Source organism: Phytohabitans sp. LJ34 (assembly GCF_052068095.1).
In the GTDB taxonomy this organism is placed as follows: Bacteria; Actinomycetota; Actinomycetes; order Mycobacteriales; family Micromonosporaceae; genus Phytohabitans.
Genome location: NZ_JBQHDG010000031.1, coordinates 1 through 115303, shown reverse-complemented (window position 1 = coordinate 115303; position 115303 = coordinate 1). Strand labels below are relative to the sequence as shown.

Annotated in this window: 98 protein-coding genes and 1 pseudogene; 60 read left to right on the top strand and 39 right to left on the bottom strand. The window is 72.3% G+C overall.

What is annotated here, in order from left to right:
- Positions 1-112: pseudogene (locus ACTMTJ_RS40370) on the top strand (IS481 family transposase); the annotation flags it as partial.
- A 240-nt stretch (positions 113-352) separates the two neighbouring features.
- Here the strand turns inward: ACTMTJ_RS40370 and dtd are convergent.
- The 5 genes from dtd to ACTMTJ_RS40345 form a co-directional block, all read right to left on the bottom strand.
- Positions 353-775 carry a D-aminoacyl-tRNA deacylase gene (gene dtd / locus ACTMTJ_RS40365; protein ID WP_441224039.1) on the bottom strand — a complete coding sequence of 141 codons (423 nt, stop codon included), beginning with the start codon at positions 773-775 and terminating at the stop codon, positions 353-355.
- Positions 776-779: 4 nt separating this feature from the next.
- Positions 780-2243 carry a DUF7782 domain-containing protein gene (locus tag ACTMTJ_RS40360; RefSeq protein WP_441224038.1) on the bottom strand — a complete coding sequence of 488 codons (1464 nt, stop codon included), beginning with the start codon at positions 2241-2243 and terminating at the stop codon, positions 780-782.
- A complete protein-coding gene (locus tag ACTMTJ_RS40355) occupies positions 2244-2660 on the bottom strand; it encodes a cupin domain-containing protein (RefSeq protein ID WP_441224037.1) in 417 nt (138 codons plus the stop codon).
- Between the two features lie 16 nt (positions 2661-2676).
- The gene (locus tag ACTMTJ_RS40350) at positions 2677-3816 is read right to left on the bottom strand and encodes a PQQ-dependent sugar dehydrogenase (protein WP_441224036.1); all 1140 of its coding nucleotides are present in this window, start codon (positions 3814-3816) and stop codon (positions 2677-2679) included.
- A gap of 88 nt (positions 3817-3904) precedes the next feature.
- The gene (locus ACTMTJ_RS40345) at positions 3905-4441 is read right to left on the bottom strand and encodes a helix-turn-helix domain-containing protein (RefSeq protein WP_441224035.1); all 537 of its coding nucleotides are present in this window, start codon (positions 4439-4441) and stop codon (positions 3905-3907) included.
- A 206-nt stretch (positions 4442-4647) separates the two neighbouring features.
- Between ACTMTJ_RS40345 and ACTMTJ_RS40340 the strand changes: the two genes are divergently transcribed.
- Positions 4648-5214 carry an HhH-GPD-type base excision DNA repair protein gene (locus ACTMTJ_RS40340; protein ID WP_441224034.1) on the top strand — a complete coding sequence of 189 codons (567 nt, stop codon included), beginning with the start codon at positions 4648-4650 and terminating at the stop codon, positions 5212-5214.
- Between the two features lie 6 nt (positions 5215-5220).
- Here ACTMTJ_RS40340 and ACTMTJ_RS40335 read toward each other — a convergent pair whose 3' ends face one another.
- The gene (locus ACTMTJ_RS40335) at positions 5221-5532 is read right to left on the bottom strand and encodes a ribbon-helix-helix protein, CopG family (protein ID WP_441224033.1); all 312 of its coding nucleotides are present in this window, start codon (positions 5530-5532) and stop codon (positions 5221-5223) included.
- Positions 5529-5816, bottom strand: coding sequence for a hypothetical protein (locus ACTMTJ_RS40330; protein WP_441224032.1), 288 nt, complete (start codon positions 5814-5816; stop codon positions 5529-5531). The genes ACTMTJ_RS40335 and ACTMTJ_RS40330 overlap by 4 nt, the downstream gene beginning before the upstream one ends.
- Positions 5817-5893: 77 nt before the next feature.
- Here ACTMTJ_RS40330 and ACTMTJ_RS40325 point away from each other — a divergent pair, with 77 nt between their 5' ends.
- Positions 5894-6238 (top strand): DUF3099 domain-containing protein, encoded by a 345-nt coding sequence (locus tag ACTMTJ_RS40325; protein WP_441224031.1) that lies wholly within the window; start codon positions 5894-5896, stop codon positions 6236-6238.
- Here the strand turns inward: ACTMTJ_RS40325 and ACTMTJ_RS40320 are convergent.
- Together ACTMTJ_RS40320 and ACTMTJ_RS40315 are read right to left on the bottom strand one after the other, a co-directional pair.
- Positions 6235-7107 carry a carbohydrate kinase family protein gene (locus ACTMTJ_RS40320; RefSeq protein WP_441224042.1) on the bottom strand — a complete coding sequence of 291 codons (873 nt, stop codon included), beginning with the start codon at positions 7105-7107 and terminating at the stop codon, positions 6235-6237. The genes ACTMTJ_RS40325 and ACTMTJ_RS40320 overlap by 4 nt on opposite strands.
- On the bottom strand, positions 7107-8012 hold the full coding sequence (locus ACTMTJ_RS40315; RefSeq protein ID WP_441224030.1) for a pseudouridine-5'-phosphate glycosidase: 906 nt from the start codon (positions 8010-8012) through the stop codon (positions 7107-7109). Before ACTMTJ_RS40315 ends, ACTMTJ_RS40320 begins: the two co-directional genes overlap by 1 nt.
- A gap of 76 nt (positions 8013-8088) precedes the next feature.
- Between ACTMTJ_RS40315 and ACTMTJ_RS40310 the strand changes: the two genes are divergently transcribed.
- The 3 genes from ACTMTJ_RS40310 (at position 8089) to ACTMTJ_RS40300 (ending at position 10744) form a co-directional block, all read left to right on the top strand.
- Positions 8089-8307, top strand: coding sequence for a DUF3039 domain-containing protein (locus ACTMTJ_RS40310; protein WP_441224029.1), 219 nt, complete (start codon positions 8089-8091; stop codon positions 8305-8307).
- 33 nt (positions 8308-8340) lie between these two features.
- Complete coding sequence (locus tag ACTMTJ_RS40305; protein ID WP_441224028.1) at positions 8341-8919, top strand: trimeric intracellular cation channel family protein; 579 nt, start codon at positions 8341-8343, stop codon at positions 8917-8919.
- 106 nt (positions 8920-9025) lie between these two features.
- Positions 9026-10744: a DEAD/DEAH box helicase gene (locus tag ACTMTJ_RS40300; RefSeq protein WP_441224027.1), complete on the top strand. Its 1719-nt coding sequence runs from the start codon at positions 9026-9028 to the stop codon at positions 10742-10744.
- Between the two features lie 617 nt (positions 10745-11361).
- On the opposite strand, the gene ACTMTJ_RS40295 is transcribed toward ACTMTJ_RS40300, so the two are convergent.
- Both ACTMTJ_RS40295 and ACTMTJ_RS40290 read right to left on the bottom strand, forming a co-directional pair.
- Positions 11362-11601, bottom strand: coding sequence for a DUF7455 domain-containing protein (locus ACTMTJ_RS40295; protein WP_173041975.1), 240 nt, complete (start codon positions 11599-11601; stop codon positions 11362-11364).
- A 246-nt stretch (positions 11602-11847) separates the two neighbouring features.
- Positions 11848-13473 (bottom strand): RNA polymerase sigma factor, encoded by a 1626-nt coding sequence (locus ACTMTJ_RS40290; RefSeq protein WP_441224026.1) that lies wholly within the window; start codon positions 13471-13473, stop codon positions 11848-11850.
- A gap of 329 nt (positions 13474-13802) precedes the next feature.
- Between ACTMTJ_RS40290 and ACTMTJ_RS40285 the strand changes: the two genes are divergently transcribed.
- Positions 13803-14600, top strand: coding sequence for an inositol monophosphatase family protein (locus ACTMTJ_RS40285; RefSeq protein WP_441224025.1), 798 nt, complete (start codon positions 13803-13805; stop codon positions 14598-14600).
- A 13-nt stretch (positions 14601-14613) separates the two neighbouring features.
- Here ACTMTJ_RS40285 and ACTMTJ_RS40280 read toward each other — a convergent pair whose 3' ends face one another.
- A complete protein-coding gene (locus tag ACTMTJ_RS40280; RefSeq protein ID WP_441224041.1) occupies positions 14614-15141 on the bottom strand; it encodes a LytR C-terminal domain-containing protein in 528 nt (175 codons plus the stop codon).
- A gap of 308 nt (positions 15142-15449) precedes the next feature.
- On the opposite strand from ACTMTJ_RS40280, the gene ACTMTJ_RS40275 reads away from it, so the two are divergent.
- Complete coding sequence (locus tag ACTMTJ_RS40275) at positions 15450-15746, top strand: DUF4193 domain-containing protein (protein ID WP_308713777.1); 297 nt, start codon at positions 15450-15452, stop codon at positions 15744-15746.
- A gap of 13 nt (positions 15747-15759) precedes the next feature.
- Positions 15760-16536, top strand: coding sequence for a hypothetical protein (locus tag ACTMTJ_RS40270; RefSeq protein ID WP_441224024.1), 777 nt, complete (start codon positions 15760-15762; stop codon positions 16534-16536).
- A gap of 118 nt (positions 16537-16654) precedes the next feature.
- On the opposite strand, the gene ACTMTJ_RS40265 is transcribed toward ACTMTJ_RS40270, so the two are convergent.
- Positions 16655-17113: a DUF3093 domain-containing protein gene (locus tag ACTMTJ_RS40265; protein ID WP_441224023.1), complete on the bottom strand. Its 459-nt coding sequence runs from the start codon at positions 17111-17113 to the stop codon at positions 16655-16657.
- A gap of 43 nt (positions 17114-17156) precedes the next feature.
- Here ACTMTJ_RS40265 and dut point away from each other — a divergent pair, with 43 nt between their 5' ends.
- From dut to ACTMTJ_RS40245, 4 genes are all read left to right on the top strand, one after another.
- A complete protein-coding gene (gene dut / locus ACTMTJ_RS40260) occupies positions 17157-17666 on the top strand; it encodes a dUTP diphosphatase (RefSeq protein ID WP_441224022.1) in 510 nt (169 codons plus the stop codon).
- Complete coding sequence (locus ACTMTJ_RS40255; RefSeq protein ID WP_441224040.1) at positions 17663-18424, top strand: DUF3710 domain-containing protein; 762 nt, start codon at positions 17663-17665, stop codon at positions 18422-18424. Before dut ends, ACTMTJ_RS40255 begins: the two co-directional genes overlap by 4 nt.
- A gap of 109 nt (positions 18425-18533) precedes the next feature.
- Positions 18534-18914, top strand: coding sequence for an OB-fold nucleic acid binding domain-containing protein (locus ACTMTJ_RS40250; RefSeq protein ID WP_441224021.1), 381 nt, complete (start codon positions 18534-18536; stop codon positions 18912-18914).
- A 2-nt stretch (positions 18915-18916) separates the two neighbouring features.
- Positions 18917-19576, top strand: coding sequence for a DUF3159 domain-containing protein (locus tag ACTMTJ_RS40245; protein WP_441224020.1), 660 nt, complete (start codon positions 18917-18919; stop codon positions 19574-19576).
- Positions 19577-19856: 280 nt separating this feature from the next.
- On the opposite strand, the gene ACTMTJ_RS40240 is transcribed toward ACTMTJ_RS40245, so the two are convergent.
- On the bottom strand, positions 19857-20546 hold the full coding sequence (locus ACTMTJ_RS40240; RefSeq protein ID WP_441224019.1) for a potassium channel family protein: 690 nt from the start codon (positions 20544-20546) through the stop codon (positions 19857-19859).
- A gap of 2 nt (positions 20547-20548) precedes the next feature.
- On the bottom strand, positions 20549-21214 hold the full coding sequence (locus ACTMTJ_RS40235) for a potassium channel family protein (protein WP_441224018.1): 666 nt from the start codon (positions 21212-21214) through the stop codon (positions 20549-20551).
- A gap of 92 nt (positions 21215-21306) precedes the next feature.
- Here ACTMTJ_RS40235 and ACTMTJ_RS40230 point away from each other — a divergent pair, with 92 nt between their 5' ends.
- Both ACTMTJ_RS40230 and ACTMTJ_RS40225 read left to right on the top strand, forming a co-directional pair.
- Positions 21307-23307: an APC family permease gene (locus ACTMTJ_RS40230; protein ID WP_441224017.1), complete on the top strand. Its 2001-nt coding sequence runs from the start codon at positions 21307-21309 to the stop codon at positions 23305-23307.
- Positions 23304-24482: a class I SAM-dependent RNA methyltransferase gene (locus ACTMTJ_RS40225; protein ID WP_441224016.1), complete on the top strand. Its 1179-nt coding sequence runs from the start codon at positions 23304-23306 to the stop codon at positions 24480-24482. Before ACTMTJ_RS40230 ends, ACTMTJ_RS40225 begins: the two co-directional genes overlap by 4 nt.
- A gap of 18 nt (positions 24483-24500) precedes the next feature.
- On the opposite strand, the gene ACTMTJ_RS40220 is transcribed toward ACTMTJ_RS40225, so the two are convergent.
- Positions 24501-24728 carry a hypothetical protein gene (locus tag ACTMTJ_RS40220; protein ID WP_441224015.1) on the bottom strand — a complete coding sequence of 76 codons (228 nt, stop codon included), beginning with the start codon at positions 24726-24728 and terminating at the stop codon, positions 24501-24503.
- 109 nt (positions 24729-24837) lie between these two features.
- On the opposite strand from ACTMTJ_RS40220, the gene ACTMTJ_RS40215 reads away from it, so the two are divergent.
- Entirely contained in the window at positions 24838-25581 is a 744-nt protein-coding gene (locus ACTMTJ_RS40215; protein ID WP_441224014.1) for a PIG-L deacetylase family protein, read from the top strand.
- On the opposite strand, the gene ACTMTJ_RS40210 is transcribed toward ACTMTJ_RS40215, so the two are convergent.
- A complete protein-coding gene (locus ACTMTJ_RS40210) occupies positions 25576-28401 on the bottom strand; it encodes a BTAD domain-containing putative transcriptional regulator (RefSeq protein ID WP_441224013.1) in 2826 nt (941 codons plus the stop codon). The two genes, ACTMTJ_RS40215 and ACTMTJ_RS40210, sit on opposite strands and share 6 nt — an antisense overlap.
- A gap of 118 nt (positions 28402-28519) precedes the next feature.
- Between ACTMTJ_RS40210 and ACTMTJ_RS40205 the strand changes: the two genes are divergently transcribed.
- Positions 28520-29566 carry a class I SAM-dependent methyltransferase gene (locus ACTMTJ_RS40205; protein ID WP_441224012.1) on the top strand — a complete coding sequence of 349 codons (1047 nt, stop codon included), beginning with the start codon at positions 28520-28522 and terminating at the stop codon, positions 29564-29566.
- Here ACTMTJ_RS40205 and ACTMTJ_RS40200 read toward each other — a convergent pair.
- Positions 29563-30396, bottom strand: coding sequence for an aminoglycoside adenylyltransferase domain-containing protein (locus tag ACTMTJ_RS40200; RefSeq protein WP_441224011.1), 834 nt, complete (start codon positions 30394-30396; stop codon positions 29563-29565). The two genes, ACTMTJ_RS40205 and ACTMTJ_RS40200, sit on opposite strands and share 4 nt — an antisense overlap.
- A 178-nt stretch (positions 30397-30574) precedes the next feature.
- On the opposite strand from ACTMTJ_RS40200, the gene ACTMTJ_RS40195 reads away from it, so the two are divergent.
- From ACTMTJ_RS40195 to ACTMTJ_RS40135, 13 genes are all read left to right on the top strand, one after another.
- Positions 30575-31864, top strand: coding sequence for an ABC transporter substrate-binding protein (locus ACTMTJ_RS40195; RefSeq protein WP_441224010.1), 1290 nt, complete (start codon positions 30575-30577; stop codon positions 31862-31864).
- Positions 31848-32762: a carbohydrate ABC transporter permease gene (locus tag ACTMTJ_RS40190; protein ID WP_441224009.1), complete on the top strand. Its 915-nt coding sequence runs from the start codon at positions 31848-31850 to the stop codon at positions 32760-32762. The genes ACTMTJ_RS40195 and ACTMTJ_RS40190 overlap by 17 nt, the downstream gene beginning before the upstream one ends.
- Complete coding sequence (locus ACTMTJ_RS40185) at positions 32759-33574, top strand: carbohydrate ABC transporter permease (RefSeq protein ID WP_441224008.1); 816 nt, start codon at positions 32759-32761, stop codon at positions 33572-33574. The genes ACTMTJ_RS40190 and ACTMTJ_RS40185 overlap by 4 nt, the downstream gene beginning before the upstream one ends.
- A gap of 3 nt (positions 33575-33577) precedes the next feature.
- A complete protein-coding gene (locus ACTMTJ_RS40180; RefSeq protein ID WP_441224007.1) occupies positions 33578-34714 on the top strand; it encodes an ABC transporter ATP-binding protein in 1137 nt (378 codons plus the stop codon).
- 23 nt (positions 34715-34737) lie between these two features.
- Entirely contained in the window at positions 34738-36675 is a 1938-nt protein-coding gene (dxs, locus tag ACTMTJ_RS40175; protein WP_441224006.1) for a 1-deoxy-D-xylulose-5-phosphate synthase, read from the top strand.
- Between the two features lie 122 nt (positions 36676-36797).
- Positions 36798-38231, top strand: a complete 1434-nt coding sequence (locus ACTMTJ_RS40170; protein ID WP_441224005.1) for a hypothetical protein — start codon at positions 36798-36800, stop codon at positions 38229-38231.
- Between the two features lie 42 nt (positions 38232-38273).
- Complete coding sequence (locus ACTMTJ_RS40165; protein WP_441224004.1) at positions 38274-39578, top strand: outer membrane protein assembly factor BamB family protein; 1305 nt, start codon at positions 38274-38276, stop codon at positions 39576-39578.
- 33 nt (positions 39579-39611) lie between these two features.
- Complete coding sequence (locus ACTMTJ_RS40160) at positions 39612-40871, top strand: outer membrane protein assembly factor BamB family protein (RefSeq protein ID WP_441224003.1); 1260 nt, start codon at positions 39612-39614, stop codon at positions 40869-40871.
- Positions 40872-40873: 2 nt separating this feature from the next.
- The gene (locus ACTMTJ_RS40155; RefSeq protein WP_441224002.1) at positions 40874-42202 is read left to right on the top strand and encodes an outer membrane protein assembly factor BamB family protein; all 1329 of its coding nucleotides are present in this window, start codon (positions 40874-40876) and stop codon (positions 42200-42202) included.
- A 65-nt stretch (positions 42203-42267) separates the two neighbouring features.
- On the top strand, positions 42268-42933 hold the full coding sequence (locus ACTMTJ_RS40150; protein ID WP_441224001.1) for a response regulator transcription factor: 666 nt from the start codon (positions 42268-42270) through the stop codon (positions 42931-42933).
- A gap of 121 nt (positions 42934-43054) precedes the next feature.
- Positions 43055-44260, top strand: a complete 1206-nt coding sequence (locus tag ACTMTJ_RS40145) for a sensor histidine kinase (protein WP_441224000.1) — start codon at positions 43055-43057, stop codon at positions 44258-44260.
- A 483-nt stretch (positions 44261-44743) separates the two neighbouring features.
- Positions 44744-45469: an alpha/beta fold hydrolase gene (locus tag ACTMTJ_RS40140; protein WP_441223999.1), complete on the top strand. Its 726-nt coding sequence runs from the start codon at positions 44744-44746 to the stop codon at positions 45467-45469.
- A gap of 37 nt (positions 45470-45506) precedes the next feature.
- The gene (locus tag ACTMTJ_RS40135; RefSeq protein WP_441223998.1) at positions 45507-45893 is read left to right on the top strand and encodes a VOC family protein; all 387 of its coding nucleotides are present in this window, start codon (positions 45507-45509) and stop codon (positions 45891-45893) included.
- On the opposite strand, the gene ACTMTJ_RS40130 is transcribed toward ACTMTJ_RS40135, so the two are convergent.
- The 5 genes from ACTMTJ_RS40130 to ACTMTJ_RS40110 all read right to left on the bottom strand — a co-directional run bounded on the left by ACTMTJ_RS40130 (position 45890) and on the right by ACTMTJ_RS40110 (position 53046).
- On the bottom strand, positions 45890-47503 hold the full coding sequence (locus ACTMTJ_RS40130) for a cation:proton antiporter (protein WP_441223997.1): 1614 nt from the start codon (positions 47501-47503) through the stop codon (positions 45890-45892). The genes ACTMTJ_RS40135 and ACTMTJ_RS40130 overlap by 4 nt on opposite strands.
- A complete protein-coding gene (locus tag ACTMTJ_RS40125) occupies positions 47500-48270 on the bottom strand; it encodes a transporter substrate-binding domain-containing protein (protein ID WP_441223996.1) in 771 nt (256 codons plus the stop codon). Before ACTMTJ_RS40125 ends, ACTMTJ_RS40130 begins: the two co-directional genes overlap by 4 nt.
- 48 nt (positions 48271-48318) lie before the next feature.
- Positions 48319-50373 (bottom strand): 3-hydroxyacyl-CoA dehydrogenase NAD-binding domain-containing protein, encoded by a 2055-nt coding sequence (locus ACTMTJ_RS40120; RefSeq protein WP_441223995.1) that lies wholly within the window; start codon positions 50371-50373, stop codon positions 48319-48321.
- On the bottom strand, positions 50370-51626 hold the full coding sequence (locus ACTMTJ_RS40115; RefSeq protein WP_441223994.1) for a thiolase family protein: 1257 nt from the start codon (positions 51624-51626) through the stop codon (positions 50370-50372). Before ACTMTJ_RS40115 ends, ACTMTJ_RS40120 begins: the two co-directional genes overlap by 4 nt.
- A gap of 79 nt (positions 51627-51705) precedes the next feature.
- Positions 51706-53046 carry a ribonuclease D gene (locus ACTMTJ_RS40110; protein ID WP_441223993.1) on the bottom strand — a complete coding sequence of 447 codons (1341 nt, stop codon included), beginning with the start codon at positions 53044-53046 and terminating at the stop codon, positions 51706-51708.
- Between the two features lie 190 nt (positions 53047-53236).
- On the opposite strand from ACTMTJ_RS40110, the gene ACTMTJ_RS40105 reads away from it, so the two are divergent.
- Both ACTMTJ_RS40105 and ACTMTJ_RS40100 read left to right on the top strand, forming a co-directional pair.
- Positions 53237-54373 (top strand): S1C family serine protease, encoded by a 1137-nt coding sequence (locus tag ACTMTJ_RS40105; RefSeq protein WP_441223992.1) that lies wholly within the window; start codon positions 53237-53239, stop codon positions 54371-54373.
- 86 nt (positions 54374-54459) lie between these two features.
- Positions 54460-55341: a hypothetical protein gene (locus ACTMTJ_RS40100; protein WP_441223991.1), complete on the top strand. Its 882-nt coding sequence runs from the start codon at positions 54460-54462 to the stop codon at positions 55339-55341.
- Positions 55342-55405: 64 nt separating this feature from the next.
- Here ACTMTJ_RS40100 and ACTMTJ_RS40095 read toward each other — a convergent pair whose 3' ends face one another.
- Positions 55406-55972, bottom strand: a complete 567-nt coding sequence (locus tag ACTMTJ_RS40095; protein WP_441223990.1) for a DUF3000 domain-containing protein — start codon at positions 55970-55972, stop codon at positions 55406-55408.
- 281 nt (positions 55973-56253) lie between these two features.
- Between ACTMTJ_RS40095 and hemE the strand changes: the two genes are divergently transcribed.
- Positions 56254-57324: a uroporphyrinogen decarboxylase gene (hemE, locus tag ACTMTJ_RS40090; protein WP_441223989.1), complete on the top strand. Its 1071-nt coding sequence runs from the start codon at positions 56254-56256 to the stop codon at positions 57322-57324.
- Here hemE and ACTMTJ_RS40085 read toward each other — a convergent pair.
- Positions 57298-58059 carry an SDR family NAD(P)-dependent oxidoreductase gene (locus ACTMTJ_RS40085; protein WP_441223988.1) on the bottom strand — a complete coding sequence of 254 codons (762 nt, stop codon included), beginning with the start codon at positions 58057-58059 and terminating at the stop codon, positions 57298-57300. The two genes, hemE and ACTMTJ_RS40085, sit on opposite strands and share 27 nt — an antisense overlap.
- A 28-nt stretch (positions 58060-58087) precedes the next feature.
- On the opposite strand from ACTMTJ_RS40085, the gene ACTMTJ_RS40080 reads away from it, so the two are divergent.
- Positions 58088-59428: an FAD-dependent oxidoreductase gene (locus tag ACTMTJ_RS40080; RefSeq protein WP_441223987.1), complete on the top strand. Its 1341-nt coding sequence runs from the start codon at positions 58088-58090 to the stop codon at positions 59426-59428.
- Complete coding sequence (gene hemQ, locus ACTMTJ_RS40075; protein ID WP_441223986.1) at positions 59425-60126, top strand: hydrogen peroxide-dependent heme synthase; 702 nt, start codon at positions 59425-59427, stop codon at positions 60124-60126. Before ACTMTJ_RS40080 ends, hemQ begins: the two co-directional genes overlap by 4 nt.
- A gap of 1 nt (position 60127) precedes the next feature.
- On the opposite strand, the gene ACTMTJ_RS40070 is transcribed toward hemQ, so the two are convergent.
- Positions 60128-60556 (bottom strand): GNAT family N-acetyltransferase, encoded by a 429-nt coding sequence (locus tag ACTMTJ_RS40070; protein ID WP_441223985.1) that lies wholly within the window; start codon positions 60554-60556, stop codon positions 60128-60130.
- A gap of 114 nt (positions 60557-60670) precedes the next feature.
- Here ACTMTJ_RS40070 and ACTMTJ_RS40065 point away from each other — a divergent pair, with 114 nt between their 5' ends.
- The 16 genes from ACTMTJ_RS40065 to ACTMTJ_RS39990 all read left to right on the top strand — a co-directional run bounded on the left by ACTMTJ_RS40065 (position 60671) and on the right by ACTMTJ_RS39990 (position 90869).
- Positions 60671-60946, top strand: coding sequence for an isoamylase early set domain-containing protein (locus tag ACTMTJ_RS40065; RefSeq protein WP_441223984.1), 276 nt, complete (start codon positions 60671-60673; stop codon positions 60944-60946).
- 304 nt (positions 60947-61250) lie between these two features.
- Positions 61251-61592, top strand: coding sequence for a WXG100 family type VII secretion target (locus tag ACTMTJ_RS40060; RefSeq protein WP_441223983.1), 342 nt, complete (start codon positions 61251-61253; stop codon positions 61590-61592).
- Positions 61593-61623: 31 nt separating this feature from the next.
- Positions 61624-61917, top strand: coding sequence for a WXG100 family type VII secretion target (locus ACTMTJ_RS40055; RefSeq protein WP_441223982.1), 294 nt, complete (start codon positions 61624-61626; stop codon positions 61915-61917).
- Positions 61918-62009: 92 nt separating this feature from the next.
- The gene (locus tag ACTMTJ_RS40050; RefSeq protein WP_441223981.1) at positions 62010-62996 is read left to right on the top strand and encodes a hypothetical protein; all 987 of its coding nucleotides are present in this window, start codon (positions 62010-62012) and stop codon (positions 62994-62996) included.
- 9 nt (positions 62997-63005) lie between these two features.
- Positions 63006-65036, top strand: a complete 2031-nt coding sequence (locus ACTMTJ_RS40045) for a hypothetical protein (RefSeq protein ID WP_441223980.1) — start codon at positions 63006-63008, stop codon at positions 65034-65036.
- Complete coding sequence (locus ACTMTJ_RS40040) at positions 65033-65590, top strand: hypothetical protein (RefSeq protein WP_441223979.1); 558 nt, start codon at positions 65033-65035, stop codon at positions 65588-65590. The genes ACTMTJ_RS40045 and ACTMTJ_RS40040 overlap by 4 nt, the downstream gene beginning before the upstream one ends.
- Complete coding sequence (locus ACTMTJ_RS40035) at positions 65587-66684, top strand: SMI1/KNR4 family protein (protein WP_441223978.1); 1098 nt, start codon at positions 65587-65589, stop codon at positions 66682-66684. Before ACTMTJ_RS40040 ends, ACTMTJ_RS40035 begins: the two co-directional genes overlap by 4 nt.
- A 7-nt stretch (positions 66685-66691) precedes the next feature.
- On the top strand, positions 66692-67648 hold the full coding sequence (locus ACTMTJ_RS40030) for an SseB family protein (RefSeq protein ID WP_441223977.1): 957 nt from the start codon (positions 66692-66694) through the stop codon (positions 67646-67648).
- A gap of 67 nt (positions 67649-67715) precedes the next feature.
- Positions 67716-68138, top strand: a complete 423-nt coding sequence (locus tag ACTMTJ_RS40025; RefSeq protein WP_441223976.1) for a YbaB/EbfC family nucleoid-associated protein — start codon at positions 67716-67718, stop codon at positions 68136-68138.
- On the top strand, positions 68122-68475 hold the full coding sequence (locus tag ACTMTJ_RS40020) for a hypothetical protein (RefSeq protein ID WP_441223975.1): 354 nt from the start codon (positions 68122-68124) through the stop codon (positions 68473-68475). Before ACTMTJ_RS40025 ends, ACTMTJ_RS40020 begins: the two co-directional genes overlap by 17 nt.
- Before the next feature lie 3 nt (positions 68476-68478).
- Complete coding sequence (locus ACTMTJ_RS40015; protein ID WP_441223974.1) at positions 68479-69393, top strand: hypothetical protein; 915 nt, start codon at positions 68479-68481, stop codon at positions 69391-69393.
- Complete coding sequence (locus ACTMTJ_RS40010; RefSeq protein WP_441223973.1) at positions 69390-70082, top strand: hypothetical protein; 693 nt, start codon at positions 69390-69392, stop codon at positions 70080-70082. Before ACTMTJ_RS40015 ends, ACTMTJ_RS40010 begins: the two co-directional genes overlap by 4 nt.
- A gap of 21 nt (positions 70083-70103) precedes the next feature.
- On the top strand, positions 70104-87866 hold the full coding sequence (locus ACTMTJ_RS40005) for a toxin glutamine deamidase domain-containing protein (protein ID WP_441223972.1): 17763 nt from the start codon (positions 70104-70106) through the stop codon (positions 87864-87866).
- Complete coding sequence (locus ACTMTJ_RS40000) at positions 87863-89050, top strand: outer membrane protein assembly factor BamB family protein (RefSeq protein ID WP_441223971.1); 1188 nt, start codon at positions 87863-87865, stop codon at positions 89048-89050. Before ACTMTJ_RS40005 ends, ACTMTJ_RS40000 begins: the two co-directional genes overlap by 4 nt.
- Positions 89047-89916, top strand: coding sequence for a hypothetical protein (locus tag ACTMTJ_RS39995; RefSeq protein WP_441223970.1), 870 nt, complete (start codon positions 89047-89049; stop codon positions 89914-89916). Before ACTMTJ_RS40000 ends, ACTMTJ_RS39995 begins: the two co-directional genes overlap by 4 nt.
- Positions 89913-90869 (top strand): ADP-ribosyltransferase, encoded by a 957-nt coding sequence (locus ACTMTJ_RS39990; protein WP_441223969.1) that lies wholly within the window; start codon positions 89913-89915, stop codon positions 90867-90869. The genes ACTMTJ_RS39995 and ACTMTJ_RS39990 overlap by 4 nt, the downstream gene beginning before the upstream one ends.
- A gap of 22 nt (positions 90870-90891) precedes the next feature.
- Here ACTMTJ_RS39990 and ACTMTJ_RS39985 read toward each other — a convergent pair whose 3' ends face one another.
- Complete coding sequence (locus ACTMTJ_RS39985; protein ID WP_441223968.1) at positions 90892-91398, bottom strand: hypothetical protein; 507 nt, start codon at positions 91396-91398, stop codon at positions 90892-90894.
- Positions 91399-91458: 60 nt separating this feature from the next.
- Between ACTMTJ_RS39985 and ACTMTJ_RS39980 the strand changes: the two genes are divergently transcribed.
- Both ACTMTJ_RS39980 and ACTMTJ_RS39975 read left to right on the top strand, forming a co-directional pair.
- Positions 91459-92019 carry a hypothetical protein gene (locus tag ACTMTJ_RS39980; RefSeq protein WP_441223967.1) on the top strand — a complete coding sequence of 187 codons (561 nt, stop codon included), beginning with the start codon at positions 91459-91461 and terminating at the stop codon, positions 92017-92019.
- Positions 92020-92036: 17 nt separating this feature from the next.
- Positions 92037-93272: a S8 family serine peptidase gene (locus tag ACTMTJ_RS39975; protein ID WP_441223966.1), complete on the top strand. Its 1236-nt coding sequence runs from the start codon at positions 92037-92039 to the stop codon at positions 93270-93272.
- 446 nt (positions 93273-93718) lie between these two features.
- Here ACTMTJ_RS39975 and eccB read toward each other — a convergent pair whose 3' ends face one another.
- Both eccB and eccD read right to left on the bottom strand, forming a co-directional pair.
- The gene (gene eccB, locus ACTMTJ_RS39970; protein ID WP_441223965.1) at positions 93719-95110 is read right to left on the bottom strand and encodes a type VII secretion protein EccB; all 1392 of its coding nucleotides are present in this window, start codon (positions 95108-95110) and stop codon (positions 93719-93721) included.
- Between the two features lie 6 nt (positions 95111-95116).
- Positions 95117-96523, bottom strand: coding sequence for a type VII secretion integral membrane protein EccD (eccD, locus tag ACTMTJ_RS39965; protein WP_441223964.1), 1407 nt, complete (start codon positions 96521-96523; stop codon positions 95117-95119).
- Positions 96524-96631: 108 nt separating this feature from the next.
- Here eccD and eccCa point away from each other — a divergent pair, with 108 nt between their 5' ends.
- From eccCa to ACTMTJ_RS39950, 3 genes are read left to right on the top strand one after another with little or no spacing between them, the layout of a single operon-like run.
- Positions 96632-100597: a type VII secretion protein EccCa gene (gene eccCa / locus ACTMTJ_RS39960; RefSeq protein WP_441223963.1), complete on the top strand. Its 3966-nt coding sequence runs from the start codon at positions 96632-96634 to the stop codon at positions 100595-100597.
- A gap of 57 nt (positions 100598-100654) precedes the next feature.
- Positions 100655-100903: a hypothetical protein gene (locus tag ACTMTJ_RS39955; protein WP_441223962.1), complete on the top strand. Its 249-nt coding sequence runs from the start codon at positions 100655-100657 to the stop codon at positions 100901-100903.
- Positions 100897-101214, top strand: a complete 318-nt coding sequence (locus ACTMTJ_RS39950; protein ID WP_441223961.1) for a type II toxin-antitoxin system PemK/MazF family toxin — start codon at positions 100897-100899, stop codon at positions 101212-101214. The genes ACTMTJ_RS39955 and ACTMTJ_RS39950 overlap by 7 nt, the downstream gene beginning before the upstream one ends.
- Before the next feature lie 5 nt (positions 101215-101219).
- On the opposite strand, the gene ACTMTJ_RS39945 is transcribed toward ACTMTJ_RS39950, so the two are convergent.
- The 4 genes from ACTMTJ_RS39945 to msrB form a co-directional block, all read right to left on the bottom strand.
- On the bottom strand, positions 101220-102389 hold the full coding sequence (locus ACTMTJ_RS39945) for a hypothetical protein (RefSeq protein ID WP_441223960.1): 1170 nt from the start codon (positions 102387-102389) through the stop codon (positions 101220-101222).
- Positions 102386-103660 carry a type VII secretion protein EccE gene (locus ACTMTJ_RS39940; RefSeq protein WP_441223959.1) on the bottom strand — a complete coding sequence of 425 codons (1275 nt, stop codon included), beginning with the start codon at positions 103658-103660 and terminating at the stop codon, positions 102386-102388. Before ACTMTJ_RS39940 ends, ACTMTJ_RS39945 begins: the two co-directional genes overlap by 4 nt.
- Before the next feature lie 55 nt (positions 103661-103715).
- Positions 103716-105395 (bottom strand): right-handed parallel beta-helix repeat-containing protein, encoded by a 1680-nt coding sequence (locus ACTMTJ_RS39935; protein WP_441223958.1) that lies wholly within the window; start codon positions 105393-105395, stop codon positions 103716-103718.
- A 94-nt stretch (positions 105396-105489) separates the two neighbouring features.
- Entirely contained in the window at positions 105490-105906 is a 417-nt protein-coding gene (gene msrB, locus ACTMTJ_RS39930; protein WP_441223957.1) for a peptide-methionine (R)-S-oxide reductase MsrB, read from the bottom strand.
- A gap of 78 nt (positions 105907-105984) precedes the next feature.
- Between msrB and ACTMTJ_RS39925 the strand changes: the two genes are divergently transcribed.
- Complete coding sequence (locus tag ACTMTJ_RS39925; RefSeq protein ID WP_441223956.1) at positions 105985-106446, top strand: hypothetical protein; 462 nt, start codon at positions 105985-105987, stop codon at positions 106444-106446.
- 27 nt (positions 106447-106473) lie between these two features.
- Complete coding sequence (gene ligD, locus ACTMTJ_RS39920; RefSeq protein ID WP_441223955.1) at positions 106474-107502, top strand: non-homologous end-joining DNA ligase; 1029 nt, start codon at positions 106474-106476, stop codon at positions 107500-107502.
- A 66-nt stretch (positions 107503-107568) separates the two neighbouring features.
- On the opposite strand, the gene ACTMTJ_RS39915 is transcribed toward ligD, so the two are convergent.
- The gene (locus ACTMTJ_RS39915) at positions 107569-107757 is read right to left on the bottom strand and encodes a hypothetical protein (RefSeq protein ID WP_441223954.1); all 189 of its coding nucleotides are present in this window, start codon (positions 107755-107757) and stop codon (positions 107569-107571) included.
- A gap of 93 nt (positions 107758-107850) precedes the next feature.
- On the opposite strand from ACTMTJ_RS39915, the gene ACTMTJ_RS39910 reads away from it, so the two are divergent.
- On the top strand, positions 107851-108420 hold the full coding sequence (locus tag ACTMTJ_RS39910) for a CGNR zinc finger domain-containing protein (RefSeq protein ID WP_441223953.1): 570 nt from the start codon (positions 107851-107853) through the stop codon (positions 108418-108420).
- 947 nt (positions 108421-109367) lie between these two features.
- On the opposite strand, the gene ACTMTJ_RS39905 is transcribed toward ACTMTJ_RS39910, so the two are convergent.
- Positions 109368-109817, bottom strand: a complete 450-nt coding sequence (locus tag ACTMTJ_RS39905) for an N-acetyltransferase family protein (protein ID WP_441223952.1) — start codon at positions 109815-109817, stop codon at positions 109368-109370.
- A gap of 49 nt (positions 109818-109866) precedes the next feature.
- Between ACTMTJ_RS39905 and ACTMTJ_RS39900 the strand changes: the two genes are divergently transcribed.
- Entirely contained in the window at positions 109867-110301 is a 435-nt protein-coding gene (locus ACTMTJ_RS39900; protein ID WP_441223951.1) for a potassium channel family protein, read from the top strand.
- Here ACTMTJ_RS39900 and ACTMTJ_RS39895 read toward each other — a convergent pair.
- The 4 genes from ACTMTJ_RS39895 to ACTMTJ_RS39880 all read right to left on the bottom strand — a co-directional run bounded on the left by ACTMTJ_RS39895 (position 110255) and on the right by ACTMTJ_RS39880 (position 115101).
- Positions 110255-111814, bottom strand: a complete 1560-nt coding sequence (locus ACTMTJ_RS39895; protein WP_441223950.1) for an alpha/beta hydrolase — start codon at positions 111812-111814, stop codon at positions 110255-110257. The genes ACTMTJ_RS39900 and ACTMTJ_RS39895 overlap by 47 nt on opposite strands.
- Positions 111815-111818: 4 nt before the next feature.
- A complete protein-coding gene (locus ACTMTJ_RS39890) occupies positions 111819-112886 on the bottom strand; it encodes an ATP-dependent DNA ligase (RefSeq protein WP_441223949.1) in 1068 nt (355 codons plus the stop codon).
- A gap of 4 nt (positions 112887-112890) precedes the next feature.
- Positions 112891-114075, bottom strand: coding sequence for an acyltransferase family protein (locus tag ACTMTJ_RS39885; protein ID WP_441223948.1), 1185 nt, complete (start codon positions 114073-114075; stop codon positions 112891-112893).
- Between the two features lie 255 nt (positions 114076-114330).
- On the bottom strand, positions 114331-115101 hold the full coding sequence (locus ACTMTJ_RS39880; RefSeq protein ID WP_441223947.1) for a DUF1775 domain-containing protein: 771 nt from the start codon (positions 115099-115101) through the stop codon (positions 114331-114333).
- Positions 115102-115303 lie beyond the last annotated feature (202 nt).

The following is a 115303-nucleotide window of genomic DNA, read 5'->3' as shown; positions in this document are numbered from 1 at the left end:
CCGCGCCGCCTTGCCCCACTGGCTCCACATGTACAACCATCACCGACACCACACCGCCATCGGCGGCCCACCCGCCAGCCGCGTACCCAACCTCTCCGGACACAACATCTAGGAGAGTTGGGGTTGGTATGGCGCCCTAACTCTCCAAGATCTGGAAATCTTGGGCCGCGTGCACGGCGCGGTGGTTACTCAGGGCGATGAAGCCCCGTTTTGATCTCCTGCCGCGTGCTCGGCAACACTTACGGTGAGTGGCAGTGGGCCGGACCACGACGGGTGGTGCAGGCGCCCTGCGCTACCTGACTGCGCTCGCCATCCTCGACGACGGCGACGCGCGCGCTGGCGTCGCGGTAGCTCACATCTCCAAGATGACCGTGCGCGGGCCGACGTTGACGCTTTCGACGAGCATGTGGGCGCGGAATCGGCCGGTCGCCACCGTCGCGCCGCGGGATTCCAGTGCTTTCACGAAGTCGGTCACCAGCGGCTCGGCCACCTCGGCCGGCGCCGCGGCGATCCACGTCGGTCGGCGGCCCTTGCGGGCGTCCCCGTAAAGGGTGAACTGGCTTACCACCAATATCGGCGCACCGGCGTCGGACGCGGACCGTTCGTCGTCGAGGATGCGCATCTCCCACACCTTGCGGGCCATCGTGTCGGCGATCGCGGGCGTGTCGGAGTGGGTGACCCCGAGGAGCACCAGCAGGCCGTCCATGATCTCGCCGACGACCTCGCCGTCGACCGTGACGCTGGCCCGGCCGACCGTCTGCACCACGGCGCGCACCGGGTCAGCTCCCCACCGGCGTGATGACGCCGCGCTCGACAAGGTGGGCGACGATCGGCACCGCCGCGTCGGCGAGGTCGTCTTCCGCGACCTCGTGTGCCACGGCGAGCACGGCGATCTGGTCGCGCAGCGGCACGCGGCCGTCGCAGCCGCGTACCAGGGCCAGCACCAGCGGGTCGACCTCCTCGCTCCAGCGCAGCCCCTGCGGCATGGCGAGCACCTGCCGGTCGACGGCCCAGCCCTCGGGGCCCATCGTGGCCTCCTGCCGTAGCTGGAGACCGTCGGCGGCCTTGTACCGTTCGGCGAGCAGGCCGGCCGCGTCGCGTACCCGGAGGAAGTCCTGGCGGTCGAACCAGGCGGCCACCTGCGCGCCGAGCGGGCCGGCGACTTGCTGGCGCAGGTCTTCGACCCGGACCACCGGGTCGTCGGCGCCCGAGCGGCGGAGGGTGACCAGGCCGAAGCCCACGGCTTCGATCTTGTGGGCGTCGAACCATTCGAGCCAGGCGGCCTTGCGGACCGGGTCGTGCGGCTCGCCCGCGTCGGCCAGCCAGAGGTCCACATAGGACACCGGATCGGCCACCTCGCGCTGGATCACCCACGCGTCGAGGCTCGTGCCGGCGACCCAGCCGGCCACCCGGTCGGCCCATTCCTCGCCGGCGACGTGCGCCCAGTTGGCCAGGTACTGCATCGTGCCGCCTTCGGCCAGCAGACCGGCCGCGGCGGCGGCCAGCTCGGCGCTCAGGCCGTCCCCGGGGCGGCCGGAGTCGCGGTAGGCGTGTGTGGCGGTGCCCGGACCCACCACGAACGGCGGGTTGCTCACCACCAGGTCGAAACGGCGCCCCGCGACCGGTGCGACCATGTCGCCGCGGAGCAGCTCCCACGAAAGGCCGTTGAGCGCGGCGGTGGTGGCGGCGAAGCTGAGTGCCCGCTCACTCACATCCGTGGCGGTGACCGTGGTGGCGTGCTGGGAGAGGTGAAGGGCCTGCACCCCGCACCCGGTGCCCAGGTCGAGCGCCGACCCGACCGGGCGGCGGATCGTGGCGCCGGCCAGCGTGGTGGAGGCGCCGCCGACACCGAGCACGTGGTCGGGTGCGAGCGGCACGCCCGGGTGCGCGGCGGCGGGCAGGTCGGCGACGACCCACCACGAGTCGCCGTACGCCTCGAGGTCGAGCCCCTGCCGCAGCCCGTCGCCGTCCGGCACCACCAGTCCCGCGGCGAGCGCGTCGGCGAGGGGGAGTGGCGCGAACGCCGCCTCCACCGCGGCGGCCGGCTCGGTCTGCCCGCACACGAAGAGCCGGATGAGCGTGGCGAGCGGGTCGCGGTCGGCGGTGGCGCGCATCGCGGCCCGGAAGTCGTTGCGCGACACGGCCGCGGTGGCCGCCGGGCCGAGGCGGTCGGCGATGCCGCTGGCTGTGTAGTCAGTCAGAGCGGTGCGCAGCTGCTCGACGCCCTTGTCGGTGAAAAGCATTCAGTCCATCCGGAAGTCGGCGAAGTCGAAGCCGGGCGCCACCACGCAGCTGACCAGCACCGGCTGGTCACCGGCCGGCGCGGCCGCCTGCCACACGCCGCCCGGCACCAGCACCTGCGGCCGCTGGCCGGCGGCGATGTCGTTGCCCAGGACGGCATTCTCCCTGCCGCGCATGCGCAGCTCCAGCGGGCCACCGGAGTGCCACAGCCACAGCTCGTCCGAACGCACCACATGCCACCGCGACTGCTCGCCGGGGTGGAGCAGGAAGTAGATGGCGGTGGCGGCCCGCCGCGGCCCGCCGTAGCCGTCCGGCTCGAACGTGTGGTCGCTGCGCCAGGTCTCGCGAAACCACCCGCCTTCCGGATGGGGCGCCAGGTCGAGTTGCTCGGCGAGCGGTGGTCGTGGTGGTGAGGTCACTGGCCCATTCTGGCGGTTACGGCCGCGCGGGGTGGCGGAGGACGCGGTCGTCACCGTCACGGACGTCACCACGCCCGTCGCGGTTGGAGGTGGCCAGCCACAGGGCGCCGTCGGGAGCGACCTCGACGGTACGCAGCCGGCCATACCGGTCGCGCAGCTCCGCGCGGGGTTCGCCGGGGCGGCCGTCGTTCAGCGGCACCGTCCAGAGCCGCTCGCCCCGCAGCGCCGCCACGTAGAGCGTGTCGCCGGCGATCGTCGCTCCGGACGGGGAGGCGTCGTCGGTCGACCAGGTGACGATCGGGTTGGTGTACCGGCCGTCTCGCGTGTCGCCCTCGCCCTCCACGTCGGGCCAGCCGTAGTTCTTGCCCGGCTCGATGCGGTTGACCTCGTCGAGGCGGTTCTGGCCGAACTCGGTCGCGTACATGCGTCCCGCGCTGTCCCACGCCAGGCCCTGCACATTGCGGTGGCCCATCGTGTACACCGGCGAGCCGGCGCGCGGGTTGCCCGGCGCGGGATCGCCCTCCGGCGTCAGGCGCAGGATCTTGCCGTTGGGGCTGTCGGGATCCTGCGACGAGGCGGTGTTGGCCGCGTCGCCCGTGCCGGCGTAGAGCATGCCGTCCGGCCCGAACTTGATGCGCCCGCCATTGTGGTTGCCCGCCTTGCGGATGCCGTCGAACACGACTTCGGGCCGGGCGTTGCCGTCGAGCCGGAAGCGCACGATGCGGTTGTCGGAGTTGGACGTGTGGTATGCGTACACCCACCGGTCCTGGGCATAGTCGGGCGAGACCGCGAGGCCCAGCAGCCCGCCCTCGCCGCCCACGTCGACGCCCGGCACCTCGTAAACCCGCCGCGCCTGGCCGCCGCCCGGCGACACCTGGAGGATGCGGCCGGTGTCCCGCTCGGCGACGAGCGCGTCGCCGTCCGGCAGAAACGCCATCCCCCACGGCACGTCGAGCCCGCTCGCCACCTGCTGCGGCGCGCCGAGGTCGGGCGGGCCGCCGGGCGTGCTGCTGGCCCCGCCGGACGCGGTCGGCGTCGGCACGGTGGGCGCCGGCTGGGTCGGGAGGGTGTCCTCGCCGCCGTCGCCGTCACCGTCGTCGCCCGAGCACGCGGTCAGGGTCGCCAGCAGGGCCAGCGCCACCACGGTCTTCCGCACGGTCGTGCCCCTCTCGTCGGCTTTTCCGATCGCACCGGAACGGGCGCTTTCAATCGCACCAGAACCGGGCGAAAGGCCGAGGAAAAGATTACTGCCGACCGATGGCGTGTCCCTGCGCGCGTAGCCGCCGGGCCCAACCGGCGACGGTGTGCCGGGGCACGCCGAAGTGCTCGGCGACCGCGGTGATCGAGCCGGTCTCCCGGTAGACGTCCATGACCTGGTCGGGCTCGGGCATCCGCCGGTACGCGCGGGTGCCGCCGTCATCCGCGGCCCGCTTCGTCGCCTTCTTGGCCGCCGACTTGGTGGCCTTCGCCGCGGTCTTCTTCGCCGCGGTCTTGCGCGCCCGGCGGCGCGGCGCGGGCGCGACGTCCTCGACCGCCTCGGCCACCCGCGGCAGCGCCGGCGGCGGCGTGGGCGTGGGCGCGGCGAGCGCGCGGACGAGCAGGTCAAGGTCGACGGGGGGAAGGTCCGCCGGGGCGAGCCCGCCACCGCTTGCCGCCCGCACGGTCAGCTCGGTGATGCGGGTCTGTCCGGTGGAAATGTCCACCCGCACGGTGGTGTGTGCTGTCGCGGCGCCGGCCGCGCCGTCGTTGTCGGGCGTGATGGTTATGACGTATCTACTCACGGGAGCCTCCTGTCCAGTGGTGTCCGCCATCCCCGCCCGCGCCCCCGGTACGCATGCGGCCCCCGCATAGGGGACGACCTGCCACATTGTCGACTGCGTGAGATTACCTCCCCGAGATCGGCGAGCGTGCTCACACAGCGCTTTCCATAGTGGAGCCGCGGGCACCAGCCCCCGGCGGGCGTGCGTTTTGGGGCAGGATGGGGTGCATGACGCTCAACCTGCCCATCGACGCCGAAGCCAACAAGCTGCTCCAGCGAAGCCCGTTGGCCCTGTTGGTCGGCATGATTCTCGACCAGCAGTTTCCGCTGGAGCGCGCCTTCTCCGCGCCGTACGAGCTGAGCCGCCGCCTCGGGCACGAGCCGACCGCGGAGGAGCTTGCCGACTTCGACCCGGAGGCGCTGACCGCCATTTTCGCCACCCCGCCGGCGCTACACCGCTTTCCGAAGGCGATGGCCGCGCGGGTGCAGGAGGCGTGCCGCATCGTCGTCGACACGTATGGCGGTGAGGCGGAAAACATCTGGACCGGAGCCGCCGACGGCAAGGATCTGTACAAGCGGGTGAGCGCGCTGCCCGGATTCGGCAAGCAGAAGGCGCAGATCTTCGTGGCGCTGCTGGGCAAGCGGTTCGGCGTGCGGCCCGAGGGTTGGCGCGAGGCGGCCGGCGGCTACGGCCCGGAGGGCACGTACAAGTCGGTGGCGGACATCGTCGACGCCGCGGCTCTGGTGAAGGTGCGCGAGTACAAGCAGGAGATGAAGGCGGCCGCCAAGAAGTAGCCGGTTTCAGGCGGCGTGCGGGTGGGCCAGCGCGGCGATCGCGCGGCGCACGTCGGCGAGTGACACGGTGGCCGACTCGTCGAGGTCGGCTAACCCGGCCTCTATCCACTGCCGCATCAGGGTGGTGACGCCGATGCCCCGCGCCTCGGCGGCCTCGCGCACCCGTTCGTAGGTGTCGACGGGTAGGCGCACCGATCGGCTCACCATGGGCACGTCACTGTCGGGGGCTGGCAGCTCGGCCGGCTGCCCCTCGTCGATCAGCTCGGCGAGCCGGTCGCCGCCCTCGTGGAACTGCTTGATCGCGTCGTTTCTATTCATCGTCGCCACCCCTGCTGTGCCTCGTCGTACCGCTTGGACTCGACGTCGGTCAGGTCGCGAGCGGAAAGCACATCCCAGTCGTTGTCGCCGCGATCGGCCTCGATGAGCAGGATCGCGAGCCGCCGCGCGCGCCCGGTCGCCGCGTACACCACCATGACGTCGTCGCCCAGGTGCCGGATGATCCGGCGCGTGCTGTGGAGTGCTTCCCAAACCTCGCCCGGAGTCACCTCGTAGAGCCGCAGGTTGGCCAGGCCCTCCTCGGTGAAGCTGAACCTGCTGCCCACGCGGCCGAGCGTACCACGCACGTAACACGCGGGCCGGGCGAAAATCGCGCCGGTGAAGCGAGTGGAAGGATGGACGGGTGAAGCGAAAGGCCGCGCGGCCGATCCTGATCACCGACGCCGACCGCAGCCAGGCGGAGCAGTTGCGCAGCCGCCAGGTGCGGTACGTCCTGATGATGTCCATCCGGGGTGTCTGCCTGCTGGTCGCCGCCATCCTGGTGGGTGTCAAGGCGCCGCTGCTCTGGCTCTGGCTGCCACTCTGTCTGCTCGGCATGGTGCTGATCCCGTGGGTGGCCGTCATCCTGGCCAACGACCGCCCGCCGAAGGAGCAGCACCGTTTCCGGCACCGGGAGCCGGAGGCGGACGAGACCCCCCGGCAGGCGCTTACGGACGCACCCCCACCGAAGACGATCGACGCCGATTAGGGGCGGGCGCCGAGCAGGGTGACCGCCTCCGCGCCGAGCGCCACCGCCCGCTCCAGCGCGTCCGGCGGTGCGGCGCCGGCCACCCAGGCGGCCAGCAGCCCCGCGGCGAAGGCGTCGCCCGCGCCGGTCGGGTCCACCACCGGCGTCACGCGGCGGCCGGGCGCCTCGAAGATCCCGTCCGGGCCGGCCCACACCGCGCCCTCCGGGCCCCTCTTGACCACGGCGTGCGTGGCCACGGCCGCCAGCGCGCGGGCCTGTGCGACCGGGTCGGTGTCGCCGGCCAGCACGGCGGCTTCGTCGACGTTCGCGAGGACGAGGTCGGCGTTTCGTACCCAGTCGAGGAAGGCGGCCCCGGCGTGCCGCAACGGGCCCGCGGACGCCGCGTCGACGCTGGTGGTCAGCCCTTGGTCACGGGCCGCGGCCAGCGCGCGGAGGCCGGCCCCGCGGGAGGCCGGGTCCAGCAGGGGGTACCCGGACACGTGCACGTGCCGGGTCTCGGGCGCGGCCGCCAGCGCGGCGTCGACGTCGGCGGGGGAGAGGAGCAGGTTGGCGCCGCGGTCGGTGAGCATCGTGCGTTCGCCGTCGTGGACGAGGACGATCACGGTGCCGGTGGGGGTGCCGGGGTGGGCGCGCACGGCGCAGCGGACGCCCGCGGCGGCCAGCTCGGCCACGCGGGCGCGGCCCGGCTCGTCGTCGCCCACCGCGGCGACGAGCGTGACCGGCGTGCCCCGCGCGGCGAGCCACGCGGCGGTGTTGGCGCCCTGGCCGCCGCCGGCGAAGCGGATCCGCGCGCCCGTGTCGGTGCCCGTCGCGGGTGCGCCGTCGAGGGCCGCCACGACGTCCGTGACAAGGTCGCCCACGACGAGGATCAAGCGGCGGCCGCCACCGCGACGCGGCCCGCGAGCTCGGCGTTGCGCAGGATGATGCGCACGTTGACGGTGAGGCTCCTGCCCCCGGTCGCCTCGTGGAAGTACGCGAGCAGGAACGGCGTCACCGCCTTCCCGGTGATCCCCTCGCTGTGCAGCTTGTCGAGGCCCTCGGCGAGCGTGCGGTCGTGCAGGTCGGGGTCGAGCTGCTCGTCGAGCGGGAGCGGGTTGGCGACGACCAGGCCGCCGCCGTGTACCCCCTGCTCGCGCCGGGCGGCCATCACGGCAGCCACCTGCTCGGGCGTGTCCACGGACCAGTCGAGGTCGAAGCCGGCGTCGGTGATGTAGAAGCCGGGGAAGCGGCGGGTGCCGTACCCGAGCACGGTGATCCCGAGCGTCTCCAGCCGCTCCAGCGTGGCGCCCACGTCGAGGATCGACTTGACGCCCGCGCAGACGACGGTGATCGGGGTACGGGCGAGCGTGACGAGGTCGTTCGACTCGTCGAAGGCCTCGCGGTGCACCCCGCCCAGCCCGCCGGTCGCGAAGACCGGGATGCCGGCGGCGACGGCGACCGCGCTCGTGGCGGCGACCGTGGTGGCGCCGTCCGCACCCGCCGCGGCGGCGACGGCGAGATCGCGTACTGAGAGCTTGGCCACCTCGTCGGCCGTGGCGAGGCGGGTCAGCTGCGCGTCGTCGAGCCCGACGGTCAGCACGCCGCCGATCATGCCGATCGTGGCCGGTACGGCGCCGGTCGCGCGTACCGCCTGCTCGATCTCTCGGGCCACCCGAAGGTTGTCCGGGCGGGGCAGGCCGTGTGCGACGATGGTGCTCTCCAGAGCCACGACGGGCTGGCCGGCGCGGAGGGCCTCGGCGACCTCGGGGCCTACCCGGATGTGAAGGTCCGTCACGATCACTACCGTATGTGGCGCGTTGGACCGCTCGCCGCTGAGGTGGGAAACTAGACGGCTGGAGGTGTCATAAGCCGTGAGCACTGAGGTTCTCGAGCGTCCGGATCTCAAGGATGCCGATACTGGTCCTGAGATGTTCCACTATGTCCGTAAAGAGAAGATCGCCGAGAGCGCGGTCATGGGCACCTTCGTGATCGCACTATGTGGTGAGAAGTTCCCCGTCACCAAGGCGCCCAAGCCGGGCTCACCGGTCTGCCCGGCGTGCAAGGAGATCTACGAGTCGATGCGGGCGTGACCGGCCACCTTGCTCATCGCTGACCTCGTGGGGGTGGCTGTCTTCGCCGCCTCCGGGGCGTCGGCCGGTGTCGTCAAGCGCCTCGACCTGTTCGGCGTGATCTTCGTGGGCTTCGTCGCCGCGCTCGGTGGCGGCATCCTCCGTGACCTGGTGATCGACGTCGTGCCGCCGCTCGCCTTCGCCGACTGGCGCTACCCCGCCGTCGCCGCCGTCGTGGCCACCGCCACCTTCTGGCTCCACCCGCAGCTCGCCCGGCTGCGCCGCACCGTGCTGGTGCTCGACGCGGCCGGGCTCGGCCTCTTCACCGTCACGGGCACGCTCAAGGCGCTCGACGCCGGCGTGCCCGCCGCCGGCGCGTGCCTGATCGGCATGCTCGTGGGCATCGGCGGCGGCCTCGGCCGCGACCTGCTCACCGGCGAGATCCCGGTCGTCCTGCGGCGCGAGATCTACGCGGTGGCCGCGCTCGCCGGCGCGGTCGCGGTCGTCGCGCTCGAGCGCGTCGAGACGCACCACAACGTGGTATTGCTCGCACCCGCGACGCTCGTCTTCGGACTGCGCCTGATCTCGCTCCTGCGCAAGTGGAGTGCCCCTCTCCCGCCGCAAGGGGTGTGACGCGTGTGGCGGCTGGCAGCCACCGGGGCCCCCGCGAGGTTATGCTGAAGACCGCCTTCGCGCCGACGCGCGGGGGCGATTTCTTGTGTGCCGAGGGGGGTGTCGGGTGCGGCTGGCGTTGGACGACTTTCCACCGCTTCGGGCCTGGCAGCGCAAGGCGATGGTGGAGTATCTGCGCCGTCGCACAGAAGACTTCATGGCGGTGGCCACGCCCGGCGCCGGCAAGACCACCTTCGCGCTGCGCATCGCGGCTGAGCTCCTCCTAGACGGCACGGTCGAGGCGGTCACCGTGGTGGCACCGACCGAGCACCTCAAGGCGCAGTGGGCGGCCGCGGCGGGGCGGGTGGGCATCCAGCTCGACCCCACGTTCCGCAACGCCGACATCCACTCGTCGGCCGACTTCCACGGCGCCGTCGTCACGTACGCGCAGGTGGGCGTCGCGCCCCAGGTGCACCGCCGCCGCACGATGACCCGCCGCACGCTGGTCATCCTCGACGAGATCCACCACGCCGGCGACTCCCGCTCGTGGGGCGACGGCGTGCGGGCCGCCTTCGAGCCGGCCGTGCGGCGCCTGATGCTCACCGGCACGCCGTTCCGGTCCGACGACAACCCGATCCCCTTCGTGACGTACGAGCGGGGCTCTGACGGCCTCCAGCGCTCCCGCTCCGACTCGGTGTACGGCTACTCCGACGCCCTCCGCGACGGCGTCGTCCGGCCGGTGATCTTCCTGGCGTACTCCGGCGAGACCCGGTGGCGCACCAGCGCGGGCGACGAGCTGGCCGCGCGGCTGGGCGAGCCGATGACCCAGGATCTCGTGGCACAGGCGTGGCGCACCGCCCTCGACCCGGCCGGCGAGTGGATGCCCCAGGTGCTGCGCGCGGCCGACGCGCGCCTCCAGGTGCTCCGGGCCGGCGGCATGTCCGACGCGGGCGGGCTGGTCATCGCGACCGACCAGCAGAACGCTCGGGCGTACGCGCGGCTGATCGAGCGCGTGACCGGCGAAAAGGCGGTCGTGGTGCTCTCCGACGACCAGGGCGCCTCGGCGCGCATCGCCGCGTTCTCCGCGTCGGAGCAGCGGTGGCTGGTGGCCGTGCGGATGGTCTCCGAGGGCGTCGACATCCCGCGCCTGGCCGTCGGCGTCTACGCGACCAGCGCCTCCACCCCCCTCTACTTCGCCCAGGCGATCGGCCGCTTCGTGCGCGCGCGCCGCCCCGGCGAGACCGCCAGCGTCTTTCTGCCGAGCGTGCCCCACCTGCTCGGCCTGGCGAGCGAGATGGAGGCCGAGCGCGACCACGTGCTCGGCGAGCCGAAGCACCCCGACGGCCTCGACGACGACCTGCTGGAGCGCGCCCAGCGCAACGAGCAGGCGAGCGGCGAGCTGGAAAAGCGCTTCGAGGCGCTCTCCGCCACCGCCGAGCTCGACCAGGTCATCTTCGACGGCGCCTCGTTCGGCACCGGCGCACAGGCCGGCACGCCCGAGGAAGAGGAGTACCTGGGCCTGCCCGGCCTGCTCACCGCCGACCAGGTGTCGATGCTGCTCAGCAAGCGCCAGGCCGACCAGCTGGCCGCCCAACGCCGCACGAGGTCCGCGGCTCCCGCGGCGGCGACGGTGCCCGCCCAGCCGGCCGGCCCACGCACGGCGGGCGAGCGCCGGATCGCCCTACGCCGCCAGCTCAACTCCCTGGTCAACGCCCACCACCACCGCACCGGCCTCCCACACGGCAAGATCCACGCCGAGCTCCGCCGCCTCTGCGGCGGCCCACCGAGCGCGCAAGCCACGATCGAGCAGCTCGAGGAGCGCATCGCCACGGTCCAGACGCTCTAGGTGTGCCTGAAGCTCGAGTTGCCCGGGTCCGTGTCAGCCGCTGACCGCTGCTCCCGCCGGAGTACGCGCGGGTCGGCGGCGAGCTGGCGCTCGCCGAGATCCCCGACCCGCGCTGCCAGGTCCGCGCCGCAAGCCCGCCGCGACGCCCGTCGTGGTCCGGACCGTAAGTTGGCCATGCTCTGGTCCGCTGCTCCCGCGGCTCACCCTCGCGTTCGGCCGCGGTCACCGCTTTGCCCCGGCGGATGCGCGGCGCAGTGCAGGGGTGTTCGTCCACAATGCCTGTTGCCGGGCAGCCGGCCGGAGATCGCCAACAGAGCTTCGTTGCCCTGGGTCCCGCGCTGCCTCACCCGTCCGCTGGTGGCGGGCCCCGGTTTCGGAGTAGGCCGAGCTCGTCGGCCTCCGCGGCAAGGCGCCCCGTCTGTGCGGGCAGCTCGACAGCCAGGAGTGCCCGTAACCATGGAGCTCACGGCGCGCGAAGGCCGAGCCACACCGGCGCGGGCGAAGAAGGCAGTGAGTTTCGCTCTGAGCGAAATCCCACCAAGAGACACAGAACCGGCCGGAGGCACACCTCCTCCGGCCGGTCTACGTCTGTGTTTGTGCTGTTGCTCGAACTCGCGTCAGTTCGGGTTGGCCATCAGCTCGGCGCCTCGCCAGGTGAACTCCGGGTCGGACACGAACTGAACCGTGATCTTCACGAGATCCTCGGCGTACTTGTTCGCGTGGTGCCCACAGAACACCAGCTCGCTCCCACCCGCGAGGGTGATGCGCAGCTTGCCAGCCGCGTTGCAGCGGTCGCACCGTTCATCGGCGGCTGGCGGGGCCGCCGTTTCGGGCGGCGGCGTGAGGGTCGGGGTCATCGCCTTCCTCCTCTGGTCGTCACCGATGAACACGTTCTTCGGTCGTTGCTCACCTATCGTCCAACACCCACCGGGGGTGCTGCCTTCCCGGAGTGCCCTCTGGGGACCGAGGTCACACCCGGGTACCGACAGTGTGCCGTGCGACAAGGGTGCCACGTCAACGATCACATCTGGGCAACGGCGAGATGACCACGTCGTGATGTACGCGTGGTGTTCAAAGCGACACGCTCTGTTGACTATCGTCCCTCAATCGAGGTAATCGCGGAGCACTTGGGACCGCGACGGGTGTCGCAACTTTGACATCGTCTTCGACTCGATCTGGCGAATGCGCTCGCGTGTCACGCCGTAAACCTGGCCGATCTCGTCGAGCGTGCGCGGCTGGCCGTCGGTGAGGCCGAAGCGCAGCCGGACCACGCCGGCCTCCCGCTCGGAGAGCGTCTGGAGCACCTGCTGGAGCTGGTCCTGGAGCAGCGAGAAGCTGACCGCGTCGACCGCCACCACGGCCTCGGAGTCTTCGATGAAGTCGCCGAGCTGGCTGTCGCCCTCGTCGCCGATGGTCTGGTCGAGCGAGATGGGCTCCCGGGCGTACTGCTGGATCTCCAGCACCTTCTCCGGTGTGATGTCCATCTCCTTGGCCAGCTCTTCCGGGGTGGGCTCGCGGCCCAGATCCTGGAGCAGCTCACGCTGTATGCGGCCGAGCTTGTTGATCACTTCGACCATGTGCACCGGGATGCGGATGGTGCGGGCCTGGTCGGCCATGGCGCGGGTGATGGCTTGGCGGATCCACCAGGTGGCGTAGGTGGAGAACTTGTAGCCCTTGGTGTAGTCGAACTTTTCGACGGCGCGGATGAGGCCGAGGTTGCCTTCCTGGATGAGGTCGAGGAAGGCCATGCCGCGGCCGGTGTACCGCTTGGCCAGCGAGACCACGAGCCGCAGGTTGGCCTCGAGGAGGTGGTTTTTCGCCCGCTCGCCGTCGCGCCCGATCCAGCTCAGGTCGCGGTGCATCTGGGTGGGGAGCTTTTCCTCGCCCTCCTCGGCGGCGCGCAGGCGCTCCGCCGCGTACAGCCCGGCCTCGATGCGCTTGGCGAGCTCGACCTCCTGCTCCGCGTTGAGCAGGGGGACCTTGCCGATCTGCTTGAGGTAGGCGCGGACCGAGTCGGCGGAGGCGGTGAGCTCGGCGTCGCGGCGAGCCTGCTTGAGCGCCTCGGACTCCTCGTCGTCCCACTCGAAGTCGTTGCTGTCGGCGGTGGCGTCGGCCTGCGCTGCCTGGGCGAGCTCGGCCGGCTCCTCGACCACGACGTCTTCGATCTCGGCGGCCAGCGTCTCGGGATCGATGTCTTCGACCTCGCCCTCGGGCGCCGTGCCGTCGGCCGGCTGCTCGCCACCCTCCGCGGCCTTGGCGCCCTTGACCGCCTTGGCCGGCCCCGTGGTGGGCGCGCCGTCGGCGGCGGGCTTGGCGGCCGCCTTCGCGGCCTTGGCGGCCTTCGCCGGGCGGGCGGGTGCGTCGGCCGCGGGCGCGGCCTTCTTCAGCGGAGTCACGGTGGCCTCCTCGGCGGGTGCCGGCTTGGGCACCGGCGCCTTCTTGGCCGCCGTCTTCGTCGCCTTGGCGGTGGTCGCCTTCGACGCCGGGGTCGCGGACCGCGCGGCGGAGACGCGGCGGCGGGTGCTGACGGAGCCGTCCCACACCACGGTTACGCCTCGCTCGGCGAGGGCGCGCAGGATCTTCTTCGCCTCTGCCGGGGTCACCGCGGCGGCCTCCACGGTCTGCGTGACCTCCGCGGAGGTCAGCTGGCCGCCGGCACTCTCGGCGTGGGCGATCAGAGAGTCGGTGATCGAGCGAACGTCGGCGCCGGTGTGGCGAGGCTCTGTCACGAATGACCTTCCGGAGGCGATGAACGACGCGGCCAACCGGTCAGCACAGCACAAGGTGAAGAGCTGGCCGGTTTGTTGTGGGAGCCCCCGTCTCGTGGGCCGTCCGGGCGGTGACGGTCCGCGTCGCGGTGGGCAGCGTGAATTGTAACGCTGTCTGCGGCGATCATCCCGCGGCGCACGCCGGGGGAGCGGCTCCGGGGGCCGCCGCAAAGGGTCTTTTCGAGGCTCTGACAGGATGATACGGGCCGAGCGCCGTTTTCGAGGGCCGGTCTCTTCGGATCTTCGAGGGGCCGAGGGTCCAAACGAAAGACCCACGTTGGGGGGACCGGATGCCGGACGCGGCCGAGTTGCTCGCGATCGCCGTGGAGATCGTCAGGGAGGCGGGCGAGACCGCTCGCCGGATGCGCGTGGAGGGGGTCTCCGGCGTCACCACCAAGAGCACCGACACCGACGTCGTGACCGCCGCGGACCGCGCCGTCGAACGCCAGGTGGTCGACGCGCTCCGCGCGCGCCGGCCGCACGACGTGGTCCTGGGCGAGGAGTACGGCGCGAGCGGAGCCCGTGGCGACGTGCGGTGGATCCTCGATCCGATCGACGGCACGGTCAACTACCTCTACGACCTCCCGCAGTACGCCGTCTCGCTCGCCGCCGAGGTAGACGGCCAGGTGGTCGCCGGCGTGGTGCGCAACCCGGCGACCGGCGCGGAGTGGACCGCGACGCTGGGCGGCGGCGCCTACCGGGCGGGCGAGCGGCTGCACGGCTCGCCGCAGACCGAGCTCGGGCAGGCCCTGGTCGGCACCGGCTTCGGGTACGACCCGGCCAGGCGGGTGCACCAGGCGGGTGTGCTGCACGGGCTGCTCGGCCACGTGCGCGACATCCGGCGCTTCGGCTCGGCGGCACTCGACCTCTGTGCGGCCGCGGGCGGCCAGCTCGACGCGTTCTACGAGAAGGGCCTCAACCCCTGGGACCACGCCGCCGGCGGACTTGTCGCGACCGAGGCCGGCCTGGTGGTCGCCGGGCTCGGCGGCGCGCCGCCCGGGCTGGACATGGTGGTGGCCGCGCCGCCGGCTCTCTTCAAGCCGCTGCACGACCGCCTGGCCGAGATGGACGCCGCCGGCGGCCCCTAGGGCTCGCCGGCGCTCAGGCCTCCGTCTTCGCGGCGCAGGTGCCGGGCGGGAGCTGGGGGCTGCCCAGGTCGACCAGCGACTGGTTGACCTCGGTGGGCGTGGCCAGCTGCTGGAACTGGTCGCCGAGCACCACGTCGACCACGTCGTCTTCGCGCTTCGGGTCGTAACCGCCCTCGGTCTCGGCCTTGCCCAGGAAGAACGCCTGGAGCACCTGGGCCGAGCCCACGGCCTTCGGCCCGTAGCGGAGGAGGGCGACACCTTCGACGGCCTTCTTCTTCGGGTCGTTTCCCTTCTTCTTCACCTGGAACTCGCGGCCGGCGAAGTCTTCCGCCACCGAATCGGCCAGGCCAACATTGTCGGTCGCGTTGTAGACGTTGATCTTGATGTCCTTGGCTTCGCGAAGCTTGAGGTCGGCCTGCGGCCAACCCTCGGGGCAGCTGGCCGCCGGGGCCTCGCCGCCCTGCGAGTCGCGCACCAGCGCGACCGCGACAAAGACCAGCGCGAACACGACCAGTACGCCGACAACGACGAGTGCTCGCACTCGGGCAAAGGTCATGCCGGTGAGGTTAGCGCCTGGTCGCTCATCTCGCGGACGGAGGCGCGCAAAGCCGCGAATCGGGTCGAGTCGCCGGTGTGTTGACGGTGTGCCGGACGCGGGTACCCCTATCTTCGTGTCGCCTGAGTCACATTGGGAACAACTTCGCGCGCGGGGGCGTACATGCATCCCACAGGGGCGGTATACATGCCTCGCCCGCGGGGCGGTAAGGTACGCCGCCCGCAGTTGGGCACAGAAACATCGTCGTCCGGGTTACATCCGGAAGCGACACACGAACGGGAGAGTGACAACCGATGGCCACCGACTACGACGCCCCGCGTCGCGACGAGGTCGACCTCGGCGAGGACAGCCTGGAGGAGCTCAAGGCACGGCGCACCGACTCACAGTCGGGTGCCGTGGACGTGGACGAAGCCGAGGTTGCCGAGAGCTTCGAACTGCCGGGAGCCGACCTCGCCGACGAGGAGCTGACCGTCAAGGTGCTGCCGATGCAGCAGGACGAGTTCCGCTGCGCCCGCTGCTTCCTGGTGCATCACCGGAGCCAGCTGGCGTACGAGCGGAACGGCGAGCTGATCTGCACCGAGTGCGCCTGACCAGGGCGGCGCTGTGACGGACGGAGAGCCGGAGTCCCGGGTGGACCCTGAGCTGGGCAAGGCGATAGCCGAGCTCAGCGAGGAGAGTGTGCCCAAAGGCGAGCGAAAGCGGCTCCTGCGGCGGATCGCCAGCCAGGTGCCCGTCCGGCGGATTGGCACGATGTTCCGGCCCAAGGTCGCCGTCCGCTGGATGGCCGACACCGTGGCCGATGTGGCGCCACACATCCCGGTCCGCGACCTGGAGACGCTCCGCCGCCACCACGACGGCCTGGACGGCGAGGCACTCGCCGAGCGGCTCGTCCGCAACGCCAGCCGGGTCACGGCCGGCGTAGGCGCCGCCGGAGGCGGGATCGCCGCCGTCGAATGGGCTGCCACGCCCACCCTGCTGACCGCGCCCGTGCTGCTCGCGGCCGAGACGGTCGCCGTGGTGACCGTCGAGATCAAGCTGATCGGCGAGCTCCAAGAGGTGTACGGGCAGCCAGTGCCCGGTGTCGGCGCCCAGCGCGCGATGCACCTGGTGCACGCCTGGTCCCAGCAGCGCGGGTTCAACCCGCTGACGCCCGGCGTCGGCATCGGCGCGGTGCTCGGCACCGCGGCCCGCAAGGAGCTACGCGACCGGCTGCTACGCCGCTTCGGCCGCAACCTGACCACGCTCGGTCCGATGCTGACCGGTGCGGCGGTGGCCGGCTACCTCAACCGGCGGGCGACCCAGGCGCTCGGCGACCGCATCCGCGACGACCTGCGGCGGCGTGGCCGGGGCGCGATCGAGGGCCAGGTCGTCAGCGACTAGCGAGCACGCCGCCGGCCGCAGACGCCACCAAGCGTAGGGAGCGCAGCGACCGGAGCGACTGGCGTTTACAGGCCGGCTTCAAGGCGCGCGAGCCGCCCTCGCGGAGCGAGGGCCAGGATTACCGGCGGGCGGTGTCGCGGGCGGCCAGCAGCGCGGCCGCCAGGCTGGTGGGGTGACGGGAGCTGACCACCCAGTACGGCGTGGGGTCCGCCGGATCGTCGAGCACCACCTGCACGGCGCCGCCGACCCACGGCCGCTGCACGACGAAGGCCAGCGGGTCGGCACCCACGCCGAGCACCTCGCGGCGCCCCGAGACGTCGAGCGGCACCGCGTCGGCGACGAAGCGCACCGGCAGGTGGGCGTCGTCGACATGCAGCTCGCCGCCGGCCACCCGGATCCGGATGCGACCCACCCACCACAGGCCGGCGGCCGCCAGCGGCAGCAGCACGACGAAGGGAAGCCACGCGCGCACCCCGGTGGAGCCCATCCAGATCTCGGCCGCGAGGAGGCCTGCGGCGGCGAGACCCGGCAGCCACAGCCACCATGGAACGGTCAGGCGTTCGGCATACTCCTCCACGAGGGTGAGGGTACGTCCCGGGCGCCGAGCACGACACGGCAGGATGGACCCGGCAACGCCCACGCGAACGAAAGAGACAGACGTGACCGACGCTGTGCCCGTACCGGTGCGCCGGCTCGACCCGGACCTGCCACTGCCCGCGTACGCCCACCCCGGCGACGCGGGTGCCGACCTCGTGGCAGCCGAAGACGTGGAGATCGCGCCGGGTGCGCGGGCGCTGGTCCGCACCGGTGTGGCGATTGCGTTGCCGGAGGGGTTCGTCGGTCTGGTGCACCCGCGTTCCGGCCTCGCCGCGCGGCTGGGCGTGACGGTGCTCAACGCGCCCGGCACGGTCGACGCCGGCTACCGCGGCGAGATCATGGTCAACCTGGTCAACCACGATCGCGCCGCCACCGCGAAGATCTCGCGGGGTGACCGGATCGCACAGCTCGTGGTGCAGCGGGTGGAGCGGGCCGCCTTCCAGGCGGTCGACGAGCTGACCGACTCCAGTCGCGGCGCGGGCGGGCACGGTTCGACGGGTGGGCACTCGGGCCTGGTTGGGGAGGTGCGCTGATGTTCTCGCGACGGCGAGAGGGCGGCGGGCGGCACGCGCGGGACAACAGTCAGCGCCGCGCCCGCGCGGAGCGGTACAACGAGCAGCCGGCCGAGGCGGAGCCGGCGGTGCCGGGCGTCGGCCCGTACGACGTGACCGAGGCCCCGGAGGGTGTGCAGCGGCTCGACCTCGGCAGCCTCAAGATCCCCGCGGTCGACGGCGTCGAGGTGCGGGTGCAGGCCAACCCCGACGGTGTGGTGCAGCAGGTCGTGCTCGTGCACGGGGAAAACGCCCTTCAGCTGGGCGTCTTCGCCGCGCCGCGGACCGAGGGCATCTGGGAGGAGGTGCGCGCCGAGATCCGCAAGTCGCTCTTCGACGACGGCGTGGCCGCCGAGGAGGTCGACGGGGAGTACGGCGTCGAGCTGCGAGCCCGCGTGCGTACCCCGGATGGGCTGACCGACCTGCGCTTCGTCGGCGTCGACGGCCCGCGGTGGATGGTCCGCGGCGTCTTCCAGGGCGGTGTGGCGGTCGACCCGGCCGCCGCGGGCCCGCTGGCCGAATGCATGCACGGGCTGGTGGTCGACCGCGGGCACGAGGCCAAGCCGGTGCGCGAGCCGCTCCCGCTGCGCCTGCCCAAGGAGCTCGCCGACCAGGCCCAGGCCCAGCAGGCCGCCGGGTCGGCTCCCGAGCCGCCCGACGACGCGTCTCCGCCGGTCAACGGATCCGGGCCGAGCCAGCCGCCGCGCCGCAGGCCGTCCCCCCGCCCGCGCCGCACCTAGGACCCCTAGGGTCGACCGACGTCGATCGACGTGTGGTCCGGGGGCGCGTACCCTTGGACGAACCCGGCGGGCGGGCGCCGGGCTTGTCGAGGAGGCTGACCCCAAGGTCATGGCGACCGACCACACCCCATCTTCGGTACGCCGGTTCTTCCAGCGACTCACGGCGAGCGAGGCCGAGCTCGACGCGGAGGAGCTTCAGCGGGAGAGCGCAGAGTCCGGTTCCACGCTGGCCGGCATGTGTCGCCGGGGCCAGCTCGTATCGGTGTCCGGCCGGTTGCGTACCGTGGTCTACACTCCACGCACCAACCTGCCCACGCTGGAGGCGGACCTGTACGACGGCAGTGACGTTGTCACCCTGGTGTGGCTCGGCCGCCGGCACATCGCCGGCATCGAGCCTGGCCGGCAGCTGACGGCGCGCGGTCGCGTCGCGGTGCGCGACGACCGTAAAGTCATCTACAACCCGTACTACGAGCTGGAAGCGCCTCGATAGACATGACGACGCAGCCGGAGCAAGACGAGGAACGCCTGCCCAGCTTCGCCGAGCAGATGGCCGACCAGCTGGGTGGCTGGCGGGGCCTGGTCGAGTCGAGCGTGCCGGTCGTGGTGTTCGTCCTCGTCAACGTCATCGCCGATCTCAACCCGGCACTCATCGCCTCGGTGGGCATCGCCGTCGCCATCGCCGTGCTCCGCCTGATCCAGCGCCGCCCCATCCGCCACGCGGTCAACGGGCTGTTCGGCGTGGGCGTCGGCGCGTTCATCGCGTGGCGCACGGGTGACGAAAAGGACTTCTACCTGCCCGGCATCCTGTACGGGATCGGCTACGGGCTGGCGCTGCTCGCCTCGGTCGCCCTGCGCCAGCCACTGGTGGGCTGGATCTGGTCCGTGATCGTGGCCGGCGGCAAGGCCGAGTGGCGCACCGATCCCAAGCTGATCCGCCTCTTCAGCCGACTCACCGTGCTGTGGGGCGTGGTGTGGCTGGCCAAGGTGGGCGTGCAGGCCGCGCTCTACCTCGCCGACCAGGACACGGCGCTGGGCGTCGCCCGCCTCGTGCTCGGCTACCCGCCGTATCTGCTGCTGCTCGCCTTCACGGTCTGGGCCGTGCGCCGCGAGACCAGAAACAACGCGCCCGAGACCGAGGCCGCCCCCGCCTGACCGCGAGTATGCCCTGGTCGGTGCAAGGGACGAGAGAACCGTAGGCATAGATCTCGAATCTTGAGCCGCGCGCACGGCGGCGGCGGTTACTCAGGGCGACAGCCACTCCGTGGGTGCAGGCAAGGCCTCGGCCGGGCCCGCCGGGCTCGGCGCAGCCGCTGGGGTGAGCGTGACCAGGCGCGGAGGGCGAGGCCGCGGGAGCAGCGGTCCGGACCACGGCGGACATCGCGGTAGCCCAAGTCTTCTGTCCCCTGAAACAGAGCCGGGACAGGGCCTGGGCCTAGCCGCCGCCTCGGGTGCGTTCGACGCTGTCGGCGCCCAGGATGACCGCGCGGACGGTGTCTTCCACCTCGGCGGTGCAGACGAAGACCAGCTCGTCGCCGGCCTCGATGGGGTCGTCGGGGCCCGGCACGAGCACCCGCTTGCCGCGCAGGATGGCCACGAGCGCCGCGTCGCGGGGGAGCGGCACCGCGTGCACGGGGTGGCCGACGTACGGCGCGGTGGGCGGCAGCGTGATCTCGACGAGGTTGGCCTCGCCCTGCCGGAACGTCATCAGCCGCACCAGGTCGCCGACCGTCACCGCCTCCTCGACCAGTGCGGCCATCACGCGCGGCTTGCTGACCGCCACGTCGACGCCCCACTGCTCGGTGAAGAGCCACTCGTTTTCGGCGCGGTTGACCCGGGCGACCACCCTCGGCACCGCGAACTCGGTCTTGGCCAGCAGCGACACCACCAGGTTGACCTTGTCGTCGCCGGTGGCGGCCACGACGACGTCGCAGCTGGAGAGCGCGGCCTCCTCGAGGCTGGCCAGCTCGCACGCGTCGGCCAGCACCCACTCGGCGGCCGGCACCTTCTCCGGGCGGAGCATCTTCGGCTGGCGCTCGATGAGCATCACCTGGTGGCCGTTGTCGATCAACTCCTGGGCGATCGAGCGACCCACGTTGCCGGCTCCGGCGATCGCGACCCGCATGGCTACCGGCCCCCTTCCGGTGCGGTGCCGGCGACCATGCTCACGCGCTCCGCGATGTCGTCGGTGACCAGCATGAACACCTGGTCGCCCTCCTGGAGGATGGTCGAGCCGGAGGCCAGCGTGCCGATGCCGAAGCGGGTCAGGTAGGCGATCCGGGTGCCGGTGGTCGTCTCCAGCTGCTTGACCGAGTGGCCGTACCACTCCTTGTGCAGCGGCACCTCGATGATCGACACGGTGCTGGTGGGGTCGCGGAAGATCTCGACGGTGCCCTCGGGCACGAGCTGGCGCAGGATGCGGTCGGCCGTCCACCGCACGGTGGCCACCGTGGGGATGCCGAGCCGCTCGTACACCTCGGCGCGTTTCTGGTCGTAGATGCGGGCGACCACCCGCGAGACGCCGAACGTCTCTCGGGCCAGGCGGGCCGAAATGATGTTGGAGTTGTCACCGCTGGACACCGCGGCGAACGCGTCGGCGCGCTCGATCCCGGCCTCGCGCAGCACGTCGCCGTCGAAGCCGATGCCGGTCACCGTGATCCCACCGAACTCCGGACCCAGCCGCCGGAACGCGTCGGCGTTTTGGTCGATCACCGCGACCGTGTGGTCGCGCGCCTCCAGGTTGTGCGCGAGGGTGGAGCCGACCCGCCCGCACCCCATGATCACGACGTGCACCCCGTGACTCTCCTCTCGTTCCCAGGAGAAGCCTCCCACGTGATCGCCTCCGGCGGGCCGCCGGCCACCCCGCCACCGTACGATCGGCGCTTGTGGCCAGTCCCACCTCACTGCTGAAGCGCCTCCTGGTCGGGCGGCCGTTCCGGTCCGACCGCCTCCAGCACACGCTGCTGCCGAAGCGCATCGCGCTGCCGGTGTTCGCCTCGGACGCGCTCTCCAGCGTGGCGTACGCGCCGGACGAGATCCTGCTGACGCTCTCGATCGCCGGCGCGAGTGCCTACTTCTACTCGCCGTGGGTGGCGCTCGCCGTCGTCGTGGTGATGCTGACGGTGGTGGCCAGCTACCGGCAGAACGTGCACGCGTACCCGTCGGGCGGCGGCGACTACGAGGTGGCGACCGTCAACCTGGGTCCGAAGGCGGGCGTGGGCGTGGCCAGCGCGCTGATGGTCGACTACGTGCTGACCGTGGCGGTGTCGACCTCGTCGGGCGTGGCCAACCTCGGCTCGGTCATCCCGTGGGTGGCGGAGCACAAGGTGGGCGTGGCGGTGACCGCGGTGGCGCTGCTCACCGCGATGAACCTGCGCGGCCTGCGCGAGTCGGGCACGGCGTTCGCGATCCCGACGTACGGCTTCATGATCGTGATCATCGGGATGTTGCTGACCGGGATCGTGCGCATCTTCGTACTCGGCGACGACCTCCGCGCGCCCAGCGCCGACCTGCTGATCGCGGCCGAGGACGACCACCTGACCGGGTTCGCGATGGTGTTTCTGCTCTTACGCACGTTTTCGTCCGGCTGCGCGGCGCTCACCGGCGTGGAGGCGATCTCCAACGGCGTGCCCGCCTTCAAGCCGCCCAAGAGCCGCAACGCCGCGACCACGCTGCTGCTGCTCGGCACCGTCGCGGTCACGATGCTCGTCGGCATCGTGTGGATGTCTCGCCTCACCCACCTCCAGTTCGTCGAGGATCCGGGGCTCCAGATCGTGCAGGGCCCGGCCGGGTACGAGCAGAAGACCGTCACCACCCAGCTCGGCGAGGCGATCTTCGGGGGCGGCGTGCTCCTCTACGTGGTGGCCGCCGCGACCGCGCTCATCCTCTTCCTGGCCGCGAACACCGCGTTCAACGGCTTTCCGGTGCTCGGCTCGATCCTCGCCCAGGACCGCTACCTGCCCCGCCAGCTGCACACCCGCGGCGACCGGCTGGCCTTCTCCAACGGCATCGTGCTGCTGGCGCTCTTCGCGATCGTGCTTATCGTGGCCTTCCAGGCCGAGGTCACGCGGCTGATCCAGCTGTACATCGTGGGTGTCTTCGTGTCGTTCACCCTGTCGCAGGTCGGCATGATCCGCCACTGGAACCGCCTGCTGCCCCGCACCCGCGACCCCGAGCAGCGCCGCCGCATGATCCGCTCGCGGGCGATCAACGCGTTCGGCGCGGCGATGACCGGCACCGTGCTGGTGATCGTGCTGATCACCAAGTTTCTGCTCGGCGCGTGGATCGCGATCGCCGCGATGGCGGTCATCTACGTCACCATGCTGGCCATCCGCAGGCACTACGACACCGTCTCGCGCGAGCTCACGCCGGACGAGGACCGCCAGGTGCTCCCCGCCCGCAACCACGCGGTCGTGCTGGTCAGCAAGGTGCACCTGCCGACGCTGCGGGCGCTCGCGTACGCCCAGGCGACCCGCCCCGACACGCTCACCGCGGTCACCGTCAACGTCGACGACAAGGACACGCGGCGGATCCAGGAGGAGTGGGAGCGGCGGGAGATCCCGGTGCCGCTCACCGTCGTCGACTCGCCCTACCGCGAGATCACCCGGCCGATCCTCGACTTCGTCAAGTCGGTCCGCCGCAGCTCACCCCGCGACGTGGTCACCGTCTTCATCCCCGAGTACGTGGTCGGCAAGTGGTGGGAGCACATCCTGCACAACCAGAGCGCGCTGCGGATCAAGGGGCGGCTGCTCTTCGAGCCGGGTGTGATGGTGACGAGCGTGCCGTGGCAGCTCGCCTCCAGCGCCGCCAAGGACCTCGACCGCCTCGACCGCGACCTGGCCCGCGGCCCCGCGCGTGGCCCCCGCGACCGGACCCCGCCGCAATGATCTCGGAACGCGTCGAGGTGACGGTGGGTGCGGTGGCCCACGGCGGGCACTGCGTCGCCCGCATCGGTGAGCCGCCGGGGCGGGTGGTCTTCGTGCGGCACGCGCTGCCCGGCGAGCGGGTGGTCGCCGAGATCACCGAGGAGCATCCCGGATACCTGCGCGCGGACGCGGTCTCGGTGCTGGAATCCTCGCCGGACCGGGTGGAGCCCCCCTGCCCGTACGCGCGCCCGGATCTGTGCGGTGGCTGCGACCTCCAGCACGTCGACCCGCCGGCGCAGCTGGAGTGGAAGGCCGCCGTCGTGCGCGAGCAGCTGGCCCGGCTCGGCGGCCTGCCAGACTTCCCGGTACGCGTGGAGCCGCTGCCCGGCGGGCCGCTCGGGTGGCGCACGCGCGTGCGGTACACGGTGGACGCCGCCGGGCGGGCGGGTCTGCTCAAGCACCGCTCGCACGAGGTGGTGCCGATCGACCGCTGCCGGATCGCCCACGCCGCCATCCAGGAGCTGCCGGTGACGGCCGAGGCCTGGCCGTCCGCGTCCACAGTGGACACCGTGGCGCCGGCGGCGAGTCCCGCGATGGTGGGTCCAGACGGCGTTTTCGACGGCCCGACCGCCGAGCGGGCGGTGGGTCGTGAGTGGACACTGCCGGCGGACGCCTTCTGGCAGGTGCATCCCGCCGCCGCGGACACGCTTGCCGGAGCGGTGCTCGAAATGCTGGAGCCGCGCCCCGGCGAGTCGGCCTGGGACCTCTACGGCGGCGCCGGCCTCTTCGCCGCCGCGCTCGCCACCAAGCTCGGCCCGGACGCCCCGATCACGCTAGTCGAGTCGGCGCAGCCCGCGGTAGCCGCCGCCCGCACCAACCTCACCGACGTGACCGGCCTGCGCGTGGTGCAGTCCACAGTGGAGGCAGCACTCCGTCGGCGGTTGACCGGCCCGGTCGACCTCGTCGTGCTCGACCCACCGCGCACGGGCGCCGGCGCGGCCGTGACCCGGGCGGTCATGGCCGCCGGCCCGCGCGCGGTCGCCTACGTGGCGTGCGACCCGGCCGCGTTCGCCCGGGACGTACGCACATTTCGCGATGGGGGCTGGCGGCTCGCGGCGCTGCGGGCGTTCGACATGTTTCCGATGACACACCACGTCGAGTGCGTGGGGCTTCTGGTGCCTTCGCTCCGAGGGTGAGCGGGCGAGTCGTGCGGCTTAGAGGACGGGCGGCTGGATGGCCGTGGCGGGCTGCGTGAGGGTCGCCGGCTGGCGCGCGGCCCGCGTGGTGGTGAGCCGATCGCGGACACGCACGACCGCGACGACCACGAGCACGAGCGGGAGCAAGGGCAATGACAGCAGCAAGATGACGAGCATCGCGATCGTCTGACCGGCGGCGGAACCGTCGGGCCGGCGCACACGATGTGCCGGGGGAGCGGCGGACATGTCACTGAGCGTACTCGGGACTTGGGGTCGTCTGTCCGATTCGTACCTCGTATGGGGGATACTGTCCTGCTCGCGACAGTAACCAACCCGGTCCGCCATCATGTGACTCATGTGGACGGACGGTGAAACAGGAGTTGGCGAGCTGGGGACGATCCTGGGGGTGTGGGCCCATCCCGACGACGAGGCCTACCTGTCCGGCGGGCTGATGGCGATGGCCCGGGACGTCGGGTCCCGGGTGGTCTGCGTGACGGCGACGCGCGGCGAACTGGGCACGTCCGATCCGGAGCGCTGGCCCCCGGATCGGTTGGCCGCCCAGCGGACCACCGAGCTGGCCCGCTGCCTGGACGTCCTCGGCGTTACGGAGCACCACTGGCTCGGATACCGCGACGGCGAGTGCGCGGCTGTTCCGGTGTCCGAACCGGTGGCCCGGCTGTGCGAGCTGATCGACGAGGTCAGGCCGGATACGGTGCTGACGTTCGGCCCCGACGGCCAGACCGGCCACCCGGACCACCAGGCGGTGTCGGCCTGGACCACCACCGCGTTCGCGCGCGCCGCCCCACCCGGCGCCCGGCTGTTGCACAGCGCGGTCGCCGAGCGGTGGGCATCGCGGTGGCACGAGTTCAACGAGAGCCTGGGGGTGTTCGTCGCCGGCTACCCGGTGACGGTTTCCGACGCCGGGCTCGCGCTCGACCTGGTCCTGGATCCGGTGATCGCGACCCGCAAGGTGAGCGCGCTGGCGGCACAGGAGACCCAGACGGCGGCGGTCATCGAGGCGATGGGCATCGACCGGTACACCGCGTGGGTCGGCCAGGAGACGTTCGTCGAGTGGGCGGGCCCGATCGCCGGGTCATGACCGGGGAAGGTTGCGCTCGATGGCCCGGCGGGCCACGTCGAGTACCGCGGCCCGGCCGGTCGCCGGCGTGCCGGACGTGTTCGGCCGCCGGCGCGAGCCGTCCACCGCCGGGGAGTCGGGCGCCTGGTCGGCGGCGGCGTCGAGCAGCGCGGCCGGTGCGTCGTCGCCGAGCCCGCGCAGCAGATCGGCCAGATTGCGCAGCGTCGTCCAGAGGTGGCTCCAGTTGCCGGTGCGGGCGAAGTAGTCGACGACCTCGCGGTAGCCGCGCAGGGCGTCGTGCACCCGGCCGGCGTTGGCGCGTACCGCGAGCAGACCCACGGTCGCCACGCCGACGAGAAATGTCGCGCCCGAGGTGCGAGCGAGATCGATGGCGCGCAGGTAGTGCCGCTCGGCCGGCGCGCTGTGGCCGGTGGCGCTGTCGATCTCCCCTGCGACGTACGCGCCCCAGGACAGCATCGTCGGTGCGACCGCCCCGGCGAGCCCGCGTTCGTTCAGTGTCCGCGCCTCGTCCGGATGGCCCGAGTAGAGCTTCGCCAGGGCCGCGACGCCGAGGTTTTCCCGGGGCCGGGACGCGAGCGCGGCCGCGGCGAGGGAGTGCTCCACCGTGTCGTCGTGGGCGCCGCGGGCCAGGTCAGCCACCGAGAGCGCCATCAGGCAGTACCACGACCCGGCGTCGCCAACCCCGGCCGCACGGGCCAGCCCGTCGCGGGCGAGCCGGTCGGCCCGCGGATAGTCGCCGCTCTGGTAGGCGGCTTCGGCGGCTACGCCAAGTACCGCGGTCGCGCGAGGCTGGCCGGTGAGCGCCGGGTCGTCGGCCAGCTCCCCGGCCCAGCCCCGGATTTCGATCAGGTCCCGGTAGGTGACCGCGTCGAACAGCCCGATCACCATGGCGGCGGCGACGTCGAGGTCGCCGTGGCCGCGGGCCAGCCGCCACGCGGCGCGCAGGTTGGGCAGCTCGCGGCGCAGGACCGCGTCGGCCTCCGGCTCCCGTTCGGTCATGAGGGTGTCGCCGATCCACCTGGTCAGATCGACAGCCCACCGGAGCAGACAGCCGGCCGCGGCTTCCTCCTCCCCGGCCGCCGCCAGCCGGTCGAGCCCGAAGGCGCGCAACGTCTCCAGCATGCGGTACCGGGTGCCGGCCTCGAAGTCGGCTTCCAGCATCGAGGCGTCCACCAGCCGGGCCAGTACGCTCCCCGGATCACTCCGCAGGCCCAGCTCGGTGGCGAGCCGCTCGGCCGCCGCGAGGTCGACGCCGTCGACGAAGATCGACAGATGCCGGAACAGGCGCTGCTCGTCGTCGGACAGCAGCTGGTAGGACCACTCGACAGTAGTCCGCAGCGTCCGGTGCCGGGCCTCGCCGCTGGGCCGGCCGCCGAGCAGGTCGAGCGAGCGATCGAGTCGCTTGTGCAGGTCGGCGAGGGAAAATGTGGACAGCCGCCCGGCCGCCAGCTCGATGGCCAGCGGCATCCCGTCCAGGCGGCGGACGATGTCGGCGACCAACCGCAGGTCGGCCGGCGTCGACGGCGGCCCGGGCCGGACGCGGCCGGCCCGGTCGAGGAAGACCGCGACGGACGGGACCTGTGATGGATCCCGCTCGGATCCGGGCAGCGGCAGCGGCACCAGCCGGAAGGCGTACTCGGCGGCGAGGCCGAGCGGTTCGCGGCTGGTGGCCAGCACGGAAAGCTCGGGGCAGGAGTCCAGGATCGTGGCGACGGAGTCGCGCGCGGCGTCGAGCAGATGCTCACAGTTGTCGACCACCAGAAGACCCGGGCCGTCGTTCAGCACGGCGAGGCATGCGGACAGCACGTCGCCCTGGACGACCTTGAGGTCCAGCGCCGTGGCGAGCGCGTGCGGGATCGCGGCCGGGTCGGTGACCGGCGCGAGCCGCAGCACCGTCGCCGCCCGGCCCTGCCGCGCGACCTCCACGGCCACCCGCGTCTTACCGACGCCGCCCGGCCCGACAACGGTCACCAGCCGCTCGGCCGCGAGCAACCGGTGCAGCGCGGCCACCTGTGGCTCACGGCCGATCAGCCGGGTCGCCGCCCGGCCGGCCGCCGGCCGCGGTGGTGCGTGCCCGGTGGCGATGTCGCGGACCAGCTCGTCCAGCGCCGGTGACGGATCAAGGCCGACCTCGTCGGCCAGCCGGTCGCGGTACTCCCGCCCGGTACGCAGGGCCTCCGCGGCCTGGCCGGTGGCGGCCAGCGCACGCATCAGCAACAGGACCGCCGGCTCGCGGAGCGGGTCGGCGGCCAGCGACGCCACGGCGAGATCCATGACCTCCGCCGCTTGTCCCGCGGCGATCGCACTGGCCAGCACCCCATCGGTCACGTCGCGAAGCAGTTGGGCGTAGCCCGCCACCGCGGCGGCGATCGGCGAGACGTCGGTGAGGTCCGCGAGAACCGGGCCACGCCAGAGGGCGTGTGCCCTCCGTAGCAGGGCGTAGGCGCCGGCGGGCTCGCGGTCGACGAGGCCACGTGCCGTGGCCAGCAGCGCCCGTGCCTGAGTCACATCGAGGTCTTCGACGCCGAGGTCCAGCCGGTACCCGTACTGCTGGGTCAGCAGTCTCGTTGACGCCGTGCCGAGGTCTCCGCGTAGCCGGAACACGTGGCTGTGCAACGCCTGCCGGCCTGATTCCGGCGCGTCCGGCCACAGTGCGTCGACGAGGCGATCGACCGGGACCATCCGGCCCTCGGCCATCGCCAACAACGCCAGCGTCGCCCGCCGCTTCTGGCCACGCACGTCGACGGCGCGACCGCCGACGAGCAGGCGCAGCGGCCCGAGCAGCTCGACCCGGACCGGTGGCGCCTCCTCGACCCCCATCGACACCACTCCCGCCCTGACAGCGCGATGAAAGCCCGTGCGAACGCCGTGGAAGGCCGCAGACGGATGTTTGTCGCGGCCGGCAATCCCGCCGGCCAGCATGTGAAGGGAAAGTGTAATGGATCACACCAGGGTGACCGAGTTTCTCGGGCGGTTCGTGACCGACCTGGCCGCGACCGAGGCCGCCGGCTCGGTGGTGGTCGGCAACCGGCTCGGCCTCTACCGCGCGCTCGCGCGTGGCCCGGCCACGCCGCAGGTGTTCGCCGAGCGCACCGGCTGCCATCCGCGCTACCTCACCGAGTGGCTGCGCGGCCAGGCGGCCGGCGGGTACATCACCTACGACCCGGCGACCGGCGAGTTCTCCCTCACCGAGGAGCAGGCGTTCTGCCTGGCCGACCCGAACGGGCCCAACGTGTCGGCGGCGTTCCTCATCGCCCTGGGCATGCTGCGGGCCGAGCCGCGCATCACCGAGGCGTTCCGCACCGGTGCGGGTGTCGGCTGGCACGAGCACCACGAAGACGTCTTCGCCGGGTGCGACGCGTTCTTCCGGCCCGGGTATGTGGCCGAGCTGGTGCCCAACTGGATTCCCGCGCTGGACGGCGTCGAGGCGAAGCTGATCGGCGGTGGCCGGGTGGCCGACCTCGGCTGCGGCCTCGGCTCCTCATCGGTGCTGCTCGCGCAGGCTTACCCGCGCACCACCATCGCCGGCTCGGACTACCACGCCGAGTCGATCGAGCTGGCCCGCAAAAACGCCGCCGACGCGGGGGTCGCCGACCGGGTTCGCTTCGAAGTGGCCACCGCGCAGACCTTCAGCGGTGACGGCTACGACCTGGTGACGATGTTCGACTGCCTGCATGACATGGGCGATCCGCTCGGTGCCGCCCAGCGGGTGCGGCAGGCGCTCGCCCCCGACGGCACGTGGCTGCTCGTCGAGCCGAACGCCGCCGAGAAGGTCGAGGACAACTTCAACCCGGTGGGCCGGCTGTACTACAGCGCCTCCACGTTCCTCTGCCTGCCCAACGGGCTCTCCCAGCCCGGTGGCTACGCGCTCGGTGCCCAGGCCGGCGAGGCCGCGATCCGCGAGCTGGTCACCGACGCGGGCTTCAGCCGGTGTCGGGTGGTGGCGCGGACGGCGTTCAACCTGGTTTACGAGATCCGCCTTTAAGGGGTGCCGGCGGCGGTCGTCCGACCGCCGCCGGTCCGCCGTTGGGTGTACTCGACGAACGCGAGGGTCTGTGCCACGCTGCCCGGTCGGGGCGCCTCGTCAGGGTCCCAGCCCAGCTGGCGGTCGTCGAGGGCCTGCTGGACGAGGTCGGACCACCGCGGGTCGACGTGGTCCCGCGCCCAGACGAGGGCCGCCCTCTTGGACGTCACCCGGCCCTCGTCGTAGGTGTGCAGGATCCGGCACAGGGTCGTGACGGCGTATCGCTGAGCCCAGGCGATGTCGAAGGTGATCCAGGACAGCAGATCGGGGACGAAGGTCCGGGCCTGCTCGCGCACCCGTGCGCGCAGGATCTCCGCCGGCACCGGATCGACGAGCTCCGTGGGGTCAGGCCCGGTGATAACGATGCCGCATTCGCGCAGCGACCATCGGACGATCTCGGTGTTGCAGTGGGTGGACCATTGCATTTTCCGCCAGCCGTGGTCGATGTAGAGCCAGGGCCGGCCCAGACCGTCGAGCGTGCGCAGCTCGTCCCATAGTGGGTACGAGCCTTCGAGTTCCTTCGTCCAATGCCCCGGCCGGGTGGGGATCTCGTCGTGCAGCGCGCGGAGCCCGGCCTCCTGGTCCGGGGTGATGGGGCCACGGACCGGGATCAGGAAGTCGCAGTCGCTGTGGATGTCGGCGTCGCCGACGGCGAACGAGCCTTGCAGGTAGGCGCCGACGAAGTTGTCGCCGAGGATGTCCGCGGCCCGTCGGGTCAGCTCGCCGAGCAGTTCGTTGAGCTCGGCGAACTGGGTCGGGCTCGGGTTGAGGTCTGAACGGGCGTCCGGCATGGAGCAAGCAAACCAGAGCCGGGCGGCCAAAAGGCGGGCACCGGTGTCGGAAAAGAGCGCTCTCTGCCCGGTCGGGCGGCATCGTTGCGGCTCGATCACGGAATCGTCCCCGGGCGTTGACAACCTTGTCTCAGAGGCGCGATCGTTCGACGGCACACGCGACCTTTGGGAGGGTGGTATGCGATACAGCCGCCGGGGCATCGTCGCCCTGGGTCTAGCCGCAGCCTTGTTCGCGCTGCCCGCGTGCTCCAGCAGCGCCAACGACGACGGTGGCGGCTCGAGCGGCAGCAGTGACAGCGAGGTCGAGGTCTTTTCGTGGTGGGCGGGTCCGGGCGAGAAAGAAGGCCTGGACGCGATGATCGCCGACTTCACGAAGAAGAACTCGGGCATCAAGTTCAACAACGCGGCCGTGGCCGGCGGCGCCGGCACCAACGCGAAAACCGTGCTCGCCACCCGCCTCCAGGCCAAGAACCCGCCGGACTCGTACCAGGTGCACGCCGGTCTGGAGCTGGCCAGCGACATCCAGGCCGGCTACGTCGAGGACATCACCTACCTGTACGACCAGCAGGGGTGGAAGGAGAAGTTCCCCAAGGGACTCATCGACGCGATCACAGTGGACGGCAAGATCTACTCGGTGCCGGTGAACATCCACCGCTCGAACCTGCTCTGGTTCAACCCCGCCACGCTCCAGAAGGCGGGCATCGCCGCGGCGCCGAAGACGTGGGACGAGTTCCTTACCCAGGCGGCGACGCTCAAGTCGAAGAACATCACCGCGCTCTCCATCGGTCCCGGCTGGACACAGGAGCACCTGCTGGAAAACGTGCTGCTGGGTGAGCTGGGCACCGACAAGTACACCGGCCTCTGGAACGGCTCGACCGACTGGAAGTCGGCCGAGGTGACCGCGGCGCTCACCAAGTACACGAAGATCCTGGGCTTCTCGGACCTCAAGTCGGCGGCGGCCGACTGGCAGCCGGCGCTCGACAAGGTCGTGGACGGCACCGCCGCCTACAACGTGATGGGTGACTGGGCCGACGGCTACCTCAAGGGTGCGAAGGCGCTGGAGTTCAAGACCGGCTACGACGTGGTCGCCACCCCGGGCAGCGAGGGCGTCTACAACTTCCTCTCCGACTCGTTCACGCTGCCGGTCGGCGCGCCGCACAAGGGCGCGGCGGAGAAGTGGCTCGTGGAGTGCGGCTCGACCGAGGGCCAGGACGCGTTCAACCCGCAGAAGGGTTCGGTCCCGGCGCGCACGGACGCCGACAAGAGCAAGTACACCGGCTACCTCGCGGCCGCGCTCGCCGAGTGGCAGAACCCGTCCACGAAGATCGTGGGCTCGCTGGCGCACGGCGTGGTCGCCAACAACGCCTTCAAGGGCGAGATCGACACGGCGCTCCAGATCTTCGTGCAGGACAGCAACGTGGCGAAGTTCGCCGACGCCGTGGCTAAGGCATATGCGGCGAACAAGTAGTAAGGCGAGGCGGCGGCTCCGGGCCTGGGGTCCGGGGCTGCTGCTCGTCTCCCCGTCACTGATCCTGCTCGGCATCTTCGTGTACGGCTTCCTGGGCTGGAACATCCGGGTGTCGTTCACGAGCTGGCGCGGGCAGGCGCCGGTGTACGACTGGGTGGGCACGCGCAACTACAGCGAGCTGTTCGACAACGAGCGCTTCCAGATCGACGTGCGCAACCTCGCCGTCTTCACGGTCGTGTTCATCGGCGGTTCGCTGCTGCTGGGTTTCCTCATGGCCATGCTGCTGGAGAAGGGCGTGCGGTTCGAGGCGTTCTTCCGCAGCGTCTTCCTCTTCCCGATGGCCATTTCGTTCATCGCCACCGCGATCATCTGGCGGTGGCTGCTCAACAACGGCTCGGGCGAGTCGACCGCCGGTCTCAACAAGCTCTTCGACAACATCGGCCTTGGTTTCCTCTTCAGCGACTGGCACAAGACGCCGTCGTCCTGGGCCATCGCGGCCATCGCGCTTCCCGCCGGCTGGGCCCTTTCCGGGTACGTGATGGCGCTTTTCCTCGCCGGCCTGCGCGCGGTGCCGGAGGAGCTGAAGGAGGCGGCCCGGGTCGACGGCGCGCCCGAACGGAAGGTCTTCTGGCACGTGGTGCGGCCGATGCTGCTGCCCGTGCTGATGAGCGCGGTGGTGATTCTCGCGCACATCTCGATGAAGACTTTTGACCTCTTCTACGCGATCGACCAGGGCAACCTGCGGATCGACACGCCCGCGCTGTACATGTGGTTCACCACCTTCCAGCCGGGCTTCTTCGCCCGCGGGGCGACGATCGCCACCCTGTTGCTTTTCGGCATCGCGCTCGTCATCGTGCCCTACATCTGGTGGTCGGTCAGGACGGAGCGGCGGAAATGAGAGGCGTGCTGCGCACGGGCCGCTACCTGGCCCTCTTCCTGCTGGTCTGCTTCTTCCTCATGCCGGTGTACGCGCTGCTGGTCACCGCGCTCAAGGATCCCGCCTCGGTCAGCGTCGTGCGGATGTGGGAGCTGCCCAGCTCGTTCTCCCTGGAAAACTTCCGGATCGTGTGGCCCGACCTCCAAGAGGGTTTCGTCAACAGCCTGCTGCTGGCGATCCCGGCGAGCCTCGTCTCGGCGATGCTGGGGGCGGCCAACGGTTTCGTGCTCTCGAAGTGGCGCTTTCCCGGTGCCGACTTCGTGTTTCCGCTGATCCTCTTCGGCATGTTCATCCCGTACCAGGCGATCCTCATCCCGATGTACCGGACGATGCAGAGCGCCAACCTCGTCGGCGGGCTGGACGGGCTCATCATCGTGCACGTCATCTACGGCCTGCCGATCACGACGCTCATCTTCCGCAGCTACTTCACCGGCCTCTCCGACGAGGTCATCGAAGCGGCCAAAGTGGACGGTGCGGGGATGCTGCGCACGTTCTTCTTCGTGGCGCTGCCGATCGCGCCGCCGGCGTTCGCGGTGGCGCTCATCTGGCAGTTCACCTCCGCGTGGAACGACTTCCTCTTCGGCGTCCTGCTGACCAGCCGCGAGTTCTGGCCGATCACGGTGGCGCTCAACAACATCGCCGGTGGGCAGACCGTGCCGTTCAACCAGGCGATGGCCAGCGCGCTGCTGGCCAGCCTGCCGACGCTGCTCGTGTACGTCCTGCTGGGTCGATTCTTCATGCGCGGTCTCATGGCCGGCGCGCTGAAAGGGTAAGCAGTGGTCGGGATCCGGTTGGAAGGCGTCACGAAGAAGTACCGGGGTGGCGTCGTGGCGGTGCGCGGCGTCGACCTGACCGTCGAGCCGGGCGAGTTCATGGTGCTCGTCGGCCCGTCCGGTTGCGGCAAGTCGACGCTGCTACGCATGATCGCCGGCCTGGAGGAGGTGTCCGAGGGCAAAGTCTTCATCGGCGACCGGGACGTGACCGAGGATCTTCCGCAGCAGCGTGACGTGGCGATGGTGTTCCAGAGCTACGCGCTCTACCCGCGGATGACCGTCCGCCGCAACATGGCGTTCGGCCTGCGCATGCGGCGCACGGCGAAGGCCGACCGGGAGCGGCGGGTCAAGGAGGTCGCCGACGTGCTCGGCCTCGAGCACCTGCTCGAACGCCGTCCGGGAGCGCTCTCCGGCGGGCAGCGGCAGCGGGTCGCCATGGGGCGGGCGATCGTGCGCGAACCGCAGGCCTTCCTCATGGACGAGCCACTGTCCAACCTGGACGCCAAGCTGCGGGTCAGCATGCGTTCCCAGCTCTCGCTCCTGCACCAGCGGCTCAACACCACCACCGTGTACGTGACGCACGACCAGGTCGAGGCGATGACGCTCGGGCGGCGGGTGGCGGTGCTCCGCGACGGGACGCTCCAGCAGTGCGACACCCCGCAGACGCTCTTCCACAAGCCGGTCAACCTGTTCGTCGCCGCGTTCATCGGCTCGCCGTCGATGAACTTCGTGCGGGCCACCGTGGGCGGCGGCGAGGTCACGTTCGGTGACGCGCGCATCCCGCTCAAGCGCGACCTGGGCGAGCGGCCGGTGATCCTCGGCGTCCGCCCCACCGGCCTCACGCCGGCGAACGGCAACGGGTGGCCGACCATCCAGGTGCGCCCGGAGATCGTCGAGGAGCTCGGCGACGAGCGGTTCGTGATCTTCGACCTCGACGCGCCGCGCGTCGACACCGAGGCGACCCGCGCCGCGGTGGACGCCCAGACGGCGGACGACGCGTTACTCCTCCCGGAGGACCGGGCGAGATTCACCGTACGCCTCTCGGCTGACCAGCCAGTCAGTGTTGGCGAGCCCCTGACCTTGGCAATCAACCCCGAAAGGCTGTACTTCTTCGACCCGGACAGCGGAGCGGCGCTGTGAGCCTGCCGATAGACTCGGCCGGCATGAGCGCTGAACCAGGTCTGCTTGGCACGGTCCGTGGCCCCCAGGACGTCAAGCGCATGACGCCCGAGGAGCTGGCGATCCTCGCCGCCGAGATCCGCGACTTCCTGGTGGCGAAGGTCTCCCGCACCGGTGGCCACCTGGGGCCCAACCTCGGCGTGGTGGAGCTCACGCTCGCGATGCACCGGGTCTTCGACTCGCCGCTCGACCGGTTCCTCTTCGACACCGGCCACCAGGCGTACGTGCACAAGATGCTCACCGGGCGCCAGGCCGGCTTCGACCAGCTCAGGCAGCGCGGCGGGCTCTCCGGCTACCCCAGCCAGGCGGAGAGCGAGCACGACATCATCGAAAACTCGCACGCCTCCACCGCCCTGTCGTACGCGGACGGCCTCGCCAAGGCCTACGCCCTGCGGGGTGAGGCGCGGAGCGTGGTCGCGGTGGTCGGCGACGGCGCGCTTACCGGTGGCATGTGCTGGGAGGCGCTCAACAACATCGCCGCCGCGAAAAACCCGCTCGTGATCGTCGTCAACGACAACGGCCGCTCGTACGCGCCGACGATCGGCGGGCTCGCCGACCACCTCAGCAGCCTGCGGCTCAACCCCGGCTACGAGAAGGTGCTCGACGCGATCAAGGACACGCTCGGCGCCACCCCGCTCGTCGGTCGGCCGGTGTACGAGGTGCTGCACGCGGTCAAAACGGGCATCAAGGACGCCGTGGCGCCGCAGGCCATGTTCGAAGACCTCGGCATCAAGTACGTCGGCCCGATCGACGGCCACGACGTCGCCGCGGTCGAGGCCGCGCTGCGCCGGGCCAAGGGCTTCGGCGGCCCGGTGATCGTCCACGCGGTGACCCGCAAGGGCTACGGCTACCGCCCGGCCGAAGACGACGAGGCCGACTGCCTGCACTCGCCGAGCACGTTCGACGTGGAGACCGGCAAGCTGCTCGCCGCGCCCTCGGTCAAGTGGACCAACGTCTTCGCCGACGAGCTCGTCGCCATCGCCGACGAGCGCCCCGACGTGGTCGGCATCACCGCCGCGATGGGCGAGCCCACCGGCATCGCCACGCTCGCCGCCAAGCACCCTTCGCGCGTGTACGACGTGGGGATCGCCGAGCAGCACGCCGTCACGTCGGCGGCCGGGCTCGCGCTCGGCGGCCTGCACCCGGTCGTGGCGGTGTACGCGACGTTCCTCAACCGCGCGTTCGACCAGGTGCTACTCGACGTGGCGATGCACAAGCTGCCGGTGACGTTTGTGCTCGACCGGGCCGGGATCACCGGGCCCGACGGACCGAGCCACTACGGCATCTGGGACATGTCGGTCCTCGGCGTCGTGCCCGGCCTGCGCATCGCCGCCCCCCGCGACGCCGCCACGCTCCGCGAGGAGCTGCGCGAGGCGCTGGCCGTCGACGACGGCCCGACGGTCCTCCGCTTCCCGACCGGCGCGGTCGCCGCCGACCTGCCGGCGGTCCGGCGCGTGGGCGTCGTGGACGTGCTCGTCGACTCGCCCGGCCGCGACGTGCTGCTGGTCGCCGTCGGCGCGTTCGGCCAGCTGGGCGTCGAGGTGGCCACCCGGGTGGCCGAGCAGGGCTACGGCGTGACGGTCGTCGACCCCCGCTGGGTACGCCCGGTGCCGGCCGAGATCGTGTCGCTCGCCCGCGACCACCGTCTCGTGGTGACGGTCGAAGACGGCGTACGCGCCGGCGGTGTGGGCGACGCGGTGGCCAAGGCACTCCGCGACGCCGAGGTCGACGTGCCGGTCCGCGACCTTGGCGTGCCGGTCGCCTGGCACGCGCACGGCAGCCGCGCCCAGATCCTGGCCGATCTCGGCCTGACCGCGCAGGACGTGGCCCGCGAGGTCACCGGCTGGCTCACCGGCCTCGAAGCCCCCGCCCCGTCCTTCCCCGACCCGAACGTCCTCGGCCGGCGGTCCGCCACCAAGTAGAACGCGCTGCGTGCGCGAGTCTTGACGGTTGGAGGTTGGCACGTCCTGATCGTGTCCCGTAACCCGGCGCCGATCGACGGCCGGTAACGTCCTTGGCTGGCATACGGCGAGGGGGAGGCGCGGTGGCGTACGAGCGGGCTGTCGACGGCGGGCGGGCGACCCTTGACGCGGCCCTCCAGCGGGCCGTCAAGCGGGCCTCGGTGATGCGGCAGTGCTTCTACGTGGTCGTGCTGCTCGTCGCGCTCGCCGGGCAGGTCTCCGGCGCCGTGGAGGCGCTGGGCATCCCGCTGGCCGCGGCGATCCCGGCCGTGGGCGCGCTGGAGCTGGGCGGCATCGTCGTGCTCGCCAACGCCGACGTGCGTCGCCGGCTAGGGGAGCGGGCGATCGGGTCGCGGCTGCTGTCGGCGGCGATCGCGGTGGGCGCGGTCGCGTTCAACTGGCTGGCGCACGACGACCACCTGCTCGGCGGCTTCTTCGCGGGCATGTCCGCGCTGGGCTACCTGGTGTGGCTAACACACACCGAAAACCAGCGCCGTGACCGGCTGCGTGCCACGGGTGACCTGCCGCCCACCACCCCGGCGTACGAGGTCTTCGGCCACTGGGCGCGCCACCCGCTGCTGACCCTGCGGGCGAAGTCGCTCGCCAAGGCCGACCCGGGCCTCGGGCTGTACACGTCGATCGCGGCCGCCCGTGCGGAGACCCGGCGGGATCGGCGGCAGCGAGCGATCGCGAAGGTGTTGCACCGCAAGATCCGGTCGGCGGTCGACCCGAAGACGGCGGACATCGCGCTCGCCGTCTACGACCTCGACGAGATCGCGGGCCGCCTCGCCCGCCGGGCCGACTACGACGGGCTGACCGACCTGATCGCCGCCGACCTCGCGCCCGCGCGGCTGGCGGGCCTGGCGCCGGGTGAGGTGCCGGTGACGGCGCGCCTGGCGGAGCTGGCCACGGCGAGGCTCGACCCCGAGCAGGCCGCGCAAACGGCTGACCAGGCCGCACAAACGGCCGAGCAGGCCGCACAAACGGCCGAGCAGGCCGCGCAAACGGCCGACCAGGTCGACCGCGCCGCGCCGACCCGACAAGCGGCGCCCGCCACCGTCACCGCCGCCGAGACGGCGACGGCGCGGCCGGCCGCGGTGCCGTCGGCGGCGCTGACCGAGCCGAGCGCGGAGTTCCAGGTCATCGAGGCGGTGCGACGGGAGTGGGAGGAGCTCCAGCGCCCCAGCCGCGCCACGACGCGCGCCGCCGACGGTGACTCGCCTCGCCGCCGATCCCGCACCACGGCCCGGGTGCCGGTGCAAGAGCAGCCTCCGCCCGCCCCGGAGCCGGAGCCGGTGGCGGCTGCCGGGCGGCGTGACCGGTCGCTGCGCAGCCGGGTACACGCGGCGCTCGACCGGCACGCGCCCGCCGGCGCGGACGGTGACAGCAACCAGCTCGTCGACCTCGTCGCCGACGTGCTCCAGCTCGACGACGTGGAGCGCATCTCCGCGGCCACGTACGTGCAGACCTGGCAGCGCGACGCCGCCCGCGTACCCCAGCAGGCCGGCCGTCCGTAGCCGCCGGGCTGGAGGTCCGCACGGCGTGGCACGCTTGTCCGCATGGTCATCGATCTGGGGCTGGATCGGGAGCCGCCGGCCGCGCGGTTGCGTGACTGGGGGCGGCGGCCCGGGAGTTGGCGCCCGGTCGCGCTCGCGCTCGTCGCGGCGCTGCTACTCGCCGTCACCGGATCCGGGCCGGCCCCGGCGCCAAACCTGACGCCCGTGACGAGCTTCGGGCTCGACCGGCGCACCGACTTCGTGGTGTTCGGCGACCGGCTGTACGTGTCGGTGGCCAGCGACCGGATCGGCGCGCCGACCGAGCAGCGGTGGCTGCTGTCCGCGTACGAGCTGCCCAGCGGTCGTCCACTGTGGACCGCGCCGTACCAGTCGAGCGTCGAGCAGTTCGTCGACGTGCAGTCGGCCGACGGCCTGGTGCTGGTCACCGGCCTCGTCGCCGGCGAGGGGATATCCACGCCCACGACCGCGGTCGACGCGACCAGCGGGCGGGTGCTCTGGACGCTGCCGACGCGCGTGGCGGTGGCCGACGACGGGCACACCGGCGTGGTCGGCGGCTTCCTGCGTCCCGGCGAGGCGGCCGCCCCCACGGTCCGGGCGGTCGACCTGGCCACCGGGCGGGACCTGTGGCGGGTCACCTATCCCGCGCCCACGCTGGTCCGGCCGGTACCCGGTGGTCGTGCCGTGACCGTGACCAACGGCGATGGCGGCGGCCGCGCCGAGGTGCGTGACATCCGCACCGGCGCGGTGCGGGCCTCCCGGGCGGTGCTGCCGCCCGGCACCGGTCCCACGCTCTCCATGACGGTGGGTGACTCGCTGCTGCTCGGCTACCAGGACGCGGAGGGCGCGCGCGGTGTCGCCGCGTTCGCCACCGACACGCTGGAGCCACGCTGGCAGCGCGTGATCACCGAAGACGGCGTGCGCCGCTTCAGCTCGTGCGGCTCGCTGGTCTGCACCCCCGGCGCGGTCGGCGTGGAGGCGATCGACCCCGCCACCGGCGTGCTGGTGTGGCACACCACCGAGGCCGACGCGGTATTCGACGTGGGCGGGGTGCTCGTGGCCGACGCGCAGCCGGCCGGGTTGGCGGCCGTCGACCCGGCCACCGGCCGCACCCTTTTCGACCTCGGTGGCATGGAGACGGTGCTCAACCCGGGCACCGAGCACGGGCTGGTCTCCGTCCACCGCACCGTCGGCGAGGACCGCAGCTGGCTGTCGCTCGCCCGGCCGCACACCGCCGAGCCGCGGGCGCTCGGCGTGGTGCCGCACCGGGTGTGGGACTGCGTCGCGGGTGAGCGGAGCGTGGTGTGCCGCGTACCCGATGACAAACTGAGCATCTGGACGTACCGCTGAAACTTTCCGGCCGTACCGGGGATCGGTTTTCTTATGGTGATCGACCTGGGGGAGCCGCGGGACGAGGTCGAGCTGTCGCCGCGGCCCTTGTCGCGGTCCCAGCGGCGGGCGATGGGAGCCACGCTCGCGCTCGCGACGCTGCTCAGCGCGGGCGGCGCGGCGGCACCGGTGCGCCCTGAGCTCGTCGCCGTGACCATCCGCGCCACGGCGGCGGACCATTACGTGGTCGACGACGACGCGCTCTACCTCATGCGCCCCAGCGACGTGGTGGTGCGGGCCGGCCTACGCACGATCACCCGGTACCGGCTGCCGGACGCCACCGAGCCGGAGTGGGAAGCCGCCATCTACACCGCGGGCCGGGTGCGCGGCGCCTCCCTTGTGGACGGCATGCTGCTCGCCGTCACGCAGGCGGGTCCGGACATCGAGACCATCGCCATCCGCCCGGACACCGGTCAGGAGGTGTGGCGCCGCACCGGTTGGTGGTACGAAACCTCGGCCGGCAACGGGCTGCTCCTGGAGTCGCGCGCCATGACGCAGCAGCTCTTCAGCGTGGAGCTGGCGACGGGCACGGTGCGCTGGTCGCGCATCTACCCCGCGGAGGATCCGGTGCTCATCGACGGCGAGCGTTTCGTGCACTGGACGAAGTCCGGCACGGCGGAGGTGCACGACAGCACGACCGGCGACGTGCTCGCCACCGCCCACCTCCCACTGGACCCGGAGCTGGCCCCGCAGGTCGTGGGCGACCTACTGCTGGTTCCCGAGGAGGACGAGGACGGATCGGGGCTCACCGCCTACGGGCTCGACCGCCTCGACCGCCGCTGGCGCGCCGACGTCGACGTGCGAAACGAGTACGTCAGCGGCGAGTGCGGGGACGCCGTGTGCGTGGGCGTCCGCAACGACGGCGGCATCCGCCTCGTCGACCTCGCCACCGGCCGCACCCGCTGGTCCGCGCCGGGTTGGGGGTACGCCTACCCGGTCGGCCCGTACCTGTTCGCCTACGGCCGGAGCGAAACGAAGAACCCCCGGGCGGCCCTGCTCGACCCCGTGGACGGGCACGTCGTGGGCGACCTCGGGCAGTGGAACGCCTCGCTGCCCGCGGACGACGGGCGGATGCTCGGCATCCGGGAAAACGGCCTGCGCACGCTGGTCGCCCGCCTCGACCCGGCCGCGGCGAAGGTGAAGGTGCTCGGCCTGCTCGCCGGCGTCTTCCAGTGCCAGGCCAGCCCGGTCGCGGTGGTCTGCCGCCGTTCCGGCGGATCTATCGGAGTCTGGTACCCCGAGCGCAGACTGTAACCGTGGCCGTCGTCGGCGTCATCGAGCTCGGCGAGATGCGGCACGGTGGCGAGGTCGCCGTGCCGGAGCCGGTGCGCCCGCCGGTGCGGTGGCGGTTCGCCTGGGCGCTCGCCGGGCTGGCCGTGCTCGCCACCACGCTGGGCCCGGCGCTGCCCGATCCGGTCCCGCTGGCCGAGGCCACGATCCCGGCCCGGCTGGGCGACGCGGCGTTCGCGGTGGGCGAGCAGTTCTACGTGGTCACCTCCGACCGCACGGCCGTGTACGGGCCGCGCACCATCACCGCGTACACGCTGCCGGGCGCCACCCGGCTCTGGCAGGCGCCGCTTCAGCTCACCGGCGCGCTGCACGGGGTCGGCAGCGCGGGTGGGCAGATGCTGATCAGCACCCAGCCGGAGCTGCTGGAGCAGGTGGAGACGGTGTCGATCCGGGAGGCCACCGGCCAGATCATGTGGCGGCGGCGGGCGCTCTTCGAGGGCGTGACGCCGCGCGGCCAGGTGCTGCTCTGGACCTCGCTCGACGGCACCCCCAGCGCGAGCACCGGGAGCGAAAGGCTGGAGGCCGTCGATCCGGTCACCGGCGCCGTCCGGTGGGCCTACCGGGTGCCGGCCGGCGGGTGGCTCTCCTACCGGTACTCGGGCGAGACGCCGACCCACGTCGTCACGCTGCTCCCGTCGGGCCGGGTCGAGGTGCGCGACGTCGCGGACGCCCGGGTGCTGGCCGCCGCCGACCTCCTCCCGTCGCGGCCGCCGGCGACGCCGGCGAGCTACGTACAGTTCGCGCTCGACATGATGCTGGTGCGCGAGGGGCCGATGGCCGTCGCGTACGGGCTCGACCGCCTCGAGCGCCGGTGGCGGGCCGCGATCGACCTGGCGTCGGAGTACGTGGCCCCCTACTGCGGCGACAAACTTTGCGTGATCGCACACCTCGGTGGTGTACGGGTGGTCGACCCGGCCACCGGCCGGATGCTCTGGGCCGACCCGACCCGCTCGTCCATCAGGCGGGCCGGCGACTACCTCGTGAGCGAGGTCAACGGCAGCCACGGCAGCACCCAGCTCACCACGCTCGACCCGGCCACCGGGCGGGAGCGGGCGCAGCTGGGCGAGTGGATCGTGATCGCGCCGCCCTCCGACGACGGCGAGCTGATCGCCATGCGCACCGACCTGCCCACCTCGCGGGCCTGGCTGGCGCGCATCGACCCGGCCACAGGCGGCGCACGGTTCTTCGGCGTGGTTCACGGCGTCACCGGCGACTGCGACATGCGCGCCGGCGCGGTGATCTGCCGGCGTCTGAACGCCACGGTGGGTATCTGGCGCCCTGTCCCGTTACCTTGACTCACGTCGGCTTCACACCCCGGGGTGGAGGCTGACCTGGCGACAACGAACGGGAGGTGGCCACCATGCGGGTCCTGGTGGTCGAAGACGAGCGCGCCCTGGCCGACGCGATCGCGCGCGGGCTGCGGCGGCAGGGCATGGCGGTGGATCTGGCGTACGACGGCTCCACCGGCCACGAGATGGCGTTCGTCACGCGATACGACGTCGTGGTGCTCGACCGGGACCTGCCCGGCGTGCACGGCGACCAGATCTGTGCCGACCTGGTCTCGTCCGGTGCCCTGACCCGGGTGCTGATGCTGACCGCCAGCGGCACGGTCGCCGAGCGGGTGGAGGGGCTCCAGCTGGGCGCCGACGACTACCTGCCCAAGCCGTTCGCCTTCGACGAGCTGGTGGCCCGCGTGCAGGCGCTCGGCCGGCGGGCCACACCCGCCGCGCCCCCGGTGCTGTCCGTCGGCGATCTGGTGCTCGACCCGGCCAAGCGGGTCGCCACGCGCGCCGGGACGCCGCTCGACCTGACCCGCAAGGAGTTCGGCGTGCTGGAGGAGCTGCTCAAGGCCCGCGGCGGCGTGGTGTCCAGCGAAGAGCTGCTGGAGCGGGTCTGGGACGCCAACACCGACCCGTTCACGACGACCGTGCGGGTCACGGTGATGACGTTGCGCAAGAAGATCGGCGACCCACCCCTGATCGAGACGGTCGTGGGTGCGGGCTACCGCGTCTCGGAGGCGGCGTGAGCGAGCGAGTTGGCGCGGCGGCGTCTGGACGGAGCCGGCCCGCCGACGTAGTCGGGGTTTCGGGCTGGCGGAGGAAGACGTCGCCTTCAGCGCCGCACGAGCGAGCGAACCCGGAGGCACCGTGACGGTCTACTCTGGACGGCCGGGCCGTCACCGGCTGCGGCCGACCCTGCGGCTGCGGCTCACGCTGCTCAACGGCGTGCTGCTGGTCGGCGCCGGCGCGATCCTGGTGCTGCTCGCCTGGCTGCTGGTCGGCGACGCGCTGCACCCGGCCGACCAGCTCCGCGCCGGCACCACCGTCGAGCTGGCCAACGGCACCCGGCTCGACGCCCGCGACTGGCAGGACCAGGTGGTCGACGCCGCCTCGCGCGAGCTGCTGGCCAAGGGTCTCGTCGCGCTGCTCGCGATCAGCATCGTCGGCGTCGCCGGCGCGTACGCGGTGGCCGGCCGCGCCCTCCGCCCGCTGCACCAGGTCACCTCGACCGCCCAGCGGCTCGGCGAGGAGACGCTGGACCAGCGCATCCGCTACTCGGGGGCGGACGACGAGGTGGCCGAGCTGGCCGCGACGTTCGACGCGATGCTCGACCGGCTGGGTGAGGCGTTCGAGACGCAGAAACGCTTCGTGGCCAACGCCTCGCACGAGCTGCGCACTCCGCTGGCCGTGATGCGCACCGAGATCGACGTGACGATGGCCGACGAGGAAGCCGACGTCGCCGAGTACCGCCGCATGGCCACCGTCGTGCGGGACGCCTCCGAGCGCGCCAACGGCCTCGTCGACGCGCTGCTTGTGCTGGCCCGCAGCGAAGCCCAGTCCGGCCGGCGGCTGGCCCGCAAGGTCAACACCGACCTGGCCACCGCGGCCACCACGGCCCTTTCCGCGGTACGGGGTGAGGCCGACCGCCTCAAACTGACCGTGACCACGTCGCTCAAGCCCGCGCCGGTGGTCGGCGACCCGAGCCTGCTCGACCGCCTCGCCGGCAACCTCATCGAAAACGCGATCCGGTACAACCACCTGCACGGCAAGGTCTGGGCCCGCACCGGCTCCGACGCCGCGGCGGCCTGGCTGGTGGTCGGCAACACCGGCTTCGAGGTCGACCAGACCGACGTGCCAGGGCTCTTCGAGCCGTTTCGCCGCGGCGGGCGCGAGCGCACGGGAGCGCGCGGCTCGGGGCTTGGCCTGTCGATCGTGCGCGCGGTCTGCGACGCCCACGGCGGCACGGTGACGGCCGCGGCCCAGCCCGGCGGCGGCCTGGAGGTCACGGTCACCCTGCCCGCCGCCGACACCACACCGGTCGTCGCCGCCACGGCCGCCGTGCCGACCCATTGATAGCGCAAGCGATGAAGGATTAAGCGGTTTTGCCCGCGTCCGCGTCACTTGCGGACCGTATGCTCCCGCGGGCACCGCTCCCGGCCGGCGGCTCGCGGGGCGAGCCGAAATCCCCGGCGGGCTTCTCGTCACAGCAGATCTTGGTACGAATTGGCCCTCATAGGGGCAGCTTCGTACCAAGATCTACCCCGGTCTTGTGAAGCCCGACCCCCACGCAGGCCATGTTGGACGCGCGGATGGGCTTGTCCGGGGGAGCTGGCAGCGGAGGTCGGGGATCTCGGCGAGCCCTGGCGAGCCGCCGGCCGGAGCGGTGCCCGCGGGAGCATACGGTCCGCAACTGGCGCGGACGGGGGCAAAACTGCTTGAAGGTGTTACCGCACCCCTGGACTGGCGATCAGTGTGACCTCGACTCCGAAAGGTCTCTAGACGAGCGCCGATCTGCGCCGGTGTGAGAAATTGGGCCATGGCGTCGGGCTGGTCGGGATGACGGAGCTTCGGGTGCGTGCTGGCGGCACCGGGTCGCCGACGTTTCTGTTGTTGCACGGTCTCGGCGCCACCTGCGACGTGTGGGCCGGACTCGCCGGCCTGCTCGGCACGTCCGCCTGGGTCGCGCCCGACCTGCCTGGGCACGGCGGTTCGGCGCCGCTGCCGAAGTATTCGTTCGCCGCGGTGGCGGAGGCGGTCGGCGACCTCGTCGATCCGGGCGGCACCGTGGTCGTTGGCCACTCGTTCGGCGGGGTGATCGGGCTGCACCTGGCCGGAAGGCCTGGGGTGCGGGCCGTGGTCGGCCTGGGGATCAAGGTCGCGTGGACCGCCGAGGACTTGGCGAAGGCCACGGCGCTGGCCGGGCGGCCGGCGGCGGTGTTCGAGACCCGGGACGAGGCGGTGCGTCGCCACCTGCGGGTCGCCGGCCTCGACGGGCTCGTCGACCCGGCCGATCCCGCCCTGGACGCCGCGGTGGTCAAGGTCGGTGTGGGCTGGCGGCCGGCGTTCGACCCACGCGCGTTCGGGGTCGGCGAGCCTGGCATGGCCGGCCTGGTCGAGAGTGCACCGGTGCCGGTCACGCTGGCCCGCGGCGAGCACGACCACATGGTGAGCGCGGCGCAGCTCGCGGCGCTGGTGCCCGCGCCGGCCGACCTGCCGGGCCTGGGACACAACGCGCACGTCGAAGATCCGGCCGCGCTGCTGCCGCTGCTGGTCGTCGAGTAGCCGGATATTTGCTTGCTCGGCGTGAGAGGTTTGGGTCATGGCTTCGAGAGTGCGATGGATCGACTTCGACTGCGCCGATCCGTACAAGGTGGCGGGGTTCTGGGCCGAGGTAACCGGGATGCGCCAGCACCCGGACGACAAGCCCGGCGACGACGAGTGCGCCCTGCTGTCCGGCACCGACGAGATCGAGGGCGGGATGCTCTTCCAACGCGTGCCGGAAGGCAAGACGGTGAAAAACCGCGTGCACCTGGATCTCCAGCCGACCGACCGCACCCGCGACGAGGAGATCGAGCGACTGCTGGGGTTGGGGGCCTCGCTGGTCGGCGACCACCGCAACCCGGACGGCACCGGCTGGGCGATCCTCGCCGACCCGGAGGGCAACGAGTTCTGCGTGGAGCGCAGCGTCGCCGAGCGCTCCGCCTAGGCGTCCACCGGGGTCGCGGCGCGGCGGGAGAGTTCGCCGGCCAGCTCGGGCGGCGCGGGCGCGTGCAGCAAGGCGCAGTCCGCGCCGCGAAACTCCAGCACAGGCGCGGGTGGCACCACACCGGCGCCGTCTGACCACAGTGGACCGTCCACGATCACCAGTGTGGCGAGGTGCGCCGCGGCGGCGTGGGCCACGCCGGCCGGCAGTGAGCGGTCGACGACCACCGCGCCGGCGCCGTCGACTCCGTGCGCGTTCGCGGCGGTTTCCAGGGCGCCCACCGCGGCCGTGTCGTGGGCCGGGTCTGACTCGCGGCGCAGGAGCACCGGGTGCACCACACCGCCGTCCGGCGCGGCGATCCGCGCGGCCAGGCGGAAGATCTCCGGCGGCGGGTCCACGGTCGACACCGCGACCACCACCCGGCTGCCGAGCGGGCGGTCGGTGGCCGACGGGCGGGGCACCTGGCGCATGAAGCGGCGGCCGGCGATCGGCGACACGATCAGGCTGACCAGGATCAGCACCAGCACGGCGTTGACCACCGACGTGCCGAAGAGCCCGATCTGGTACCCGATGGTCGTCGACGCGAGCGTGGCGGCGGCCTGCGGCGCGGTCAGCGCGAACATCACGCCGGCCCGCGGCCGGGAGAAGCCGAGCAGCAGGTGGGCCAGCCAGGCGGCGAGCACCTTGCCGCCCAGGCAGGCGCCGACGAAGAGCGCGGCCAGGCCCAGCGTGCGCGGCTCGGCGATCACGCGCGGGTCGAGGATCAGCCCCACCGAGACCAGGAAGACCGGGATGAACACGGCCGCGCCGAAGAAGTCGATCCGGTCCATCAGCCGGCCTTCGTTGGGCACCAGGCGGTTGAGGGCGAGCCCGGCGAAGAACGCGCCCACGATGCCCTCGATGCCGAATACCTCGGCCAGCACGGCCGCCGCGAGAAAGCCGGCGACGGCGACGAGGTAGCGCACCGTGCGTTCGCCGCCCAGGCGCCGGAAGCACCACCGGGCCGCGCGGGGCAGCGCGTAGAAGCAGAATCCGGCGAGTACGGCGAAGCCGGCGCCGAGCCGCACGGCGACTTCCCAGGTCGAGGCGTCACTGCCGGTCGTGCCGGAGACCACCGCCAGCACGATCAGCGCGAGCGTGTCGGTGAGCACGGTGGCGCCCACCGCCGTCGCCACCGCCGGGTCGCCGCCGAGGCCGCCCTTGCGGATCAGCGGGTACACGATCAGCGTGTGCGAGGCGAGCAGCGAGCCGAGCAGAAACGCGGCCGGTCCGCTCCAGCCGAGCGCGAAGCCGACCGCGGTGCCGGCCACCATCGGCGCCGCGAACGTGAGCAGGCCGAACGAGAGCGCCGACCGCCGGTACTCGCGGAGCAGGGCGAGGTCGAGCTCCACCCCGGCCACGAACATCAGGTACAGCAGGCCGAGCTGGCCCAGGTCCGGGACCGTCTCGTTGGACTCGCTGATCCAGCCGAAGCCGTTGGGGCCGATCGCGTACCCGCCGAGCAGCAGCCCGATGATGCCCGGCACACGGGCCCGTTCCAGCAGCAGCGGGCCGCCGATCACCACGACGAACAGCAGCAGGAACTCCCAGGCCGGTCCGTGCGGGGCGGTCACCGGTTTCTCCCGATGACGGGTACGTCGCGCGCGTCGCCGCCGAGCCATCGTTTCGTGAGGCGGTCGATCGTGCCGTCGTCGGTGAGCGCGCGGATCGCCGAGTCGACCGCCTCCCGGTTCGCCGAGCCGTCCGGGAGGGCGACCGCGAGCGAGTCGTCCGTGTCGACCCGCACCGCCACGCGCAGCGACCCGCTGGAGCGGTTGGCGATGACGAGCGCGACCGGCATGTCGAGCAGCACCGCGTCCACGGCACCGGCCGCCAGCAGCGTGAGGGCGGCGGGCTCGTCCGCGGTGAGCGCGGGCGGGGTGCCGGGCCGGACGAACCCCGCCAGGACCGCCGCGAGCGTGGTGCCCCGCTTGACCGCCCACCGGGTGTCGCGGGCGGCCGCCAGGTCGGGGATCGCCGAGTGCGCGAGCCCGGCCGGCGTCGCCGCCAGGTACGGCTGGGAGAAGTCGAGGGCCCGCTCACGGTCGGGGGTCGCGGTCACCTGGGAGAGCGCCAGGTCCGCGCCACCGAGGTCGCCGGAGACGATCCGCTCGAACGGCACCCGCACCACCCGTAGCCGCAGATCGAAGCGGTCGGCGAGGGCGCGTGCCAGCTCGTACTCGAATCCGCCCGGCTCCTCCCAGAAGCCGGGCAGGGGGACGGTGGCCGTAGCGACGCGGAGCTCACCCTTTGTGGCCGGCCTGAAGTCGCCCGCCGCCGGGGCGGCGGCGCCACACCCCGCCAGCAGCACCGAGACGAGCAGCGCCCCGACCCACCGCATGTGCTCACACTAGGGCGAATCGGGGCGCGTCTCGCAAAAACGGCTAGATCACGGCAGGCTGGCCACCCCGCGAGGAAGGAAGCGCCGGCCGGTCACCCGCTCGGACGTGCCGGTGCGGTCCAGGTACGGCGTGATGCCGCCCAGGTGGAACGGCCACCCGCTACCCAGGATCAGGCAGAGGTCGATGTCCTGAGGCTCGGCGACCACGCCCTCGTCCAGCATGAGCCGGGTCTCCTGGGCCAAGGCCTCGAGCGCCCGCTGCCGCACCTGCTCGGCGGTGGACGGCCGGTCGCCGACCACCAGCAGCCCGGCGACCTCCTTGTCGACCTCGTCGTCGACCAACAGCGGCCGGCCGGACTCCGCGAGGCGCTTGAGGTTTTCGCTGACCGGGAAGCGGTCCGGGAAGGCGCCGTGCAGGATGCCGCCCACGTGGTACGCGACCGCCGGCCCGACGAGCTGGAGCAGCGGCAGCGGCCGCATCGGCAGGCCGAGCGGGTCGAGCGCCTCGTTGGCCACGTCGAGCGGGGTGCCCTCGTCGACGGCCGCGAAGATCTCGCCGAGGAACCGGGTCAGCAGCCGGTTGACCACGAACGCGGGCGCGTCCTTGACCAGCACGCAGGACTTCTTCAGCTCCTTGCCGACCGCGAACGCGGTGGCCAGCGTGGCGTCGTCGGTCCGTTCACCGCGGATGATCTCCAGCAGCGGCATGACCGCGACCGGGTTGAAGAAGTGGAAGCCGACCACCCGCTCGGGGTGCTCCAGGTCGGCCGCCATTGCCGTGACGGAGAGCGAGGAGGTGTTGGTCGCCAGCACCGCCTCCGGCTTGACGATCTTCTCCAGCTCGGCCCAGACCTGCTTCTTCACGCCGAGGTCCTCGAACACCGCCTCGACCACGAGGTCGGCGTCGGCGAAGACTCCCTTGTCGACCGAGCCGCTGATCAGGCCGTGCAGCTTGGCGGCCTTGCCCGCGTCGAGCCGGCGCTTGGCGACGAGCTTGTCGATCTCGCCGTGCACATACGCGACGCCCTTGTCGACCCGGGCCTGGTCGAGGTCGGTCAGCACGACCGGCACCTCCAGCCGGCGGGCGAAGAGCAGCGCGATCTGGCCGGCCATCAGGCCCGCGCCGACCAGGCCCACCTTGGTGACGTCGCGGGCCAGCGCCGGCGCGGGCGCGCCCGCCGGTCGCTTGGCACGGCGTTGCACGAGGTCGAATGCGTACAGGCCGCTGCGCAGCTCCTCGCGCATCACCAGGTCGGCGAGGGCCTCGTCTTCGGCGGCGGTGCCGGTGGCGAAGTCCGCGTCGCGCGCCATGCCGAGCAGCTCCAGCGCCCGGTTGGCGGAGGGCACCGCGCCGTGCAGCCGGTCGTCGAGTGTCTTCTTCGCGAAGAACAGCACGCCGTCCCACATGTCCTTGTCGACCTCGGGCCGGGTCACGGTGACCTCGCCACGCACGACACCGGCCGCCCACTCCAGCGACCGCTCCAGGAAGTCGGCCGGCTCCAGCAGCACGTCGGCGATGCCCAGCTCGGCGGCCTGGGCCGGCTTGAGCATCTTGTTCTGGGTGAGCGGGTTCTGGATGATCACCTGCGCGGCCGGCGCGATCCCGATCAGGTTGGGCAGCAGCTGCGTGCCGCCCCATCCGGGTACGAGGCCGAGCAGGACCTCGGGCAGCGCGAGCGCCGCCGCGCCGCCGGAGAGCGTGCGGTAGTGGCAGTGCAGCGCCAGCTCCAGCCCGCCGCCCATCGCCGCGCCGTTGACGAACGCGAACGTCGGCACCGTGCTGTCCTTGAGCCGTGCGAAGACGCGGTGGCCTTCGCGGCCGATGAGAAGCGCCTGCTCGCGGCCGGTGATCGTGGGCAGCCCCGTGACGTCGGCGCCGACGCAGAAGATGTACGGCTTGCCGGTGACGGCGATGAAGGCCGGGCTGGCGTCGAGTGCCGACGTGATCGCCGCGTCGAGACTGGCGAGCCCTTCGGTGCCGAGCGTGTTGGGCTTCTTGTGGTCGAAGCCGTTGTCCAATGTGATCAGTGCCGCCGGCTTGTCGAGGCCCGGCACGTTCACCAGCCGCAGCAACGACTTGGTGACAACCTCCTGGTACGTCACTTGCCCTCCCAAGCTGTGCCGGCCTTGGCTTCGCGACTGCGGGGCTCGGTCGCTAGCGCTCCCTCACTCCTCGCGCTCGCGGGGTTCTCCCAGATGACCGTGCCGCCCATCCCGATGCCGATACACATCGCGGTCAGGCCGTACCGCACCTCGGGGTGCTCGGCGAACTGCCGCGACAGCTGGGTCATCAGCCGTACACCGGAGGAGGCGAGCGGGTGGCCGACCGAGATCGCGCCGCCCCACGCGTTGACCCGCGGGTCGTCGTCGGCGATGCCGAAGTGGTCCAGGAACGCGAGCACCTGCACCGCGAACGCCTCGTTCAGCTCGAACAGGCCGATGTCCTCGATGGACAGTCCGGCGATGCGCAGCGCCTTCTCGGTGCTCGGGATCGGGCCGTAGCCCATCACCTCTGGCTCGACGCCGACGAAGCCGTACGACACGAGCCGCATCCCGACCGGCAGGCCCAGCTCGCGGGCCACCTCCTCGGCGGCGATGATGCTCGCGGTGGCGCCGTCGTTGAGGCCGGCGGCGTTGCCCGCGGTCACCCGGCCGTGCGGGCGAAACGGGGTCTTCAGCGTCGCGAGCTTTTCCAGGCTCGTCTCGCGGGGCGCCTCGTCGGCCGTGGCGAGGCCCCAGCCGGCTTCCGGGTCGCGTACGGCCACGGAGACCAGGTCCTGCTGGATCTTGCCGTCCGCGTACGCCTTCGCGGTCTTCTCCTGCGAGGCGAGGCCGAACGCGTCCGCGCGCGCCTTCGTCACCTGGGGCAGCCTGTCGTGCAGGTTTTCCGCGGTGGAGCCCATCACCAGCGCCGACGGGTCGACGAGCTTTTCGGCCAGGATGCGCGGGTTGGGGTCGACGCCCTCGCCCATCGGGTGGCGGCCCATGTGCTCGACACCGCCGGCGATCGCCACGTCGTAGGCGCCCATGGCGATGCCGCCGGCCACCGTGGTGACCGCGGTCATCGCGCCGGCGCACATGCGGTCGATCGCGTATCCGGGCACGGTCTTCGGCAGCCCCGAGAGCAGCGCGGCCGTGCGGCCGATGGTGAGGCCCTGGTCGCCGATCTGGGTGGTGGCGGCGATCGCCACCTCCTCCACCCGCTCCGGCGGCAGCTGCGGGTTGCGGCGCAGGAGCTCGCGGATGCAGCGGATCACCAGGTCGTCGGCGCGGGTGTTGGCGTACATGCCGCCCGCCTTGCCGAAGGGTGTGCGGACGCCGTCGACAAAGACGACATCCCGGACTTGACGGGGCACGACGCGCCTCCTCGTGGGGTGGGATGCTCCTACCCCGGATGCTACCCGCCAGTAACTACGTCAGGTGCTGTGGGACGGGTCACTCCTCCGCCGTGATCAAAGGTGTGGCCGGCTCGCGGAGCGCCACCGCCAACCCGTCCGCGATCAGCCCCACCTGCCAGGCCCGCGCACCGTACCCCCGAAGTGTCGCCGAGACCGTCTCCGGCGAGATCTCCTCGGGCGGGGTCCAGGCCAGCCGGCGTACCGAATCCGGGGTGATCAGGTTTTCCGGCGGCAGCGCGTGCGCGGCGGCGGCCGTCGTGACCACCTCGCGGCACCGGGCGAGGCGGGCGGCCGCGACCGGGTCGCGCTCGGCCCACCGGTGCGGCGGCGGCGGGCCGTCGAGCGGCGGCGCCACCGGCAGCATGTCGTCGGGCAGCTCGCGGGCCTTGGTCAGCGCCTCGATCCAGGTGCGGGCCAGCCGCCGCACCGACCGCCCGCCAAATCCGGGCAGGGTGAGCAGCGTCCGCTCGTCCTTGGGATCGAGCTCCGCGGCCGCGATGATCGCCGCGTCGGGCAGCACCCGGCCGGGCGCCGAGTCGCGCCGGGCGGCGATCTCGTCCCGGGCGTACCACATCGCGCGCACCCGGGCCTGCGCCCGCGCCCCGCGGATGCGGTGGATGCCGGAGGTGCGCCGCCACGGGTCGGGTCGCTGGCGGGGTGGCTGCGCGCCGGACGCGACAAGCGCCGCGAACTCCTCGGCCGCCCACCCGTCCTTGCCCTGCGACGCGAGCTCGGCGGCGAGCTTGTCGCGCAGGTCGGTGAGCAGCTCCACGTCGAGCGCGGCGTACGTCAGCCAGGACTCGGGCAGTGGCCGGGTCGACCAGTCGGCCGCCGAGTGGTGCTTCTCCAGCGTGTACCCGAGTAGCTGTTCGGTCAGTGCGGCCAAGCCGACCCGCTCGAATCCAGCTAGCCGAGCGGCCAATTCCGTGTCGAATAGCCGACGCGGTCGCAGGCCGAGGTCGGCGAGGCAGGGCAGATCCTGGCTCGCGGCGTGCAAAACCCATTCGGCATCGGCGATGGCCTCGTCGAGCACGCGCAGGTCACCAAGGGGAAGCGGGTCGATGAGCACCGTGCCCGCGCCCGCCCGGCGCAGCTGCACCAGGTACGCGCGCTGGGTGTAGCGGTAGCCGGAGGCGCGCTCGGCGTCCACGGCGACCGGGCCGCTCCCGGCGGCGAAGCGGGCCACGACCTCGGCGAGCTGGTCGGGCGTCTCGATCGGGGCCGGGGTGCCCTCGCGGGGGGCAGTCAGTGGCACGGGCCCGCCAGGCGTTGTTGGGTCGGGCCCCACGCTTTCTGTCGCCGGAGCTGGCCGGCTGTGTGGTCCGTCCCCTGCTTGGCGTTGCGCGGCCCGACGGCGCAGGGGTGGTTCGTCGGTCACCCGACAACCGTAGTGTGGTCGCCGGCTGGCAACGAGCAGCCGGTGCCCGGCGCGTCGAACCGTCGCCGGGACAGGGACGCCCGCACGGGCCGTCCGCGCTCATGTCAGCATGAAGGAGACAAACGTCGTTCCGGGGTTGTGCCGAGATGCGACTGTGGAACGGGCGTCCTAGGGGAGGGGCTAGATCTCGATGACTGCTGGGTACGACCCGCTGTCCGCACAGCCCGGAGCACAGGTGCCCGGTCCGCGCCACTCGCTCGAGGAAGAGGTGGGTGTGGCGCCGGCGGGAGGGGCTGGCCAGCCGGCCAGCGGCCCTCCCGACCCTGACGGGCTGTACCGCCCCGGGCCGCCTCCGCCGCCACCGCAGGGCCCACCCGCTCCGCCGTACGGCGCGATGCCACCACCTCCGGGCCCCGGGTACCCTCCGCCGCCGCCCGCCGCCTTCCCGGCTCCGGCGTATCCGGTCACCGCGCCGCCGATGTCCGCGCTCCCCGGTGGTGATCCGCACTACACGCCGTACCCGCCGATGGCGCAGCCCGCTCGACCGCGCCGCCGGCCCTCGTGGCTGGGGCTGAGCGCGCTCGCCCTGGCGCTCGTCATCGGCATCGTCGCGATCGTCCAGTCCATCCAGATCCGTGACCTCCAGGGCCGCGTCGCCGACGGTGACCGCGCGCTCGCCGAGGCGCAGGCCGCGGACAAGGGCCGCATGGACGGCATCGAGGGGCGCACCACCGAGCTGGAGACCGCGGCAGGCAAGGCGTTCAACCCCGAGGCAATCTCGAGCGAGGTGCTGCCCAGCGTGTTCCGGGTGGCGGCCGGGCAGTTCACCGGCACGGCGTTCGCGGTCGGCCGGCAGTCCGGCAGCAGCACCAACCTCTTCACCAACTACCACGTGGTGGAGTCGGTGTGGGCGGCCGGCCAGCGCGAGGTCTTCATCGAGCGCAAGGACCAGCGGTGGCCGGCGACGATCGTGCGGGTCGACCCCCAGGCAGACGTCGCCCAGCTGCGCACCAACAACAAGTTCACCGGGCTGGCCACCGCCCGTGAGGCGGCCAAGTCGGGGCAGCAGATTGTGGTGGTCGGCGCCCCGCTGGGCCTGGAAGACACGGTCACGACCGGCGTCATCAGCGCCATCCGCAAGGACGAGGGCGGCTCCGGCACGGTGATCCAGTTCGACGCGCCGATCAACCCCGGTAACTCCGGCGGACCCGTGGTCAACGCCGCGAAACAGGTGGTGGGCATCGCCACCGCCAAGGCCCGCGACGCCGAGGGCATCGGCCTCGCGGTGCCGATCAAGACCGCTTGCGATCAGTTCAAGATCTGTTGACGTACCGCGCGGCGCGCCCGACCGGCCCGAGAACCGCCGGGTGTGCCGCGCTCTGACCGGGCGGCCGAGCGCCCACAGGAGGAATGATGTCCTACCCCCCGAACGCTCCTGGTGGACCCTACCCGCCGCCGGGTGACCAGCCACCGACGCAGCCGATCCCGGGCGGTAACGAGCAGGCGTACATGATCCCGACCGGCTCGGTACCGGCCGCCTCGTACCCGCCGCCGGATCCGGGCTCGGTGCCGCCCGCGCCGCAGCCGCCGTACGGGGTGCCGGCCCAGCCCTCCGGCCCGCCGGCGTACACCCCGGCCCAGCCGTCCGGCTCGCCCGCGTACCCGCCGGCCCAGCCCGCCTACCCGGCCCAGCCCCCGACGGCCGCGTACCCGCCGGTCGAGCCGCAGCCGGCCTACCAGCCCGCGTCCCCGTACGACCCGGCGTCCGCGCCGCCGGCCGGGCCGCCGCTGTCCGGTGTGCCGTACTCCGCCGCGCCGCTCTCCGGCCCGCCGACGTCCGGACCTTCGTACGGCGCCCCGTACGGCGCGGTGCCGCCGCCCAAGCGCGGTCAGCTGCCGCTGATCCTGGGCATCGTCGCGGTGCTGCTCTTCATCACCAGCGGCATCATGACCGGCCTGTACATCAGCAAGTCCGGCGACCTGAGCGACACCAAGAAGCGGATGACCGAGCAGGTCAGCCAGCGCGACGACACGATCGCGGCGAAGACCTCCGAGGCCGAAAAGCTCCAGCGCGACCTGACGACGGCCAACGAGAAGCTGTCGCAGACCGAGCGCGACCTGACCGGCACGCAGAACGCCAAGGAGCAGACCGAGAAGGAGAAGGCGGTCATCGCCGACTGCCTCAACAAGGTCAACGCATTCCTGTCGGCGCTGGCGGCGGGCAACAGCGCCGCGGCCGACCGCGCGATCGACGCGCTCGAAGGCCCGTGCAACGAGGCGGAAAAGTACCTTTAGCCCCTGATCTCGCGAGCGGCCGTGGCTTCGTGCCGCGGCCGCTTTCGTTTCTGCGGGTCGTGGCTCAGGCGGACATGCGGTGGCCGTGCAGGGCCGTGACACCGGGCGGCGGCAGGCCGGCGGTCGAGGCCAGCACCGCGCACCAGGCGAGCAGGTGGGCGCCCATGTCGTCGCAGGTCGGGGTCCACGAGGCGCGGATCTCGATATCGGCCGCGGCGGGCGGCCCGGCCAGGTCGCCGAAGCGGGTCGAGACCGTCTGCGTAACCGTGCCCGCGATCGCGGTGTGCGTGGCCTCCTCGGCCTCCAAGGCGTCGGTGAGCCAGGTCCAGCCGACGGCGGGCAGCAGCGGGTCAGCGGCGAGATCCGGCTCGAGCTCCGCCGTCACGTACGTGACCAGGCGCATCGTGCCATCCCACGCCTCGTGGCCGGCCGGGTCGTGCAGCAGGATCAGGCGGCCGGTGGCCACCTCTTCGCCGTCCTTCATGACGACGCCGCTCAGCGCGTAGGAGTACGGCGCGAGCCGCTGTGGCGCGGGCACCTCCTCCAGCAGGATCTCCGCGCGCGGCGTCACGGTCTTCAGCCCGGCCACCGCCCGCGCGAAGATCTCCGGCTGCCCGTTCGGAGACACCATGTACCGCAGCCTAAGCCGCCTTCGGCCACAGCAGGGGACCGCCGCGCCGACAGCGCGTGACCCCACCCGCGCCCTCCGAGGGCCATCCGCACCGGTAAATGCCCAATCGTCCCGATACAGACCTCAAGTTCTTTCGGACATGCCCTCCGGCCCGGGAGGGCGTTGGCGGCCGCTGACGCGGACCGGGGTAAATCTGCCTCGAGAAGGGTCACGGCGGGCGCGACCGATACCGAGAGGTCCCTGGATCGCGGCGGGGTGGGGGCGTGGGAGCATGGGACGCGATGACGACGACCATGGAGGGCAGCGCCGCCCACCGCGAGCGGCCAGCGGCCGAATCGGTGTTCGTGCGGGCGTGCCGGGGGCTGCCGGTGCCCCATACGCCGGTGTGGTTCATGCGGCAGGCGGGGCGTTCGTTGCCGGAGTACCGCAAGGTGCGCGCCGGCGTCCCGATGCTGGAGGCGTGCCGACGCCCCGAGCTGGTGGCGGAGATCACGCTCCAGCCGGTGCGGCGGCATGGCGTCGACGCGGCGATCCTCTTCAGCGACATCGTCGTGCCGGTCGCGGCGGCCGGGATCGACCTTGACATCGAGCCGGGCACCGGGCCGGTGGTGGCCGAGCCGATCCGCACGGAGGGCGACCTGGCGCGGCTGCGGCCGCTCACGCCGGCGGATGTGTCCTATGTGGATGAGGCGGTGCGGCTGCTCGTCGCCGAGCTGGGCGCCACGCCGCTGATCGGCTTCGCCGGCGCGCCGTTCACGCTGGCCAGCTACCTCGTCGAGGGCGGGCCGTCGCGCACCCATGCGAAGACCAAGGCGATGATGTACGGCGAGCCCGAGCTCTGGCACGCCCTCTGCGCCCGCCTGTCCCAGGTCACGCTGGAGTTCCTCCGCGTGCAGGTGGCGGCCGGGGTCGCGGCCGTGCAGCTCTTCGACTCCTGGGCCGGCGCGCTCTCCGAGGCCGACTACCGGCGTTTCGTGCTGCCCCACTCGGCGCATGTGCTCACCGGCCTGGCCAAGGCCGGTGTGCCGCGCATCCACTTCGGCGTCGGCACCGGGCACCTGCTCACGGCCATGGACCAGGCCGGCGCGGACGTGGCCGGCGTCGACTGGCGTACCCCCCTCGACACCGCGGCCGGGCTGCTCGGGCCGGAGCGGCCGGTGCAGGGCAACCTCGACCCGTGCGTGCTCTTCGCGCCGTGGCCGGTGGTCGAGCGCGAGGTGCGCCGCGTGCTGGCCGAGGGGCGGGCCGCCCCCGGCCATGTCTTCAACCTGGGCCACGGTGTGCTCCCGGAGACCGACCCGGAGGTCTTGACCCGGGTGGTGGCGCTAGTGCACGAGGCGAGCGCGCGCTGACAGGCGCAGCGCCTGCCACGAGCCGTCCGCGTACCAGCCGCCGTCGACCGAGAGCGCCTCGCCGTTGACGAAGCCGCTCCTGGCCGGGTCGGCCAGAAACGCCACCGCCTGCGCGATGTCGTCGGGCGTGGCGAAGCGGCCCTGCGGCACGTGGTCGGTGATGTCGTTGTCCCCGTACGCCCCCTCGGCCTGGGACGCCTCGTCCATCTCGGTCTTCACCCAGCCGGGGCAGACCGCGTTGACCCGCACGCCGCGCCCGCCCCACTCGGCGGCGAGGGTGCGGGTGAGGCCGACGAGGCCGTGTTTGCTCGCGTTGTACGCCGCGCGGTCGGCCACGCCGCGCAGCCCGGCGACCGAGGCGATGTTGACGATCGTGCCCGCCCCGGCGCCCAGCATCAGCCGCCCGAACTCGCGGCACAGCAGGAACGGCCCGGTCAGATTGACGTCGATCACCCGCCGCCAGTCGTCGAGCGTGGTCTCCTCCAGCGGCGTGATGAACGCGATGCCCGCGTTGTTGACCACCACGTCGACCCGCTCGAAGCGCTCGTACACCGCCGCCGCGAACGCGATCACGTCGGCCTCCGTGCTCACGTCGCCCAGCACCGCAAGGTCCGCGGCCACCGGCTGCTTGTCCATCACCGCCAGCGCGTACCCCTCGGCCCCCAACACCTCGGCCACCCGTCGACCGATGCCCTGTGCGGCACCCGTCACCACCGCCACCCGCTCACCCGTCATGCCCGGCAGCTTAGTTACCGTGGAGGCCGTGAGCAGACCGCCGAACGTCGCCGTTGTAGGTGGCGGAATCGCCGGATTGGCTGCCGCGCTGCGGCTGCGGGACCGCGCGCCCGCGGGCACCACGATCACCGTGTACGAGCAGGCCGAGGCCATCGGCGGCAAGCTGCGCACCGGTGCGGTGGCGGGCTCGGTGGTGGAGTTGGGCGCGGAGTCCTTCCTGGTCCGCGACCCCGAGGGCGGTGACTCGGCCGCGGTGACGCTCGCCCGCCGCGTGGGGCTTGGCCACGCTCTCGTGCACCCGGCGACCGGCCAGGCCGCGCTCGCGCTGCACGGCACGCTCGCGCCGATGCCCGGCGGCACGCTCCTCGGCGTACCCGCTGATCTGGAGAAGGTGGCCGCGGTGGCGCGGCCGGAGGCGGAGCGTGACCGCGACGGTGGCCGGCCGCTGCTCGGTCCGGAGGAGGATGTCGCGGTCGGGCCGTTCGTGCGGCGGCGGTTGGGCGACGAGGTGGTCGACCGGCTCGTGGATCCGCTGCTCGGCGGCGTCTACGCGGGGCGGGCCGACGGGCTGTCGCTGGCCGCGACGATGCCGGGCCTGGCCCGCGCGGCGCGGGTCGAGCACACGCTGACCGGTGCGGTGCGGTCCGCGCTGGCCGCCGCGCCGCGACCGCCGGGCACGCCCGTCTTCGCCACGGTCGTCGGCGGCGTGAGCCGGCTGGCGGCGGCGGTGGCCGAGGCGTCCGGCGCGGAGATCCGGCTCGGCGCGCCGGTACGCGAGCTGGCCCGGGTGCCCGGCGGGTGGCGGGTCGGGCCGGACACTGTGGACGCGGTGGTGCTGGCGCTGCCGGCGCGCGCGGCGGCACGGCTGCTGGGCGCCGAGCCGTTGCTCGACTACGCGAGCGTGGCACTTGTGACGCTCGCCCTGCCCGCGCCGCAGCTGCCCGGCCTCTCCGGCTTTCTCGTGCCGGCGGGCGAGGGCACGCTGGTCAAGGCCGCCACGTTCTTCTCCACCAAGTGGGCGCACCTCCGCCGCGACGACGGGGTGGCGCTGGTGCGGGCGTCCGTTGGGCGGTACGGCGAGGAGCACCAGCTGCACATCGGCGACCCCGAGCTGGTCCGCACCGTCCACGCCGAACTGTCTACTTTGGTGGGCACCGGCCTGCCCGAGCCGGTCGGCGCGGGGGTGCGGCGGTGGGGTGGTGCGCTGCCGCAGTACCCGGTGGGGCACGTGGAGCGGGTGGCTGCGCTGCGCGCGACCCTGCCCCCGACGGTGGCTCTCGCCGGCGCCGGCTACGACGGTGTCGGCATCCCGGCCTGCGTGCGCTCCGGCGAGACGGCGGCCGACGACGTATTGAAAGGACTGTCATGAGCGAGCAATCCAACGCGGCGCGCATCAAGGAGCTCAACGCCACCATCCGATACACGATGTGGTCGGTCTTCCGGGCCACCGGGCCGCTGCCGGCGCTGCGCGACCCGCTGGCCGGCGAGGTGGAGTCGCTCTTCGAGCAGCTGGCCGCGAAGGACGTGGTGGTGCGCGGCACCTACGACGTGTCCGCCCTCCGCGCCGACGCCGACGTGATGGTGTGGTGGCACGCGCCGACGGCCGACGCGCTCCAGGAGGCGTACGGGCTGCTCCGCCGCACCACTCTCGGCCGGCACCTCGCTCCGGTGTGGTCGCAGATGGCGCTGCACCGGCCGGCCGAGTTCAACAAGAGTCACCTCCCGGCGTTTCTGGCCGGCGAGGAGGCGAAAGCGTATGTGTGTGTGTATCCGTTCGTGCGTTCCTACGAGTGGTATCTGTTGCCCGACGAGGAGCGGCGCGACATGCTCGCCGAGCACGGGCGGCAGGCGCGCGGCTATCCCGACGTGCGTGCGAACACGGTGGCTTCGTTCGCGCTCGGCGACTACGAGTGGATGTTGGCTTTCGAGGCGGACGAGCTGCACCGCATCGTCGACCTGATGCGCGACCTGCGCGCTTCGCGGGCGCGGCGGCACGTGCGCGAGGAGGTGCCTTTCTACACCGGGCGGCGCCGCTCGGTGCCGGAGATCGTCGCCGCCCTGCCCTGACTCAGGGGCGGGCCATCGGCACGTGCGGGATGCCGTCTTCCATGAACTCGGGCCCGGTCACCGCGTAGCCGTAGCGCTCGTACAGCCGCACCAGGTGGGCCTGGGCGTCGAGCACGCTCGGGCGGTCGCCGATCTCTTCGAGGGCGGCCGCCATCAGGCGGCCGGACGCGCCGGTGCCGCGCTCGGACGGGCTCACCACGACCCGCCCGATCCGCGCGCCGCCGCCGGGCTCGGCGAGGATCCGCAGGTATGCCACCGGCGCACCGTCGCGGGAAAGCCACATGTGGCGCGTCTCCGGCTCGGTGTCGCGCCCGTCGAGCTCCGGGTAGGCGCATTTCTGCTCCACCACGAACACGTCGACGCGGAGCCGGAGCAGGTCGTACAGCGTGCGTGTGTCGAGGTCGGCGAAGGACGCGACGTGCGGCTCCATGGCCCGATCCTGCCACGTCGCCGGGAAAACACGGTGTGTCGCTTCCACCCGGCGGCGGGCGCTGGGGCAAAGCTCGAACCAAGCCCCGACCATTCCGTGCCTCGGAGGAGCAAGGTGATCAAGAGAAACAAACTGTTCGGTACGAAGACGCGGGTGACGTTCTGCCTTCCGAAGGACGCACCCGCCGGTGCCGTGAGCGTCGTCGGCTGCTTCAACGAATGGGAGCCGGGCCGCCACGAGTTGGTGCCGCGCAAGGACGGCACCCGCACCGTCACGGTCAAGCTGGAGCCGGGCCGCTACCGCTTCCGGTACCTGGCGACGGGTGGCGTGTGGCTCGACGACGAGGAGGCCGACCTGATCGACCACGAAGGTGGCCAGTTGGTCCTCTGAGCGCGCGGCGCTCGCGGCAGCGCGCGCCGAAATTCGACTGAACCGGACCGGAGCGTCCCTCGTATTGGTTGAGCCATCTCACAGCCGTGAGCTGGCTCAACATGAGGGACGCTCTGATCGGTAGGGATCTTGCCGGCAAAACCGGCACATGTCGGCCCCGGGCTGGTCCGAGTGGACAAATGGCGTTACCTTCGGGTCGCGAGAGTTTGGCGCATGGTCATCCATGCGTCCCAAGGGGAGGCTCCCCTGGGCGGGGGGCACAACAGAGGAGCGGGGTGAGTCCACCTTGACAGCAACTCCCGGCATGGGAAATGTGCACGCGACACAGGCGCAGCTCAATCAGATGGCCACGCGTTGTCAGGATGTGCGCGAGCGTCTGGCCACGGGCATGGCGCAGCTGCTCGACCGGGTGACCGATCTGAGCGGCAAGGGCATGAGCGGTTCGGCCAACAACGCGCTACAGGGGGCGTCGCACGAGCTGAACGAGGGCATGACGAAGATTCTCAACGCCCTCGACGAGCTGTCCGGCAAGATCAGCAACGCCTCGACGGAGTTCGGCGTGCAGGATGACGACGCCGCCTCGACGATCCGCAACGCGGCCGCCGCCACCGGCGACGGCGCCGTCATCTCGGCCCTGCGCGGCTGACGTCCACCCCTAGTCGAGAGGCGAAATCACGATGACTGACATCCCGATCACTTACAACTTCGGCGCCATCGCGGACGTGTCCACCGCGATCGGCACGTTCTGCGGAAACATGGACGTCGAGCTCGGCGATCTGTACAACGACTTCAAGACGCTCCTGGCAGCCGACTGGCAGGGTGCCGCGGGCCAGGCGTGCGACGCCGCCCAGCAGCAGTGGAACCAGGGCGCCGACGAGATCAAGGGCGCGCTGATGCGCCTCGGCACCGCCGTGGGCGGCTCGGCCGAACGCATGCAGGAAGTCGACAACCGGATCTCCGCCGGGTTCTGACCCGTCAGACGCCGGTGGGTCCCGGCGAGGGCGTCGCCTTCGCCGGGACCGGCTATCTGCGCTAGTTCCGCTCACCAACCGGGGGAGGCACCGTGGGTATTCCGAGAGAGGATCTCGAAGGCAGCTCGCCGACCGACTACGACTCGTTCGGCGGCAAGGTCAATGTCGAGGTCACCGACTTGGTGAGCTACTACCAAGAGATGAGCATGCTCTCCGGCGAGATCGGCACAGCCGCCGGCACCGCGATGGGCGAGATGTCCATGATGATCGCGACAGGGCTCAACCAGCCCGGCGGTGACGCGGGTGTCTTCCCCGAGGGCGCGATGGCCGCCCGCACGATGTCCGGCCGGCTCGCCGAGTTCCAGATGTTCATGACCGACCTCCACGAGGGTGTGCGCAACGTCGGCTCGGCGGCGGTGGTGGTGGCGGAGATCTACGAAAACGCCGACAACGAAAACGGCGCGACCGTCAACGACATCGGCTTCGCCTTCACCGATCCCAACGCCCGCGGGCCCGAGGGCTTCCGCGGCGGCGACGTGAAGACGTTCTACGACCTGGCCCAGGAGAACGGCCAAAACGCGATGGCGCTGACCAGTGACAACTCCCTGGCCAAGCCGCTGTCCTACCCGTACGGCACGATCTACACGTTCCCGGACGGCTCGTCCAAGCACATCACCTCGCGCACCGAGGCCGGTGGACACAACACGAGCGACGTGATCGTGACCACCACGACGATCACCGACAAGAACGGCAACGTGATCTCGACGGTGACCGAGCGGACCTACTCCAACCACATGGGGTACAACTACACGACCACGACGTCGACCACCGGCGACGAGCGCAACAACCGCACGTCCAGCACTACCACGGCGGAGGCGCCCGACGGAGACATCACGGTCTCCAACACGAGCTCCACGACCACCGACGGCAAGCAGGGCCCCGAGACCACCAACACGACGACGGTCGAGCGCGGCGAGCATCGGGTGGACGAAGACCGCGGCCCGGTCGAGACGGCCGAGGAAAACCTGGACAGCCACGGCACCGACCAGTTCGTCGGTGACTACGGCCAGGGGTACTGAGGACGGGTCATGGCTGGCGAAGAGGACTACTTCGACTACTCCACGGCGACCAACCAGCAGTTGCAGGACAACCGCCGGATGGCGCGGCGCATGGGCGAAGACATCACCCACTACACGCCGCCGCAAAACACCTCGCCCTACCCCGATCCGACGTTCAACTTCCAGTCCGTCGACAACGACGACTGGAACGAGGAGCTCGACCGGGCCTGGGCCGCGGAGACCATCGAAAAGATCCGTAAGCGGATCAGGGCGCAGGACCCGGTCGTCATCCGCCAGCTCGCCCAGCAGTGGTGGGAGGTCAACCTCGTCCTCGACGACGCCCGCACGCGCGTGCTCGACGCCGCCACCAAGCTGAAGGAAGGCAAGGACGGCAAGGGCGGCTGGACCGGCGCCGGCGCGGACGCGTTCCTGGCCCGCGGCCCGGGTGCCACGATCAAGTCGATCGACGACTGGGAGCAGGCCGCGATCGACAACTGGCTCGGCCTGCTGGCGCTCGCCGTCGTCGTCGAAGGCCGCCAGGCCGAGATGGAGACGCTCTACAACGAGTACAAGAGCGAGATGCTCACCTTCGCCCGTGAAGAGCGCGAGCGGTACGGCGTGTCGACCGAGCAGGAGGTCAAGGACGCCGGCTTCGAAGACGAGTACATCACCCAGCTGCGGCTGAAGGCGACGGAGTTCAACGAGCGGGCGCAGGCGATCCAGTACAACATGGCCCAGGACTACTACCGGGTCATGCGGGAGGATCTCGCGGGCGGCCGGGCGACCGTCTACGAAGGACCGACCGACGCGGTGGTGCCCAACCCGGCATTCATCCAGCGCTACATGATGAACCAGTTCGGCGCACCCAACATCGGCAGCCCGAATATCACCACACCCAACGTCGGCAACCCGAACATCACCCAGCCGAACATCCAGCCGCCGGTCATCAACAAGCCGACGGTCGAAGCGCAGATCACCGATCCGAACATCACCACGCCCGACATCGACACGCCGGACGTATCCGACTTCGAAAAGCCGGCCGCCGTCGACCCCAACATCACGACGCCGACCGTCACACCGCCGGTCCTGCCGCCGGTCATCGCACCGCCGGCGGTCAACACGAGCAACCTTCCCAACCCGGGAGGGCTGCGCCAGCCCGGCCCGGTGCCGACGCCACCCGGCCAGGGCCTGCTCAAAAACCTGCCCAGCGGGAGCGGGCCCGGCGTGCTGCGGTCCAGCGCGCTGACGCCGCCCGCCGCGGAGGGCCTGCCCCCCGGCGGCATGCCGCAGGGCCAGCGCCCCGGCGGAGCGCCACCGCCGCCGCAGCTCAAGCGGCCCGGCGGTGGGCAAAACACTCCGATGACGCCGCAGGGCAAGGGTGGCGGTCGCCCCGGCGATCCCTCCTCGGCCACGCCGGACGCGCCGCGCGGAGGCGTGGAGAGCAACCAGTTCGGCGGCCCGCCCAGCACCCCGGCCTCGCCGGTGCTGCGCAACCCGCGTACCAACACGCCCGCTCCGCCCGGCACCCGCGGCGGTCCGCGCCGCGGCACACCGGCCGTGCCCGGTGCCCCCGGACAGGGCGGTCCGTCGACGCCGTCGCGGCCCGACGCGATGCCGCCGGTGTTCAGCCGACCCCAGCGGCCGGCCAGCAACGTGCCGTCGACGCCGACCACCCGGCGGCCGGCGCAGCCGGAGGTGCCCGGTGCCCCGCTCAACCCACTGGCGCCGCCGCCACCGCCCACCACCAGCCCGGTCGTGGGGCGGGCCCGGCCGGTCACCGGCGCGCACCCGCCGGAGCCGCCGACCGGCGTGATGCGGGGCAGGCGCACCGCGGGCAGCGGGCTCGGCGTCGAGGGTCAGATCGGTTCGCGACGCATGTCCAGCCAGGCGGAGACGCAGGCACAGGCCAATGTGGACGAAGAGTTCGACCGCATCCGCGCGCTGCTCGACCGCGAGGCGGCGTGGACCGTCGAAACGCCCGGTGGCGGCGTGCTCGACAGCGCACCGCAGCAGCGGACCGTCAGCGCGCAGTCCGAGCCCAAGCCGACCCTCGGCGCATGACCCGCTGGGTGGTGCGAGGGCTCGCCCTCGCGGTCGTCACGGTCGCCGCCGGATGCGGCGGCGACTCCGAGCCGAGCCCGCGGGCGACGTCCGCGCCGCCCTCGGCGTCGGCGGCCGCGGCCGGTCCGGTGTACGCGCTCGGCGGCAACCTGTGCGGCGTCGCCGACCAGGCCCCGCTCGCCGAGCTGTTTCCGACCGTCAGCGGCAAGCCGATAGCCGACTCGCCGCGGCTCTGCGCCACCTCGCGGCGGTCGTCCTCGGTGAGCGTCAGCGTGAGCATCGACGCCGAGCTGCTCCGCACCGAGCAGCAGGCGCGCCTCTACCTGGAGACCGCGCGGGGCACGAGCCAGGGCGGCGCGCCCACCGACATCCCGGGCGCCGGCGCCGCGGCCTTCTTCGTCACCGACGGGCACGAGGTCAAACTGACCTCCTACCACGGCAACCTGGTGCTGGAGCTGCGGGTCGCGAGCGTCGGCGACAACGACCTTCCCCAAGGAGTGCCGGAGCGGCTGGCCCGCGTCGCCGAGGGGACCTACGCGAAGTTGGCGCCATGACCGCCGACCCCGGTGACCTGGCCCCTGGCGCGCGCCTCGCGATGAGCGTGATCCACCCGGGTTCGCCGATTCTCCAGGTGCGCTACCGGCAGGGCGTGCTCATGACGCCGCACGGCTTTCCCGACTGGCCGTTGTGCGCCCGCGCGGTGGTGGAGCTGCCGCCGCCCGACCCGGCGCTGACGCTGGAGGAGCAACGGATCCTGGACGTGTTGGCGGCCAACGCGGCGATGGCCCGGATCGCCGGCGAGTCGGACGGCGATCCACTGTGGCCGGTGACGGCGGCGGCCGGCACGGTTGGCCGCGAGCGAGACGGCGCGGTGCCGACGCCGGCCGGCTGGTGCTGGGCCCACGTCGGCACGCCGGACGCCGCGCGGCTGCTCGCGCTGGTGCCGATCGAGCTGCACGCGTCGTTTCGCCACGCGGGCGGGGTGCGCCAGCTGCCGGCGAACGGGCGGGGGTTGCGCGCCGACGCCGAGCCGGTGTCCGCCGGCCGGGCCGCCGGCGACGCGGTACCCGATGAGTTGCTGGATCTGCTGGAGCGCGCGCTGGGGTGGCCGCTGCCGCCGGTGTACCGCCGATTCCTCGCCGAGACCAACGGTGCCGGCCCGGCGGCGGCCGCGGTGCTCCCGCCTTACGGCTTCGTGGCCGACCAGCCGCTCTTCGGCATCGCTCGCGACGACCGGCACCAGGATCTGTCCTATGTGGGTGATTGGGTGCGCGACCGGCTGACCGTCGACTTCCTGCCCATCGGATACGTGCAGGGCGGCCTGCTGGCGGTCAAGGCATCCGGCGACGACCTGGATTCGGTCTGGTACCTCGACGACGACGACCCGCGCGACCGCGAGTCCTTCGGGGCGGAGGAGGTCTGCGCTCATCTGCTCGCGCGGTGCGCCGACAGCCTCGACGACCTCTGGGCCCGGCTGGTGCGGCCACCGGCGGCGCTCGTCGACCTGGCCGGCCGGTGGGCGGCACGGGTGACCCACGTCCGCGACGGCCTCGTCGGCGCCGGGCTGCCGGCGAAGATGAAGGCGCCCTGGCAGCCACCGGCGAAGGCCGGCCGCGACCCGGTGGCCGCGATGTTTGAGGCGAAGTGAGACCTGGATGAGCGGGAGTGCGGGCAGTGACGAGGCCGCGGGCCCTGACGACGGCGGACCGGTGCCGGGCGACGCGAGCGCCAGCGCGTGGGCGCCGGCCAACGACGTCGAGCGGCGCCTCCAGCAGGTGGTGGGCGACGGCGACATCGACGCGGTGATGAGCATCCTCGCGGTCGCGCCGCTCGTGGTGCCCGGCTTCCGGGACGAGCCCGACGCCCAGCCGGGCCGGCAGCGGCTGCTCACCCGCGAGCGCGACGGGGTGCCCTACCTGCTGGTCTTCACGTCGCCCGAGGCCATGTACCGGGCGGTGCCGGCGGACGGCTGGCGGGCGACCACCCTCACCGAGGTGGTCTCCGGCACGCCGGACGGGTGGGGCCTCGCGATCAATCCGGTCACCCCGATCGGCGTGCTGGTCAAGCCCGAAGACGTGCCCGAGCTGGTGCCCACCCAGCGGACGATGCGCGATTTCACCCCGGCCAACGAGGTGGAGCGGCTGCTGCGGGACGCGCTCGTCGCCCCGGACGCCGAGGTGCTGCTCGACGTGCTGGTCACCGCCCAGGTGATCGTGCCGACCCAGGCGCTGGAGATGGACGGCGTGCTCGTCGTGCCGGTCTTCACGTCGGTCGACCGCTACGAGGAGTGCCTGGGCGGGCGCGACCTGGACATCCCGGTGGTAACGCTGGACTTCATCTCGGTGATGCGCCAGTGGCCCGGCGACGACCACCGCCTCGCGGTCAACCCGGGCTCGCCGATCGGCATCACGCTGCCGGGGGAGCGGGTGCGGCAGTTGGTGGCGTACGCGGAGCAGTTGGTGCGGCGGCGCCTCGGCGGTGACCCGGATCAGCCACCGCCCCCGCCCCCGCCCCCGATCTCGCCGTTTCGGGAGGTCGAGCCGGGCGACGATCCGCCGCCGATCCAGCTCCCGCCGGGCGGCATCGGCGGGGCGTTGCGGGGTGAGGGCTGATACCCGATCGATGCGTGGATCATCTATTGTCGGAGCAGGTCGGAGGGCCTAGGGGGAGGTGGAGTGCATGGAGCGACCGCAATGGTCGGCGATTCGCGGCGTGATTGACGACCTCCAGCAGACCATCGAAAACGCGGCGCAGACGCGGCAGCAGATCATGGAGATCACTGGCACGGCGTGGTCCGACGACCGGCTGATCAAGGCTGTGGTCGGCCCGCGCGGGCAGCTCATCGAGCTCGAGATCGACCCCCGCGTCTACCGCACGCCCAATTCCAAGGCATTGGCCGCGTCGATCATGTCCACGGTGCGCGCGGCGGTCGAAGACGCCAACAAACAGACGAAGGAAATCGTCGAGAAGGTCATGCCCAAAGATCGTGGAATGGGTCTGATCGGTAAGACTGATTTCGACGTATTGATGGAAAGTCACGACGCCGACCTGCCAAAGGCGTTGAAGAAGAACGAGGAGGACGGCCATGGGTTCCTACCTTGACATCCAGGACGACCCCAACGAGGTCGCCGGCACCGGTGCGATCCTGCGGTCGATCGGCACGTCGTTCCAGTCACAGGCGCAGGGCATCCTCGGCGACATCAACGCGGTCAACGCCGAGCGCCCCTGGGGCAACGACTCGTACGGCCAGGCCTTCGAGCAGACCTACAACGTCGTGCCCGAGGGGAGCGAGGGCTCGCTGCGCGACGCCGTCGACGACGGGCTCAACCGCGCCGGCGAGGGCCTGATCACGGGTGGCGACAAGACGGTCATGGCGATGACGGAGTACCAGGGCGTCGACACCGAAAACCGTGACGACATCAACCGGGCGACCACCTAGTCGATGGCCGACACCGTCGAGATCTACGTGAAGTACGCCGGGTCGAGTCAGGAGCTCGCCCATCGGGTGGCGGAGGCGCTCGACCTGCGGGGGTACTTCTACAACGGGAGCGGGTTCGTGCTGCCCGTCGACGCCCTGCCGCTGATCGGCGCCGACGGTTGGGCACACCTCAACGTGGATCTCACCGACCTCGGGCGTGACGGTGACCCGGGCGTATCGGAGGGCACGGCGTACGAGCCGTACGAGTTCGAGATCGGCGTGGAGTTCCGCGGGCCGCGCGAGCGCCTCGGCCGCGCCATCTTCGACCGCCTGACCCGCCTCGAGCTCCCGATGGCGTACGGCGACGACAGTCACGTCTTCGCCGACTACCTGCCCAGGCGGGGGGTGCGCGAGTTCTCGCCCGGCACGTCCGCGGAGGAGGGCGGCCGGCCGCTGTGGCGCGAGCCGGCGCTGAGTGCCGCCCGCTCACCCGCGCCCGCCTGGCGGGTGGGCTCGGGCGCGGTCACGGTCTGCGAGACCGACGGGCTGCTCCAGTTCGTGCCCGTGTTCGGCACGCGGTGGCTGAGCCCGGTCGCCTCGGCCCGCACCTCGGTCGGCGCCGCCTGTGTCGGGCTGGTGCTCGCCGCCGCGCTCGACACCCGTGACCGGCCGGAGCGCGACGAGCGCGACGAGGTGCTGGCCCGGCTCGCCGCCGCGGTGCGGCTGCCGACCGACGAGTTCCTCCGCCGCACGGTGTCGTTCGACGTGCGGGTGGTGGGTGACGAGGTGGTCGGCACCGCGCACGCCGCCCGCCGCGACGGTGCGCCGGGCGCGATCGAAGAGCTGACCGGCCGGGCGTCGGTCGCGGCCGGGCCCAAGCCGCTCGGCGCGCTGGTGCTCGATCTGGTGGCGGCGTTGCGCGCGCGCGTGCCGGCGTGACGGTGGACGGGGAGGACGTGGTGGACTGGGATCGGGTGGTCGCGGCTATGCGGCGGCACGCGCTTGAGCCGGGCACGCCGGTCGAGGAGCGGCGCGACTGGCCGGAAGCGTCGACGTTCGCGGCCGCCGACTACGCATACGAGGCGCGCGCGGCTGACTGGCTGATCGGTCAGGCGCCGTGGGTCGACGCCGCGGTGCGCGTGGTCGGCGACATGCTCATGGACAACTTCGCGATCACGTACGGGCTGCTTTTCGTCGGCGACCAGGACCTGTTCCTCAACGAGACCGCGACGATCCGCGAGCTGGGCCGGCGGCTCGGCGCCGACCTCGAGCCGCTCGCGTACGCCGAGCTGCTCGCCGAGCTGTACTCGGGGGAGCAGGTCGACCGGCCCACGGTGCTGCCGTTCGCCGCCACCGGCGATCACCGCGCCGGCGTGCTGGTGCGCGACCCGGGCGAGTTCGCCGCCGAGTACGAGTGGGTGGATCCGTCGCTGGTCTCCGCCCCCGCCGTCCGCCCGGCCGCCGGTGGCGTAGAGCTGCACTTCTGCTCGGCGCACTACTTCCTCACCGAGACGAAGTCCGCTGTGGACGTTCTCCAGTGGACGGTCGTGGGCGGTGGCGGCCGGCCGGCCTCCTGGGCGCGCCGCTACCTGGCCCGAGGCGTCGAGCGCCCGTACCGGGTCGGCTGAGCCTGCCGGGGGGAGGGCCAGATGTCCGGAAACGCCGCTGAGGACGCCGCCGATGCCGCGCTAGAGGCGGTACGGCAGTGCTTCATCAAAATCAACGAGTGGATTCCGGTCCTCGGCGACTTCCTCGAGATGATCACGCAGTGGCCGGAGGCCCGCCACGATCGTCTCTTCGACCTGGCCGACTCCTACCAGTCGGCCACCGAGCTCTACGCGGCCCACCTCGAAGAGGTCATGGACTACATCCAGGACCTCTCGGTGTGGCAGGGCGACGGCGCCGCCCAGCTCGTGCGCGAGAGCCTTCAGGGCTACATGGACGAGACGTCGAGCATGGCCGAGGCGCTCGGCTCGATGCAGCAGCTCGTCCACGGCAAGGCGCTCGAGATCGAGAGCATGAAGTGGATGGCCGTCATCACGCTCGTGATGATGGCGGTGGCGCTCATCCAGGCCATCATCACCGCCTGGACCGGCATCGGCGCCGCGGCGGGCGCGGCCGCGATCGCGACCGGCCGCGCCACCATCTACACCATCGCCCGCGAGCTGCTGCGCAAGCTCTTCCAGGAGACCATCAGGGCGGGCGTCCGGCGCTTCATCCAAAGTGGAATCCGCGGCGTCGGCATGGCCGCGCTGCGCGGCGGCCTCGCGTACGCCGGCTTCATGGGCGCCATGAAGGGCGGGATCCTGCTGATCCAGGCCCTCGAGGGACACGACCCGTTCACCGAAGGGTGGGCCGGCCGCTTCGGCATGGAGCTCGTCGACAGCTTCATCGCCGGCGCGATCGGCGGCCCGCTGATGTTCGGCATCCACAGCCGGGTCACCGAGGCGGTCGCGTTCGGCGCCGGCCAGGTCGCCGACAACTTCCTCCAGATCGGCCGCGACCGCCTGATCGACGCGATGGGCCTGACGGAGTGGGCCCAGCGCAACGGTGTCTACAGTGGAATGACGCTCGACAACGCCTGGGACTCGGTCACGCCGGCCGCGCTCCTGGGCGAGATCCTGAGCGAGCCGGGCGGGCGCCGCCGGCCAGACGTCGTGACGCCGGCGCTCAACCAGGGCGCGGGCGACCTCTTCGGCAACCAGGGCGACAACGCGCCGGCCAACCTGGGGCAAAACAGCGGTCAGAACAACAACCTCGGCGACCTCGGCCGCGGCAACGCGAACAACCCGGCAGGGCTGCCGGGCGGCCTGCCCGGGCAGACGGGATCCACGGGGTCTACGGGCTCGACCGGGTCCACCGGCTCGACCGGGCAGTCCGGCTCGTCGAGTTCGTCTTCCGGCTCGGGGCGGACCGGTGGGTCGACGTCCTCGTCTACCTCGACCTCCTCCTCGGGGTCTTCCTCAGGCTCGTCCTCGGGCTCGTCCTCGGGCTCTTCCACGGGCGGGCAGCGCGGTGGCGGCACCACGACGACGGCGCCGCCCGCTACCGGCGATGGGACCACGCAGACCGGCACACCCGGCGACGGACGGCCGGCCGACGGGTCGACGGGCGACGGCACGACGCAGACCGGCACGCCGGACGGCGGGCGGCCCACACCGGGCACGCCGGTACCGGCGACACCGGACGGTGGCATTCCGGCCACACCGGACGGTGGGACACCCACTCCGGCCACACCGGATGCCGGGACGCCCGGCACGCCCACTCCGGTCACGCCCGACGCGGGGACGCCCGGCACGTCGACGCCGGCTACGCCCGACGCGGGGACGCCCGGCACGTCCACGCCGGTTACGCCCGATGCCGGCACTCCCGGCACGTCCGTACCGTCTACTGGGGATGGTGCTACGACGTCGACACCGCCCTCGTCCTCGCCGCCCGCGCCGACCGCCGACGGGTCCGCGACTCCGGACAGCTCCACTTCGGACGGTGCTACACCGCCCGCGACCGCCGCGCCGAACGTCACCGGAGACGGCACCCCGCAGCCCGACGGGTCCACGCCGACCGCGGACGGTCCGGCGACGCCTGACGGCACCACCACCGGCGACGGCACCACCGGCACGGGAGATCCCGCCGCGCGGTCCGGGCAGCCCGACAGCAACGCGTCCGACGGTGGATCCGACGGTGACGGCGACGGCACCGCGGCCATCCCGCCGGCCACCCAGCCCGACGCCTCCTCGCCGGGCCGCTCGGACGGCGCCGCTGGCCGCACCGACGGCGCCGGACGCCAGGATGGTGCGCAGCCCGCCGGCGACGGCGCCCCCCGGCGTGAAGAGCCCAAGTGGTACGAGTGGCGCAAGCGGATCGAGCAACGGGTCAGCGCCGACTACGCGCGCGGCGTGGGCGAGATGTTCGGGCCGCGTGGCGAGGGCGGCGACGGCGCCAACGGCACCAACGGGCAGACCGCGCCGCTACTGACGCCCGACATGGTGCAGCACGCGCTCAACACCAACCCGGACAACCTCAACGACTACGGGCGGCGGCTTCAGTCGTTCCTGGAGAGCAACTTCACGAACGTCGACAGCAGCGGCAACCGCAGCCCGATGAGCCAGGAGGCCATCGCCGGGAGGCTGGAGGAGATGCGGGCCGGCACGCTGGCACCGCCACTCACGCCGACGTCGCCGGGTGGGCCATTCCCGGGCGGCCCGACGCCGGGAGCGCCGACGCCGGGGACGCCCACGCCCGGCGCTTCGCCGCTCACACCGACCCCCAGTTCGCCGCCACCCAGCGGTCCCACTCCCGGCACGCCGCTCACCCCGACGCCGAGTTCCCCGTCGCCCGGCGCCCCGACACCAGGTGGTCCCACGCCGAGTGGACCCACGCCGGGCGCGCCGACACCGGGCGCGCCGACACCGGGTGGGCCGACACCGGGCGGGCCTACGCCGAGTGGGCCGACGCCAGGCGGACCATCGCCGTTCCCGGATGGGCCGACGCCCGACGGACCGACACCGGATTCGCCTTTCCCCGGCGGTCCTACACCGAGCACACCCACGCCGGGGACACCGAGCACGCCCACGCCGGGGACACCGAGCACGCCCACGCCTGGCACGCCTACACCAAGCACGCCCACGCCCGGCACGCCCACACCGGGAACACCGACACCCAGTTCGCCCACGCCCGGTTCGCCTACACCGAGCACGCCGACACCTGGCACGCCGACACCGAGCACGCCCACGCCGACTCCGGCCACCCCGGCTCCCGGCACGCCGACGCCGGGCACGCCTACGCCCGGCACGCCCACCGCGCCTACGCCGGTGCCGGTCGGGCCGGGCACACCGGGCGGGCTGCGCATGGATGGTTCCACAATGGACGGGCCGCGCACCGACGTGGGCGGCCCGGACGGTCCCACGCCGGATGGGCCGACGCCGCCCGACGGGGGCGACGGTACCCCCGAGGGTGACGGGACTCCCGAGGGTGACTCGGCGATCGACCCGGAGCTGGTCCCCACGGCCAACTTCTCGCCGAACGTCACGCGGACCGGCGCCGACCTGCCGCGCCAGGTGAACGAGCTCGTCGACCGGGCCCGCGACAACCTGCTGGCTCGCTACTCGCCGGACGCGGTGGCCACCCGCCTGGCCGACCTGGAAAACATCCGCCAGCAGGCCAACCGCCTCCAGGCCACCGCGGACACGGCCCGCACCACCGGCGAGATGGGCGACCTGGTGCAGCAGGTACGCGACCTGAGCCGGGCGGTCAACTCGTACGCGGACAACTACCGCGACTGGCGTGACTTCGACCGCGGTGGGCAGCACGCCGACCCGGGCTGGCGCGACCTCGACGGCGTCGACCCGCTCAACTCCGTCGAGATGGCCAACCGGGCCGCGAGCATCGACCCGACCACCGGGCGGTTCGACCCGATCTCGCAGGCGATCGCGATCGCGAAGATCGGTGACGTGCTGGGGCCGGAGTTCGAGGCGCACGCCGCGCGGCTCTTCGACCGTACGGTGCCGATGGACATGGCGTCGCTGAACGCGATCCTGCCGGCGAACGCGGTCACCCCGACCCTCGTCGACCAGGTGACCGTGCGGCAGCCGCGGGGCTTCTACCACCCGACGCTGGGCACGATGTTCATCAACCCGTCGACGCTGTCCGGCGACCCGCGTTCGCTCAGCGCTATCGCGACGACGATGGTGCACGAGGGGATGCACGCGTTGCAGCCCAACAACGCGCTCCTCGCGCGGGCGGTCAACGCGAACGTCCCGCCACACCTGCGGGCCGAGGCGCGAAACCAGCTGCGGCTGGAGCGGGAGTTCCAGGCGTTCACGGTGCAGCAGGAGTTTCTGCGCGGGCTGGCCGGGCACCGCTCGCCCGACCCCACCAGCGACCCGCGTATCCCCAACTCCGACGGCTACCGCGAGATCGCCGGCCAGACGCCCGAGCAGCTGCGGGACGAGGTGATGCGCCGGTACGGCGTGCCGGAAAGTGCGATCCCGGACGGCGTGCTGACCACCGACCCGGACACGATCATCAGCCAGGCGCGCACGGCGATCGCGGAGTCGACGCACCCCGACCCGGCGCAGCGCCAGGACGGCGGCCTGGTCGGGCCGCTCACCCAGCGCCTCGCCGACACGCACGGCATCGACCTGGACGCCCTGCGGCAGAACCAGACCCAGACGAACTTCCCCGACCTGAACCGCCCCGGCACGCCCGACCCGAGCGCACAACCGGACGGCAGCCAGCCTGACGCCACGAGCCAGCCGGACAGTACGAGCCAGCCGGACAGCACGCCCGAGGCCGAGCAGGGCACACCGCCCGACCCGAACGACCCGCACCGCCAGGACGTCCCGCCGGAGCACTTCGACGGCGTCAACCCGGAGCAGCCCGGGCCGCTGGGCGACAAGTACCAGCAGGGCGTCACCGACGCGCACGACGGCACGATCGAGGGTTTCGACGCCAAAGAGCGCGACACCGCCAACATGCGGGCCGACGAGGGCCGGCACGTCACGCGCCTGCCGCGGCATCCGGAGTTCGACAGCGGCTACAAGTCGATGGAGGCGCTGGAGCGCACCGGGCCCGAAGACCCTGGCACGCCGGTGGAGTACAAGGAGGTCGGCGAAAACACCCGGCGCGCCATGGACCACCAGCTGAAGAACGGCGTGGACAAGTTCCGCGAGCAGCCGGACGGCAGCCAGAACCACGGCGACGTCGTGATCGACGGCCGGGCCAGCGGGCTGTCGTACGACAACGCGGTCAACTCGCTCCGCTCCCGCCTCGGCCGAATGCTGGCCGACCCCAACGACGTCCGACTCGGCCAGATCGGGAAGATCGAGGTCTACCTGGGCGACGGCAGCCGGGTGGTGTACGAGGGCGGCCGGATCACGCACGTCACCGACGCCGGCAGCCGCGTGGTCGGCGAGTGGGACGCGAACGCGGGCCGGTTCGTCGAGCCGTCGCCCGACAGCACGACACCCGACGACTCCACGCCCGACGAGCTCGAGCTGGAGCAGGACGGCACGCCCGACCCCCGGGAGATCGAGCAGCGGTACATCGACGCGCTCAAGGAGCAGCAGCGGGTCGAGATGGAACGGGCCCTGTCCCGGGCCGAGCCGGTCGCCGAGCAGATGCGCAGCGACCTCACGGAGGTGGCCGACGCGCTGCGCGCCGAGTTCGGCGACGGCAGCGTGCGGGTCGAGGGCAACGGCGAGCACGACGTCAAGAAGCTCGCCTCGTTGGCCCGCAAGTTCCTCACCGAGGGTCAGCTGGAAGGGCTCGACTCCTTCATGGAGGACAGCGCCAACGACCTCGCGCGCTTCTCCCTGAGCGTGCTCGACGGCCCGCGGTACACCGAGATCGTCCAGGCCGCCCTCGACCGGCTCCAGGCGGAGCCGTACAACTACCGGTACGACCCGGCGCAGGACAAGAGCTTCTGGCGGCCGGGCAACCGCTTCTTCGGGCGCAACATCACGTTGGTCGACCCCGACGGGCACAAGATCGAGCTCCAGTTCCCGACCGGCGAGTCGTGGGACGTCGGCAAGCTCACCCACCGCGACTACGAGATCTTCCGGCTGGACGGTCGAGACCCGATCACCGGGCAGGAGCACCCGATCCACGAGCGGGCGCGGGCGTTCCTGCGCATCCTCCAGGCCAACCAGGCGATCGCCGACCCGGTGCCGGGCGGGGTCGACGCGGCCAGCGCCAAGGACACAAGCTTCGCCAAGTGGATCGCGACCCATCCGGAGGCGTGGGCCGACTACCAGTCGTGGCTCGCCGACCAGGGCCGCACATTCGCCGACGAGGTGCGGGATCATGGGCTGAGCCGGGCGGACTTCCCCGTCGACCCGAAGCTGATCGCGGCCGATCCGACCGTGCCACAGGAGGGCAAGCTCGATGAGCGAACGCTTCACCTACTACGGTCTCTACCGCCGCCGGGACCCGACGGCACCGGTGGGCCTGGTGGCGGAGGGACGGGCGGCCCCGGGTCTGCCCCGCCGGGTGGTCGGGTGGAATCACTCGGAGGAGGACTGGACGGAGGCCCAGGCCTCGCTGGGCGCGATCCTGATCAATCCGGATTGGGAGGACAGGATCCGGATAGTGGACCGGGCGACGGCGGAACGGATCGCCCGGGAGACCCTGGGAGCGGACCTGCCGAGCGAGGAGGAGCTGCTGGCGATCGCGGAGCGGGCAGCGACGGAGTACCACCGGAAGTGGGGTCCGACGGGGACCTCGAGCTAGAGGTCGGTCCGCGGTCCGACCCCGGCGAGCTGGCGCCGGGCGTGCCGGCACTGGACACGACGCGTACGACCGGCCCGGACCATCTGGCGCCGATCGAGGACCCGCGGTTCCAGCGCGACCTGGAGCAGTCGCTCGACACCGGCGACGGGTACGAGTCGGGTGCCGACCCGTCGACCCATCCGTACGGCCAGATGGTCAACGACGGCGGCCCCACCGTGCCCGGCCGGGGCAACAACTGCCTGGACTCCGCGCTGGCCGCGCTCTCCAGCTTCTACGGCGACCCGCAGGTCTCCGCGCCGCGCTGGCCGGACGTGCTGCCCGACGGCACCGTCGACGTCGTCCAGGGTGAGCTCGACGGGATCGACCGCGCCGAAGACTGGCTCGGCGGCTCATGGGACGGCCCACCGCCGGGTATGCCCGGCGACCCGACCGGCCGCGCCGCGGCCGTGTCCCAGCAGTACGCCGACCTGCACGCCCAGATCGCGGCGGCCGGCCCCGGCGCCTCAGCGCTCGTCGTCGTCGACTGGCTGGCCTACGACCAGACCGGCCAGCTGGAACTCGACGCGAACGGCGACGTCACCATGCGCCGGTCGCACGCTTTCGTGATCGTGTACCCGCGGAACGCGAGCGGCCCGGTGTGGTGGGATCCGCAGAGCGGCCGCACGTGGGACGCGCCGCCGACCAGCTACATGGCCGACACCCACACGCTGTGGTCGATGCGGGGCGACAGCCTGGCCGGCCCGACCCCCACCACCGACGCCCAGGGAGCGCCGAATGACGGAGCAGGAGCCGGAGATAACGGAGGACGAGGCGCGGGAGCTGATCACCCGGCTGCTCGGGACGGGCAGGGAGGTGATCCTGCGTCCGTTCGAGGCCGGGTGGCTGGCGACGGCGGTACTGACGCAGGAGGAGCGCGACCGGGGGAGGCACGTGGGTCAGGGGGCGTTCATCATCGACCGGAATGGGACGGTGACGGTGCAGGCCAGCCTGTCGGATCGGATCCTGATGGCGGAGTACAGCGAGGCGAAGAGGGAGGGCCGGCTGACCGGCCGACAGATCTGGCCGGAGCCGACTCCCTAACGCCCGCCCCCCATTCGGTCGAGCAGGCTTACCAGGAAGGCAAGACCGATGAGCGCGTCGTGGACCTACCAAGCTCTCTACCCCCGGGACCCGGCGGCCCCACCGGTGGGCCTGCTGGCGGAGGGGAGCCTGGCCCCGGATCGTCGCCTGGTGGCCATCGGCTGGAGTCACCGCCACCGGACCTGGACCGAGGCGACGGCGTCGCTGGGCGCGATCACGCTGAATCCGGACTACGAGGACCGGCTCAAGATCGTGGACCGGCCGACGGCGGAGCGGATCGCCCGGGAGAGCCTGGGAGCGGACCTGCCGAGCGAGGAGGAGATGCAGCGGATCGGCGAGGGCCCGTCGATGACGTTCCAGCGGCCGACCCAGTAGCCGACGGCCCGCAGGACCTCGCCGGGCTGGCACCGGGCGTACCGCCGCTGGACACGACCCGCACGACCGGCCCGACCCGGCTGGCGCCGATCGAGGACCCGCGGTTCCAGGCCGACCTGCGGCAGGCGCTCGACACCGGCTCGGGATACGCGGTGGGCGCGGACCCGTCCACGCACCCGTACGGCGGGATGATCAACGACGGTGGCCCGAGCATGCCGGGCCGGAGCAACAACTGCATCGACTGTGCGCTGTCGGCGCTGTCGAGCTTCTTCGGCGAGCCGCAGGTGTCCGCGCCGCGGTGGCCCGACCAGCTCCCGAACGGTTCGATCGACCGCGCCACGGGCGAAAACGGCGGCTTCCAGCGCATCACGAGCTGGCTCGGCGGCAGCTGGCAGGGCGGCCCGTCCCCGTCGATGCCGGGCGACCCGGCCGGCCGCGCCGCGGCGGTCGCCCAGCAGTACGCCGACCTGCACGCGCAGATCGCCGCCGCGGGCCCGGGCACCGCGGCACTCGTGGGCGCCGACTGGCTGGCCGCCGATCCGGCGACCGGCCAGCTCATCACCGACGCCAACGGCAACGTCACCTCACAGGGTGGGCACGCCTTCGTCATCGTGTACCCCCAGGGGGCGAGCGGTCCGGTCTGGTGGGATCCGCAGAGCGGCCAGACATGGGACTCGCCGCCCGCCCACTACATGGCCAACACCCACGCCTTGTGGTCGATGCGCGGCGACGGCATCGCCGGCCCGCCGGCCACGCCTTCCACCACGAGCACCGGGGGAACACCCAATGACGCAGCAGGAACCGGAGATTTCCGAGGACCAGGCACGGGAACTGATCACCCGGCTGGTGGGAACGGGCGCCCGGCTGGCGATCCATCCGTTCGAGTTCGGCTGGGTGGCGACGGAGATCCTCTCGGAGGAGGAACGAGCCCAGGGGATGCACATCGGCCAGGGGAGCTACATCATCGACCGGACTGGGGTCGTCACGATCCAGCGGAGCCTGCCGGTACGCCTGGTGATAGCGGAGTACAGCGAGGCGAGGCGGGAGGGCCGGCTGACCGGTCAGCAGGTCTGGCCGAGGCCGGAAACCCCAACGCCGTAACACCCGACCAGACACCGCCGCAGGAGGGTGCGCTCGATGACGGCGTTCACGTACTACTGGATCGACCGCTTCGAGATAGTGGACCGTTCGACGGCGGAGCGGATCGCCCGGGAGAGCTTGGGGGTGGACCTGCCGAGCGAGGAGGAGATGCAGCGGATCGGCGAGACCCCGTTTCTGATCCTCAAACGGCCGACGCAGCAGCCCTAGGACCGCGGACCGAGCCGGGCGGGTTGGCCCGGGGTGTGGCGGCGCTCGACGGCACCCGCCTTGTCGGGCCGGCCAACCTGGCGCCGATCGAGAGCCCGCACTACCAGCACGAGCTCCAGTGGGCGCTCTTCGACGGCTCCGGGTACACGACGCTCGCCGACCCGTCCAGCCACCCGTACGGCCAGATGGTCAACGACGGCGGGCCCACGGTGCCCGGCCGGCGCAACAACTGCCTGGACTGCTCGCTGTCGGCGCTGTCCACTTTCTACGGTGAACCGCAGGTCTCCGCGCCGCGTTGGGCGGACGTCAACCCCGACGGCTCCGTCGACCGCGACTCCGGCGAGGCGGACGGGTTGCGGCGCGCGCAGGTCTGGCTCGGCGACACCTGGGTCGGCCCGCCGGCCGGCATGCCGGGCGACCCCGCCGGCCGCGCCGCCGCCGTGTCCCAGCAGTACGCCGACCTGCACGCCCAGATCGCGGCGGCCGGGCCCGGCGCCTCCGCGCTCGTCGTCGCCGACTGGCTCGACATCGACCCGGCCACCGGGCAGCCGCGCACCGACGCGAACGGCGACGTCCTGCGCGAAGACGCGCACGCGTTCGTGATCGTGTACCCGCGGGGCGCGAGCGGTCCGGTCTGGTGGGACCCGCAGAGCGGCCGTACGTGGGACTCGCCGCCGGCCGGGTTCATGGCCGACACGCACACGCTCTGGCACATCCGGGCGGACCAGCTGGCCGGAAGCCCGGCACCAACCGACAGTGGGGGAACTCCTAATGAGTCAGGAACAGCAGCTCACGGAGGAACAGGCACGGGAGCTGATCCAGCGCCTGATCGGGGGCGGCACGGAGGTGACCCTCTATCCGTTCGAGTTCGGATGGCTGGTGAAACGGGCCCTGACGGAGGAGCAACGCAGCAAGGGGATGCACGTCGGCCATGGGTCGTACATAGTGGACCTGACGGGAGTGGTCACGGCGCACCCGAGTCTGCCCATCCGCATGGTGATGGCGGAGTACAGCGAGGCCAGGAGGGAGGGCCGGCTGACGGGCGGCCAGATCTGGCCCGAGCCGACGCCGCCTACGGCGTAACCACCGATCAGGTACGGGGCGCGGCCGCCTGGCTCACGCCGCAGCAGCTCGGCGGCGGGCCGGTCGTCGACGTCCGGCCGGACGGGCCCAACCTGCGCGTCGAGCTCGCCGACGGGCGGGTGCACCACTTCCGCACCGAGGCCGGATACGGCGGCTCGACCGTCCACTCCGGAGCGCCGCACGACCCGCACGTCATCCGCGTCGACGGCAACACCCCGCCGCACCACCTCAACCAGATCCTGGCGAACGAGATCGCGGACGCGATCCAGCGCCGCACCGCCACCGACCGCGCGGCGAGGGGCTTCGGCCGGCGGCTGCTCGAGCGGCTCGGCCGCCTCTTCGGTCTCGGCACGCGGCCGTCCGCCCACGCGACCCCACCGCCGCCGGCTCCGGCACCGCACTACCCGCCGCCGCCGACCTACCCGCCGTCGCCGAGCCCGTGGTCTACGCCGCCCACCACGATGCCGCCCGCGCCGAGCCCGTGGTCGACGCCGCCCACGACGATGCCGCCCACGCCGAGCCCGTGGGCGCCGCCACCGCCCACCACCACGCCGCCGCCGCACGCTTGGGCGCCGCCGGCACCGAGCACGCCGACCCCACCACAGCCGGAGTCCGGCGGGCAGGACTTGGCGCCGGTACCCAATGTGGATGGTGGGACAGCGGAGCCGGCGCCCACCGCGGAGAGCGCGAACGACGGGCATTGGAATGACCGGCCCTGGCGGCGCGAAGGGCGACCGCCGTCGCTGGACGAGCTTCTCCCGCAGACCGATGAGGAGGTGGCGCGGTGGGAGGGCGCGGTGCGCGAGGAGTTCGCGCGCCTGCTCGACGGCCAGGAGTTCGCCGGGATGCGCGTGCGGATGGACCTGGACGACCCGCACGCGGTGAGCGTGTACCGCGACGACGTGACGGTGCGTCTCGACATCGTCGACCCCGAGCTGGGTTACGTGGGGCGGGTCGTGCGGGTGTTCCACCGCGACCACGACGGCGGCATCCGGGTCGAGCACACCTCGCTGCGGCTCAACGAGCGCGTGCAGGGCCGGGGCTTCGCGGGCGAGTGGAACCGGTTCATGGAGGACTGGTACCGCTACTCCGGCGTCTCGCACATCGAGATCCACGCCGCGTCCACTGTGGGCGGCTACGCGTGGGCTCGGGCCGGCTACGACTGGGCGCCGAACACCCAGCACCGCGCCGACGCCGTGCTCGACCGGCTGCGCGCCGAGATGCGGCGGGTCGAGGCGGACGCGCGGCAGGTGTCCCGCTGGGCGGCCGGTGACTCCACTGTAGACATCGAGGCGCTGCGGAGCCGGTACGGCCAGAGCGATCCGGACGCGCTGGTCGGCGAGATGCGGCGGCAGCACGAGGCCGGGCAGGAGATCCTGGACCGCGCGGCCCGGCACCCGTTCGGCAGCGCGGGATACCCGACACCCAACGACATCAGCCAGGCCGGCCGCGACGGCCAGAGCGGCCGCGACGCCACGTGGATCGGCAAGGAGGCGCTGCTCGGCGCCGATTGGAAGGGCGTCAAGCAGGTCAGCGAGGGCGGCCCGTTCCACACCCGCGGTGAGTCGGCGACCCCGGACACGCCGGGCGCCCCCACTCCGTCCATTCCGGACAGTCCCGCGCCGGAGACGATGTTCCGCGACCCCACGCCGGAGGAGCTGGCCGAGCTGGGCGTCGGCCAGGCGACGTACCGGGATCTGGGGCTCGACCCGGCCACGCTCACGCCGGAGGAGTGGGCCCGCTACGACCAGGCGCTGCCGCACACCGCGCTGGTGTCACCCGAGGCGATCCGCTTCACACAGCGCAGCGTCAGCCCGCAGACCAGCGACGGCATCACCGCGCGCGACCTCGTCGACAACATGAGCCGCGGCGGCTGGCGCGGCGGGCCGGTGCACGGCGTGCGGTGGGGCGACGGCTCACTGTCCAGCTTGGACAACCGGCGCCTGCGGGCGGCACGCGAGGCGGGGCTCGACGAGGTGCCGTTCGTGGCGCACAGCCCGAGCGACCGGCTGGACGCCTGGCCCGGCGAGTGGCCGCCGGACCGGATCGCCCGCAACGCGCTCGGCGTCGACATCCGCGAGCTGCCCGACGGCCGTTGGGTGGCCGGCGGCGACGAGGGCCGGGTCGTGTACGCCCGCGGGACCGTGCCGCAGACCTACGGCGAGATGGCCGTCTTCCGCGCCGCCGAGCAGCGCAGCCTGCTGCCCGGCCACCTCTGGGGCGCGCAGCCGCAGCCGGTGCTGCTGGCCAAGCCGGAGCTGCGGACGTTCCCGGTCACCGACGCGGAAGCGGCGGTGCTGGACGGCGTGCGCGGCCGCGCGGAGGAGGCCGCCGACGGGGTCCAGGCGGTGCTGGACGGCGTGGGCGCGGACGTGAGCCGCCGGCTGGGCCTCGACCCGCCGGCCGAGCTGCGCCACCTGGAGACGCGGGTCAAGGGCGCGGACTCGCTGGCGCGCAAGTTCGTGACGGAGCGGGACCACACCGGCGGGACGGTCGACGACTTCGCGGCCGAGGTCAACGACGCCCTCCGGTTCACGCTGCGGCTGCCCGACGGACCCGCGTACGCGCCGGCGGTGGCCGAGACGCTGGCCGGGCTGGAGCGCCGCGGGTACACGCTGGTGGAGACGAAGAACTTCTGGGCGCCGGGCAACCGCCACTTCGGCTTCAACGCGACGCTGCGCGCGCCGTCCGGACAGCTTTTCGAGGTGCAGTTTCCGACCGACCTCTCGCACCGGGCCGGCGAGCTGACCCACGAGCTGTACGAGGTCGTGCGGCGCGACGACGAGAGCGCGGTCCGGCGGGTACACGCCCACCTGGAGATGCTGGCGGTCAACAGGCGGCTCGGCCTCGCCGACGCGATCCCGCCCGGTGTACCCGCGCCGGTGGACACCAGCTTCGCGGCCTGGATCGGCCGAAACGGCCGCGCCTGGGCGGAGTACACGGCGTGGTTGGATCTCAATGGGCGGAGCTTCGCGGACATCGTCGCGGAGTTCGGCCTGGACCGCAGTGATTTCCCGGTCTCGGAGCGGCTGGAGGGGCGTCTTGGGGAAGCGAGAACTCTGGTACTACGTGCTCTACCGGTCCACGACGGATCGCCGGCCGGCGGGGATCGCGGTCCAGGGGTTCGACGGGACGGAGGGGCACGGCCTGATCTGGAGCCACCGGGCGGGGGCGTGGACGTACGACCCCGGGGGAGCGGGCGGCTGGATGACGGACAACCCGGACCGGTCGGACGAGGTGACCCGGGAGGAGGCGGAGCGGGCCGCCCCGATCGCGACGGGTGGGCAGGAGCTCCCGGACGAGGACACGATCTGGTGGATCTTCCAGTGGAAGGGAGAGCCACCGCAGAACGAGGACTGACCGGCGACGGGGAGGCGGTCACCCGGCTGACGCCGGAGCAGGTGCGGGTGCTCACCGGCCTGCTGGGCAACGCGCACGCGGTGGCCGACCGGGCGCTGGGCGACCTCAACAACATCGTCGCCCGCCTGTCCCGGGCGCTGGAGAGCCAGGGCCACCCGCCGGGCCAGGCGCGGCTGGTCGGCGAGGAGCACCGGGTCGCCGAGTTCGACGCGCTGGCCCGCCAGTTCTACGACCAGAGCGCGGCGACCGGCCGGACCGTCGAAGAGTTCGCCGCCACCGTGGGCGACGCGGTGCGCTTCTCGGTCCAGCTGCCCGGCGGCACCGCCTACCCGGCGGCGTTCGACGCGGTCGTCGTGGAGCTGAACGGGCGCGGCTACACCGAGATCCGGGTGGAAGCCGACGGCTCGCGCGTGTCCCTGCGGGCCCCCGGCGGCCAGCTCATGGAGCTGCGATTCGAGCCGCGGGCGGCGGATCCGGCCGCGGTCGACGAGGTGAGGGTGGAGGATGCTGGCGTACTACGCGATCCACGAGTCGAGGGAGCGCACCGGCCCGCCGAAGGGGATCTGCGTGCTGGACCCAGTCCGTGGGGGAGCCCTGATCTGGGACCACTCGCAGGGCAAATGGCAGTACAACCCGGAGCTGGTCAACCGGCTGATCTTCGGCCGGACGCACCTGGGGCGCAGCGAGGCGGTCGACCGGCCGACGGCGGAACGCTTGACCGTGGAGATCACCGGAGCGGAGTCGCTGCCGGCGGAGACGGTCATATACCGCGTCCTCGACTCGATGCGGACGGCCAGACCCCCGGCGACCTGACCGGACAAGGCGGCACCGGCGAGGATCTAGACACATCGTGGGGACGTGAGCGGTTCGATGGCGATACTGCTGGACTTCGAGAAGGTCCGGGAAGACCAACGGGAGGTGGAGTACGCCTTCGGCTACCCGGAGATGGACCGGCGGCTGGTCATCGAGAAGGCGTCCCAGCGGGGGACCTCGATGGACGGCAACGAGGACCACGACTACTGGGCGATCGTGAGCAAGGTGACGCGACTGTTCCGCAGCGAGGCGAGCTGGCCGGAGCGGGGGGTGTACGCGGCCTAGCCGGGCCGACGCACACGGCGAGCCCGATCGCGGACACCGACTTCGTGCCGGACGGGCGCGCCGGCCACGTGCCCGACCTTTCGCTCGACGAGCTGCACTGGGCCGCCGGGCGGGTGGACGCGTCGTTCTTCCAGGGCGAGGGCGTGCTCTGGGTGGGCACCGAGGGCAACCTCGTCCGCGTCGACACCGCCGACGGGCGGACGGCGTACTTCCGGCCGGTGGTCGGCCAGGGCATCCCGAACGTGGCGCAGACGACCGTACGGGCCGGCACCGCGCACGACCCGCACGTCACGGTCGTCAACCACCGGGTCGCGCCGGAGCAGCTCACCCGCGCCTGGGTGCACGAGATCACCGAGACCATCCATGTACGGGCGGCGCTCGACCAGCACCGGCCGCAGGGCGTGGTGCGGCGGCTCGTCGACACGATCCTGCGCGCGTTCGGCCGCGAGACGCCGGTGCCGCACACCGACCTGACCCACGGCGACGGGCACGTCCGGGCCCGGCTCAACGAGCGCGAGGTGCTGCTCCGGCAGTTCCAGAACGCCCGCACGCCGGTCGAGCAGCTCGCCATCCGGCACGAGCTGATGGGCGTCGACCGTGACCTCGCGCGGCTCGGATACCCGACGGCCGCGCTGCCGTTCCCGTCCGCCGGGCCGCACGTCCCGGCGCCGCGACCGCCCACAATGGACGGTGGCGTCGGTCACGTGCCGCGCCACGCCGCTCCGCCGCCGCCCGCCGGGCCGCACCCGGCCGACTACGGGCGGCTCAACGACAACGGCGTCTGGGAGTTCGACAGCGACGCCGCCGGCGAGGCGTTCGGCGAGCGGCTGCTCGGCGAAGACTTCCACCGGCTGCCGCCGGACCAGCAGGCCGCCATCCGCGAGTACACGCGGCATTCGTGGCCGTACAACACTGTCGCCCGGACCGGCGACGCGCGCGAGGTGCTTCAGCGGTGGTGGGACAGCGCGGGCACCGCCGACTCGGTGCGCGCGCTCTTCGGCGGCCGCGTCCCGACGCTGTCGGACGTGTACGCCCGCGCACAGCGCAACGCGCCGCGCGGCACGCTCGAACGCTGGCTCGTCGACCAGGTGCTCAGCGAGCCACCGTCGCGGCAGGCGGCCGTCCTGCACCGGATCGTCACCGACGACGGCGTGCGCGGCATGCTGATCCGCACGTTCGGCGGGCGGTTCCCGACCGAGGCCGACATCCGCGCCCGGATGGCGGTCATCGACCAGGCCATGCGGGCCACCCCGCTGCGGCACGGCGTGCGGGCACACCGCGGGCTCCAGGAAATCAACTTCATGCGCGACGCCGCGGGCAGCCCGTTGAACTTCAGCCAGGACTCGACCGGCAGATGGCTGGACGACCGCGGCGCGCAGTTGACCGTCGACGAGATCCGGCGCCGGCTGGTCGGCACTACCCAGCAGGCCAACGGGTACATGTCGACGTCGCTGGGCGCCTCGGCCGCGTTCGGTGGCACCAGCCATCCGTTCACGCTGGTGCTCGACGTGCCGCGCGGCAACTCGGCGATCTGGATGGGCGGCAACAGCGTCTATCCCGACCAGCGGGAGCTGATCCTGCCCCGGGACGCGGAGTACACCATTGTGGACGTCCGCCCCGGGCCGGACGGCACGGTCGAGCTCGTCGCGGGTGTACGTGGCCCGCAGGTCGCGGGTCCAGGGATACCGTCGGGCCAGCCCACGCCGGCCGCCAACCTCGGAGAGTTGGTGACGGCGACCCGTACGCCCAACGGACTCGTTGACCCTGGCGCGCTCAGCAGGTTCGTGGAGGCGGCGCCCAGGCTGGACGTCGGCGACGAGGGCCTGGACGGGGCGTTGCGAGACTTCGCCGCCGATTCGCTGGCCCGCCGGGACGTCGGTATTGACCGACTGGGCAGTGGGCCGGGCAAGGGCGAGTCGGGCGCGCCCGTCTGGCTGGTCATGGACGGCCAGGGCAACCTCGCGGCGGTGTTGAAGATCTTCCCGCGGGTCGAGGAGATGGTGCGGGAGCTGTCGGCGCTCGACCGGCTCGGTTCGCCGGAGTTCTCGCGTTTCCGGATCCCCGCGGTGCGAGGGGCCGCGGTCGTGGACCTCCCCGGTGGCACCGCCGGCGCCGCCGTGTTCTCGGTGGCTCCCGGGCGTAGCGTCTTCGACATGATCCGTGACGTTTCCCGGGCGACGCCGGCGGCCCGGCCGGCGGCCCTCGCGGAGCTGCGTGGGGCGGTGTGGGACAGCGGCGCCGCGCTCGCCGAGCTGCACAGCCGGCCCGCCGGCTCGGGTGGGCCGGTGGACCGGGGCTTCCTGGAGTTCAACCACGGCCTGGCGCGCCGGGAGCTGGGCGCGGTGCTCGACCACCGGGAGACACTCGCTGGCAAGGGGGTCGACGCGGACGAGCTGGGCCGGCGTGTCGACGAGGCTATCGGCGCGGCGCTTGCCGCACCGGGCGGTGCGGCACTCATCCACGGTGATGCCCACCCGGGCAACATCTTCTGGGACCCGTCCGCGAGGGTCACGTTCATCGACATTTCCCACGGTCACTTCGGCATGGACTCCGCCGGGACGCCGATCGGGTCCCCGGCTCGCGACCTGGCCAACATGGTCGAGCGACTCGCCCATTTTTCGGGTGAGGCGGGATTCGAGCGGCACGAGACGCAAGATCTTCAGGCGGCGTTTCTGGACGCGTACCAGCGGTCCGGTGGACCTTCGATACCCGAGGCTGCGGTCACCGGCTTCGCCGTGCGGTTCGCCATCCGGGATGTGCTGGACACCCTGACCAAACTGTCAGAGGACGATCTTCAGTCCACCGACATGGTGTTGTTGGACAGGCAGCTGAACGAAGAACTCAAGTCGCTGAGGCGGGTACTGAGGTGGGAATCGTGACCACGGACGGGGGGGCCTGGCCGCAGACCGCGGCGCCGGGCACCAGCGTCAGTCCACTGTGGGTGGCCGAACTGCCCGGCCCAGGAGGCGGAGGCCTGATTGCGCTGCCGTCCGGTGGCTGCGTGGTCTCGATGCCGGAGTCGCTGCTCGCCTTCACAGCGGGTGGAGAGCAGATGTGGCGGGCATCTGCCCCGCGACGCCACTACAGCGAGGGCCGGGCGATGGTCGTCGCGCCAGAGGGCGCCTTGATTCGCATGGAAAACGGCACCGTGGTCACGCGTGAACTGCGGACCGGTGAGGCCTACGCCACGTTTCCGGCGCCTCGCGGCCAACTGCCGAGCCTCACGCCTTGGGGCGACCTCGCGTACTGGGTGATCGTGCCGGGCCAGGCAACTCTCCACTGTGTCACACGTGCTGGACAGCCCCGATGGTCGGTCGACTTCCACGACCGGGCCATCGGCACCCACGAGCCGCTCCCGGTCGGCGACGTCATCGTCGTCGACCGCAACGGCGTGCTGTGGGCGTTCGACCGCGACGGCCAGGTGCGCTGGCTGGCCGATCCCGCCGGCGTCCGCGCCCCGAGTCCGGACGACTGGACACCGCGGCCGGCTGGGTCGGGTTACGAGATGAGTGCGCGGCCGATGCGGCTGGACCGCGACCGCGCGCTGGTGGAGCTTCAGTCGTACACCCAGCACGGCATCTATCTGCTTGACGGCGCATCGCCCGGGATCACGCCGGTCGCCGTGCCGACCCCCGCCCGCGCGCCGTTCGTCCTGCTTCCGGCGCCGCCGGGCGTGCACCGGATGGCGGGGCTGGGCGGCCAGGTCCAGGTCGGCCCCATGAAATTGGAGTACCAGGTGGTGGCCTTCGAGTCCGGCGAAGGATGCGTCTGGGAGCACCGGATGCCGGCCGAGGCCGCCGCTCTCGAACCGGCGCCGGACGGGGGTGTCGTCGCGATGGCGCAGCCCAGCTCCACCGTTTGGCGGGACTACCGGCAGTGGTATGACATGTCCGACCAGACGCTGGTGCGGTCGATCGACCCAGAGGGCCGCACGCGCTGGAGCTGGCACGCGCACACACCGATCACCCACGGTCCGCTGGTCACCCCGGACGGCCTCGTCTACGTCGGTTGTGCCGAGCGGCTCTGGGCGTTTCCGGTCGTGGCGAAGGAGCGTGGCGAATGAACGGGGACAGCCGGCCAGGCGACGGGTACGTCCCGCCGTGGGACGCGCCGCCACCGCCGCTGCCGCCCAACACCGACCCGTACCCGCACGGCGGCTACAACGCCACCAGCGAGGGGCCGCTCCGCTACCTGCCGGTGCTGCTGGAGGGCGAGATCGTCGGCTACCTCTGGGCGTCCGTCGCCGACGACGCCGCGAGCTTCCTGCGCGTGCTGGCGCCGCCGCTGACCCGGTCGCTCGACGCCGCGGTCGCCTGGAGCGAGCGGCTGCGGCAGGCCGAGGCCGACGGACTCACCCCGCTACAGGCGCTGACCCACTGGATCGGCGCGCCGCCCGACCCGCAGGCGGGCGCCATCCCGGCCGGCGCGGTCCCGCAGGAGGTGCCGAGCAAGCGCGAGCTGCGTGAGATCGCCAACCCCGGGTCACCGCCCGACATCACCGAGCTTCCGCCCGCCCCGTTCGGCTACCTCCCCGACGGCACACCGCTCGACCGCTCGCAGGGCTGGGAGCCGAAGATCGCCACCTCCAGCCCGCGCACGCGCCCGCGATACCTCGCGGTCACCGACGGGCCGGTGCGCTACCTCACCGTTGTCAAGGACGGCCGCACGATGGGGTACCTGTGGGCGTCCACTTCGGACGACGCGGCCGCCTACGAGCGCCGCGGCTTCGACGTGGAGGACAACGACGTGTGGGGCGCCTGGGAGGCCCGGCTCGCCGAGGCGGCCGCGGAAGGCGTTTCGCCGCTGGAGGCGGTGCGCGGCTTCGCCGGGCGCCCGGCCGGCGAGGCTGGCACGGTCGGCGCCGAGGAGCGGGAGGCGGCGAGCCTGGCGGCGCTGAAGGAGATCGCCCGCGCCCGCGAGAGTCCGTGAACCGCTGGGGCGACCCGCGTTTCCGCCCGGTCCACCTCCCGGAGCGTTACGCCGAGACCACGACGGGCCCCGTGTCGTACCGCCAGGTCGTACGCGGCGGCGAACCGATCGGCCTGCTCTGGGCGTCTGATGTGGACGGTGCCGCCGGCTGGGTGGATCGCGACAGCGCCGGTCCGGACGGCTGGAACGCCGGCACGCCCTGGCTGCGCCGCCTGGCCGAGGCGAAGGCGGCCGGCCACACGCCCGGCGAGGCCTTGCGGCACCTGGCCGACCTCCCGGAGGACGAGCGGGCCGGCGTCGTCAGCGGACCGGAGCGAGAAGCGGCCAGCCTGCCCGCGCCGGCCGCCCCTCCGCCACCCCCGCAGTCGCCGTTACCGTCGCCCTCGGTCGAGCCCGCGACCGGGTCACCGCCCGCCGGTCTCAACACCGTGCAGCAGGCGGCGTACGACTACACCCGCGCGCCCGAGGTCCACAATGCACTGTTGCAGGCGGACGATCCGCCGGCCCGCCTCGCCGAGCTGCTGGCCGACCCGGCCCGCGCCGCTGGGCTCGCCGCCATCTTCGGGCGGAAGCCGCTGTACGGCGACTTCGCCGAGCGGTACCGCCTCCTCGACCAGGCCATGGTGTCGCCGCTGCCGGAGTCGCTGGAGACCCTGCGCGGCGTCGACGACGTGGCACACCTGTCCGGCGGCGGGGCCGACGTACGCGCGCTCGCCGGCAGCACGCACACCGAGCCGGGCTACCTTTCCGTGTCGCTGGGCGCCACACCCGCGTACCGCACGGCGTGCTGGCTGCGCCTCGTCGTACCGAAGGGCACGCGCGCGCTGTGGATGGGGCGGCGGAGCCACCACCCGCACGAGCGCGAGCTGATCCTGCCGCGCGGCCTGACGATCCGGATCGACGACGTGTACCTCCGCGACGGCCGCGTACAGGTGGCCGGCACCGTCGTCTAGAGACCTTTCGGAGTCGGGGCGGCTAGCGTAGCGAACGGAAGCGCTCGCCCGCGTACCGGCGGAGGACGTCCGCGACCTGGTTGTGCGTCTCCCGGATGTTGTCCATCTCGGCGATCACGTGGCCCTTGCGCCCGTTGCCCTGTGGCGGAAACGACGCCTCGTGCCGCATCGGGACGTCGTCGGCCACCCACAGCACGAGCAGCGACCGGGAGATCGGTGGGCTGCCGGCGGCGGCGGTCTGCTCGATGTAGATGCCGTCGACCTGGCTCCACGGCCCGGCGAAGCGGTGGCCTTCGGACTGTACGACCAGGCCCGACTCGCTCAGCGCGATCCGGAACGGGCGCAGCGAGCCGAGCAGGACGATGAGCCCGAGCACGAAGAAGAAGCCGCCCGACGCCCACACGATGAACGCGACGAGCCACGCGCCCACCGCCGCGAAGGCGCCGCCGGCCACGAAGCTCACCAGACCGTAGACGAGGCCGACGAGGGCCAGCTTGCGGTCGCCCCCGCCAGTGCGATGCAGCTCCACGGGGAGAAGCTAGCATCGGCTAGATTTACCAGCGCTGGTCTGTCGCGGGGAGGTGCACACATGGCGCTGCCGGTCGTCCGCACGCGGGACGAGGCCCACCTCTACATGGACCTGCACCCGTGCGAGCGCTGCCAGAGCGTCGACGTCGCCTGGGAGAGCGGGCTCACCGACGACGAGGGCGCGCCGGCCCGGCGATACCACGGGGTGTGCCGGGGTTGTCAGGCGCCGCGCGAGTTCGTCTTCCGCCTGCCCGAGCGTCCCAGCGTCCCCGGCCCCGACGATGTCGTGTTCTTCGGCGGTCCGGAGCACTCGCAGCTCTTCGACCCGGGAGAGTGGCGGCTGATCGCCGACGTGGGCATCCACGACGGCTCCGCCCCGCGCTCCGGCGACCCGTCGGTCGACGCCGACCGCAAGCGCTCGTTCGCGCTGGCGGTGGCGGCCTTCGGCGAGATCCTCAAGTTCATCCCGGAGGGCGGCGAGGCAGTGCCGGAGTCCTCGTTCTGGACCGCGCACGGCCGCGCCACCTACGAGCAAAACCCGGCCCACTTCCGGCGCGACCACCTGGAGCGGCGCCGGCAGAATTTCGCGGACGAGATGGAAGACCGGTTTCGCGACCTGTGACCGGAGGTTTACCCGGAGTGAGTCGCTTCGCCCGTACCACGGCGGTGTCCTGCGTCGCGGCCGCGATGTGCGCGGTGGCCGCCGTCCCGGCGGCGGCCGCTCCGCGCGCCCCGGCCAACCAGCGCTGTGTCGAGGCCGGCCCGACCGTCGCGGAGGTGCCGTGGGCCCAGCGGATGCTGGGTCCGGAGCGGGTGCGGCCGTTCACCCGGGGTGGCGGGCAGATCGTCGCGGTGCTCGACTCGGGCGTCGACGCCGGCCATCCGCAGCTGGGTGGCCGGGTGCTCGCCGGGTTCGACGCGGTGGCGGGCAGCGGCGCGGCCAACGACGACTGCATCAGCACGGGCACACAGGTCGCCGGTGTGATCGCCGCGCGGCAGGAGCAGTCCGTCGGGTTCGTCGGGTTGGCTCCTGAGGTGACGATCCTGCCGATTCGTGTGGTGGCCGAGCGGTTCGGCAGCGGCAGCGGGTCCGAGCCGCAGGTGCTGGCCCGCGGCGTCAACGAGGCCGTCGCCCGCGGCGCCAGCGTCATCGCGGTCTCCGCCATCACCTACAAGGACAGCCCGGTCCTCCAGGGCGCCGTGGCCAACGCGATTTCCAAGGGCGTTGTCGTGGTGGCCGCCGCCGGCGACCTGGGCGACGAGCGCGGCACCATCCCCACGCCCTACCCCGCCGGATACGACGGCGTGGTCGGCGTCGGCGCGATCCGCGAGTCGGGCGTGCTCTGGGGCAAGTCGCAGCGCGGCGACTACGTCGACGTGGTGGCTCCCGGCGAGAAGGTGCTCACCCTCAGCCGCGACGGCGGGATGACCCTCGCCGACGGCACCGCCGTGGCCACCGGCTTCGTGGCCGCGACAGCCGCGCTCGTGCGCGCGCGGGCCGGTGGCTTGGCCGGGCAGGGCGCCATCGCCCGCCAGCTCGAGCGCACGGCCGTGCCCGCACCGGGCGGCCCCGGATACGGCAGCGGCGTCGTCGACCCGTACGCGGCGGTGACCGCCCGCCTGGCGGCCGCCTCAGCCCAGCCCCTACCCGACCTCCCGGACGCATCGTCGGACGAGTCGCCTGCCTGGGCGCGCGCCCGCGACGTGGCGATGATCGGCACCGGGATCGCCGTCGCGGCCGTGCTGATCGTGCTCGTGGTGGCGGTGGTCCTGCCACGCGGCCGGCGGCGCTTCTGGCGGTCGACGGCAGCGCCGCCACCCAAGCAGGAGACCGAGCCGGACGAGCCCGGCCCACCGGTGCAACTCTTCCCGTAGCCCTCCGGAGACCCTTCGGAGTCGGGGTAGCTTCGGCCCTCCTTAGGCAGAGATTTGAGCTACCGCGATGCCCGTCGTGGTCCATGCCGTTGCTCCCGCGGCCTCACCCGTCCGCTGTTGGTCCCGGCCACCCCTGTGCGCAAGCCGGAGGGGGAGAAAGGGGGCCGGGGTGAATGTGAGCTCGCGCCGGGCGGTGGTCGAAGATCCCCTTCGGGGCTTGTCTCGCGGACCTGGCAGTGGACGGCCGGGGATTTCGGCTCGCCCTGCGAGCCGCCGGCCGGAAACGGTGCCCGCGGGAGCATACGGTCCGCCGCTGACGCGGACATGGGCAAAAATATGCCTCGAAGCAACGCCACGACGAGCGGCGACCCTGACCCCGAAAGGTCTCTAGGAACCACGACGGACGTCGCGGTAGCCCAAAATCTCTATCTCGTGGCTTGGATCCTCTAGGCCGCGGACTTGCCGGCCTCGGCCGGGTCGAGGGTCGGGCCGGTGCGGAGGCGTTGCATCAGCGCGGCGGGCACCTCGATCGCGTCGGCCGCGGGATATCCGAGGAGCTCCAGCACGTCGGCGCTGGGCACCGCGTACTTCAGGCCGGTGTCGGTGACGACGAAGTAGCTGCCGGCCTCGGCCGTCGGCGATGCCAGGACGCGCACGGTCGCGATCCGGCCCGAGGGCACCAGCACGCGGTCGGCGAGCAGTTCGCCGTCGGGGGAGGCGGATCCGGTGAGCGTGCCGGTCTCGAGGCCGTCGACGGTGGCGCCGGCGAAGAAGGCCGGCTGGCTGCGACCGTCCGAGGTGACCGCGCAGACCTGCTCGCTGGCCGGGACCAGCGTCGGCGCCGAGTCGGGTGCGGCACCGGCGTCGTTGGCCGGCGGGCGCAGACGGGTGCTCTTCGGCGCGCTGTTGACCACCGAGACGGCGACGTTTTCGCGCTTGAGGTCGGTCGCGGCGCCGAGGATGGCGAGCTGCATCGGTGTGATCGCGGCGACCCCGTCGTCGAAGACGAGGTAGTGCTGCTGGCCGGCGCCGGTCTCCGTGGTGAGGACCTCGCCGATCTCCCGCTCCGGCACCTGCGGCGAGGGCTCCCCGCGGTCGGCGATGTTGATCGTGCGGATCTCGTTGCCGGCGGGCAGCGAGTTGATCCACGCGGAGCCGACCGGCGCCGCGCGCACCTCGCCGAAGATCGCCGGTACGAGGTTTGTCGGATCCTGGATCAGGTGGCGGCGGCCGCGCCAGATGAGGTACGTCGTGTCCGCGCCGCTGTCGCGGACCAGCATGCCCTCACTGTCGGTCAGGCCGCGGCCGCTGGAGGTGCCTCGCCCGACGGCGAGCTGCACCCGCGTGATCCGGACGCCGGCGTTGTCGGTGAGCTCCACGCTGCAAATCGTCCACGGCAGCCCGATGCGCTTTTTGAACCCGGGCAGCGAGTCGGGCGCCCCGGGAATGCCGATCGTGTTGCCGCGCGGCACTTCACCGAGCGAGTTGCCGGAGACCCGGAAGACCTGCGTGCTCGGGCGGCCGGACGCGAGCTTGGCGGAGGCGAAGTTGAGCGTCGGGTGCAGCGCGCCGCCGACGAAGACGAAGCTGGCGCCGGTCTCCTTTTCGATGACCACGGCACCCTCGGTCTTCCAGCCGTCGCTGCCGACCTTCGTCAGGATGCCGTAGATGCCGAAGCCGGCGGCCACCAGGACCGCCACCATCACGCCGCCGAACACCGCGCCGATGCCGCGGCGCAGCGGCGACTGCTGCGGGTCGGTCTCGCGCATCACGAACGCGGAGATCACCCGCTGGGTCAGGAACTGGTACGAGTGGAGCTGGTCGCGCCGCGTCGCCATCGGAGGTCACCCGCCGATCGAGGCGAACAGGCCCTGGATCTTGCCGAACAGGCCGATCACCGCGCAGGCCAACGGCACCAGCGCCATGATGGCGAGCACGTCGATGATGTCGGCGGCCCGGCCGAGGTAGGGCGATGGAGTGCGGCGGCTGTACACGAGGCCGGCCGCGAGCACCGTGGCGGCGGCGACGATGGCCACCACGAGGACCAGCAGCCGCCCGCCCGTGCCCGCGTCGATCGTGAAGCTGAACAGCAGGAAGGCCATGCCGAGGATGCCGCTCACCAGCAGTGGCACGCGCTGGTGGGGCAGGGCGAAGAGGCGGGCGCGGAGCAGGAGCGCCCCCGCGGCCGAGAACGTCAGCAGGTTGGCCGCGGTGCCGCCGTCTTCGAGCACCAGGTACGCGACGGCGGCGGTGGAGCTGATCGCGGCCGCCAGGTTGAGGCCGCTGAGCAGCTCGGTCGCGCGGGCCACGGCGGAGAAGACGTCGGCGCGCTTGGGCACCGGGCGGTCTTCGAGGATGGCCTCGGGCCGGTCGGGCAGCTCGGGCACCGGCAGGCGCCCCAGCCAGCTCGCGATCAGCGGGTAGCTGGGCAGCAGGCCGATCACCGTGGTGAGCGTGACCGCCGCGGCGCCCTGCGGGGAGGCGCCGGCCAGGCAGATCAGCGCGCCCATCAGCGCGGCGAGGCCGGTCGCGAGGCCGGCCATGAAGAGCCGCTGCACCGCGGCCACGCCGGTGTATCCGATCACGCTGAAGACCAGCAACAGGCCCGCGCCGAGCAGCATGCTGGGCGCGCCCAGGCCGGTCAGCCCGGTGCCGCTCGGTGCGCCGAGGACGGCCCCGCCGACGAACGCGTACGGCAGGCCGGCGGCGGCCACCACCGCGCCGGCGGTCGCGTCGGCCATCGCGCGGGACAGCAGGATGCCGATGACCGCGAGGACGCCCGCGACGCCGATCGCGACACCGCCGGGCAGCGCCCATGACGGGCCGGCCATCAGGAGTACGACGAGGCCGGCGACGAGGATCGCGGCGGTGACCGCGAGGCCGCACGCGCGGGTCGCCGGCCCGCCCCACGAGCGCCCGGCGCGCCGGGCGCCACTCGCGATGACCTCGACCACGTCGTCGTACGCCAGCTCGGGCCAGTCTTCCCGGCGCGGCGCCAGATGGAGCAGCTCGCCGTCGCGCACGCCCTGCACCGAAAGGTTGCGGGTGGGCTCGAGCACGGCGCCGGTGGCGCGGCGCAGCACCCAGCCGCCGTGCCGCTCGCCGGCGTCGCCGAGGTCGTCGCCGGCATGCCGCAACAGGTGGGGTAGCAACTCGGCGACGATGAGGTTGTCGGGCAGCGCGACGTCCATACGTCGCTTGGGCGCCGCGACCGTTACCCTGGCCAGACTGAGGCCGCCCGGGGCCGTCACGCTGGTCACCTCCCCGTCACCGTGCAAACAGCGCGCCCAACCTAGCATGTTGGGGCTGAGCGGCATATCTATAGGATTGACCGAGGCTGAACCACGGGGAGGGCAGCGGTGACATCGGTGATCGTGAAACGGCCGCCGCGCCGTGCCGCGCCCATTTACCCGAGCGGCGAGGTCGTGCTCGACCCGCCTCCCGAGGTGCCCCAGGCGTCCGGCAAGGCGTGGACCCGGATGCTCATGATCCTGCCCATGGCGGCCGGCGGTGCCGCGATGGGTCTCATGATGGCGGGTCAGCGCGGTGGTGGCGGCCCGCTGACGTACGTGGCCGGCGGCATGTTCGGCATCTCCATCCTCGGGATGATGGGGATGATGATGATGAATCAGTCGGGTCCGGGCAAAAAGGAAATGATCGAGGCCCGCCGGCAGTACATGCGCCGCCTCGCCCAGCTTCGCGCGCAGGTCCGCGCCACCATCCGGCAGCAGCGCGAGAGCATGGCCTACCGCCACCCCGAGCCGGACGCGCTCTGGTCCTCGGCGACCGGTGGGCGGCTGTGGGAGCGGCGCCGGGGCGACGCCGACTTCGGCACCGTGCGGATGGGCCTCGGCGCGCAGGAGGTGGCCACCCCGCTGGTGCCGCCGTCGACCCGCCCGGTCGACGAGCTGGAGCCGCTGTGCGCCATGGCGTTGCGCAAGTTCGTCGCGACGTACTCGATCGTGCCGGACCTCCCGGTCGCGATCTCGCTGCGCGATTTCGCCCGGGTCTACCTGCGCGGCTCCGAAGCCGTGGTGCGCGACCTGGTGCGCGCGACGCTGGCCCAGCTGGCGACCTTCCACGCCCCGGACGACCTGCTGGTCGGCGTGTGCGCGCAGGACGCGCAGCGGCCGCACTGGGAGTGGGCCAAGTGGCTGCCGCACGCGCAGCACCCGGCCAAGCTCGACGCGGTCGGCCCCATCCGGCTCTTCGCCCCGTCGGTCACCGCCCTCGAGGCGATGCTCGACGACGTGCTGGCCAACCGGCCGCGCTTCGACCCCGCCACGTCCAACGCGGTGGGCGGGCCGCACGTCGTCGTGGTCATCGACGGCGGCTCGACGGCCGGCTCCGACCACCTGATGACCGAGGGCGGCGTCGCCGGGGTCACGATCCTCGACCTGTCCAACCCGCCGCCGCGCCTGCTCGACGACACGGCCATCGTGCTCGACGTCGCCGACGACGGCACGATGTCGGGCACCACGATGGACCTCACCACCCAGGCGGGAAAGGCCGACGCGCTCGACGTGCCGCAGGCCGAGGTGCTCGCCCGCCAGCTGGCCCCGCTCCGGCTCTCCGCCACGTCGTACGCGGACGCGTCGGCCGGTGCCACCATCGACCTCGGCCTGGCCGAGCTGCTCGACCTGGGCAGCCCGCGCACCTTCGACCTGGCGGCCACCTGGGCCAGCCGGCCCAACCGCGACCGCCTGCGCGTACCGCTCGGCGTCGGGCCCGACGGGCGGCCGATCGAGCTCGACCTCAAGGAGTCCGCGCAAGACGGCATGGGCCCGCACGGCCTGCTGGTCGGCGCCACCGGCTCCGGCAAGTCCGAGCTGCTGCGCACGCTGGTGCTCGCGCTCGCGGTCACGCACAGCTCCGAGATCCTCAACTTCGTGCTGGTCGACTTCAAGGGCGGCGCGACGTTCACCGCGCTCGACCGGTTGCCGCACACCAGCGCGGTCATCACCAACCTGTCCGAAGAGCTGTCCCTTGTGGACCGCATGCTCGGCGCCATCCAGGGCGAGCTGGTCCGCCGCCAGGAGCTGCTCCGCAAGGCGGGCAACTACGCCTCACAGCGCGACTACGAGCGGGCCCGGGCGGCCGGCGTGCCGCTCGCACCGCTGCCCAGCCTGCTGGTGATCGTCGACGAGTTCAGCGAGCTGCTCACCGCGCGGCCCGACTTCATCGACATGTTCGTCCAGATCGGACGGTTGGGCCGCTCGCTCGGCATCCACCTCCTGCTCGCCTCACAGCGGCTGGAGGAGGGGCGGCTGCGCGGCCTGGAGACCCACCTGTCCTACCGGATCGGCCTGCGGACCTTCTCCTCTATGGACAGTCGCGCGGTGCTCGGCGTGCCCGACGCGTACGAGCTGCCCCGCGCGCCCGGCCACGGCTACCTGCGCACCGGCACCGAGGGCCTCATCCGCTTCCGCGCGGCGTACGTCTCGGGCATCGTGCGCGAAGACGGCTACCGCCCCACCTCGCGCGGCCGCCAGATCGACCCGGTGCGCGACTTCACCACCCACTACGTGGCCCCGCCGCGCGACGACAAGCCGGCCACGCCCGAGGCGGCCGAGCCGGAGGAGAGCGCGGTCGGCGAGACGCTGCTCGACGTGCTCGTGGAGCGCATGGAAGGGCAGGGCCCGCCGGCCCACCAGGTGTGGCTGCCCCCGCTCGACGAGCCGCCGACGCTGGGCCAGATGCTCGCGCCGATCGTGCGGATCCCCGAGCGCGGCCTCACCACGCAGGCGCTCAGCCCCGACCGGGTGCTGCACGGGCTCGTCGGCATCATCGACAAGCCGTTCGAGCAGCTGCGTGAGCCGATGTGGCTCGACCTCTCCGGCGCCGCCGGCAACGTCATGGTGGTCGGCGGCCCGCAGAGCGGCAAGACCACCTTCCTGCGCACGCTGATCGGCAGCCTCGTCCTCCGCCACACACCCAGGGAGGTGCAGTTCTACGGCCTCGACTTCGGCGGTGGCGGCCTCTCGGCCATGTCCGGGCTCCCGCACGTCGGTGGGGTGGCCACCCGGCGCGAGGTCGACAAGGTGCGCCGCACCATCGCCGAGATGCACGGCCTGATGCAGGTGCGTGAGGCCACGTTCGCCCAGCACGGCGTGGAGGGCATCGCCGCGTACCGGCGGGCCAAGGCACAGGGCCGGTTCGCGGACGACCCGTTCGGCGACGTGTTCCTGGTCATCGACGGCTGGAGCACGATCCGCGCCGAGTTCGAAGACCTCGAGCCGATGATCAACGAGCTGGCCGGCCGCGGCCTCGGTCACGGCATCCACATCCTCGCCGCGACCACCCGCTGGATGGACGTGCGGGCGGTCGCGCGCGACATGTTCGGCACCAAGCTGGAGCTCCGCCTCGGCGACCCCAGCGACTCCGCGATCAACCGGCGCGCCGCGGTCAACGTGCCCGAGGGCGCTCCCGGCCGCGGCCTCACCCCGGACGGCTTCCACTTCCTCTCCGGCCTGCCCCGCATCGACGGCGAGATGCGCGTCGACGACCTGGCCGACGCGGTGGCCGAGTTCGTCAAGCTCTCCCAGGACTACTGGACCGCCCAGCCCGCGCCGGCGGTGCGCCTGCTCCCGGCCGAGCTGCCCTTCTCCACCCTCCCCGCGCCGGTCGGCGGGCGCTTGCCGATCGGCATCGCCGAGTCCGACCTCCAGCCGGTACACCTCGACTTCGACGCCGAGCCGCACGTGATCCTCTTCGGCGACATCGAGAGCGGCAAGAGCTCGTTCCTGCGCAGCCTGGCGAAGATGGTCACCACCAGCTACGACCCGAGCCAGGCCCGTCTCATGCTGGTCGACTTCCGCCGCAGCCTGCTCGGCACCATCGACACACCACACCTGATCGGGTACGGCACGTCCGCGCAGACCACCACCGACCTGGTCAAGCAGGTGGCCACGGTCATGCGCGAGCGGCTGCCCGGCCCCGACGTGACGCCCGAGCAGCTGCGCGGCCGGAGCTGGTGGAAGGGCCCGGAGCTCTACCTGCTGATCGACGACTACGACCTCGTCGCCAGCGCCACGGCCAACCCGCTGATGCCGCTGCTGGAGTTCCTCCCGCAGGCCCGCGACATCGGCCTGCACGTGGTGCTGACCCGCCGCATCGGCGGCGCCAGCCGCGCGATGTTCGACCCGATCATCGGCCGGATCCGCGAGCTCGCCTCGCCCGGCATCATGATGTCCGGGCCGCGCGAGGAGGGCGCTCTCTTCGGCACGATGAAGCCGCAGATCCTCCCGCCGGGCCGCGCCTGGATCTTCACCCGCCGCCACGGCGCCCGCCTCATCCAGCTCGCCTGGACCCCACCCGCCACCTGACGTACCGGCGGGTGTGTCGACCTGGTGCCGGCGGGGAGCTTAGGGTAGGAAGAAAGTATGACCGTCAAGCTCAGCATCAGCGTGCCCGACGACGTCGCCGCCTATCTGCAAAGTCAGGGCAACGCGTCGGCGGCGGTGACGGCGGCGGTGCGGCGCGTGCTTCCCGAGGCTCGCCGCACACGTCAACGCGAGGCCGCTCAAGGCTTCGGTAAGCACCTCCGCGAGCGGACCCCGCAGCAGGTCGACGCGGACACGGCTCTCGTCGAGGCCAGCAATGACATCGCCCTGCGCGGCTCGGAGTGGTGAGGCGCGGCCAGATCTGGACGCTTTTGCGCGGAGGCAGCCAGTACCGCGTGCTGATCATCAGCAATGACGAGTACAACGATGTGGACGAACTTGCCGTTTGGGCGCTCGTCGTGGCCCGCGATGTGCCGTATCCGAACCAGCTCGCGGTTCGCCTAAGTGCGGACGACCCTCTTCCGGGCGCGTTCGTCAAAATCCATGCGGTGGCCCAGGTCCTCGACCGGACCGCGTTGCGCAACACGGCGGGATTCGTGTCGCACGCCACCATGGCCGCCGTCGAAGAGGCGCTTCGGGAGTTTCTCGAGCTGCCCTGAGCCGGTCAGCGGCGGGGGGCGCCGGCGTACTGGCGCTCCACATCTGTCTGGGAGAACCAGATGTAGCGGTCGCTGCCGTCGCCGACCAGCGCGATCATGTCGTCGGCCATCACCTGGAGGAACTGGGTGCTCGGCGCCGGCAGGCGCAGCGCGCCGCCGACCAGGGCGGCCTCGGCGCTGCCCAGGCGCTGGAGCATCACCAGGTTGCAGTCCTGAATGGACGGTACGCCGGTCTGGTCGAGCTGGCGCAGCACCGTCATCTGGGTCTGCCACGGGCCAAGCTGCTGCGGCGCGTTGGGCCCGACGAGTCCGAGGTCGTAGAGCAGCAGGACCGGCTGCTGCGCGGTCGCGGCGAGCGCGAGTGGCTGCTCGGTCGGGAAGACCGCGACCCGGTCGCCCCGGCCCGTCGCCCGCTCGCCGAAGCCGTGCCAGGTGCGCGGGTCGGAGGTGATGACCGCGACGCGGGCGCCCAGCGCCAGCGCGCGAAACGCGACGAGCATGCCCGCCCAGGCGCCGCCGACCAGCGCGACGCGGGTGGGCTCGGGCCGGAAGAAGCGGACGGACACCGGCTTTTGCTGCCGGTCGGCGCCGAGGATCAGGCCGGTGCCGGGGGAGGAGACGCGCAGCTTGGCCAGCGCCGAGCGGGAGACCGTGTGCGAGCCGATCCGCAGGCGTGCCAGCTTGCCCAGCAGCGGATGGTGGCCGCCGCCGTTCGGAGGGCGGCGGCTGTCGTACACGGTGCCGGAAGGGCTCTCCTGACCGGCGTCGGGGATCGCGCGGCCGGCCGCCTGGGCAGCGGCGGCGGAGGCGGCCTGCGTCGCGGTCGCCGCCTGTGCCGCCTGGCGGGTCACGGCGGTGCGCTGCGGGCCGGCGGTGGAGGGGGGCGGCACCTGCACCACGGGCGCGGACAGCGTCGGGTCGCGGCCGATCACCATGCCGCCGGTGGGCGGGTTGGCCACCGGCACCTGGGGCGTCGGGGGCGGTGGCGGCGGCGTACGCGGTGTGGGTGGCGGCGCGACCTGCTGCTGGGCCTGCGGCGCACCGTACTGCGTGGGCACCGCCGGCCGTGCGACGGCGGGTGGCGGGCCGACGGTGGCCCGGCCCACGGGCACCTGGCCGGCGGCCGGCGGGGTGCCTGGCGGCTGCTCCTCTTCGCGCGGCCTGGGCTGGGTCATCGCGCGCCACCTCCGGTCGGGGCGGAGGCGTAGACCGCGGGCCCCTGCTCGCCGTCGAGGGGAAAGAGGTCGGCCTTGGCCTGCTCGGCGCCGCGCCGGATGGCCTCGCTGACCTGGGCGAGCTGGTCGGCGGGCGCGGCCACGCGGACCAGGCCGCGCAGGTCCATCATCCGCTTGTCGTCGTCGGGCGCCATGATCAGGGAGAGGCTCGTCATCGCGGCCGGCGCGGTCGCCAGCCAGTCGAGCAGGGCGGCGGCCTGGTCGACCGGGGGCCAGCCGCGGATCCAGTACGACCGGTGGGCGAGGCGCGACGAGTGCCACTCGGACCAGTCTTCGCGTGGCCGCACCGGCTCGGCGCTCTGGCTCGTGGGCGCCAGGTCACACGAGCGCAGCAGCACCTCGAGCAGCTCGTCGGCGTCGAGGAGGCGGTGGCTCACGCCCACCCGCCGCAGCGACTTGGCCACGCGGCGGACCAGCGCGGCCACCACCGCCGGCGCGGTGTCGAGGTCGGCGTCACCGTCGGCGACGGCCTCGGCGAGGGTGCGTGCGTCGAGGCGCACCGCGATCCATGTGCTGCGGTCGGCCGGGACGGGGATCGCGCCGAAGCGCGCGAGCAGCTGCCGGTAGGACTGGCCGGCCGCCGACGAGGGATGCATCTCGAGGCTCGGCGCGGGCACGGTCTGCGTGACCACCTGGAGCACCGCACCCGGCTGGTCCGCCTCGGCGAGCGCGGCGGCCAGCGCCTCCAGCGGGATCGGCCCGGGCTCGTCGCGCATGGGAGCGCTGGACGTGACGGCGGCCACCGCGTACCACCCGGCGTCGTCTCGGGCCACGCCGACGTGGGCGCCGTCGGCCACCGACACGTTTTCCACGACGAGGTCGGGGGCCAGGCGGCGGAGGGCGCCGAGGCGGGCATCGTCACCGTACGGCGAGGCGGTGGCGCTCAGCCGCCGGCGCTTGTAGTCGCGGGTCATCATCCGCCGCTCGAGCCACCACCGGCCGTTGCGGCGGCCGAGCGTGACGAGCAGCAGCAGGACGCCGGCGACGACCACGCCGCCGATCAGCGCGATGATCTCGCTGGCCACGCTCGCCAGGATGCCGACCACCACGACCTCGGCGAGCAGCAGCTGGGTGATGTGCACCGGGCCGAGGTGGCCGGGCCGGCGGCGGGGGAGCAGGATCGCCGGGCCGGAAGAATCCGTCGTGTCGCTGGCGACCCGCGCGACGGCGCGAACCTGGCGTGGCGACACGGTCTGCGGCGACACCGTCATGCCGTCAACTACCCCCGTCCTCGTCGCCCGATCTCACCATCATAGAAACCGATCCTTATCGGGTGGCTCCCAGCAGGTCATCGAGTGTGAGAGTGCGCAGGTCGTCGCGGCTGGGCATGCGCCCGAGCGCGCGCAGCCGGCCGGACTGCACCTTGCGCATGCCCTCCAGGAGCTTGCGCGCCTCACGCGCGTTGCCGAAGTTTTGGTCGCGCTCGATCTGACCGAACCACTCCAGCAGCGCCTCGTCGAGCCCCTCGCCCAGCAGGTAGTCGTCGTTACGGGTGATCCGCCGGACGATCAGCACCAGCTCGTCGGGGGAGTAGTTTTCGAACTCCAGCGTCTTGGCGAAGCGGGAGGCCAGACCGGCGTTGGCGTCGAGGAAGTTGGCCATGTCGTCGGTGTATCCGGCGACGATGACGGCCACCTGGTCGCGGTGGTCCTCCATGAGCTTCACGAGCGTGTCGATGGCCTCCTGGCCGAAGTCGGCGCTGGCGCCGGCCGAGCGGGACAGCGTGTACGCCTCGTCGATGAAGAGCACGCCGCCGAGCGCCTGCTCGAAAGCCACGGTGGTCTTCTCCGCGGTGTGACCGATGTACTGGCCGACCAGGTCGCGCCGAGACACTTCCTTGAAGTCGCCGCCGGGCAGCACGCCCAGCGCCTTGAGCAGCTGGCCGTAGATGCGCGCGACGGTGGTCTTGCCGGTGCCCGGCGCGCCGGTGAAGACGAGGTGGTTGCTCGCGCCGCCGACCGCGAGGCCGGCGCTGCGCCGCCACTCGTTGACCTGGATCTCGTCGATGACGGCGCGGACCTCGGCCTTGACGCTGCCGAGGCCGATCATCGAGTCGAGCTCGGCGAGCAGCTTGTCGACCTTCTCCGTGTCCTGCTGGGCCAGGCCCTCGGTGACGGCCGCGCCGACCTTGGGCTGGCCTGGGGTGTCGTCGGCCGCGCGGATCGTGGGCGTCGCGCCGTCTTCGACATCGATGCCGGGGGAGGCGGTGCCTTCTACGCGGGTGCCCTCGACCAGGCCACCGCACCCGCGGCCGAACGCGATGCCGACGCCCGACGTGTCGTGCACCCAGCTCTCGGTGATCGTGGGCGCGCTTTGGTGTGCCACGGAGATGCCCGCGTCGCCGGTGCCGGAGATGTCGCACCGCTCGATCGTGGGGCGACCCGCCTGGTACACGTAGATGCCCCGGTAGCCGCAGTCGGCGATCGTCGAGTTGCGGATCGTGGGGTTGGCGCCCAGCCGCACGATGACGCCGTCGTCCGAGATGCCGCGGACCTCGCACTTGTCGAGGATGCCGCTGGAGTCCTCGATGACGAAGCCGTACTGCCCGCCGGTCACCTTGACCTCGGTGGCGGTCACCTGCGCGCCGTCGGTCACCGAGATGCCCGCCGCGTATCCGGCACTGGCCTCGCACTTTTCGATCGTGACCCGGGTGTTGGACGCGCTCACGGCCGGGTAGTCGCCCGCCTTGAGCACCAGCCCTTGCAGCGTGATCTCGGCGCGGGCCGCGGCGACCGCCGGGCCACCCGCCTCGCTCGCGTCGATCGTGACCGAGCCGGGCTCCTTGGCCGCGTTGATGGTGAGGCGGCGGCCCGTGACACGGATCGTCTCGTGGTAGGTGCCGGGCTCGACGGAGATCACCGCTCCATCGGCGGCGACCTCGAGCGCGTCCTGAATTGTCGGATATGCCCCCGCCCGCTGCGAGGAAACCGTCAGTATGCGCGCCATGCTGTCCTCCCCGTACACCTTGGTTGGGGATCGTAGCGACTTGACGCCCCTACCTGATAGGCGAGGCTCGGCCTGGCGCGCGCACGCCTCGCTCTCAGACGTCCGCGGGCTCCAGCGTCAGGGAGATGCTGTTGATGCAGTAGCGCTGGTCGGTGGGCGTCGCGTAGCCCTCGCCCTCGAAGACGTGGCCCAGGTGTGAGTCACACCGCGCGCACCGCACCTCGGTGCGGGACATCCCGAGTGATTTGTCGACGATGTAGCGGACGCGGTCTTCGGCGAGCGGGGTGAAGAACGACGGCCACCCGCAGTGCGAGTCGAACTTCGTGTCGCTGGAGAAGAGCTCCGCACCGCACGCCCGGCAGCGATAGACACCCTTGGTCTTGGTGTCCACGTACTCCCCGGTCCAGGGCGCCTCGGTGCCGGCCTGGCGGAGCACGCGGTATTCGTCGGGCGACAGGCGCACGCGCCACTCTTCGTCGGTGGTGGGCACGGTCATCTCGTCAGCAGCCATGCCACAACGGTACGACCGCGCGAGGGTGACCGGCCTCGCCCGCAGATTACCAACCGCGAACGCCGTCGTTGACCAGGCGTGGGGGACGGATACACGCTGGTCAGCTTTCGGCCGACCTGGCGCCAGGCGATCGGGCGCGGGCTGTGGGCCGGCGTGGTCTGTGCCCTCATCGCCCTCGCTGTCGCGTTTGCCGCGCCGGCGAAGCTCCGCCCCGCGATCCTTGTGGCACCGCCGCTCGTGGCCGCGGTGGCCGGCGTCGTGGCGGGCCGCCGCAGCGCCACCGAGGTCGACGAATACGGCATCCGGCGCACCGGCCCGGCGTTGCCCGGGGTGGCGTCGTGGCGCCGGGTGGTGAACATCCGGCCGGAACGCCGGCGGCACCGTACGGTCGTGGCCGTGTATCTCGACTCCGGCGAGACGCTGCGCCTACCCGCGCCCTACGACGGGCTGTGGCTGGCGCGGGATCCGTTTTTCGAGCGGCGCCTCTTTATGCTCGTGCACCTCTGGGAGACCCATCGCGACTGGAGCGTGCACAGCTGACCTGCTGGAAAGCAGTATGGTCGCGACATGAGTCCGAAGGCGAGCGCCGTCGAGGTCGAGGTCGCCGGCCAGAAGGTGCGACTGAGCAGCCCTGACAAGGTCTACTTTCCGCAGCGCGGCTACACCAAGCACGACCTGTTCTCGTACTACCTCGCCGTGGGCGACGGCATCGTGCGCGCCCTGCGCGACCGCCCCACGACCCTCCAGCGGTTTCCGGAGGGCATCGAGGGCGAGATGTTTTACCAGAAGCGGATCCCGACCAGGGGTGTGCCGCCATGGGTGCAGACCGCGCGGATCACGTTTCCCAGCGGGCGGCCGGCCGACGAGCTCTGCCCGGCCGACCTGGCGCACGTGGCGTGGGCGGCCCAGCTCGGCACCGTGGTCTTTCACCCGTGGCCGGTGCGCAAGGCCGACCCGGACCACCCGGACGAGCTGCGCATCGACTTCGACCCGTCGCCGGGCACCGACTTCGGCCACGCGGTGAAGGCGGCCGGCGTGCTGCGCGAGGTGCTCGACGAGCTGGGCATCGCCGGCTTTCCCAAGACGTCGGGCGGCCGGGGCGTGCACGTCTACGTACGCATCAGGCCGGAATGGGACTTCGTCGCCGTGCGGCGCGCCGTGATCGCGCTGGCCCGCGAGGTGGAGCGGCGCCGACCCGACCTCGTCACCACCTCGTGGTGGAAGGAGGAGCGGGGCGAGCGAGTCTTCGTCGACTTCAACCAGATGGCCCGCGACCGCACGATCGCCTGCGCCTACTCCCTGCGCGCGAACGGCCGCGCCACCGTCTCCACCCCGGTCACCTGGGACGAGCTGCTCGAGGTCGAGCCGGACGACTTCGACATCCGCACCGTGCCCGAGCGCTTTGCCAAAATCGGCGACCCGCACGCGACCATCGACGACCAGGCGCACGACCTCACGCCACTGCTGGAATGGTCTGAGCGCGACGAGCGCGACGGCCAGGGCGACATGCCCTATCCGCCGGACCATCCCAAAATGCCGGGCGAACCCCCGCGCGTGCAGCCCAGCCGCAAGAACGCCGCGAACTGGGAGAGCTGAGCCCATCACGCCGGGCGCGGCTGGCGCACCGCCGCTCACGCCGGCCGCAGGGTGACGCACTGCCTCTCACGCTGGCCGCGGGTGGCGCACCGCCTCGCCGCCCACGCGCTGGCCCAGCCGGACGAGCCCTTGGCCCGCGCGGACACGGAGTGAGCCGCCACGCGCGAAGGCGGCGGCCCGGCGCTCATGTCGGGCCTCGTCGCGCAGGTCCTGGTCGTAAGCCTTGATCCACATTGAAGCGATGAGGGGATGCATGACGTCTCCTCCGACACTATCGAAGTCTCTTTGGTGGTGTCGCTCTGACGGTAGTAGGATGCGTGTTACGAGTCAAGGCGGTTTGGAGGTGTCGTGGCGGACGAGGTCCCGGAGCAGCTCGCGTTGGTGGAGGCGTTCGCCAATACGGTCGACGTCGAGGAGGGCACTGACGAGCTGACCTCGGTCGAGCGGTTCCGGCGGTGGATCGAGGCGCAGGGGCGCGACGAGCCCGTGGCGCCGGCCGACCTCGACCTCGCCTGGCAGCTGCGCGCGGCGCTCCGCCTCGAGCTGGCCGCGCACGACACCGACGCGGTTCACGCGCCCGCGGCGCACCCGACCGAGGCGCCCCGCCCCCGCGCGGAGCTCGACCGGCTGGCCGCCGGGCTGCCGCTGCGGGCGCGCTTCACCGAGGGCGGCGTGGGCCTGGCGCCCACCGGTGGTGGGGTGCCCGGCCTGCTGGCGGAGATCGTGGCCGCGATGGTGCTCGCCGAGCGCGACGGCATCTGGGCCCGCCTCAAGATCTGCCGGGAGGACACCTGCCGGTGGGCATATTACGACCGTTCGAAAAACTCCTCGAAGTGCTGGTGCGGCGCGTCTTGCGGTAACCGCAACAAGACCCGTGCCTACCGCCAGCGCCGCGTGATCGGCAGCGCCCGCGCCTAGCGCGCGGCGGCGGCCGCAGCGCATGATCGTTAGCCCGATAAGGGCGTGGTCTTCGGCGTGTCACGCCCATTTCGGGCGAACGATCATGCTGAGCCACCTCTCCCAACAGTGGGAAGGGTGGGCCGGTCGCGGCCCGGCCAACCCCTAGCCGCAGCCAGCGTGCGAAGCCGGCTTCCACCGCAACCACCCACCGACAAACCGAAACAAGCCGGGGACGGCCCGGCCGGAGCCCGAGGCCCCGCCGGAGGCGCCGAAGTAACCGCAACCAAAAACGAAGCCCGGGCTTGCACCGCGAACCCGGCAGCGGAGGTCGGGGGTCTCGGCGAGCCCTGGCGAGCCGCCGACCGGAGCGGTGCCCGCGGGAGCATACGGTCCGCGACTGACGCGGACGGCGGCAAATCTAGAGAGCTTTCGGAGTCGGGTTGCGCGCGTGGCGGCGCTCCGGCAGATTTTCCCCCGTCCGCGTCAGCTAGAGACCGTACGCTCCCGCGGGCACCGCTCCCGGCCGGCGGCTCGCAGGGCGAGCCGAAATCCCCGGCCGTCCACTGCCAGGTCCGCGAGACAAGCCCCGAAGGGGTTCTTCGCGGGGCCTATCTCCGCCATCCTGACGCAGCGTCACCAGCCCAGGGATCGGGACTTCGAGATCTAGGAGAGTTGGGGTGGAAATAGCGCCTTAACTCTCCGAGATCTGGAATCTCGCGCCGCTCACCTCGCCGCGGCGGTTACCGGCGGCGACGAAAATCCGCAGCTTTCCCAGAGCGCCGATCCGGGAGCAGGCATTTGTGGACAAACAGTGACCGTCGCGCGGCCCGACGGGGTGAGCGCGACCAGCGGCGGACGGGCGGGGCCGCGGGAGCAGCGGTCTGGACCACGACGGACATCGCGGTAGCTCAAATCTCTGTCCTAAAAGGAACTTAGCGCCCGGCCACCTCGACTCCGAAAAGTCTCTAGAGCCTCAGCTTCATGCCCTCGTGCGACGCGGTGAAGCCGAGCGACGCGTAGAAGCGGTGGGCGTCCACCCGGCGTTTGTCGGTCGTCAGCTGCACCAGCCGGCAGCCGCGCTCGCGGGCTCGGTCGACCGCCCACTGGATCATCTCGCGGCCCAGGCCACGGCCGCGCTGGTCGGCGCGGATCCGGACGGCCTCGATGTGCAGGCGTTCGCCGCCGCGGTGGCTGAGGCCGGGGATGTACGTGAGCTGCATCGTGCCGATCACCTCGCCGGCCCGGTCGGCGACCACCAGCTCGTTGCGCGGGTCGGCGTCGATCGAGGCGAACGCGGCCGTGTACGCCGGGTCGTCGACCGACTCTCGGGTCGCGCCGAGCGAGTCGTCTACGAGCATCGTCACGATCGCGGGCAAGTCGGCGTGGGTGGCGGCGCGGAAGACGAGATCAGACACCCGACCACCCTATGGCCGGATGCGATCGGCGGCGGCATCATGATGCGCCATGAAGCTGCTGCTGTGGCCGTTTCACCAGGTCTATCGCGGTCTGGTGTGGCTGGCCAACTCGCCGCCTACGCTGATGCTCTCCTATCTCGGCCTCATCGTGATCAGCGGCGCCATCTACAGCGTCACCGAGAACAAGAGCGCCGGCGACTCGGTGTGGTGGGCGGTCGTCACGGCGTCCACCGTCGGTTACGGGGACACGTACCCCACGACGTGGGCGGGCCGCGTGCTCGCCGGGATCCTGATCTCCACGATGGTGCTGCTGGTGATCCCGCTGATCACGGCGCACTTCGCGAGCCGGCTCATCGTGGACGCGGACGCGTTCCGGCACGACGAGCAGGAGGAGATCAAGCAGAACCTCCGGGCCATCCGGGCGATGATGGAAGACCTCACCGCGGGCAGCGCAGCCCCGCCCGGGGGACCTCCAGATCGATGAGGTACTTGTCGACCGCCTGGTTGACGCAATCCGTCTGCGGGTACGCGGTGTGGCCCTCGCCCTCCCACGTCAGCACCACGCCCACGCCCAGCATGTCGGCGAGCTTGGCGGTCTGCTCGTACGGCGTCGCCGGGTCGCCCGTGGTGCCCACGACCACGATCGGCGGCGCGCCCTTCGCGGCTCCGGTGGGGTAGGGGTCGCGCTCGCCGGGCCAGTACGCGCACGGCAGCATGCCCAGCGCCAGCGCGGCTCCGAAGATCGGGTACTTCGTCCGCCACTGCGACTGGTACGTGCGGATCTGCGCGAGAGTCGGCTTGGCGGTGGAGTCGGCGCAGTTGACCGCGAGGTTGGCGTCGAAGAGGTTGGAGTAGTTGCCGCTCTTGTCCCGCTTGGCGTACGAGTCGGCCAGCTCGAACACGGCGGTCGCGTCGCCGCCCTGTAGGTCTTCGATGGCGTCGGCGAGCTCCTGCCAGCCCTGCTCGCTGTAGAGCGACTCGATGATCGCGTAGAAGATCCAGCCTGCGGTGGCCTCGCGGCCGTCGCCGCCGCGTACCGGGGAGACTCTGGCCTTGTCGAGCGCGGCCGTGACCGCGCCGCGGGCGTCCGGCCCGATTGGGCACCGCCCGCCGGCCTGGGTGCACCAGGTGGCGAAGTTGGTGAACGCCCGCTCGAAGCCCTTCGCCTGGCCCTCCGACCCGGCGATCATGTCCTGCCCGGGGTCGACCGCACCGTCGAGCACGAGCGCGCGGACCTTGTTGGGGAAGAGCTGGGCGTAGGTGGCGCCGAGCAGCGTGCCGTACGACCAGCCGAGGTAGGTCAGCTTTTCGTCGCCCACCGCCTCGCGCACCGCGTCCATGTCACGGGCGGCCTGCTCGGTGGAGAAGTACCGGAGCTTGTCGCCGTACTTGGCGCCGCACCCGTCCGCGACGCGCTTGTTGATCGCCACGACCTCGTCGAACTCGGCCTGCGTGTCCGGATCCGGGTCGGCGCCGAACGTCGCGTCGAGGTCGGAGTTCGATATGCACTCGACCGGCGAGGAACGGGCGACGCCGCGCGGGTCGAAGCCGACGATGTCGAAACGCTCGGTGATCTCGTCGGGCAGCTGGCCGAACGCCTGGCCGAAGGACAGGTACACGGCCGTGTCGATGCCGGAGACGCCCGGCCCGCCCGGGTTGACCAGGAGCGAGCCCAGCCGGTCGTGCTGCCGGTTGGAGCGGGCGCGCAGCAGCGCGACCTCGAAGGTGCCGCTGCCGCTCGGGTCGGCCCAGTCTTGCGGGACGGCGATGCTCGCGCACTCGTAACGCATGCCGGGCGCGCTACGGCCCACCAGGTCTTCCGGCACGTCGGGGCAGGGCCGCCAGATCGCGTTGTCTCCGGTCGCGGCGGGGCCCGGCCGCTCCCGCGGGGCGGCCCCGTCGTCGGTCTTCGGGGCGTACACCGGAAGCGCGCAGCCGGCGGCGAGCAGGGCACCTGCGACAAGACCGGTCATAACCCGGCGTTGGGTGCGAGCCACCCGGCTAGGCTACCCGGCCGCCGTCAAGCACATCGTCGACGTCGAAACGCACCGGGCGTTCCAACTGCTCGTATGTGCACGACTCCGGAGAGCGGTCCGGCCGCCACCGCTGAAACTGGGCGGTGTGGCGGAAGCGGTCGCCCTCCATCGCCTCGTACGCCACCTCGACGACAAGCTCCGGCCGCAGCGGCTCCCAGTCGAGATTGCGCCCACCGGTCCAGCGGCTCACCGCACCGGGCACACGCTGCTCGGGTGCGGGAGACAGCCACGGATGCGACGGCGGATCGCGGTACGCGGCGAGCTCTTCCAGCAGCTCGGCCCGGCGGGCCATCGGAAACGAGGCCGATACGCCGACATGGTGCAGCAGGCCGTTTTCGTAGAGGCCCAGCAGCAGCGAGCCCACCACCGGCCCGGACTTGTGCCACCGGAAGCCGGCCACCACCGCGTCCGCCGTCCGCGCGTGCTTGACCTTGTACATCAGGCGTTTGCCCGGCTCGTAGGGCACGTCGGCCGGCTTGGCGATCACACCGTCGAGCCCGGCGCCCTCGAACACCTCGAACCACCGCCGCGCGGTAGCGACGTCCGCCGTGGTCGGCGTGAGGTAGAACGGTGCGGCCAGGCCCTTCAGGGCGGCCTCGAGGGTGGCGCGGCGCTCGGCGTACGGCCGGTCGAGCAGCGCGCGGTCGTCGAGCGCCAGCAGGTCGAACGCCACGAACGAAGCGGGCGTCTTCTCGGCGAGCATCGCCACCCGCGACGCGGCGGGGTGGATGCGCTGCCCGAGCAGCTCGAAGTCGAGCCGCGGCCCGCCCTCCTCGCGCCGGATGACGATCACCTCGCCGTCGACCACCGAGCGGGGCGGCAGCTGGGCCTTGGCCTGCGCGACGACCTCCGGAAAGTACCGGGTGAGGGTCTTGCCGCCGCGGCTGGCCAGCTCCACCTCGTCGCCGTCGCGGAAGACGATGCAGCGAAAGCCGTCCCACTTCGGCTCGTACGTCATGCCCTCGGCGGTCGGCAGCTTGGCAACGCTCTTGGCCAGCATCGGCTCGACCGGTGGATTGATCGGAAGCAGCACACCGTCACCATACGACCAGCGCGTACAGCGTGAAGCCCGCCGCCGCCGCGCCCGCCACCAGCCGGTGGGAGGTGCACAGCCGCTCCAGCCGCCCGGCGAGCGCCACGAGGCCGACGAGCACGAGTGCCAGCAGCGGCAGCCACGTGGCGCGGGCGGCGATCCAGGAGACGGCGTCCGGCCGCGTGGTCAGGCCGTCGACGCCGCCCAGCGCCTGCGCGGCCAGCGACACCAGCACCACAGCGGTGAGGTGCCAGCAGAAGATGGCCAGCGCGTACAGGTTGACGGTCGCGACCGCGGCCCACAGCCTCTGCCGGCGCCGCAGCAGCCCGTCGAGCCGGTCGCGCACCAGCAGCGCGGCGCCCGCCTGCACGGCGGCGAGGGCGGGCACGAGCAGCGACGGCGGGCCGGAGTTCGAACGGCTCGAGCCGGGCACACCCACCATGCTCGCCGGGTAGTCGAGCCACCCGACCAGCACCGTGAAGAGCGCGCCGCCGCCGGCCACCAGCCAGGCCGCCGCCCGCCGGCCCATCCGCCCACGAGCCCAGGCCACCCCCAGCTGGTAGGTGAACAGCCACGCCGGCAGCACGGTCAGGAAACCCACCCCGGCGGGCACGACGCCGGCCCACGGCCCGTAGCGGAGCAGGTCGACGGCGGCCACCGCGGCCAGGAAAGGCAGCGCGGCGAGCGCACCCAGGCGGTCGTCCAGCCGCATCGCGAACGGGGTGAGCGCGCCGACCACCGCGTAGATGGCGATGAACCACAGTGGCTGGACAAAGAGGACTGTCCACGTGCGCAGCGTGCCGCCCGGGGCGCCGGCGAGCGCCGCGAGCGGCAGCGCCAGGGCGAGCGCGGCCGTGGCGGCGAGCACCGGCGTGAGGAGGCGGGCCAGCCGGCGGCGCACCCACGCACCGGTGTCCGGACCGTGCCGCTCCAGGGACCTTGCCGCCGCGAAACCGCCCACCAGGAAGAAGAGGCCCAACGTCTCGAACAGCCAGCTCGCCGGCGCGAAACCGCCGAGGTAGCGCAGCGGGCTGTCGATGCGCAGGCTGCCGTCGGCGCGCACGGTCAGCCCGGTCACCAGCCAGTGCCCACCGACGACACCGAGGATCGCGACGGCGCGCAGCCCGTCGATCGCACGGTCTCGGGTGTCCGGTGTGGCGCGCGCGATCCGGAGCGTGTACTCGCCCATGGCATGACGGTAGGACCACCACACGACCCGCGCGATCCGCCGCCGAGCCCACGCGACTGGTGCCGGGTACTCACTCGCCGATTTCCCGGGTCCGCGTCAGCTGCGGGCCGCCGCTCCCGCCGGAGACCGCTCCGGTCGGCGGCTCGCCAGGGCTCGCCGAGATCCCCGACCTCCACTGCCAGCTCCGCCCGACAAGCCCCACCCCGACCACTCTTGCTCAGCGGTACTGGAAGTACGCCCGACTCCGAAAGGTCTCTAGTTGCTGGTGGCGCCGACCTTCTCGCGCTCGGGTGTCTCGGCCGTGGCGGCCGGGGGTGTGGCGCGGCGGCTGCGCAGGATCAGCCAGCCGCCGAGCACGCCGAGACCCAGGCCGGCGAGCAGGCCCGCGGCGAGGATTCCGTACGAAGAGCCGCCGTCGTCCGCGGTCTGTGCCGCCGAGGCGGGCGGGGCCGCCTGCTGTTGCCGGCCACCGCCGTGGTGGCCGTTGCCGCCGCTCACCGCCTGGCCGACAAGCTTGACCACCACGGCCGGGTGAGCGCCGCCGGCCGGGTCGGCCCAGCGGACCACGGTGCCGTCCGAGTAGGTCTGTACCACCGTGAACGAAAGCGCGTCGCCCTCGGTCGGCATCGGTCCCATGGAGACGATCAGCTCGACGGCGGGGGTGGGGGTCGGCTTGGGGTCGACGCGGGTCCACGTGATCGAGGCGGTCGTCTCGTTGACCGGCATGCCGTGCAGGCCCGCGACGGCCTTGTCGAGCTTGCGGGTCTCGGTGGTCGGCGCCCAGTCGTCCTGGGACATCGGGTAGATCTCGCCGATCGGGTTGTCCACCGGCGCGATCACCTGGATCTTGGTGGTGTGCGCGCCGGGCCGGTCCTCGGTCAGCCGGAACGTCACCTTGGCGCCGTCCCCTCGCGTGGCCTCCGACGGGTTCGCGGTCACGTCGGCCGATGCCGGGGACGCGAGTGCGAGTGCACCGAAGACGGCGGCGCCGAGCGCCACGACTGCCGTACGCCGGTAGCGGAACATGGACGGCTCCTAACGTTGCTGCTCTTCGCTGTTTGCTTCACGAGCGAAGGGGGCACCGGCCTGGCTGGCCCGTGCCCCCTGGTGTCGCATGTGGATGGTCGCGCTGTCGCTATCGGACCTGGACCCGGACCGAGTCGAAGGCGGGGATCTGGTTGGCGCGCTGCATCATCGGGATGCGGTGTGAGGCGTCGCCGGCCCAGGA

Coding starts and splice junctions, on each gene's coding strand:
- ACTMTJ_RS40040 (WP_441223979.1), top strand. CDS start 65,033: ATGACCCGCTGGGTGGTGCGAGGGCTCGCCCTCGCGGTCGTCACGGTC.
- ACTMTJ_RS40085 (WP_441223988.1), bottom strand. CDS start 58,059: ATGACGGGTGAGCGGGTGGCGGTGGTGACGGGTGCCGCACAGGGCATC.
- ACTMTJ_RS40095 (WP_441223990.1), bottom strand. CDS start 55,972: ATGGTGTCTCCGAACGGGCAGCCGGAGATCTTCGCGCGGGCGGTGGCC.
- ACTMTJ_RS40285 (WP_441224025.1), top strand. CDS start 13,803: ATGCCGGACGCGGCCGAGTTGCTCGCGATCGCCGTGGAGATCGTCAGG.
- ACTMTJ_RS40275 (WP_308713777.1), top strand. CDS start 15,450: ATGGCCACCGACTACGACGCCCCGCGTCGCGACGAGGTCGACCTCGGC.
- ACTMTJ_RS40135 (WP_441223998.1), top strand. CDS start 45,507: ATGGCTTCGAGAGTGCGATGGATCGACTTCGACTGCGCCGATCCGTAC.
- ACTMTJ_RS39915 (WP_441223954.1), bottom strand. CDS start 107,757: ATGCATCCCCTCATCGCTTCAATGTGGATCAAGGCTTACGACCAGGAC.
- ACTMTJ_RS40210 (WP_441224013.1), bottom strand. CDS start 28,401: ATGGGGGTCGAGGAGGCGCCACCGGTCCGGGTCGAGCTGCTCGGGCCG.
- ACTMTJ_RS40045 (WP_441223980.1), top strand. CDS start 63,006: ATGGCTGGCGAAGAGGACTACTTCGACTACTCCACGGCGACCAACCAG.
- ACTMTJ_RS40070 (WP_441223985.1), bottom strand. CDS start 60,556: ATGGAGCCGCACGTCGCGTCCTTCGCCGACCTCGACACACGCACGCTG.
- ACTMTJ_RS40220 (WP_441224015.1), bottom strand. CDS start 24,728: ATGTCCGCCGCTCCCCCGGCACATCGTGTGCGCCGGCCCGACGGTTCC.
- ACTMTJ_RS39885 (WP_441223948.1), bottom strand. CDS start 114,075: ATGGGCGAGTACACGCTCCGGATCGCGCGCGCCACACCGGACACCCGA.
- ACTMTJ_RS40100 (WP_441223991.1), top strand. CDS start 54,460: ATGTCCTACCCCCCGAACGCTCCTGGTGGACCCTACCCGCCGCCGGGT.
- ACTMTJ_RS40250 (WP_441224021.1), top strand. CDS start 18,534: ATGGCGACCGACCACACCCCATCTTCGGTACGCCGGTTCTTCCAGCGA.
- ACTMTJ_RS40360 (WP_441224038.1), bottom strand. CDS start 2,243: ATGCTTTTCACCGACAAGGGCGTCGAGCAGCTGCGCACCGCTCTGACT.
- ACTMTJ_RS40005 (WP_441223972.1), top strand. CDS start 70,104: ATGTCCGGAAACGCCGCTGAGGACGCCGCCGATGCCGCGCTAGAGGCG.
- ACTMTJ_RS39945 (WP_441223960.1), bottom strand. CDS start 102,389: ATGACCCAGCCCAGGCCGCGCGAAGAGGAGCAGCCGCCAGGCACCCCG.
- ACTMTJ_RS40245 (WP_441224020.1), top strand. CDS start 18,917: ATGACGACGCAGCCGGAGCAAGACGAGGAACGCCTGCCCAGCTTCGCC.
- ACTMTJ_RS40035 (WP_441223978.1), top strand. CDS start 65,587: ATGACCGCCGACCCCGGTGACCTGGCCCCTGGCGCGCGCCTCGCGATG.
- ACTMTJ_RS40185 (WP_441224008.1), top strand. CDS start 32,759: ATGAGAGGCGTGCTGCGCACGGGCCGCTACCTGGCCCTCTTCCTGCTG.
- dut (WP_441224022.1), top strand. CDS start 17,157: ATGGACCCGGCAACGCCCACGCGAACGAAAGAGACAGACGTGACCGAC.
- hemQ (WP_441223986.1), top strand. CDS start 59,425: ATGAGCGAGCAATCCAACGCGGCGCGCATCAAGGAGCTCAACGCCACC.
- ACTMTJ_RS40205 (WP_441224012.1), top strand. CDS start 28,520: ATGGATCACACCAGGGTGACCGAGTTTCTCGGGCGGTTCGTGACCGAC.
- ACTMTJ_RS39995 (WP_441223970.1), top strand. CDS start 89,047: ATGAACGGGGACAGCCGGCCAGGCGACGGGTACGTCCCGCCGTGGGAC.
- ACTMTJ_RS40195 (WP_441224010.1), top strand. CDS start 30,575: ATGCGATACAGCCGCCGGGGCATCGTCGCCCTGGGTCTAGCCGCAGCC.
- ACTMTJ_RS40225 (WP_441224016.1), top strand. CDS start 23,304: ATGATCTCGGAACGCGTCGAGGTGACGGTGGGTGCGGTGGCCCACGGC.
- ACTMTJ_RS39935 (WP_441223958.1), bottom strand. CDS start 105,395: ATGGCGCGCATACTGACGGTTTCCTCGCAGCGGGCGGGGGCATATCCG.
- ACTMTJ_RS40335 (WP_441224033.1), bottom strand. CDS start 5,532: ATGAATAGAAACGACGCGATCAAGCAGTTCCACGAGGGCGGCGACCGG.
- ACTMTJ_RS40140 (WP_441223999.1), top strand. CDS start 44,744: ATGACGGAGCTTCGGGTGCGTGCTGGCGGCACCGGGTCGCCGACGTTT.
- ACTMTJ_RS40200 (WP_441224011.1), bottom strand. CDS start 30,396: ATGCCGGACGCCCGTTCAGACCTCAACCCGAGCCCGACCCAGTTCGCC.
- ACTMTJ_RS40015 (WP_441223974.1), top strand. CDS start 68,479: ATGGCCGACACCGTCGAGATCTACGTGAAGTACGCCGGGTCGAGTCAG.
- dxs (WP_441224006.1), top strand. CDS start 34,738: ATGAGCGCTGAACCAGGTCTGCTTGGCACGGTCCGTGGCCCCCAGGAC.
- ACTMTJ_RS40125 (WP_441223996.1), bottom strand. CDS start 48,270: ATGCGGTGGGTCGGGGCGCTGCTCGTCTCGGTGCTGCTGGCGGGGTGT.
- ACTMTJ_RS40160 (WP_441224003.1), top strand. CDS start 39,612: ATGGTGATCGACCTGGGGGAGCCGCGGGACGAGGTCGAGCTGTCGCCG.
- eccB (WP_441223965.1), bottom strand. CDS start 95,110: ATGGCGACGCGGCGCGACCAGCTCCACTCGTACCAGTTCCTGACCCAG.
- hemE (WP_441223989.1), top strand. CDS start 56,254: ATGACGACGACCATGGAGGGCAGCGCCGCCCACCGCGAGCGGCCAGCG.
- ACTMTJ_RS39940 (WP_441223959.1), bottom strand. CDS start 103,660: ATGACGGTGTCGCCGCAGACCGTGTCGCCACGCCAGGTTCGCGCCGTC.
- ACTMTJ_RS40105 (WP_441223992.1), top strand. CDS start 53,237: ATGACTGCTGGGTACGACCCGCTGTCCGCACAGCCCGGAGCACAGGTG.
- ACTMTJ_RS40215 (WP_441224014.1), top strand. CDS start 24,838: ATGTGGACGGACGGTGAAACAGGAGTTGGCGAGCTGGGGACGATCCTG.
- msrB (WP_441223957.1), bottom strand. CDS start 105,906: ATGGCTGCTGACGAGATGACCGTGCCCACCACCGACGAAGAGTGGCGC.
- ACTMTJ_RS40150 (WP_441224001.1), top strand. CDS start 42,268: ATGCGGGTCCTGGTGGTCGAAGACGAGCGCGCCCTGGCCGACGCGATC.
- ACTMTJ_RS39900 (WP_441223951.1), top strand. CDS start 109,867: ATGAAGCTGCTGCTGTGGCCGTTTCACCAGGTCTATCGCGGTCTGGTG.
- ACTMTJ_RS40055 (WP_441223982.1), top strand. CDS start 61,624: ATGACTGACATCCCGATCACTTACAACTTCGGCGCCATCGCGGACGTG.
- ACTMTJ_RS40025 (WP_441223976.1), top strand. CDS start 67,716: ATGGAGCGACCGCAATGGTCGGCGATTCGCGGCGTGATTGACGACCTC.
- ACTMTJ_RS40240 (WP_441224019.1), bottom strand. CDS start 20,546: ATGCGGGTCGCGATCGCCGGAGCCGGCAACGTGGGTCGCTCGATCGCC.
- ACTMTJ_RS39980 (WP_441223967.1), top strand. CDS start 91,459: ATGGCGCTGCCGGTCGTCCGCACGCGGGACGAGGCCCACCTCTACATG.
- ligD (WP_441223955.1), top strand. CDS start 106,474: ATGAGTCCGAAGGCGAGCGCCGTCGAGGTCGAGGTCGCCGGCCAGAAG.
- ACTMTJ_RS39955 (WP_441223962.1), top strand. CDS start 100,655: ATGACCGTCAAGCTCAGCATCAGCGTGCCCGACGACGTCGCCGCCTAT.
- ACTMTJ_RS40295 (WP_173041975.1), bottom strand. CDS start 11,601: ATGACCCCGACCCTCACGCCGCCGCCCGAAACGGCGGCCCCGCCAGCC.
- ACTMTJ_RS40165 (WP_441224004.1), top strand. CDS start 38,274: ATGGTCATCGATCTGGGGCTGGATCGGGAGCCGCCGGCCGCGCGGTTG.
- ACTMTJ_RS40030 (WP_441223977.1), top strand. CDS start 66,692: ATGAGCGGGAGTGCGGGCAGTGACGAGGCCGCGGGCCCTGACGACGGC.
- ACTMTJ_RS39880 (WP_441223947.1), bottom strand. CDS start 115,101: ATGTTCCGCTACCGGCGTACGGCAGTCGTGGCGCTCGGCGCCGCCGTC.
- ACTMTJ_RS40340 (WP_441224034.1), top strand. CDS start 4,648: ATGACGCTCAACCTGCCCATCGACGCCGAAGCCAACAAGCTGCTCCAG.
- ACTMTJ_RS40020 (WP_441223975.1), top strand. CDS start 68,122: ATGGGTTCCTACCTTGACATCCAGGACGACCCCAACGAGGTCGCCGGC.
- ACTMTJ_RS40060 (WP_441223983.1), top strand. CDS start 61,251: ATGGGAAATGTGCACGCGACACAGGCGCAGCTCAATCAGATGGCCACG.
- ACTMTJ_RS40190 (WP_441224009.1), top strand. CDS start 31,848: ATGCGGCGAACAAGTAGTAAGGCGAGGCGGCGGCTCCGGGCCTGGGGT.